The following is a 112,327-nucleotide window of genomic DNA, read 5'->3' as shown; positions in this document are numbered from 1 at the left end:
TGGCGCGCACGCTGGAGACCGTGCGCGCCTTCCGCCAGGTCGACGATGCGACGCCGATCATCCTCATGGGCTACTACAATCCGGTCTTCATCTACGGCGTCGATCGCTTCGTCGCCGACGCGAAGACGGCCGGCGTCGACGGGTTGATCGTGGTGGATCTTCCGCCGGAGATGGACGGCGAGCTTTGCCTGCCCGCGCTGGACGGCGGGCTCAACTTCATCCGGCTCGCCACGCCCACCACCGACGAGCGCCGCCTGCCGGCGGTCCTGAAGAACACGTCGGGCTTCGTCTACTACGTCTCCGTCAACGGCATCACCGGTTCGGCCGCGCCCGACACCTCGGCTGTCGCGGCCGCCGTCGGACGGATCAAGGCCAGAACGCCGCTGCCGGTCTGCGTCGGCTTCGGCGTGCGCACGGCCGAACAGGCCGCCGCCATCGGCCGGCATGCCGACGGCGTCGTGGTCGGCTCGGCGCTGGTCGCCGCGATGGAGGATGCGCGCGATGGCGGCACGACCGCCATGGTCGAGGCCGTCGCCTCGCTGGTACGCGACCTTGCCGGGGGCCTACGCGAAGCCCGCCTTGCGGCGGCCTGAAACCGCCGCCATCTAGATTTTCGAGAGGCCGGCCCGGCCGCCCGCATTGTCCAAGGACCCGAGCCCCGTGAACTGGATCACCAACTACGTCCGACCGAAGATCTCCAGCCTCCTCGGCCAGCAGCCGCGCGAAGTGCCGGAGAACCTCTGGATCAAGTGTCCCGAGACGGGCGAGATGGTCTTCCACAAGGACCTGGAAGCCAACCAGTTCGTCATCCCGTCCTCCGGCTTTCACATGCGCATCGGCGCGCGCGACCGGCTGACCACCTTCTTCGACGGTGGGATCTTTGAGGAGATCACGCTGGAGAAGGTGCCGGTCGATCCGCTGAAGTTCCGCGACGAGCGGCGCTATGTCGACCGGCTGAAGGACTCCAAGGCCAAGACCGGCATGGAAGACTCCGTCCTCGTCGCCTGCGGCGACATCGAGGCGCTGCCCATCGTCGCCGCCGTTCAGGACTTCGCCTTCATGGGCGGCTCGCTCGGCATGGCGGCGGGCGAAGCGATCGTGACGGCCGCCGAAACGGCGGTGGAGCGCTCGCGACCTCTTGTACTGTTCGCTTCTTCGGGTGGCGCGCGCATGCAGGAGGGCATCCTGTCGCTCATGCAGCTTCCGCGCACCACGGTGGCGGTGGACATGGTGAAGGAGGCCGGGCTTCCCTATATCGTGGTCCTGACCAACCCGACGACCGGCGGCGTGACGGCGTCATACGCGATGCTGGGCGACGTCCATATCGCCGAGCCCGGCGCCCTGATCGGCTTCGCCGGCCCGCGCGTCATCGAGCAGACGATCCGCGAGAAGCTGCCCGAGGGCTTCCAGCGCTCCGAATACCTCATGGAGCACGGGATGGTGGACATGGTGGTCCATCGTCACGAGCTGAAGACCACGATCGCCCGCCTCCTGAAGGTGCTGACCAAGGCGCCGCTTCCGGCCCTTCCGGCACCCGCCGAGGCCGAACCGGCCGCCGCCTGACACGTCGATGGGCGAGACGAGCCTTGCCGCGGCCGAGATCGATCGGCTGCTCCAGCACCTTCCCAAGGGTATCGACCTCGGGCTCGACCGCATCGGCCGGCTCCTGGCGGCGCTGGGCGAGCCGCAGCGAAGGCTCGCGCCCGTGATCCACGTGGCGGGCACCAACGGCAAGGGCTCCACCGTCGCCTTCTCCCGCGCCATCCTCGAGGCGGCGGGCCAAGGCGTCCACGTCCACACCTCGCCCCATCTCGTCGACTGGCACGAGCGCTATCGCCTTGCGGGCCAAGGGGGCGAGCGCGGTGCGCTGGTCGGCGACGCCGTTCTGGCCGAAACGGTCCGCCGGGCCGCGGAGGCCAACGGCGACGAGACGGTGACGGTCTTCGAGCTGCTGACCGCCGTCGCCTTCCTCCTGTTTTCCGAACACCCGGCCGACGCGGTCCTCCTCGAAGTCGGCCTCGGCGGGCGGTTCGATGCGACCAACGTCGTGGAGCGCCCGGCGGTCACGACGGTGACCAGCATCTCGCTCGATCACCAGGCCTATCTCGGCGACCGGGTGGAACTGATCGCGGCCGAAAAGGCCGGCATTTTCAAGCGCGGCGCGCCAGTGGTGATCGGCCCGCAGACGGAGCCGGCGGCGCTCGACGTGCTGCGCGACAAGGCCGCGCGTACGGGTGCGCCCGTGCTGGTGCACGGACAGGACTTCCACGCCTTCGCCGAGCGCGGCCGCCTCGTCTACCAGGACGAGTTCGGCCTTCTCGACCTCGCCCTGCCGCGCCTGCCGGGACGGCACCAGATCGGCAATGCGGCGACCGCCATTGCCACCGTGCGCGCGGCCGGCTTCACCCCGACGGACGCCGAGATCGAGCGCGGCATCGCCGCGGCCGAATGGCCGGGGCGGCTCCAGCGCATCACCGCCGGCCCGCTCGTGTCCCTGGCGCCGGACGGTTCGGAGATCTGGCTCGACGGCGGCCACAATCCCGGCGCCGGGCTCGTGATCGCCGAGGCGATGGCCGACATGGAGGAGCGTGTTTCCCGGCCGCTGATCCTCGTGGCGGGCATGCTCAACACCAAGGAGCCGCGGCGCTTCTTCGAGGCTTTCGCCGGCATGGCGCGGCACGTCTTCACCGTGCCGATCCACTCGTCCGACGCGGGCGTCGCGCCCGAAGCGCTGGCCGATGCCGCGCTGGAGGCGGGGCTCGACGCCGAGCCGGCGACGGGCGTCTCGGCCGCCGTCCGCCGCGTCGCCTCGCATTGGGCCGGCGGCCCGGCACCGCGCTTCCTGATCTGCGGCTCGCTCTATCTCGCCGGCGACGTGCTGGCCGAAAGCGGCCTCGCGCCGCGCTGAAACGCCCATGAAAAAACCCCGCGACCGGCTGGCGGTCGCGGGGCCGGATCGTTTGAGGTCCGAAACGCTCAGGCCGCGTTGGAATTGATCCAGGCGAGAATCTGGCTCTTGGCGGCGGCGCCGACCTTCACCACCGGCTCCTGGCCGGGGTTGAAGAGCATCAGCGTCGGAATGGAGCGCACGCCGAACTGCGCGGCGAGATCCGGGTTCTCGTCGATGTTCACCTTCACGATGTCGACCTTGTCGGTCTCCTCCGAGATTTCCTCGAGGCTCGGGGCGATCATCTTGCAGGGGCCGCACCACTCGGCCCAGAAGTCCACCACGACCGGCTTGCCGGCCTGCAAGACATCGGTCTGGAACGAGGCATTGTCGGTCTTCTTGGTGGCCATGGGACACTCCGGTGCCGCAAGGCCTGAGATGTGCCTCGCGCGATGGTTCAGGAAAGAGCCGGCGCGGGGAATCGCCGGGCGCCGGCTCGGGGTGCCTCATAGGTAGAAGGGAGGGGCGGCCGGTTCAAGCGGCTCCGCCCCCAGCCACCGAACGCGCGGCCCGCTCGGCGAGCGCCTGGGCCATCGCCGCTTCCGTCACCTCGATCAGTTTCGGCCCCTCGCTGTAGAGGAGCGCCGCCCGGATCGGCCGGCCTTTGAAGAGTGGGCGCACCATTTCGGCATAGAGCGCGAGCTGCAGGAGATGGGCGCTCGGCACGTCCTCGAGCCGTTCGGGAAACGGTCTGTTCGTCTTGTAGTCGAGGATGTGGACGGCTTGCTGGCTCACCGCCAGCCGGTCGATCGCGCCGCTGACGGCATAGCGCCGCCCGCCGAGTTCGATCTCGCCCGCGACCGCCACCTCCGCCCGGTTGCCGGGTGCGAAGAACGCGGCATAGGCCGGTTCGGACAGGATGCCGAGCGCCTGGGCCGCGATGCGGTCCGCTTCCTCCTCGCCCAGCGCGCGCCCTTCGCGCCGTGCGAAGTCGCGGGCCGCCGTCTCGCGAGCGGCCGGGTCGAGATCGGGCAGCGCCTGCAGGAGGCGGTGGAGCAGGAGGCCGCGCCGCACGCCGCTGTTCGGCCGCGGCAGGTTCCCCAGAACCGGAGATGCGGTGACCGTGCCAGTGTCGTCCATCGCCGCGAGCTCGATCCGGCTGCCGCCCGAGGCGGTGGAAGGCTGGAGCGGGCGGGGCGGCAGTTCCTCGGGGTCGAGCCGGGAAAGGTCGAGCGCGCGGAAGACCGGCTCGTCGGGCCCGGCCACCGGCGGGAGGGCGGCGCCGTCCGGCTCCGCGCCGAGACGCCAAGCCAGCGTCTCGCCGGTCTCGGGATGCTTGATCTCGCGCGCATGCGGCTTGAGGGCGGCCTCGACGCGTTGGAGCCAAGACGCCTCGTCCGGCCCGCGCACACCCGACAGGCCGCAGACCACCAGCCGGTCGGCCGCCCGCGTCAGCCCGACATAGAGGAGGCGGCGGTACTCGTCCTCGGCCCTCGCGCGCTCGGCCTCGCGAAGGCCGCTGACGGCCGCGTCGCGCGCCGAAATATCCGGGCACCACAAGAAGGCCGGCGGCATGCCGGGCGGGCGACCGGGCATATCGGTCCATTCCATCAGCTTGGCGCCGTGCGAATGGCTGAACGGCGCCGAGCCCGGATCGACTAGGAAGACGACCGGCGCCTCCAGGCCCTTGGAAGCGTGCGTCGTCATGATGCGCACCTCGCCGCGTCCGTGCTCCATCTCGCGCTTGATCTCGGGAGGCGAGGCGGCGAGATCCGCCAGGAACGCCTCCAGCCCGCCGCGTCCGGCCTGCTCCTCGGCAAGCGCCAGGTCGAGGAACGCGTCCACTACGTCGCCGGCGTCCCGCCCGAGCCGGGCGACGAGCTTGGCGCGGCCCTCCTCGGGGCCGAGAATGCGGGCGAAGAAGGTGAAGACCGTCTCGAAGCCGGCGCGCCGGCGCAGCTCCTCCAGCCGCTTGAACGCCGCTTCGGCCTTTTCCAGAAGCTCGCGTCGAGCCTTGCCCTTCACGAAATCCGGTATGCGCTCCTCGCCTCGGCTGCCGGCCAGACGGCGCAGGGCGAAGTAAAGGGCCTCTGGCTGTTTGGCGCTCCGGCGCGACAGGGCCAGCGCCATGAGTTCGTCGTCGGAGAAGCCGAAGAGCGGGCTCTTGAGCACGGCCGCCAACGACAGCTCGTCCTCGGCGTTGGAGACGGTGCGGCCGAGGGCTGCGAGGTCGGCGACGGCGATATGGTCGGTGATCACGAGCCGGTCGGCGCCCGCGACGGGGATCCTGCGCTCGCGCAACGCCGCGCCCATGGCCGCCACGAAGCCGGAGCGCTTGCGCACCAGGATCAGGACGTCGCCGGCGTTCAAGGGGCGCAGCTTGCCCTTCACGCGGATCGGCCGGCCGATCCATTCGTCGATGCGCACCGCGATACGGGCAGCGAGACGGTGCGCGGGCGAAGATTCCGGCTGGAGGTCGACCGGCGTCAGCCAGTCCTCGTGCTGGGGCACGGTGGCCGGCACGACCACCGGCCAGACCTCGATCAGACCGGGATCGCTGGTGCGGGTCGAGACGTGGACGGGCGGGCCGTCGTCGGACTGGAGGCCGCGCCGGTCGGCCGGGTCGGCGAAGACCTGGTCCACGGCTTGGAGGATGTCCGGCACCGAGCGGAAGGACTGGTGCAGCTCGACGCGCGCGAAGGGCCGCTCGCCTCCTTCCGCCAGCGTGCGCAGGTGGTCGCGCTCGCGGGCGAACATCTCCGGCGAGGCGCCCTGGAAGGAGTAGATCGACTGCTTCTCGTCGCCGACCGCGAACACCGTGCGCGGCCGGACGCTGGCCGAGGCGCCGGCGAAGAATTCCTCGACGAGCTGGCGCACCACCTGCCACTGGCGCGGGCTCGTGTCCTGCGCCTCGTCCACCAGCACGTGGTCGATGCCCTGGTCGAGCTTGAAATGCACCCAGGCCGACGCCTCCGCCCGCAGGAGGAGATCTGCCGTGCGCACGATCAGGTCCTCGAAGTCGAGCCGGCCGCGCCGACGCTTCAACGAGGCGTAGTCCGCCTCCAGCTTCTCGGCGATGGTCAGCGCCGCGCCGCTGGCACGCGCGAGGCGCAAGGTGGCGAGCCGCTCGCGCCGCTCCTCCAGGAACTCGGCAAGCTGGTCCAGCCGCTCCTCGAAATCGGGGAAGGCCCCGGTGACGGCCTTGGTCGCGACGCTCGACGCCTTGTAGCGCCCGCCGTCGGCCTTGAAGGCCACGGAACAGAGCGCGGCAAAACGGGCCTCCGGTGTCGTCGCCTCGTCCACCAGCGCGAGCTTGCCCGAAAGTTTGAGGTCGGTCGCCTTGCCACTGCGCCCGGCGGCTTCCGCCAGCGCCTCGCGGAAGCTCTCCTCGAAGCCCGGCGGATCGACGGCGCCCGCCAAGGCGCTCGCTTCCGTTTCGCCGGGCCGGAGCCCCAGCGCACGGCGCAGCCGCTCCTCGGCCGCCTCGCGTCCGCCCGTCGCCTCCAGGTGCCGCCGCAGCCGGTCGCGGCGCTGCACGATCTCCGAGAGGAGGGCGTCGAGCCCCCATTCGCCCGCCATCGACAGCGCATCGGCAAAGGCATGTGCGATCGCGGCGTCCTCCGCGTCCTGGCCACCGGGGTCGTCCGGCCGGGTCTGCGCGCCAGCGATCAGCATGCGCCGGGCCTCGGCGAGGAGAAGGGCGCTTTCCGTCTCGTCCATCACCTCGAAATGGCCGGGAATGTTGGCTTCCAGCGGAAACTGGTGGAGCACCGCCTCGCAGAAGGCGTGGATGGTCTGGATCTTCAGCCCGCCCGGCGCTTCGAGAGCGCGGGCGAAGAGGCGCCGGGCCTCGGCGAGGCGCTCCTGGGAGGGGCGGCGCTTGTCGAGGTCCTCGATGGCCTTTTGGAGCGTCTCCTCGTCCGTCACCGCCCAGTGCGACAGGCGCTGGAAGACGCGCGTCTGCATCTCCGCGGCCGCCGCCTTGGTGTAGGTCAGGCACAGGATCTTCGACGGCTCGGCGCCGGCGAGCAAGAGGCGCACGACGCGCTCGGTCAGGACATGCGTCTTGCCGGAGCCCGCGTTGGCCGCGACGAAGACGGAGCGCTGCGGGTCCGAGGCGATGCGCTGCGCCTCGATCGTGGCGGGAAGGATCTCGCTCATTCGGCAGCGTCCTCGTCGGCCGCACCGGCGCCTGCGGCCGTCCATTCCCGCGCGCGGGCCAGATGGTCGTAGGGGCCGGAGAAGTCGCCCGCCTGGAAGGGCCGGGCGCGGGAAAGGTAGCCCTTCTCCGGGTTGCGATAGGCCGCGGCCAATCCCTGGAAGGCCCGAAGCGCGGCGTCCGAGAGGCCGTCGCCCGACTGCGGCTCGCCCGTGCGCCCGCCGTTGTGGGCGAGGCGCTCCTCGTAGAAGTCGCGCTCACGCAGTCGGACGTAGAGGAGGTCGCGCACGGACGGCGCGGGGCCGAGCTTGTCGAAGCCGCCGAGCCGCGCCATCGCGCCCTCCAGCGGAAGCTGTGGGCTGAGCAGCGTGCGCGCCTGTTTCACCGACGGGTTGGTGCCGGTCTTGTAGTCGATGATCTCGACCGAGCCGTCGCGCATCCGGTCGATGCGGTCGGCATAGCCGTGGAAGCCGACGCCGAGCGCCGGGAGACTGTAGCGGCCCTGCACCTCCGTCAGCCGCTCGGCGACGTCCGGCGCCCGCTCGCGCTCCCAGGCGATCATGTTGGTGGCGAGCGTCTCCATGCGCGGCCACCAGACCGCCTCGATCTCGGGAGGCAAGGCGGCGGCGTCGAATTCCTCTCGCGCGATGGCGAGTAGCCTGTCGCGCGCGTCGTCGGCGTTGGGATCGGTGCCCTCGGCCACGAAGCGGTGGAGGATCGCGTGATAAAGGTCTCCGCGCTCCGGTGCGCCAGGGGCACGGATCATCTCGGGCAGCGGGTCGAGGCGGAGGACGCGCCGGGCGAAGACCGCATAGGGGTCGCGCACCAGCGTCTCCACCTCCGTGAAGGAGTGGCGGATCGGGCGCGCTTCCAGCGGGGGCTTCGGCTCGGGCCGGGGCGCGGCGGGCTCGGGCGGGCGCTCGTCCAATCGTCTCGCATGGTGGAGATAGGTCTCGCCCCGCCGGCGCAGCGCCCGGGCGCCGTCCGGCCCGGCCAGCGTCAGGATGCGCTGGAGCCAGCGCGAGGGAATGGCCGGCGCGCCGCCCGCCCGGTGCGAGCGCGCCAGAAGCACCCGCCCGCAGCCGAGCGCCATCCAGAGGTCATGGGCGGCGAGCCCGATACGCCGCTCGGGGGGATCGAGGTCGATCTCGGAGCGCATGACGCGCGACAGGAACGCGTCGGAGCGCGCGGTGCCCGGCCAGGTCCCTTCGTTCAGGCCGCCGAGGATCATCACGTCGACGCTCTGGAGCCGCGCCTCCAGCGCGCCCCAGATGAAGACGCGCTGGGACAGGCCGCCGCGCGGGCGCACGTTGATCGAGCGCATCAGGGCGAGCGCGACATCGGGCAGTTCGGGCGCGCGGAAGGAAAAGCCGGTCTCGGGGGCCGCCACCCAGCCGCGCAGCATGTCACGCAGGGCGGTCCCCGCCTCCTCGGCATAAAGCGGCGTCGGCGTGCCGTCCTCGTCCGCGGCCAGCGCTTCGAGGACGCGCGTCAGGCAGACGGCGTACTCGGCCAGTTCCTGCTCGCCGGCGTCCCGCAGACCGGACAGCGGCTGCAACGCCGCTTCCAGCCGCTCGGCGAGCGATTGCGCGGCGTCGCGGTCCTCTTCCGGCACGAGCTGCACGGGGCGCGGAGCGCGGCCGTCCACCGCCTCGGCGACTTTCCGCCGCTCGGCGAAGAGTGAAGCGAGCTTCGCGCCGTCCGCCACGCCGCAGCCGCCGCGCAGCGCGATCAGCTCGATCGTGCGCGCCGCCTCGCGCGCCCGCGCGGGCGACAGGCCGAGCCGTAGGAGCGGGTGCTTGAGGAGCGACAGGAGCGTGATCGGATCGCCGGGCTCCAGCGCCACGGACAGCGCCAGGAGGCAGAAGGTGCCGGGCGGCGTCGCATGGAGCGGGCGGCCAGCGGAATCGTTGGCGGCGACGCCGAAGCGCTCCAGCTCGGCCGAGACGCGGCGGGCGAGGTTGCGGTCCGGCGTCGTCAGCGCCACCGTCGCGTCCGGGTCGGACAGCGCGTCGCGGATCGCCACCGCGATCGCCAACGCTTCCTCGCGCTCGTCCGCCGCCTCGATCAGCTCCAGCCCGTCCAGCGCCTCCGATCCGTGGCGCCGGCTCGCCTCCGGCCAGACGTCTGTCGTCTCGGCCGGGCGCAGCGCGTCGGACAGGAAGCGCTCGCGGGCCAGGAGCGGATGGCCTTCCTTCGGACACAGGAGCTCGATCCCTGCCCGCTCGACCAGCAGCCCCTGCAGGATGCGCTTCAGGGCATGCTGCGGATGGCCGGGCGCGGCGATGGAACGGGAGCGGTCGATCGCATCGAAGCTCCTGTCGTCGAGGTGGCAGTCGACGCCCGGCAGGATCACCGCCCCGTTGGGCAGGCCCGCCACCGCCCGCAGGAAGCGCAGCGTCGAAGGCGCCGTCGCCGTCGAGCCCGCGACGATGACCGGTCCGCGCGAGCCGCTGGCCACGAGCCGCTCGGCTTCCGCGTCGAACCAATGCCGGCGCAGGGTCGCGCGGTCCTCGACGCCCCGTTCCCTCAGGATCGCCGGCCATTGTTCGGAGAGGATCGACAGAAAGGTCAGCGTGAGCTGCCACCATTCGGCGAGGCGGTCGGGCGCAAGGCCCGTCAGCTTGTGCAGGCCCGCCTCTTCCGTCACCGCCTCGTCGAGAAAGACGCAGAGGTCCTCGGCCGAATAAAGCGCGTCGGCCGCCGACGCCGGCAGCACGATCTCCTCGTTCGCCAGCACCCGCAACGCCTGCCGGTTCAAGCCGTCCTTCCAGAAGCGCACCAGCCGCGCCAGGAGGAGATGGCGCTCCAGCGGGTCCATCGCCGGGGCGAGGCTGTTCTCCAGGCCGACGAAGGCCGCCCCCTCGTCCGCCTCCGCCAGGGTGCGGATGGAAGGGAGGATGGCCGATCCGCCGCCCATCGCCCGCGCGAACTCGCCCGCCAGCGATCGCGCCGAGCGCCGCGTCGGCACCAGGATCGTCAGGCCGGCGAGCGCCAGCGGATCGGCAGAAAAATCCTCCCCCGGCAGGAAACGCCCGTCGAGGACGCCACGCGCCAGCGTCGGCAGGAAGGGTAGGGCAGGGGCGATGGAGAAGACATGCGAGGGCATCGCGGCCACCCTAGCCGAGCGGGCAGGGTGGGTGAAAGGGCTTGACGGGGCTGCCGCCCCGATCCCCGCTCGGGAAGGAATTCCCGAACCCTTCTTTCCGTCTGGGACTTTTCCGAAGGTGAGGAGGGCCGCTGGCCCTCCTCACCTTCGGACACATCGCAAAACGACGAGGGGTCCAGGGGAAATCATTTCCCCTGGCGGGGTGCGGGGTGGAACCCCGCTTTATCCTCAGGCCCTCTCGGCCCGCGTCGCGCTGGCCGCGAAGGCGGCTTCGGCCTCGGCGATGGCGCGGGGGGTGCCGACGGTGATCCAAAGTCCATCAAGGCGCACGCCGAAGAGGCGTTCGGCCTCGATGGAGCGGTCGAAGACGCGGTTGAGGGAGAAGGTCTCCTCGGGGAGATCGCGGAAGAGGTCGGGCTTCAGAATGCCGGCGCCGGCGTAGATGAAGGGGCTCATGTCGCGCTCGGCGACGCGGCGCAGGCGGCCCTCGCGGTCCATGGTGAAGTCGCCGCGCCCCTCGTAGCCGGTGGCTTGCCGCATCTCGGCGATGAGGAGGGCCATGTCGGCGTCCGCCGGGTTCCAGAGATCGGCGAGAAGGTCGAGGTTGTCGCGGTAGCCGTCGATCCAGAACGTGTCGGAATTGATGAGATAGAACGGATCGTCGCCGAGCAGCGGCAGGGCGCGCACGATGCCGCCGCCCGACTCGAGCAGCCTGTCGCTCTCGTCGGAGACGACGACCTCCATGTCGCGGCGCTTGCGCAGGTGGGCGCGCATCAGGTCGGCCATATAGTGGACGTTGACCACGACGCGCTCGACGCCGTTGCGGGCGAGCGCGTCGAGCCCGTAGTCGATCAGCGCCTTGCCGCGGATTTCGACGAGGGGCTTGGGGATGGTCGAGGTGATTGGGCGCATGCGCTTGCCGAGGCCTGCGGCGAGGATCATCGCGGTCTTCGGCTTGGGCGCGCGGGGAGGACGGGCGGGAATGATGCGGGCGTTCACGTCTGGCTCGTATCGGAAGGGGCGTCTTGGTCGGCCAGAATCTGCCACGCTTCGTAGAGGCGTGCCAGTTCGCCGAGCGACGGATGGCTTAGCGTTTTCTTGAGATAGGCTTTAATCCGCGGAATGTGACGCAGGTATTGCGGCTTGCCATCCCGGCGCAGGAGGCGAACGAAGATGCCGAGGATCTTGGTCTGGCGCTGCGCGGCCATGATGGCGTAGGCGGTCTCGAAACCGGCCACGTCGAAGTCCGGGTCGGTGGCGCGGCGCGCGGCGACATAGGCAGTGCGAAGCCGAGCCTCCAGCTCGGGCTCGATGGTGACGCGCGGATCGTGGGCGAGGGCGGCCACGTCGTAGGCGGACGGGCCGACCATGGCGTCCTGGAAGTCCAGGAAGGCGATGCGGTCGAGCCCGGTTTCGCCCGCGCGCCAGATGAGGTTCGGCGCCTGCACGTCGCGCTGGACGATGTGGCGCTCGGCCGTGTCGAGGATCGTGAAGAGTCGGTTCCAGACCGCTTCGAATTCCGCCCGCTCGGCCTCCGTCGCGGGCCGGCCGAAGACATGGGGCACATACCAGTCGAGGAGGAGGCTGGCCTCGATGGCCATGGCGGCATGATCGAAGGGGGGCACGTCGTAGGGGCGGCCGTCCGGCAATCGGAGATGCCCGTCGAACGGCGTCGCGTGGAGATGGGCAAGCGCCAGCATCGCCGCTTCGTAGCGCTCCGGGATCGGCCGGCCGGCCGCGTCGAGCACGCCCTCGCGACCTAGGTCTTCCATCAGCACGAAGCCGCGGGCCGTATCGAAGGCGTGGATGCGGGGCGTCACGAGGCCGCGTGCGCGCAACGCCTCGGCCACGGCCACAAAGGGTACGGTGTTGCGGGCCGAGCGCGCGATCTCGGCATAGGCGCGGCCGTCCCGCACCGGCGGACCCAGGACGAGATCCGGCGAATCCATCAGGATCAGCGGCCGCCCGTCTCGGGCAGTGAGCACCTCGTAGCGGCGCGCCGAGGCGTCGCCGGGAAAGGGCACACGCTCGGCACCGCCTTGCGCGGCGGCTTCGAGAAAGGCCATCAACGCCATGGGACGATCGAGGCGGGCGGCCATCTCCGGCAGGGCCGCGAGCACCGCCTGCCGCCCGCCGCCCGGCGTATCGGTCAGGGTCAGGCGGAGATTGGCGACGCGCAGGATCTCCTGCGCCTGCTCCGGCCATTCAGCCAGCACGATCCCGGCCTCCGCCGCCTCCTCGAAGCCGAGTTCGACCAGCTCTTCCGGATCGGACAGGCGGTAGAGGTCGAAATGGCTGATGCGCGGGCGCGTCGGGTAGATCTGGACCAGCGTATAGGTGGGCGAGGGGACCTCGAGATCCGGATCGCCCGCCACCGCGCGGATGAGCGCGCGCGCGAGCGTCGTCTTGCCGGCGCCGAGCGGTCCGGACAGGGCGAGGACGTCCCCTGTTCCGAGGAGAGGAGCAAGGACGGCGGCGAGGCGCCGTGTCGCCGCTTCGTCGGGAAGGTCGAGGGTGAAGCTGTGCGTCTCGTCTCCGGCGCCGCCGGGGGCGGTGCTCATTCGGCGGCGAGGTCCCGTTCGTCGCGGGCGAGCGGGAAGCGGCAGAGCACGGTGGTGCCGCCCTTCGGACCGGACTGGATCTCGACCTTGCCGCCGTGCAGCTCGACGAAGGAGCGCACGATCGAGAGGCCGAGTCCGGCGCCGGACTGGCGGCCGCCCGACGGGTTGGTCTCGAAGCGCTCGAACAGGCGGGCGACCTCGCCGGGCGCGATGCCCGGCCCGTGGTCGGCGACGCTGAACACCATCTCGCCGTTGCTCCGCACGGCCCTGAGGTTCACCACCGAGCCGGCCGGAGCGAAGTTGGCCGCGTTGGACAGGAGATTGAACAGGATCTGCGTGACGCGGTGCCCGTCGGCCCGGAAGGTCGAGCCGGCCCGGCTGAGATCGATGTTGAGGATGATGTCGTTCTCGCGGAACCGGTCGCGCACCGCCTCGGCGGCGTGCTCCACGGTGCCGGCGACGTCGACATCCGTCAGGTCGAGATCCATGATGCCGGCGTCGATCGTCGCCAGATCCAGGATGTCGTTGACGATGGTCAGGAGCGAGGAGGTCGAGGTGCCGATATAGTCGAGATATTCCGACTGCCGGTCGTTGAGCGGTCCCGTCTCGGGCGAGCGCAGGAGCGCGGAGAAGCCGATGATGTTGGTGAGCGGTGAGCGCAGCTCGTAGTTGACGTGCTGGACGAAGTCGCTCTTCAGGCGCGCGGCGTTCTCCAGAGCTTCGTTCCGCTCGCGCAGCATGCGCTCGGCCTCGCGCGCGTCGGAAATGTCGGTGAAGGTGAGCATGGTCTGCCCGCCCGGCAGCGGCACCACGCCATAGGCCTGCACGCGGCCGTCGGAGAGCTCGATCTCGCCGCTTTCGGCCTCGCGCGCGCCTTCGTCGAAGGCGGTGACGGCATGGGCGAAGGTGGCCCAGCTCGGGCCTGGCTCGTTGCCCTGGCCCGGCCGGATCGACACGGAGGCGGTGGCGGCGAAAGCGCGGATGTGGGGCTTGGCGGCGAGGAACTCAGCCGAAAGGCCCCAGAGCTCGGCGAAGATCGGGTTGGACAGACGCAGGCGCCCGTCCTGGCCGAACACGGCGACGCCCTCGCGCAGGAAGTCCAGCGTCTCGCCCTGGAGGCGGACCAGCGAGTTCAGGCGCGATTCGAGCTGCAGCTTCTCGGTCAGGTCCTCGAACACCCAGCTCGCGCCGCCGCGCGGCTCGGGGCTGGCGAAGACGCGGAGCGTGCGCCCGTCGGTCAGGTGCCAGAGGGCTTCGGTCGGCTGCGTGGCGCGGTGGGCGGCCAGGATGTCGGCCTTGACGTCGCGCAAGGGGCGGTCGTCCGGCAGGATGCCGCGCGAGCGGAGCTGGTCGAGGATGCCGATATGGTCGGGCGCGGTCTCGAGATAGGTCGTCGAGAGGTCGAACAGGCGCGCGAAGGCGGCGTTGTGATAGAGAAGGCGCGTCTTCTCGTCGAAACGCGCGATGGCGGTGGTGAGCTGGTCCAGCGTCTCCGAATGCGAGCGCACGGTCTCGGTCAGCTCGCGGCGGATCGCCTCGGCGTCGGACACGTCGACGGCCAGACCGGCCGAGCCGAAGGGACCTGCGGCGTCCACGACCTGGAAGTTGCGGCGGTCGGCCTCGACCACGGCGCTCAGGCGGTCGGCGAAATGGCCGGAATGGCGGCGCTGCACCACGATGCGGGCGCGATCCTGTTCGTTCAGGAACTCGGTCTGGCCCGTGACGGCGCTGGTGACGCCGGGAGCATCCACCGCCCGCGCATAGGCGTCGTTCACCCAGATCAGCCGCTCGTCCTCGTCCCGCACCCACATCGGCACGGGGGCGGCGTCGAACAGGGCCTGCATGGTCTCGATCATGCCGTTGGTGCGGGCGTGCTCGACCTTGAGGGCGGCCAGTTCCTCGCGCAGGCCCGAAAGGGGCGTGAAGCGCACGGTGGCGAGCGCGCCGACGGTGCGTCCGCTCGCCTCAATCAGCCGCCCGTCGGGCCGCTCGATCTCCAGGCGGAAGGTCTCGGCGCGGTGGCGGAGCTGAAGGATCGCGGCTTCGAGGCGGCGCGCCTCCTCCGTTCCCATCCAGGCCTCGAAGGCGAGGAAGGCCGCGGGCTCGGCGGGGATGCCGAGGTTCTTGGGCAGAGCGCCGATCACGTCCGACGCGCCCTGGCCGGCATAGACGAGCAGGCGCTGGTGGTCGTCGGTGAGGAGCCCCGCGCGGCGCTCGGCCTCGGTCATCGCGTCGGCGAGTTCGGCACGCAGCCGGGCGTTTTCGTCGGCCGTGGCGGCCTGCTGGCGGATCAGCCAGACGGCGGCGATCATCGCGGCGCCGATCGTGAGGGCGATCAGGGCGAGATAGAGAAGCGGATCGGCGGCCGCGGGACTGCCAGCCCCTTGCGCGCGGGCGGGTACGGCCAGAAGCAGGGCGCCGGGAAGCGCGAGGCCGAGCGAGGCGACGGGCACCGGGCGCCGCCAGCCTTTTCGACATGATTCGTTCGAGCGGATCCCCCGATCCACCCCCATCGATTCGCGCGTCCGCATCGCGTCCTTTCAGTCGCCCCCAGAAGGGCGATTGTCCCCGTCATGCCTGCCGCTCCCCAACGGCGGGCAGGAGGAGAATCTAAACGGTGGATAACCGTCCGCAAAGCGCGGAACGGACACGGTGGGCAAAAAAGAAATGGCGCCGAGGGGGTTGCCCCCGGCGCCATCTTGCTATCCGTCCCCACGCCTCGCGCGAGGGGCGAAAGGCCGTCAGTAGCGGTAGTGTTCAGCCTTGAACGGGCCCTGCGGCGTCACGCCGATATAGGCGGCCTGCTCGTCCGACAGGGTCGAGAGCCTTGCGCCGAGCTTGTCGAGGTGAAGGCGCGCGACCTTCTCGTCGAGGTGCTTCGGCAGGACGTAGACCTGGTTCTGATACTGGTCGCCCTTGGTGAAGAGCTCGATCTGCGCCAGCGTCTGGTTGGTGAAGGAGGCCGACATCACGAAGGACGGATGGCCGGTCGCGTTGCCGAGGTTGAGGAGGCGGCCTTCCGATAGGAGCAGCATGCGCTTGCCGTCGGGGAAGGTCACCATGTCGACCTGCGGCTTGATGTTGGTCCAGGTCAGGTTACGCAGCGCCGCGACCTGGATCTCGTTGTCGAAGTGGCCGATATTGCCGACGATGCACATGTCCTTGACCATGCGCATCGTGTCGAGGGTCACCACGTCCTTGTTGCCGGTCGTCGTGATGATGATGTCGGCGGTCGGGGCGGCGTCCTCCAGGGTCACGACCTCGAACCCGTCCATCGCCGCCTGGAGCGCGCAGATCGGATCGACCTCCGTCACCTTGACGCGGGCGCCCGCGCCCTGGAGCGAGGCGGCCGAGCCCTTGCCGACGTCCCCGTAGCCGCAGACCACCGCGACCTTGCCGGCCATCATGACGTCGGTGGCGCGGCGGATGCCGTCGACCAGCGATTCCTTGCAGCCGTACTTGTTGTCGAACTTCGACTTCGTCACCGAGTCGTTGACGTTGATCGCGGGGAAGGGGAGAAGCCCCTTCTTCTGCAGCTGATAGAGGCGGTTGACGCCCGTGGTCGTCTCCTCCGTCACGCCCTTGATGGCGTCGCGCTGGCGCGCGAAGAAGCCGGGCGTCGCCGCGAGGCGCTTGCGGATCTGCGCGAAGAGGACTTCCTCCTCCTCGGAGCCGGGGTTCTTCAGGATGTCCTCGCCGGCCTCGGCGCGGGCGCCGAGGAGGATGTACATCGTGGCGTCGCCGCCGTCGTCGAGGATCATGTTCGAGGGCTCGCCGTCCGGCCACTGGAAGATCCGGTCGGTGTAGTCCCAGTATTCCTCCAGGCTCTCGCCCTTCACGGCAAAGACCGGGGTGCCGGTCGCGGCGATCGCGGCGGCGGCGTGATCCTGCGTCGAGAAGATGTTGCAGGAGGCCCAACGGACCTTGGCGCCCAGCGCCTGCAGCGTCTCGATCAGGACGGCGGTCTGGATGGTCATGTGGAGCGAGCCGGTGATGCGCGCGCCTTTGAGCGGCTGTTCGGCGCCGAACTCGGCCCGGCAGGCCATGAGGCCCGGCATCTCGGTCTCGGCGATGTCGAGTTCCTTGCGGCCCCAATCGGCCAGCGAGAGATCCTTGACGACGAAATCGCCATTGGCTGCGATCATGAGAGGGCTCCTTGGGCTCGGGCGACGGCACGCGCGGACAGCTGCCAGGCCGCGGCCGATCTGGTCGCTTCCTTAGCAGGCCCGGCGATATAAGGAAATCCTTATATCGTTATCTCGCGGCTTGGCAGGGGGGCGTCAGCACTCCTCGCCGAAGCGATCCGCCACCAGCGCGGCGATGGCCGCGACGGCCTCGCCAGCGTCCTGGCCCTCGGCGCGAATGTCGATCGTCGTGCCCTGGCCGGCGGCCAGCATCATCAGCCCCATGATCGACTGGCCGCCCACCGACAGGCCCTCGCGCGAGATGGTGATCTCGCATTCGAACCGCTCGGCGAGCTGGACGAACTTGGCGGAGGCGCGGGCATGGAGGCCCTTGCGGTTGACGATGGTCAGGGTCTGCTCGACCGCTCCGTCGGAGGACGAGCCGGGAAGCGTGGGATCGGCCGGCGAGGTGAGGGGTCCTGACTTGTCCATGGCTCGGCCGCCGATGTTCCGTGAGGGGTTGAAGAGCTATTTGCCGCTGAGGATGCGACTGGCGACGGCGATGTACTTGCGCCCCGCCTCCTGAGCCGCAACCAGGGCGGCATCCATCGGCTTCTCGCCGCGCACGCTGGCGAGCTTGATCAGCATGGGAAGATTGACGCCCGCCAGGACGTCGATGTCGCCCTCGTCCATCACGGAGATGGCGAGGTTCGAGGGCGTGCCGCCGAACATGTCGGTCAGGATGATGACACCCTTCCCCCGTTCGGCGTCCCGCACCGCCTGGAGAATGTCGAGGCGTCGCTGCTCCATGTCGTCGTCCGGCCCGATGCAGATCGTCTCGAACGCCTCCTGGCGGCCGACCACATGCTCGACGGCGAGCTTGAATTCACGCGCGAGCTGGCCATGCGTCACCAGCACCAGTCCAATCATACGCCGAACATCCCGGGCTCCGCCGCTTGCTTGAGCAGAGGATTGTGCGCTTGCGGCCAGATTGCTGCAAGACGCAGCACGACACAACACTCGGAATCTTTCCAAAAGCGGGCGAAGAGCCTGTGCGACAAGGGGTGCGGGCTGCTCACGAAGCTGGGAGCCGTTCTGCTGCAATGCAGAATCAGGAGGCAGGACTGCCTTTCCAGAAGGCGTCGGAGCCTGCGAGTGTCAGGAGCACGTCGGCTCCGAAGGCGGGATCGCGCTCGGGCAGACGGATCCGCCGCAGGCCGAGGCCCGCGACCTCGACCCTTTCGCCGGGATCGGGCAGGCGCTCGATGCGGTCGCGTGGACCGAGGTCCACGACGAGGTGGAGGCGCGTCTCCGCTACGTGGCGCTCGGTCAGAATGCCGACGCCCCGGATCTCGATCAGCCCGGCGATCGCCTTCGGCGCACGGGCGACGAGGAAGCCGCTCTCGTGATGGATAAGGACCTGGTCGTCGGCCACCAGCGCCGCTTCGAGCCCCGCAGCTTCCGCCCGGCGCAGCACGGACAGGGCAAGCGACGACTTGCCGCTTCCCGAAGGCCCGCGGACGAGGAGCCCGCGTCCGTCAAGCCGCAGCGCGGTGGCGTGGACGTTGGCGGCTTCGCTCACGTCTCGGCCGGAAGCTTCACGATGAACCGGGCGCCCGCGATGCCGCCCGCCGCTCCGGCGTCCGGGATGTTCTCGGCAAAAATCGTCCCGCCATGGGCCTCGACGATCTGGCGCGAGATCGACAGGCCGAGGCCGGAATTCTGGCCGAAGGATTCGGCCCCGGGGCGGTCGGTGTAGAAGCGCTCGAAGATGCGGTCGATCTTCTCGGCTTGGATGCCCGGCCCGTTGTCCTCGATGGTGACGACACAGTCGCGGGGGCGGCGCTGGAGATGGACCGTGATCCGCCCGCCCATCTCCGGCACGAAGGACCGGGCGTTGTCGATCAGGTTGGTGAAGACCTGGCTGAGGCGCAGGTCATGGCCGGCGACCTTGTAGCTCTTGCCCGCCGGCGGCGGCGCGACGGTGAGATCGATCGCGATCGTCTGGCCGGGCTTCAGATGCGCGCGCGCGCCGTCCACCACCGAACCGACGAGACCGGCGAGATCGACCTCGCCAGCGACCTCGCGAGCGAGCTCCGCGTCGAGGCGCGAGGCGTCGGCGATGTCGGTGATCAGCCGATCGAGGCGCCTCACGTCGTGCTGGATGACCGCGAGCAGGCGCTCGCGCGAGTTCTCGTTGCGCGCGAGCGGCAGCGTCTCGACGGCCGAGCGGAGCGAGGTGAGAGGGTTCTTCAGCTCGTGGCTGACGTCGGCCGCGAAGCTTTCGATCGCGTCCATCCGAGCGTAGAGGGCGTTGGTCATGTCGCGGATGGCGGAGGCGAGATGCCCGACCTCGTCGGCGCGATCGCCGAAGTCGGGGATCTCCTCGCGCGCGGTGACGCCCCGGCGCACGCGGATGGCGGCGGCCGAGAGGCGCCGGAGCGGGGTCGCAATGGTGGAGGCGAGAAGCGCCGACAGGATCACCGTCACCAGGGCGGCGACAGCGAAGGTGCGCACGATCGCCATGCGCTCGGCCTGGACGATCTTGTCGATGTCCCCGCCCTGCGTCGACAGGAGAAGCACGCCGAGCACGGCACGGAAGCGCTGGATGGGCACCGCGACCGAGACGATCAGCTCGCCGTTCTCCGTCGAGCGCACCAGGGCGCGCGGCCCGCCGGTCAGGGCGCTCATGACTTCCGGATAGGTCGAGCCCGAACCGCCCGGCGTTTCCTTGTAGACCGGCAGATCGCCGTGGCCGAGAAGCTTGCCGGTCTCGCGGCTGATCCAGGCGAAGATGCCGCTTTCCTCCTCGCCCTCCACCGGCGGCAGGTCGTAGCGCAGGATCTGGCCGCGCGAATAGAGATGGCGCGAATCCAGGATGAGGTTGGCGTCGCGGTCGTAGAGACGCGCGCGCGTGCGGGTCGGCGAGATCAGGCGTCGCAGGAGCGGGGCGACACGCTCGGGGTTGATCGGGAAGTCCAGCGATTCCGACAGGTCCGGGTTCGGCTGCAGCGTCGCGCCGGCCTGAAGTTCCAGAAGCCGCTCGGGGTCGATGTTGATGGAATCGGTCTCCACCGTCGCCGAGGACGCGATCGCACTGGCGATGATCTCGCCCTGCGTCAGGAGGCTTTCCACGCGCGCGTCGATGAGGCCGGCGCGGAACTGGTTGAGATAGAGGATGCCGGAGACGAGGACGATCAGCGCGACGAGGTTGAGGAAGACGATGCGCCGCGTCAGCGAGGAGAAGATCGAGTGGCCGAGCAGGCGGCGGAAGCGGATGGCGAGGCGCCGCACGAAGGGCGCGCGCTTCCAGCGCAGGACGCGCCTCCGCACCGCGCCGCGCGCCGCCTCGCCTGTGCCCGTCGCCGACAAGCCCGACCGTCCGTCAGACTTCGCGGAAGCGGTAGCCCACGCCGTAGAGCGTCTCGATCATGTCGAAGTCGTCGTCGATCGCCTTGAACTTCTTGCGCAGGCGCTTGATGTGGCTGTCGATGGTGCGGTCGTCGACATAGACCTGCTCGTCGTAGGCCGCGTCCATCAGCGCGTCGCGGCTCTTCACGACGCCGGGCCGCTGCGCCAGCGAATGGAGGATGAGGAACTCGGTGACAGTCAGCGTCACCGGTTGACCCATCCAGGTGCAGGTGTGGCGCTCCTGGTCCATCACGAGCTGGCCGCGCTCCAGCGAAGCCTCGGCGACCGCGCCCGGCTTGCCGCCGACGGCCTCGCGCGGGGCGCCGCGACGCAGGATGGCGCGCACGCGCTCGACCAGGAGACGCTGCGAGAAGGGTTTGCGGATATAGTCGTCGGCGCCCATCTTGAGGCCGAACAACTCGTCGATCTCCTCGTCCTTGGAGGTAAGGAAGATCACGGGAAGGTCGCTCTTCTGGCGCAGGCGCCGCAGAAGCTCCATGCCGTCCATGCGCGGCATCTTGATGTCGAAGATCGCCAGATGCGGCGGGCGGGCGGACAGGCCCTCCAGCGCCGAGGCGCCGTCGGTATAGGTCTCGACGCGATAGCCCTCGTTCTCCAGCGCGATCGACACCGAAGTCAGGATGTTGCGGTCGTCATCCACCAGCGCGATCGTCGGCATTTCGTCTCAACTCCTATTCCAGCCAGCGGCCAGCGCGCCATGGAAACCCGAAAGAGGGGCGCCCGAACGCTTCGTGCCCGCATCGTCGCCGATGCGGGCCGATGCCCTTCTGGAAGGGAAATGTGGCGTTCGTGACGCTTTTGCAACGCCTTTTATGGTTTCGAGCCCCGACGGAGGCCGACGGACGCCGGGGTCAGAGCTTGACCTTGACGTTCTCCGTCGTGTCCGGGCGCGGCTTGTCGCCGACATAGGCCTTGGCGAATTCCCAGGCCTGCGTGATCTTGTTGGAGGTCACGTCCCAGATTTCGGCCTGGCTCGGGCGGATGACGAGGACGGCCGTGTTGGGATCGTCCTTGCCGCCGGGCATCCAGGCCTCGGCCTGCGGATCCCAGACCTCCTCGATCCGGGCGCGGTCGGTGGTGACGCTCGCCGTGCCCGACACGGCCACGTACTCGTTCTTCTCGACGAAGGAGCAGGCGACCTGATCGTCGGCCGAGACCTCATCCACCTTGTGGGAGTTGCGGTCGGTCACGAAGAGAATCTCGCCGCGCTCGCGCGAGATCTTCGGCGCCATCGGACGCGCGCGCAGCTTGCCGCCGTCGCGCGTTGTGACCATGCAGGTCTGGAAGTCGCCGATCATGTCCCAGAACTTCTCGTTGGCCGACTCGGGCATGTCCCGTCCTTTCATCAATGCTTCGGACATCCTCAACGCGTCATGGCCCGAAAGGTGCCGTCGGGCTGCACGACCCGAGTCTTCCGCAGCCGTCGGGCCGCCGAGCGTTCGGTGACGAAATTATTTTGCTGGGGTTAATCCGATTGAAGTCCGCCGTTGAACCGATTTAGTCGGCACAGGTTGCGGTTTAAATCGTTTTATATTTCCGATTGCATGTATTCCTAAGAGTTTTCGCCCGTTGCCGTCTTCTGTGTTCAAGGATATTTGCTTGGCCAACCGGAGCGTTCCGGCGATCCCAAGGGAAACAGCGACATGGAAGAATTCGGGCTCCGCAATCCCGCTCGCGGTATCGAGACGACCGGTCTTGCGAACCTGTCGTCGCTGCGTTGGAATCTGGGCGAAAGCGAACTCGTCGAAACGGCCATCCGCCGCGGCGAGGGTAAGCTCACCGCGCAAGGCGCGCTGGTCGTCACCACCGGGCAGCACACCGGCCGCAGCCCGAAGGACAAGTTCGTCGTGCGCGACGAGACCACCGAGAGCCGCATCTGGTGGGACAACAACAAGCCGATGGCTCCGGATGCCTTCGAGCGCCTCTATGCCGACTTCAAGGCTCATGCCGAGGGGCGCGACCTCTTCGTGCAGGACCTCGTCGGCGGCGCCGATGCCGGGAACGCTATCAAGGTGCGCGTCGTGACCGAGTTCGCCTGGCACTCGCTGTTCATCCGCAACCTCCTGATCCGCCCCGAGAAGGCGGAGCTGGAAGGCTTCGCGCCGGAACTGACGATTATCGACCTGCCGTCCTTCAAGGCGGATCCGGAGCGTCACGGCTGCCGCACCGAGACGGTGATCGCTTGCGACTTCACGCGCAACATCATCCTGATCGGCGGAACGACCTATGCCGGCGAGATGAAGAAGTCGGTCTTCACCGTCCTCAACTACCGCCTGCCCGAGACCGGCGTCATGCCCATGCACTGCTCGGCCAATGTCGGCCCGAACGGGGATGCCGCCGTGTTCTTCGGCCTGTCCGGCACCGGCAAGACGACGCTTTCGGCCGACCCGACCCGCACGCTGATCGGCGACGACGAGCACGGCTGGGGCGAGAACGGCATCTTCAACTTCGAGGGCGGCTGCTACGCCAAGACGATCCGCCTGTCGGCCGAGGCCGAGCCGGAAATCTTCGCCACCACGCGCATGTTCGGCACGGTGCTCGAGAACGTCGTGCTCGACGAGAAGCGCGTGCCCGATTTCGACGACGGCTCGCTGACCGAGAACACCCGTGCGGCCTATCCGCTGCACTTCATCCCGAACGCCAGCGATACCGGCCTCGGCGCCCATCCGAAGAACATCATCATGCTGACGGCCGACGCTTTCGGCGTGATGCCGCCGATCACCAAGCTGACGCCCGAACAGGCGATGTACCACTTTCTGTCCGGCTACACGGCCAAGGTCGCGGGCACGGAGAAGGGTGTGACGGAGCCGGAGGCGACCTTCTCGACCTGCTTCGGCGCGCCCTTCATGCCGCGCCATCCGGCCGAGTACGGCAACCTCCTGCGCGACCTGATCGCGGGTCACGGCGTCGACTGCTGGCTGGTCTCGACGGGCTGGACCGGCGGTGCCTACGGCACGGGCCGCCGGATGCCGATCAAGGCGACGCGCGCGCTTCTCGCCGCTGCCCTCGACGGCTCGCTCAAGAGCGCCGAGTTCCGCACCGATCCGAACTTCGGCTTCCAGGTGCCGGTCGCGGTGCCGGGCGTCGACAGCGCCATCCTCGACCCGCGCTCCACCTGGAGCGATCCGGCCGCCTACGACGCACAGGCCAAGCGCCTGGTCGGCATGTTCCGCGCGAACTTCGAAAAGTTCGAGGATCACGTGGACGCGAGCGTCGTGAACGCCTCGCCGGTCCTGGCGCTGGCCGCCGAGTAAGACACCAAGCCTCTGGGAGGAGGATGGGGCTCGCAACCTTCGGGTTGCGGGCCTTCTTTGTTTGCGGCAACCACGCGCGGGCAGGCGCGTTGCCGCGCGAGTTCCCGAGGAGATCGAATCATGCCGGAGCCGGACAGAGCCAAGGGTCTCCCCGTCACGGCCCGCATCACGATTCCCGACGACGAACTGTCCGAGAGCTTCATCCGCGCAGCCGGACCCGGCGGCCAGAACGTCAACAAGGTCGCGACCGCGGTGCAACTGCGCTTCGAGGCGGCAGGGTCGAGCGTCCTGTCCGACGAGGTCAAGGCGCGGCTCATGCGTCTGGCCGGCCAGCGGGCGACCAAGGCGGGACAGATCCTGATTGAGGCGTCCCGCTTCCGCACGCAGGAGCGCAACCGCGAGGACGCGCGCGAGCGGCTCGTCGCGCTCGTGCGCGAGGCCCTCGTGCCGCCCCCGCCGCCCCGCAAGAAGACGAAGCCGACGCGGGGCTCGGTGGAGCGGCGGCTGGAGGCCAAGAAGGGCCGCTCGACCGTGAAGCGGATGCGCGGGCGCGTGGACGATTGAAAAAAAATTCTGACCCGAGCTGCATCCGTCGCCGCATCCGGCCTCGTAGCTCCTGTCGACCCCGCCAGCCGGGGCAACCAACAGGGGAAACGGACCCATGATCTCCAAGCTCGCTCGCAGTGCCGTCGTCGCCTCGCTTCTCGTCGGCTCGGCCGGCCTCGCGATGGCCAAGGACAAGGTGGTCGAGGTCGGGGGCGCGCCGATGTACGCCTCCAAGACGATCGCCGAGAACGCGCCGAACGCCGGCAATCTGAAGACCCTGGTGGCGGCCGTGAAGGCGGCCGGCCTCGTGAAGACGCTGGACGGCAAGGGTCCCTTCACGGTCTTCGCCCCGACCGACGCGGCCTTCGCCAAGCTGCCGGCCGGCACCGTGGAGACGCTGGTCAAGCCCGAGAACAAGGCGATGCTGACCAAAATCCTCACCTATCACGTGGTGCCGGCCGAGGCGACGTCGGCCGCCGCCATGAAGATGATCAAGGACGACGGCGGCAAGCACGTGGTGAAGACCGTCGAGGGCGAGACCCTGACGCTCGCCATGAAGGGCAAGAAGCTGACGGTCACCGACGCCAAGGGCCATGTGGCGACCGTGACCCAAGCGGACGTGATGCAGAAGAACGGCGTCGTGCACGTCATCGACACCGTGCTGATGCCCTGATCGCATCCCATGGATTTCGGGCGGCCTCGCGTCCATATGGGGCGAGGCCGCCTTTGTCGTTTTCATCGCATTCGGGAGCGTCCTCCATGCAGCGCAGACAGTTCCTTTTCGGGCTCGCGGCGTCCGGCCTCGCGTTGTCGGCGGGCATCGCGCGGGCCGAGAGCTTTCCCTTCACCTTGAGCGACGAGGACTGGCGCAAGCGCCTGTCGTCGGATCAGTACGCCGTGCTGCGCCAGGAGGCGACGGAGCGGCCCTATTCGAGCCCGCTCAACGCGGTGAAGACGAGCGGCCTGTTCCACTGCGCCGGCTGCGACAACACGCTCTATTCCTCGGCGACCAAGTTCGATTCCGGCACCGGATGGCCGAGCTTCTGGGCGCCGGTCGCCGGCGCGATCGGCAACCGGACGGACTATCTCCTGGTCTATCCCCGCACGGAGGTACACTGCGCCAACTGCGGCGGCCATCTCGGCCACGTCTTCGACGACGGCCCGCCGCCCACCGGAAAGCGCCACTGCATCAACGGCGTGGCGCTGCAGTTCAAGCCGGGTCCGGTGACCTGAGGCGGCAAGGTTTCGTCAATCTTTGGGGCGCTGAATGGTGTCGGGGCCGCGAAGGGTCGGCATGCATTGAACGGAGCCCTTCGGGTCGCCATATCTCGGACAGGTCGAGCGGGGTGCCGCACGAGGGCCCCGACCGACAAGTCGCTTGAGACAAGGGCTTGCCGTGACATGAACAGGATGACGCCGTTTTCCAGTCCGCTGCTCCTCGGTTTCGACGGGGTGGAGCGGATGCTCGAGCGGATGGGGAAGGCCAGCGACGGCTATCCCCCGTTCAACATCGAGCGCATCCGCGCCCCCAGTGAGCGCCAAGGCGCCGCAGGGGACGGCAAGCTGGGGGGCGAACCCGCCATTCGCATCACGCTTGCGGTGGCCGGCTTCCAGCCGGACGATCTCGAGATCACGACGGAAGACAATCAGCTCACCATCCGGGGCTCGCAGAGCGACCGGGAGGAGAGGGATTTCCTGCACCGGGGCATCGCCGCGCGCCAGTTCCAGAAGAGCTTTCTCTTCGCCGACGGCATGCGGATCCTGGGAGCCCAGCTGAAGAACGGTCTTCTGATGATCGATCTCGTCAAGCCCGAGCCCGAACGCGTGGTGAAAAAGATCGAGATCGTCGTCGAGGATTGAAACCTCGGACCCGATCTCCCGTTTGCCTCTTCAGGAGACGCAACATGACCCGAACGAATTCCATCGCCCCGGTTTCCCAGTCCGACCTCGCCTCCATCGGCGAGGGCCACCTGGCCTATCTCCGCCGCATGTCGTCCGACGACATCCGCGCCCGTTTCCCCTCCGCCCAGTCGATTCGCCCGGGCCTCAAGCTCTGGGCCTTGTTCTCGGCCGACGGCACGCCGCTGGCCGTGTCCGACGATCGCGGGTCGATCCTGGCGAGCGCCACCGAGAACGAACTGATGACGGTCAGCATCCACTGAACCGTCCACGATCGCGAGACCGTCGAGACCGGCCGGGCCTGCCCCGCGCCGGTCTTTTCGTATGGGGATCAGGCCGCGTGGGGCGGCGCCTGGCGCGTCATCAAATGATGGAGAGAACTCGCGTCGCGCGAGGCGCGCAACTCGTCCACCGTGCGCGGATCGCGCAGCAGGCGCGCGATCTTGGACAGCGCCTTGAGATGGTCGGCGCCCGACCCTTCCGGCGCGATCAGCAGGAAGACGAGGTCCACCGGCTGGTCGTCGAGCGATTCGAAGTCGATCGGCTTGGCGAGGCGCGCGAAGACGCCCTGGATGCGCCCGACGCCCGCCAGCTTGCCATGGGGAATGGCGATGCCGTGTCCGATCCCGGTGGAGCCGAGCTTCTCGCGCGCCACCACGGTCTCGAAGATGTCCCGCGCCTCCAGGCCGCAAAGGGCCGCAGCCCGTTCCGAGAGTTCCTGCAGGACCTGCTTCTTGGAGTGGGCTTTGAGAGAGGGAAGGATCGCCTCCTCCCGGATCAGATCGGACAGCTCCACGTCGTCAATGCCTTCCGCTCGCCCGGTTCGCGCCGCCCATCGGAGGCGGAGCGTGCCGGATAGACCTTGCGCGGCCCTTCCCGGACGCGCGCCGACGGACAGCGGCCGGAGCGGAGCTCCGGCCGGTTACCCGTGCGGCGGGTATCAGACCCTGGCCCGCAATGTCGAGGGGTCGATCCAGCCGACGTTCCCGTCCGGGCGGCGGTAGACGATGTTGACCTCCTCCGTGGCGCCGTTCTTGAAGACGACGACGGGGCCGTCCCGGCGGTCGAGTTCCATGACGGCGTTGGCGACGCTCATCGTGCCCATGACCAGCGATGTCTCCGCGATCACGGCCGGGGCGAAGTCCTCGGGCACCTCGTCCGTCTCGTCGGGCACGGCCGAAATGACGGTATAGGCGATCTCGCGCGAACCCGCGGCGCTCGCCTTGTGGTCCTTCAGGCGCCGCTTGTAGCGTCGCAGGCGCTTCTCGATCTTCTCCGAGGCCTCCAGGAAGCTGGATTCAGGGTCGTGGGTATCGGCGGTGGCCTGGAAGTAGACGCCGCTGTCCAGATGGAGGGTGATGTCGGCGCAGGTGCGCGCGCCCTCCTTGGACATGACGACGGCGCCGGAATAATTCCCGTCGAAGTACTTGGCGACCAAGTCGTTCAGCCGATCCTCGATGCGCGAGCGAAAGGCTTCGCCCACGTCCATGTGTCGGCCCGATACACGAAGTCCCATTCTGGTCTCCTTCCATTCGTCCGGCGACTGGCCCTCGAATGGTCGGTCGCCGTCTTCTCCAAGACTCTCCACGACCATTTCGTTCCGGCCCGCCGGGGGAATCATTCGATCCCAATTTGGCGGCGCGGCCAAGGCCCGACTACCGAAAATGCGATGGCCGTGAGGAGGCGGCTCCTAGCCGGCGAGGCGCCGGGCCTTCATCTCGCGCCGGCGTTGTACGGAGGAGGGGATTCCGAGCGCCTCGCGGTACTTGGCGACCGTGCGGCGGGCGAGCTCGATGCCCTCGCCGCCGAGCCGGGCCGCGATGTCGTCGTCCGACAGGACGCCCCCTGCGGCTTCGGCCGCGACCAGCGTGCGGATGCGCAACTTGACGCTCTCGGCCGAGTGCGCCTCGCCCCCGTCGCTGGCCGCGATGGCGCCGGAAAAGAACGCCTTCATCTCCATCGTGCCGCGGGGCGTGGCGAGATACTTGCCGGCCGTCACGCGGCTGATCGTGGATTCGTGCATGCCCACGGCCTCGGCGACGTCCATCAGCGTCATGGGCTTGAGGTGACCGCCGCCATGCCGAAGGAACGCGCCCTGGCGGCGCACGATTTCATCGGCGACCTTCAGGATGGTCCGGGCTCGCCCTTCCAGCGAGCGCTGAAGCCAGCCGGCCGACTGCCGGCACTGGGCGAGGAAGGCGCGCTCCTCGCCGCCGCGCGCCGAGGCCAGGCCGCTTTCGGCGCGGATGCGCAGCCGGGGAAAGGCGTCGGGGTTCAGCGCGACCGTCCAGCCCCCCGGCGCGCCCTTGTCTTGCGTCACCACCGCATCGGGCACCACGGCCGCCGGCGGGGCAAGCGAGAAGGCCGAGCCCGGGCGCGGATCGAGCGAGCGGATCTCGGCGAGAATCTCCAGGAGGTCTCCCTCGCTTTCGCCCGTCAGGCGTGACAGGGCGGCGAAGTCGCGGCGGGCCAGAAGCGGCAGGTTGGCGAGGACGCAGGCCATCACCGGATCCAGCCGGTCGCGCCGACGGAGCTGGATCGAGAGGCACTCCTCCAGCGAGCGCGCGAAGAGGCCCGCCGGCTCCGCCTCGTCCTGAAGGCGCCGCAGGAGCGGCAGGACCTCGTCCGGCAGGTCGAGGTCGGGAAACAGGAAGCCCGACGCGTCGAGATCGGCGAGCCAGACCTCCGCCAGGCGCCGTTCGTCGGCGCGAGCGAAGACCTCGGCGATTTCCGACAGGGCGTGGGCGTGGAGCGATGGCAGGTCCTCGCCGAGCCGCTCCTCCCAAGAGGCGCCGTCCGGAGCCGGCCCCGCTGAGGCGGCGCGGGGGAGATCAAGGAGTCGGTCGGCAGCGTCGGGGTGCCGTTCGCCCTCGGGGCCGGTGCCGTCGGAGAACGCCGCCCCGTCGTCCTGCCAGCCCGACAGCGGCGCGGGGTCGCCGACGGGCGCGGCGGACGGGGCCTCCGCCGGGGCGGGAGCGGCCGGCTCGGCGGGCGGGACGAGTTCCAGTAGCGGGTTGCCGTCCGCTTCGCCCTGGAGAAAGGCGAGAAGCTCGACATGGTGGAACTGCAGGAGCCGGATCGACTGCAGGAGCTGGGGCGTCATGGTGAGCGACTGGCTCTGACGCACTTGGAGGTTTATCGACAAGTTCACGGCGATCCTCCCTCCGGCAGCGCCCCGTCAGCCTGGGGCAAGCACCGGAAGGAAACTGGTCCGCATCTTGCTTGTCAAGAAAAACGCGCTAGCGCGGCGCGCGAAACCGTCAATAGGTGAACTGCTCGCCGAGATAGATCCGGCGCACGTCCGCATTGTCCACGATATCCTGCGGCGTGCCGTGGGTCAGCACCGCGCCGGCATGCATGATGTAGGCCCGGTCGATGAGCCCCAGCGTCTCGCGCACGTTGTGGTCGGTGATCAGCACGCCGATGCCGCGCCGGGTGAGATGGCGCACGAGCTCCTGGATGTCGGCGACCGCGATCGGGTCGACGCCCGCGAAGGGCTCGTCCAGGAGCATGAAAGTCGGGCGCGAGGCCAGAGCGCGGGCGATCTCGCAGCGCCGCCGCTCGCCGCCCGACAGGGCGGTGGAGGGCTGCTTGCGCAGGTGCCCGATGTGGAACTCCTCGAGAAGCGCCGTGAGCTGGCGCTCGCGCTCGGCCTTGTTCGGCTCCACCATCTCGAGCACGGCGCGGATGTTGTCTTCCACCGACAGGCCGCGGAAGATCGAGGCCTCCTGCGGCAGATAGCCGATGCCGAGCCGGGCGCGCCGGTACATCGGCACGCCGGTGATGTCGTGTCCGTCGAGTTCGATGCGCCCGCCGTCCACCGGCACGAGGCCGGTGATCATGTAGAAGCAGGTGGTCTTGCCGGCGCCGTTGGGGCCGAGCAGGCCGACCGCCTCGCCACGCCGCACGGCGACGTCCACGCTGTCCACCACCCGGCGGCCGCGATAGGTCTTGGTGATGCCGCGCGCGACCAGCGTGCCGCTGGACGGGTGCGCGCGGGTTTCGCCGGGCATCGCCGCCTCGCGCGGATCGCCGGGGAGCGGGGAAGGGAGGGTCTCGAACTGTGCGGCCACGTGTCGTCCGGTGTCGGGGCGGCCGGCGCGAGGCCGGCCCGCCTGGGAACGGGAGCGGGAAGGGGAGCTTAGTTGGTGCCCGGCGCGCCGCCGGCGCCCGGCGACAGGAGCATGCGCACCCGGCCGCCGCCGCCCGAGGCGCCGTTGCAGTTGTTGCTCTGGAGGCGCGCGACGCCCGTGTCCATCTGGATGCGCAGCACGCAGCCCGTCGCGACGTTCTTGCCCTGGCTGAGCACCACGTCGCCGGTCAGGAGCGCGACTTGCGTCTTCATGTCGAACTCCGCCTTGTTGGCGGTGGCCACCTGGTCGGCCGAGCGGATCGTCACCTTGCCGGTCGCCTCCAGGCGGCTGATGTCGCCCGAGCCGCCCGGCATGTTGGAGCGCTGCGCCGCCGGCTGGGCGCCGCCTTCGCCGTTGCGCACGTAGTAGACCAGGAGCTTCTCGGCGTTCATCGAGGTCTGGCCCTGCCGCACGCTGACGTCGCCGGAGAAGGTCGCGAGCGACTGGCCGTCGTCGACGTCGAGCTGGTTCGATTCGATGGCGACGGGCTGGTCGCCCTGCACCTGGAGGCCGCCGAAGGAGTTGCCGAAGCCTTGCGACTGTTCCTGCGCGGCGGCCGGTCCCGCGAGGCACAGGGCGCCGAGAACGGCTGCGAGGACGGGCAGTTTGTGGGTGGGGGTCATTGTCCGGGCTCGCTCGTGGGGGCGTCGCCCCCGTTGGAAAGGGACTGCGGAAGAAGGGTCAGCTTGACGCGGTTGCCGAAGGACAGCGTCTTGCCGCCGTTCGAGATGGAGACGTTGCCCGCTTCCAGCCGCTGGTCGCTGGTGGCGATCTCGACAGGTCCGGTGCCGGTCAGCGTGCCGCCTTCCAGCGCGACGTCGGCGCTCTGCATGCGGATGCGGATGCCGCTGGTCGTCTCCACGGCAATCTGGTCGTAGAGGCGCAGGACGTTGGTGCGCGTGTCGAAGCGGCCCTTGGCGGCGGTGAGCTCGGCCGTGGTGCCTTCGTCCACCGTCAGGTTGGCGCGCACGCCCTCGAGGTCGATGCTGGAGCCGCCGAGCGCCTGGATGGCGCGGCTCGCCACCATGGAGAAGGGGCGGTCGTTGCCGTCGACGCCCGACATGCGCGGGTCGTTCATCACGAGGCGCCCGTCCTCGATGGAGGTGGAGGCGAAGGCGATGTCGGCGGGCAGGCTGCGCGCGAGCCAAGTGGCGACGACGCCGGCCAGCACGATGGCGCTGGCCACGAGCGGCAGGCCGATCTTGAGCCAGCGCACGCGTCGCGAGTGGCGCTGCGCGCGCGCGAAAGCATTCGCGGGCCGCTCGGCGGCGTTGCCGAGGGCCAGGTCGTCGCGCGTGGTGGGTGCCTGCGTGCCCTGCCTGTTGGGTGCGTCGAGAATGAAAGGGGCTCCGGAACGATTCGCAAGGGAAGTCGGGGCGGCGCCGCGAAGGGGCGTCCCGTCCGTTCCTCCCTATGCGGGATATAGGGTTTTTACATGGTAAAACCACGGCGCGCGAGGGCCTCGTCGGCGCAAGATCCGACCGCGCGCCGCGCCCGCTTGGCAAGCCGGTCCGGCCGGTCTATCGCTCGGGGCAATTCACGGGGGCAGGCGGGCTGGCATGGACGCGCAAGGCATCATCGACCGTCGGCGGCTGCGCCGCAAACTGTCCTTCTGGCGTGTGGTGGCGTTCCTCGTCCTGGCGCTCGCCGCGGTGCTGGCCGCACTCGCTTCGGGCTGGCGGCCGGACGCCGGGCTGGGGCCGACGATCGCGCGGGTCGAGGTCACCGGGCTCATCACCGAGGATCGCAAGATGCTCGATCTCCTGGACGAGTTGCGCGAGGACGACAGCGTCCGGGCCGTGATCGTCCGGGTGAACTCGCCGGGCGGCACCACGGTCGGCGGCGAGACGCTGTTCCACGCCGTCCGGCGGCTTGCCGAGGCCAAGCCGGTGGCGGCGGAGGTCGGCCAGCTCGCCGCATCCGCCGGCTACATGGTCGCCATGGCGACCGACCGCGTGGTGGCCCACAATTCCTCCATCGTCGGCTCGATCGGCGTCCTTTTCCAATATGTGGACGCTTCCGTGCTGCTCGGGCGCATCGGCGTCGACGTCGCGGCGGTGAAGTCCTCGCCCTTGAAGGCCGAGCCTTCACCTTTCGACCCGGCGCCGCCCGAGGCGCGCGAGATGATCGGCCGTCTCGTCAACAGCTCCTACGACTGGTTCAAGCGCCTGGTGTCCGAGCGGCGCGGCTTCACGCCGGCCGAGACGGATGCGCTCGCCGACGGCTCGGTGTTCTCGGGCGAGCAGGGGCTCCAGAACCGTCTGGTCGATGCGCTCGGCGGCGAAGCCGAGGTGCGGCGCTGGTTCGAGGAGGAGCGCGGCGTTCCCAAGGGCCTGGAGATCGTGGAGCGCGAGCCCAAGCGCGAGGGGCGCTGGGGGCTCGGAAGCGCCGCCCATGCGCTGGCGACCGGCCTTCTCGGCTTCGACCCCCTGGCCGGCGCGCTCGGGCAGGCCGCGGCGGGGGCCGCCGGTCACCTTGACGGGATGGTGTCGCTCTGGCAGCCTCCCGGCCGCTGAGAACAGGCACCAAGACCCGTTCATCTGGTTGAAATTGAAGGCGTTTTTGTCGCGCGTCGCGGGTGGTGCGCACGAGGGCGCCTCGGGGTTGCGCTTCGGGGAACCATATCGTGATCAAGTCCGAGCTCGTGCAGATCATCGCCGGCCGCAATCCGCATCTCTACCAGCGGGACGTGGAAACCATCGTCAACGCCATCTTCGACGAGATCACGCAGGCGCTGTGCGACGGCAACCGGGTCGAGCTGCGCGGCTTCGGCGCCTTTTCGGTCAAGAACCGCCCGCCGCGCGCCGGCCGCAACCCGCGCACCGGCGAGTCGGTCGAGGTGGAGGAGAAGTGGGTTCCCTTCTTCAAGACCGGCAAGGAACTGCGCGAGCGCCTTAACGACGCCTGAGCATCCGCGCCCGGACCATCGCGCGCCCGATTGACGAGCGCCGCGCCCTCCATACCTAGTTCCGATGCCTCGCGCAGAGGCGTCCGGCCGGGTGGCCTCCAGCTCCTCGCGCCTCTTCAGACGGACAGACCATGATCTCGAAGATCCTTTCCATCCTCGTGCTCGGGCCGCTGGCGATCCTGCTCGTGGTCTTCTGCGTCGCGAACCGCGCGCCGGTGCCGGTCTCGCTCGACCCGATCGGCACTCTGCCGCAGTTCGTCTACGAAGTGCCGCTCTTCGTGCTCCTGATCGGGGCCGTGATCGCCGGCCTGATTCTCGGCGGCTTCGGCACCTGGGTCACGCAGCGCCACTACCGCGCCAAGGCCTCGCGCCGGGCCGACGAACTGGAGAACCTGCGCCACGAGGTGGAGGTCTCGAAGGAGCGCATGCGCCGCCTGCGCGAGGAACAGTCGCGCGTTGCCGCCGGCCCGGCGATCGCGGCGCCCGGCGAGACGCGGCCCGCCCTGGCCGGCCCCGCCGCGGCCTGAATTCAGGCCTCCTCGGCGGCAGGCTGGGCTCCACCGACCCGCGCCGCGAGATTGTCGAAGAACTGGCCCGCGAGCTTCTTGGCCGACGAATCCACCAGCCGGCCGCCGAGCTGGGCGATCTTGCCGCCGACCTTGGCGTCCACCGTGTAGGTCAGCACGGTTTCCGAGCCCTCGTCCGCCAGGTGGACGTCGGCGCCGCCGGACGCGAAGCCCGCGATGCCGCCCTTGCCCTCGCCGACGATCGAATAGCTTTCCGGCGCGACGATGTTCTCCAGCCGGACCTGGCCGGTGAAGGTCGCCTTGACCGGGCCGATCTTGGCGACCACCGTCGCCGCCATCTCGTTCTCGCCCGTCATCTCCAGGGATTCGCAGCCCGGAATGCAGTCGCGCAGCACCGCCGGGTCGTTGAGCATCGCCCAGACCGTCTCGCGCGGCGCGGGCAGGCGGTATTCGCCCTTCAGATCCATGGTTCGTCCTCCCCGCCGGCTCTCGGGCCGGCCCTTGCGGAGAATGGGCCGGGCGGCGCGCTTTGCCAAGCGGGTGCCGTTTGCGGTCCGCCCCCGCGATACGCTATGGACCGCCGCATGAGGAACGACAGATCCAAGGGCAGGCCCCAGCCGGACCGGCGCGAGCGTTCGAGCACGCCTCCCGGGAAGGCGCCGGCCGGCAAGGCGCGGCACGGCGCGCCGGCCTCCGAGCCGCCGCCCGCCCGCCGCGAGAGCGTCGAGGAGATCGCGCGCGAGAACCGTCGCGACCGCCCGCCGGTGGAATGGCCGCAAGGGGCGCGGCCCGCCTTCTCCACGCCGGTGATCCTGGAGGTGGAGCCCGGCACCGACTACGCGTTGGTCGATTCGGGCGATGGGGAGAAGCTGGAGCGCTACGGACCGCTCGTGATCCGGCGGCCCGAGAACCAGGCCATCTGGCCCCGGCGCCTGGCGCCCGGCCGCTGGGACGGCGCGGACGCGATCTTCACCGGCGACACGGACGAGGAGGGCACCGGCCGCTGGCGCTTCCCCGCCGAGCCGCTCGGCGAGACCTGGCCGATGCGGGAGGACGGCCTCGCCTATCTCGGTCGCTTCACCTCGTTCCGCCATGTCGGCGTGTTTCCCGAGCAGACCGTCCACTGGCGCTTCATGACCGAGACGATCGAACGCGAGCGGGCGCGCTCCGGCCGGCCCGTCCGGGTCCTCAACCTCTTCGGCTATACCGGCCTCGCCTCGCTTCTGGCCGCCCGCGCCGGCGCCGAGGTGACCCATGTCGACGCTTCCAAGCGCGCCATCGGCTGGGCGCGCGAGAATGCCGAGCTGGCCGGCCTTTCCGACAGGCCCGTCCGCTGGATCTGCGAGGACGCGGTGCGCTATGCCGAGCGCGAGGCGCGGCGCGGCTCCTCCTACGACATCATCCTTCTCGACCCGCCGAAGTTCGGCCGCGGGCCGAAGGGCGAGGTCTGGCAGCTCTTCGAGGACCTCCCGCATCTCCTCGTCCTGATGCGCCGGCTCCTGTCGGACCGCCCGCTGGCGCTGGTTCTCACCGCCTATTCCATCCGCTCGTCCTTCTATTCGCTCTCGGCCCTGATGGGCGAGGCGATGCGCGGCCTCGGGGGGCGCGTGGAATCGGGCGAGCTCGTCATCCGGGAGGAGGGCAAGGACGCCCGGCACCTCTCCACTTCGCTCTTTTCCAGATGGGTGTCCGCTTGACCGAACGCGAAGCCCCGCGCCGCCCCGCGACCGCCGCTCCCGGCCGGGTGAAGGAGGTGACGAGCGTCTCCAACCCGATCGTCAAGGACATCCGCAACCTCGCGCTGAAGAAGCATCGCGAGGAGACCGGCCTGTTCTTGGCGGAAGGGCTGAAGCTCGTGATCGACGCGCTGGACGCCGGCTGGACCATCGACACGCTGGTCGCCGCGAAGTCGCAGCTCCATTCCGACCTCCTCGCCAAGACCGCCGCACGCACGGTGGCGGCAGGCGCCGACGTGCTGGAGGCCAGCGACAAGGTGCTGGCCGCCATCTCGCGCCGCGACAATCCGCAGAGCGCGATCGGCGTCTTCCGCCAGAAGGTGGCGCGCCTCGACCGGATCGACCTCGGTCGCGACGGGCTGCTCGTCGTGCTCGACCGGGTTCGCGATCCCGGCAATCTCGGCACCATCCTGCGCACGGCCGATGCCGCCGGCGCCAAGGGCGTTGTGCTCGTCGGCGAGAGCGTCGATCCCTTCTCGCTGGAGGCTGTGCGCGCCACCATGGGCTCGATCTTCGCCATGCCGATCGCTCGCGTCGACGAGGCGGGCTTCCTCGCCTTCCGCAAGGGCTTCCAGGGCCTCGTGGTCGGCACCCACATGGCTGGGCAGACCGATTTCCGAAAGCCGTCCTACGGCGGCAAGCCGACGCTGCTCCTGATGGGCAACGAGCAGGCGGGCCTGACCGACGCTCTGGCGAAGGCCTGCGACAGCCTCGTGCGTATTCCCCAGGTCGGCCGGGCCGACAGCCTGAATCTGGCGGTCGCCACGGGCCTCATGATCTTCGAGGCGCGGCGCGGGAGCCTGTCCCTCTGATGGCGCGGCTTCTTTCGGCCCTGTCGATCGTCGCGCTGGCGGTCGCCCTCGACCAGGCGATCAAGCGCATCGTCGTCTCCACCATGGGGCTCGGCGAGGCGATCGAGGTCCTGCCTTTTCTTGCCCTGTTTCACGCTCGCAACGAGGGTATCGCCTTCTCGATGCTGGACGGGTTCCACGGCCTCGGCCTTGCGGCCATTTCGGCCGTCGTGCTTGCCTTCGTCGGCTGGCTCTGGTGGAACACGCCGGCCGAGCGCAAGCTCACCCAGTTCGGCTTCGCCATCATCGTCGGCGGGGCGATCGGCAACCTGATCGACCGCGTGCGGCTCGGCTATGTTGTGGACTATATCCTGTTCCACACGCCGGTCTGGAGCTTTGCCGTCTTCAACCTCGCCGACGCCTTCATCTCGGTCGGCGCGGGCCTGATCCTGTTCGACGAGTTCGTGCTCAACCGCAAGAAGCCGCAGGGCGCCGGCCGCGAGCCCGCGGACGGTTGACCGGTCTGCCAATTGGGCGGAAACAGGGGCGCCGATGATCGCGGCGGGGCGGGAGCGGGGCCGGATCGCTCGTCACGAAACCGTCGCCGCCGTCCGCTAATCGGAAGGCGCCGAGCCGTTCCGACCGTCCGCAGGAGACGCATGATGGGATTTGCCGTCACATCGAGCCCGCGCATCGCCCGCAGCGGCGAGCCCCTGGCCAAGCGCATGCTCTCGCTCATCCCCTCCGCCCCGCGAGGCCTGACCGCGCCGCTCGACCCGCGCGCGCCGGTGCTCGGGCGCCTCGGCGGGCTCGAGGTGCGCCTTGCCCGCACCAAGGCGGAGATCCGCGCGGCGCAGGAGCTGCGCTACCACGTCTTCTACGAGGAGATGAGCGCCAAACCGTCGCCGCTCCAGAAGATGACCCGGCGCGACGCCGACGGGTTCGACCGCTTCTGCGACCATCTCCTGGTCTTCGACCGGTCGAAGGCGGGTGCGGGAACGAGCCAGATCGTCGGCACCTATCGCCTGCTGCGCCAGAGTGCGGCGGGCCGCTCGCCCGGCTTCTACACGGCCGGCGAGTTCGAGATCGACCGTCTGGTCGCGCGTCATCCCGGCATGCGCTTCCTGGAACTCGGCCGCTCCTGCGTCCTGCCGGACTATCGCGGCAAGCGGACGGTCGAGCTGCTCTGGCAGGGCATCTGGGCCTATGTGCTGCAGCATCGGATCGACGTCCTGTTCGGCTGCGCCTCGCTCGCCGGCACCGATCTATCGAAGCTGTCCGACGCCTTGGCGCTCCTGCGCGACAGCGCGCCGGCGCCCGCCGAATGGCGCGTGCGCGCGGTGGAGGGCCGGCGCTCCACCCTGGCGGCCGGCACCGTCTGTGCCGACCCCAAGCGCGCGCTCGGCACGCTGCCGCCGCTCCTCAAAGGGTATCTGCGGATCGGCGGCTATGTCGGCGAGGACGCGGTGGTGGACCACCAGTTCGGAACAACGGATGTCCTCGTGGTCCTGCCGGTGTCGCGGATCAATCCGCGCTATGTCAGCCATTACGGCGCCGACGCAGGCCGTTTCGCGGCCTGAGCGCCCGGCCGGGCGTCAGTGGTCGATGCGCACCACGGAGCGGGTGCGCATGTCCACCAGGACGGGCCGGCCGTCGAAGTAGAAATAGGCGTAGTCCGGGTTGCCCTCGACCTTGGAGAGTTCCACCGTCTGCGGCACCGATGCGCCGAGGCTGGGTGCCGCGTTCATCTCGGCATCCGCCTGCGGATGGTCGATCGCGTACTGGTAGACGTTGACGCGCTCCCTCTGGTCCTGCGCAAGCGCAGGGCCTGCGCCTATCGCAAGCATGAGCGCCACGAGCGCCGCGCCCGACTTCGATCCGATCCCCGCCATTCTGCCGATCATCGTCACCGCCTGTTCCCATGTCCGCGACGCCCGCCGCGAATCGGGCGAATTTCGTAATTTCGCCAACCTGTCTCATGCGCCTTCGGCGAAATCATGGAAGCGCATCGAAAGTCAGTCTGGCATGCGGACCTTGAATGCGCGATGAACGTGCCTGTTCCGGGCCGAATCCTGGGGACGGCAAGGCTTGCTCCGCTTCCGCGCCGCCGGGCGGGCGGCTATCCCTAGGCGATGCTCGACATCCTGCGACCCGACCGAGAGCCGCCCCAGGCCCCTGATGCCGGCCTCGGTGCCGCGCCGACGCCCATGATGGCGCAGTTCCTGGAGATCAAGGCGGCCCATGCCGACTGCCTCCTGTTCTACCGGATGGGCGATTTCTACGAGCTGTTCTTCGACGACGCCGTGGAAGCCTCGACCGCGCTCGGCATCACGCTGACGAAGCGCGGCAAGCATCTGGGTGCCGACATCCCGATGGCGGGCGTGCCCGTCGTCTCGGCCGACGACTATCTCCAGAAGCTGATCGGCCTCGGCTACCGCGTGGCGGTCTGCGAACAGGTCGAGGATCCCGCCGAGGCCAAGAAGCGCGGCTCGAAGTCGGTGGTGCGCCGCGACGTGGTGCGCCTCGTCACGCCCGGCACGATCACCGAGGAAGCGCTGCTGGAGCCCGGCCGGCCGAACTACCTCATGTGCGTCTCGCGCGTCGGCGGCGCGGCGGGCGCCTATGCGATCGCCTGGACGGACCTGTCCACCGGCCTCTTCCGCATCGCGCCGAGCGGGGCCGATCAGATCGCCGCCGACGTTCTCGCCATGGAGCCGTCGGAAGTCGTCATGGCCGATACGCTGGTCGGCGACGAGGCCTTGGCGTCGCTCGTCATGCGCCTCGGCCGGCGGCTCCGCCTGGAGCCGGCGGTGCTGTTCGACGGAGCGACGGCCGAAGAGCGCCTCTGCCGCTTCTTCGGCGTCTCGACGCTGGACGGGTTCGGGGCGTTCGGCCGGGCCGAGCTGTCGGCCGGCGCGGCGCTTCTCGCCTATCTCGCGCGCACGCAGCTGAAAGCCCATCCGCCGCTCTCCCCGCCGCGCCGGGTCGAGGCCGGCTCGTATCTGCGCATCGACCCGGCGACCCGCGCGAGCCTCGAGCTGACGCGCACAGTCTCGGGCAAGCGCCAGGGCTCGCTTCTCGCCGCGATCGACCGCTGCCTCACCGGCGCGGGCGCCAGGCTCCTCGGCGCCCGTCTCGCCCTGCCGCTCACCGACCCCGCCGCCATCGGGGCGCGCCAGGACAGCGTGGCGCTGCTCGCCGGCGAAGGCGCCCTGCGCAAGCGCTTGCGCGAAGCCCTGCGCGGCTTGCCGGACATCGACCGCGCTTTGTCGCGCCTCGGGCTCGACCGGGGCGGGCCGCGCGATCTCGGCGCCCTGTGCGAAGGGCTCGGCCGGGCCGGGCGGATCGCGGCCGAGCTGTCGGGCGCCGAGCTGAAGGGCGAGTTGGCGGATGCGCTCAAAGCGCTTTGGGATCGACCGGGGAGCCTGGCCGCGCGCCTGGCCGCGACGCTCGCCGACGACCTGCCGCTGCAGCGCCGCGACGGCGGCTTCGTGCGCGCCGGCGCCCATACCGAACTGGACGAGACGCGGAGCCTGCGGGACCATTCGCGACGCGTCGTGGCCGAACTCCAAGCGCGCTACGCCGCCGAGACCGGCATCCGCTCGCTGAAGGTCAAACACAACAACGTGCTCGGCTACTTCGTCGAGGTGCCGGAGGCGCAGGGGCCGGCGCTCCTGTCCGGCGGCGCTTTCCACCATCGCCAGACGCTGGCCTCCGCCATGCGCTTCTCGACGCCCGAACTCGCCGACCTCGAAGCGCGAATCACGGAAGCCGGCGCCAAGGCTCTGGCGATCGAGCTCCAGCTCTTTGCCGAACTGCGCGAGGCGGTGCTCGCCGAAATCGACCGGCTGCGGGCGATGGGCGAGGCGCTGGCGGTGATCGACGTATCGGCCGGGCTCGCCGAGCTGGCCGTCGCCGCCGACTGGGTGCGCCCGACCGTCGACGGCTCGCTCGCCTTCTTCGTGGAATGCGGCCGCCATCCCGTGGTCGAGGCGGCGCTCAAGGCATCGGGCGGCCAGAGCTTCGTCGCCAACGACTGCAACCTTTCGCCGCCGCCGGGCCTGTCCGGCAAGGCGGGCGGCGCCGGCGCGATCTGGCTGATCACCGGCCCCAACATGGGCGGCAAGTCCACCTTCCTGCGCCAGAACGCGCTGATCGCCGTGCTCGCGCAGATCGGCGCCTTTGTGCCGGCGACCAAGGCCCATATCGGCGTGGTGGACCGCCTGTTCAGCCGCGTCGGCGCCTCCGACGACCTCGCCGAGGGGCGCTCGACCTTCATGGTCGAGATGGTCGAGACCGCCGCGATCCTGAACCAGGCGACCGACCGGACGCTCGTGGTGCTGGACGAGATCGGGCGCGGCACCTCGACCTATGACGGCCTGTCCATCGCCTTCGCGGCCGTTGAGCACCTTCATGAGGTGAACCGCGCCCGCGCGCTCTTCGCCACGCATTTCCACGAGATGACGGCACTGGCCGGCCGGCTCAAGCGCCTGTCCAACGCCACGGTACGCGTCAAGGAGTGGGAGGGAGAAGTGATCTTCCTCCACGAGGTGACGGCCGGCGTCGCCGACCGCTCCTACGGCGTCCAGGTCGCGCGGCTCGCCGGCCTGCCGCCCACAGTGGTGGAGCGGGCGCGGCAGATCCTGTCCGAGCTGGAGCGGTCGGCACAGGGCGAGAAGCGCACCGCCTTCCTCGACGACCTGCCGCTTTTCTCGCAAGCCGCTGCGCGCGCGGCGCCGCCGCCGCCCGCCGGCTCGCCTGCGCTGGAGGCGCTCGTCGCGCTCGACCCCGACGCCATGACCCCGCGCGAGGCGCTGGAGGCGCTCTATCGGCTCAAGGGACTGGCCGCAAAGAACGGCTGAGGCCGCCGGATCCTTGGCCGGCCACGCTTTGGGTGGGGGCCGGGTGCGGAACGGCCCCGGTGCCCATGTCTTCCTTCGCCGGATGGGCCGCCCGCGCGGCCTGAAGAAGGAGCCATGCCCATGTCGAACTTTCCCCCGCAGCACCAGTCCCAGGAGCCCGGCCGCGAGCACGAGATGACGCCGCGCCCCGACTACGAGCCGCGCTTTCCCGGCTCCGGACGCCTCCAAGGCAAGGCGGCGATCATCACCGGCGGGGATTCGGGGATCGGGCGCGCCACCGCCGTCCTCTTCGCGCGCGAGGGCGCCGACGTCGCGATCGTCTATCTCGAGGAGGACCGCGACGCCGAGGAGACCAAGGCCGCCATTGAGAAGGAAGGGCGCCGGGCGCTGCTGATCCGTGGCGACGTGCGCTCCAAGAGCTTTTGCAAGCAAGCCGTCGATAAGGCGGCGGCCGAGTTCGGCAAGCTCGACATCCTCGTCAACAACGCCGCCCACCAGGCGGAGGCCGAGGACGTGCGCGACATCTCCGAGGAGCAGCTCGCCAAGACCTTCGAGACCAACATCTACGCCTATTTCTTCATGACGCAGGCCGCGCTCGACCACCTGAAGAGCGGCTCGGCCATCGTCAACGTCACGTCGGTCAATTCGTACAAGGGCAACGACACGCTGATCGACTATTCCTCCACCAAGGGCGCCATCACCGCCTTCACGCGGTCCATGGCCTCCAACCTCGTGGAAAAGGGCATCCGCGTGAACGGCGTCGCGCCCGGACCGATCTGGACGCCCTTCATCCCCATGTCGATGGACGAGGAGAAGGTCGCGAGCTTCGGCTCGCAGGTGCCCATGAAGCGCGCCGGCCAGCCCAATGAAGTGGCATCCGCGCTCCTGTTCCTGGCCTCCGAGGACGGTTCCTACTTCACCGGCCAGGTGATGCACCCGAACGGCGGGACCATCGTCGGAGCCTGAGGCCTCCCGCAGCACCGGGCGCATCGTTCCGGCGCAACCTTTTGTCAGGGCGGCTCGCCCATGCTAGAGCGCCCGCCGCCGGCTCCGAAGGCTCCCGCAGCCTTCGGAGCCGGCGGCGGCCTGCGCCGGCATGAGGCAATCCCGATGAGCGTTACCCACCAGTCCGGCATCCGCTTCGCGGCCCGTCACCCGACGGACGGCGAGGATCTCCGCCTGTCCGAGATCGTCGATCCGCAGGCGCTGCGCGCGGCGCTCTGGGCGCTGGTGCCTTCGGAGAAGCCCGGCGCCTGCGCTACCCCTGAGGTGCGCGCCAAGGTCCTGGGCGTCCTGAAGGCCGCCAATGTCGCAGGCCGGAAGGCGGCCGAGGCGATGCTGTTCTCCGACGGCGGTGGGCTCCTGTGCGCCGCGCGCATCTCGGCGCTGATGGACGAGCTGATCCGGGCGATCTACGACTTCGCCCTCCAGCACCGTTTCGCAGCGCCCAACCTTTCCGCCGGCGAGCGCATGGCCGTTCTGGCCGTCGGCGGCTACGGGCGGGGCACGCTCGCGCCGGGGTCCGACATCGATCTCCTGTTTCTCCTGCCCTACAAGCAGACGGCGCTCGGCGAGCAGGTCGCCGAGTATCTCCTCTACCTTCTCTGGGACCTTGGGCTGAAGGTCGGCCACGCGACACGCTCGGTGGAGGAAAGCGTCCGACTGTCCGAGTCCGACTTCACCATCCGCACCGCGATCCTGGAGCGCCGGCTCGTGTGCGGCGACGCCGATCTCTTCGCCGAGCTGGGCCGCCGCTTCGACGCCGAGGTCGTGGAAGGGACGGGCCGCGCCTTCATCGCCGCCAAGCTCGCCGAGCGCGACGCGCGCCACGCCAAGGGCGGCGACACGCGCTATCTCGTCGAGCCCAACGTGAAGGAAGGCAAGGGCGGCCTGCGCGACCTCCACACCCTGTTCTGGATCGCCAAGGACCACTACCGCGTCGACACGCGCGACGCGCTGGTGGCGGCCGGCGTCTTCTCGCGCCGCGAGGGGCAGATCTTCGGCAAGGCGGAGGATTTTCTCTGGGCCGTGCGCTGCCACATGCACTTCCTGACCGGCAAGGCCGAGGAGCGCCTCTCCTTCGACATCCAGCCCGAGATCGCCGCGCGCCTCGGCTACACGTCCCATCCCGGCCTGACCGACGTCGAGCGCTTCATGAAGCACTACTTCCTGATCGCCAAGGACGTCGGCGACCTCACCGGCATCTTCTGCGCCGCGCTGGAGGAGGAGAAGGCCAAGGACGTGCCGGGCATCCGCGGCTTCGTGCAGAGCCTTCGCCGCCGCTCGCGCCACATTCCCGGCACGCTCTCCTTCCTGGTCGACAACGGTCGCATTACGGTGGCGGACCGTCAGGTCTTCGCGACCGATCCGGTCAATCTCCTGCGCATCTTCAAGCTCGCCGCCGTCCACCGGCTGGAATACCACCCGGACGCCCTGAAGCTGATCCGCCGCTCGCTGCGGCTGATCGACAACGACCTGCGCAACAACAGGGAAGCCAACTCGCTCTTCGTCGACGTCCTGACCGACCGCGAGGACCCGGCCTTCCACTTGCGCCGTATGAACGAGGCGGGCGTCCTCGGCCGCTTCGTGCCGGACTTCGGCAAGATCGTCGCGATGATGCAATTCAACATGTATCACCACTACACGGTGGACGAGCACCTCCTGCGCTCCATCGCCGAGCTGAACAAGCTGGAGCGCGGCAATCTCGGCGGCGAGCTGCCGGTGACGAGCAGCTTCATCTCCACCATCCGCGACCGCGTGCCCCTCTATGTCGCGCTCCTGATCCACGACATCGCCAAGGGCCGCCCCGAGGACCATTCGATCGCCGGCGCCGAGATCGCCGAGGAGCTCTGTCCGCGTTTGGGCCTCGATGCCGGCGAGACCGAACTCGTCGCCTGGCTGGTGCGCGACCACCTCGTCATGTCCATGGTGGCGCAGCAGCGAGACCTCAACGACCGCAAGACGATCCGCGACTTCGCAGCCCGCGTCCAGACTCTGGACCGGCTGAAGCTTCTGACCATCCTGACCGTCTGCGACATCCGCGCCGTCGGCCCCGGCGTCTGGAACGGCTGGAAGGGCCAGCTCATCCGCACGCTCTATGCCGAGACCGAGCCGATGCTGACCGGCGGCTATTCGGAATCCTCGCGCGAGCAGCGCACGCTGGCCGCCAAGGCCGAGCTTCGCTCGCGCCTGGCCGGCTGGGACGAGGCCGCCCGCGAGGCGGCGGTGGACCACCACTATCAGAACTACTTCCTGTCCGTGCCGTTGGAGGAGCAGGTCCGCCACGCGGAGTTCGTGCGCGACGCCGATGCCGCGAGGAAGACCTTCGCCACCATCGCCCGGACCGACAGGTTCCGGGGCGTTACCGAGATCACGGTGCTGGCGCCCGACCATCCGCGCCTCCTGTCGTTGATCGCCGGCGGCTGCGCCTCGGCCGGCGCCAACATCGCCGACGCCCAGATCTTCACCATGACCGACGGGTGGGCGCTCGACATCGTGACCCTCAACCGCGAGTTCACCGAAGACTCCGACGAACTGCGCCGTGCCGACCGGATCGCCCGCACCATCGAGGGGCTGCTGAACGGGCGGGAGGCGATTCCGGCCCTCATCGCGCGCCGCCGGGCGCCGCGCACCAGCCCCTCCTTTGCCTTTCCGCCGCGCATCGACATCCACAACGAATTGTCGAACCGGCTCACCGTCCTCGAAGTCGAGGGGCTCGACCGGCCGGGGCTGCTCGCCGACCTCACCGGGGCGATCTCCGACCTCTCGCTCGACATCCGCTCGGCCCACATCTCGACCTATGGCGAGAAGGTGGTGGACGTCTTCTACGTCACCGATCTCCTCGGCATGAAGGTGACGGGCGAGGGGCGCTCGGAGCGCATTCGGCGCCGGCTGCTCGCCGTGTTCGAAGACCCGGACGGCGAGCTCACCTCGCCCTCGGCCAAGCCCTCGCCGGTCGCCTTCGGGATCGTCTCGTGAGCCTTCTCAAGAAGTTCGCAACCGTCGGCGGCGCGACGCTCGTCAGCCGCGTCTTCGGCTTCACGCGCGAGATGATGATGGCCTCCGCGCTCGGCATCGGGCCGGTGGCGGACGCCTTCAACCTCGCCTTCCGCTTCCCGAACCTCTTTCGCCGCCTGTTCGCGGAAGGGGCGTTCAACGCCGCCTTCATCCCGCTCTTCGCGCGCTCGCTGGAGGAGGAGGGCGAGACCGGCGCACGGCGCTTCGCCTCCGAGATCTTCGCCACGCTCTTCGTGGTCCTGACCGGCTTCACCGTCGTCGCGATGGTGTTCATGCCCTTCCTGGTGAAGACGATCATCGCGCCGGGCTTGGCCGCCTGCATCGACGATCCGCAGACGCTCGGGCAGCAGCTCTCCTGCGCCGAGCGCTTCGACATCACCGTCGCCTTCTCGCGGATCATGTTTCCCTATCTCGCCTGCATGTCGCTGATGGCGATGGTGTCGGGCATCCTCAACGCGTTCCGGCGCTTCTTCGCGGCTGCCGCCGCGCCGACGCTGCTCAACTTCATCCTGATCGGCGTCCTCGCCTGGGCCTGGTGGCAGGGGGCGGACCAGCGCACGATCGGCTTCCTGATGAGCTGGGGCGTGCTGGCGGCCGGTATCAGCCAGCTCCTGATGGTGACCGTCGCCATGCGCATGGCCGGCTTCTCGGTCTCGCTCGGGCGCCCGCGCTGGACGCCGGGGCTCAAGCGCCTGCTGATCCTTGCCGGCCCCGCCGCCCTGATCGGCGGCATCACGCAGATCAACCTCTTCGTCGGACAGGCCATCGCGTCCTATCAGCCGGGCGCCGTGTCGATCCTGACCTATGCCGACCGGCCCTACCAGCTGCCGCTCGGCATGGTGGGGGTTGCCATCGGGGTCGTGCTCCTGCCCGAACTCGCCCGCGCCCTGAAGGCGGGGCGGCTGGAAGAGGCGCAGCACACCCAGAACCGAAGCCTCGAATTCGCGCTGTTCCTGACCGTCCCGGCGGCGGTCGCGCTTTTCGTGATGCCGGAGCCGATCATCCGCCTGATCTACGAGCGCGGCGCCTTCGGGCCGGACACGACCGAAAAGGTCGCCGCCGTTCTCGGCCTCTATGCGCTGGGCCTGCCGGCCTTCGTGCTGATCAAGGTGTTCTCGCCCGGCTACTTCGCGCGCGAGAACACGAGGACGCCGATGATCATCACCGGCATCTCGGCGCTCGCCAACACGGCGCTGTCCTTCGTTCTTTTCTGGTACTTTGCCGAGCGCGGCATCGCCATGGCGACGACGCTCGCCGGCTGGATCAACGCGCTTCTGCTGTTCGAGGGCCTGCGCCGCCAGGGGCTCTGGCACGTGGACGGCGAGCTCGTGCGGCGGGCGGCCCTCGTGTTCCTGTCGGCCGCGATGATGGGCGGGGCGCTCCTGGTCATGCTGGAGATGCTGGAGCGCTGGATGGGATCGGACCCCAACGTCCTCCACCAGTCGGCGGCGGTGCTGGCGCTCGCGGGCGTCGCGATGCTGATCTACTTCGCGCTGGCCTTCGCGACGGGCGCGGCCGACCGGACGCTCGTCCTGAAGCTCCTGAGGCGGAAGCGGGCGGCCGGCTAAGAGTGCCTAACAAAACGGCGTTTCGCGCGTTGAAGTGGGATGGGAAGACCTCTCGTTTGCGATGAATTGTGGGCTTCGATCTCGCCCCTGTTGCCATCGCTGCCGTCCCGACCGAAAGGCGGGCGTCCACGCTGCGACGATCGGGCGGCGTTGGCTGGCATTGTGTTCGTTCTGCGGTCCGGCATCCCGTGGGAGATGCTGCCGGCCGAGATCGGCTGCTCGGGCATGACGTGCTGGCGGCGCTTGCGCGACTGGCAGGCGGCCGGGGTCTGGGATCGGCTGCACCGTGTGCTTCTGGAGCGGCTGGCCGATGCCGAGCGCCTCGACTGGAGCCGCTGCTCGCTCGACAGTGCGAGCGTTGTGGCGAAAAGGGGGGATCGCAGATCGGTCCGAGCCCGACGGATCGCGGCAAACCGGGGTCGAAGCGCCATCTTGTGGTCGACCGGGAGGGCACGCCGCTCGGCGTGACGTTGTCGGGCGCCAACCGGCACGACAGCATGATGCTGGCGCCGACCCTGGACGCCGTTCCCGGCGTACGGCGCGGGCGAGGTCGACCGCGTCGTCGCCCCGTCAAGCTGCACGCCGACAAAGGCTACGACCACAAGCGTTGTCGTCGGGAATGCCAAGCCCGCTCGGTCACACCCCGCATTGCCCGGCGCGGCGTCGAAAGCAGCCAGAAGCTTGGGCGCCATCGCTGGGTGGTGGAGCGGACCTTCGCCTGGCTCGCCCGCTTCCGCCGCCTTGCCGTCCGCTACGAACGCCGCGCCGACATCCACATGGCCTTCCTCAAACTCGGTTGCGCTCTCGTCTGCCTCAACCAGATCAAACGGTTTTGTTAGGCCCTCTAAGGCCGCCCGGACGTTACGGTCAGTCGCGCAGTTCGGCCGGCACGGTGCCGCCGTTAGCGGCAAGCTTGGTCATCACCTGCCGGTGCAGCCAGGTGTTCATTGCGGCCGAATCGTCGTGATCGCCCGTGTAGCCGAGTTCCTGCGCAAGCTCGCGCCGCGCCGAAAGGCTGGAATCGAGATCGAGAAGCTTGAGGAGATCGACGATCGAGTGCCGCCAGTTCAGCGTCTGGCCGGCGCCCTTCGCCTTTCCGTCCAAAACGGCTGCGACGTCCACCGGGCCGGCCGGGGCGGAGGCGGGGATCGGCGAGGCGCCGGGCGTCGAAGCGACGGGGCTGGACGTGCCGGCGGTGGCGGGAGAGACCGCGTCCGAGGTTCCCGGCGCGCCGGCGGACGGCGCCAGGATCTGGGGGCTGGGCGCGGGCGACACGCCGGCGGGCGCGGCCGTTCCGCCGATATTCGTCGAAGCCGGTGTCGAGGCGGGCCCCGTCGCGGCCTGCGGTGCGGCCTCCGTCGCGGGGGTGTCGGCATGGGCTGAGCCGAAGATCTTGGATTTGATGCGCTCGAAGAAGCTCATGGGCGGTCTCCTCATATGTCCTGCTGCCGCGACGGGACTCGGCGGGCTTGGAGCGGAGACGCAAGGGTTGTGGTCTTGGTTCCCGTCTTGCGGCTCGGCCTCCGCTTCGCCATAAGCGCGCGACCGGCGACCCTTGCCGGCATGCCCTTCGGAGCTGTCCCATGGCCGCGTTCCAGCCGCTCGTCTTTTCCGGTATCCAGCCGACCGGAAACCTCCATCTCGGGAACTATCTCGGGGCGATCCAGAAGTTCGTCGCCCTGCAGGAGACGAGAGACTGCATCTTCTGCGTGGTGGACCTCCATGCGCTGACGGCGCAGCTCGTGCAGGACGACCTCGCGCGGCAGACCCGCGAGATCGCGGCCGCCTATCTCGCCGCCGGCATCGATCCCAAGCGCCACATCGTCTTCAACCAGTCCGCCGTGTCGGGCCATGCCGAGCTCGCCTGGGTCTTCAACTGCGTCGCGCGCATCGGCTGGATGGAGCGCATGACCCAGTTCAAGGACAAGGCCGGCAAGGACCGCGAGCGTGCCTCGCTCGGCCTTCTCGCCTATCCCAGCCTCATGGCCGCCGACATCCTTCTCTACCGGGCGACGCACGTGCCCGTCGGCGACGACCAGAAGCAGCATCTGGAGCTGACGCGCGACATCGCGACCAAGTTCAACCACGACTTCTCCGCCCGCATCGCGGAAAAGGGGCTCGGACACCCGATCCAGATGGGCGAGGAGACCGTGCAGGGCTATTTCCCGCTCGCCGAGCCGATGATCGAGGGGCCGGCGACGCGCGTCATGAGCCTCAAGGACGGCTCCAAGAAGATGTCGAAGTCGGACCCGTCCGACCTCAGCCGCATCAACCTCACCGACGACGCCGACACGATCGCCAAGAAGATCCGCAAGGCCAAGACCGACCCCGACGCGCTGCCCTCCGAGACCGCGGGCCTTGCCGGCCGCCCGGAGGCCGACAACCTCGTCGGCATCTATGCCGCCCTCGTCGGCCGCTCCAGGGCCGACGTCCTCGCCGACTTCGGCGGTCGACCCTTCTCCGAGTTCAAGCCGGCGCTCGCCGACCTCGCCGTCGACAAGCTCGCGCCCATCGCCACCGAAATGCGCCGCATCCTCGACGACCCCGCCGAGATCGACCGGACGCTGCGCGAGGGCGCCGAGCGCGCCGGCGCGATCGCTCACCGCACGATGCACGACGTCAAGTCCATCGTCGGGCTGCTGAACGGGTAGGATCTTGGCGGGGCCGGGTGCTCCGCCGCTTGCCGCCCCATCGGCGGGCTGGCATGGTCCGGCCATGGTATCGAAGCGACTCGGGCGGGGCGAAGGCGGCCGCCGCAAGTTCCTGGCTGTGATCGACGAGACGCCCGAATGCGGGCGCGCGGCGGCCTATGCGGCGCGACGCGCCAAGGCGTCGGGCGGCGCGGCGGTGTTTCTCTACGTGATCGACGCGGCGGACTTCCAGCAATGGCTGGGCGTCGGCGACATCATGCGCGCGGAGGCCATGGAAGAGGCCGAGACGCGCATGGCCCGGGTGACGGACGAGATCCGCGAGGCTGTGGGTCTGGAGCCCGAGACGATCGTGCGCGAGGGCAAGACAGTCGGGGAGATCCGCGCCCTGATCGAGGCCGACCGCGAGATCGCGATCCTGGTGCTCGCCGCGAGCGACGCGGCCGAGGGGCCGGGGCCACTGGTCTCGGCCGTCGCAGGCTCGGGATCGGCCTTTCCGGTGCCCGTGACGATCGTGCCCGCCACCTTGAGCGACGAGGATATCGAAAGCCTTTGCTGACCGGCCGGGCCGTCAGCGGCGCAGGATGACGGCGGGGCGTCGGCTTTCCCATCCCGCCCGTTCGAGTTCGGGCACGTCGCTGTCCTCCACAGGCCATCCCAAGCAGAGATAGGCGACGAAGCGCCAGTCGGCAGGGACGTCCAGCGCCGCGTGGACGGCGGCGGGATCAAGGATCGACACCCAGCCGAGGCCGACGCCCGCCGCGCGGGCCGCCAGCCATAGGGTATGGATCGCGAGCACGGCCGAATGGTCGAGCGTTTCCGGCATGGTGCGGCGGCCGAGCCCGTGGCCCTGCGGCGGGTCGCCGGCCGCGAACACACCGATCTGGACGGGCGCCTCCTCGAGGCCGGAGAGCTTCAGCCGCGCATAGGCGGCCTGCCGCTCAGGCGCCGTTCGGACGAGGGCCTCGGCATTGCGGCGTCGGAAGTCCTGCCGCACCGCCTCGCGCCGGGCGGGGTCGTCCACGAGCACCAGTCGTGTTGGCTGGCTGAGCCCGACAGACGGCGCGAGGGCCGTCAGCGACAGGAGATGCGCCGTAAGGTCGTCGGGCAGCCGCTCCGGTCGGAACCGGCGCACGTCGCGGCGCAGGCGCAGCAGCGTCTCGAACTCGGGCAGGGCATGGGGCGGCAGGCGGTCCATGTGCCCCTGTTCCACCGTTCGGGCGCGAAAGAAAGCGGTTTCAGACGGAGGACGCGGCCGAGAGCGGCAGTGCGAGGCGGGCTTCGAGTCCCCCTTCCGGCGCGCGGCTGAGCGTGAGGCGACCGCCGTAGAGGCCGGCGATCTCGGCCGTGATCGGCAGGCCGAACCCGTGGCCGGGCCGCGTCTCGTCGAGCCGGCGTCCGGGTTGGAGTACGGCGTCGATCTCGACCTCCGTGAGCCCCGGGCCGTCGTCGGCGATGCGGGCGATGCCTTGCGCGCCGTCCTGGTGGGTTTCGAGCACGACGCGCGACCCCGCATGGCGGCAGGCGTTCTCGAGGAGGTTGCCCAGCATCTCGTCGAGGTCCTCCTGGTCGACGGCGACGAAGAGGCCGGGGGCGAGCCGGGTTTCCACGGCGACGCGCGGGTCGAACTTGGCGATCGTCAGCGCCAGGTCCTCGCAATGGCGGGCGAGGTCCGTGCGCTGGCGCACCGGGCCGCCGAGGGCCGCCGTGCGGGCACGGCGCAGATGGTGGCGCACCCGCCGATCCATGAGGGCCGAGAGGTCAAGAAAGCCGGCGCGCGCCTCCGGATCGGGCAGGCGCTCGGCGGCGGCCGAAAGGGTCGCGAGCGGCGTCTTCAGTCCGTGCGCGAGGTTGGCGACATGGAGGCGCGATTGCCGTAGGTTGGCCGCGTCCTGCTCGATCAGGGCGTTGAGCTCGCGCTGCAGCGGCTCCAGCTCGGCGGGATAGCGCCCTTCCACGCTTTCCCGCTCGCCTGAGCGCACGCGGGCGAGCGCCGCGCAGAGCTGGTCGAGGGGCTTCAGACCGAAGCGCACCTGGGCGAAGATGGAAGCGACGAGGAGCGCGCCGAGGCCCGTCAGCGTCGCGGCGACCTGGAGCGTCACGTCCCGCAAGGGGCCGTCGATCGCCCGGCGGGGGGCCGCCGCCAGGATGCGGGCCTCGCGGCCGCCGGGCAGATCCACCTCGTCCTCGCGAAGGACGACGGCCTCGCCGTCCGGTCCGCGCGCGAGGTCGAGCTTGTGCGGCCCGCCGCCGATGTCCGGCGGATCGTCCTCCACCGCCAGGGCGCGGTCTCCCAGGGAACGCGAGCGGCCGACGACCTGGCCGTCGATTTCGACCTGCCAGAACCAGTCCCCCCGCGGCCGGTCGAAGGGCGCGCCGTCGATGTCCTCCAGCGCGCGGGCGAAGGAGGGCGGCCCGGGCGGGCGGCGGCCGCGCCGCGGCTCGCCCGGGGGCGGTGGATTGAGGAGCGCGGCCTCGATCGTCGCGATCTGGAGATCCAGCCGTCCGGCGACCTCGCCGCGCACGAAACGCTCCAGAACGGTGCCGATCAGGAAGCCGGTGACGAGGACGGCGGCCAGCACGAAGAGCGCGGCCGACAGGGTCAGGCGCGCTCGCAGCGACAGATTGCGCAACCGGGCGGGAACCGTCATCCCGCAACCTCGCCGGCCGTCAGACGGTAGCCGAGGCCGCGCACGGTCTCGATCATCGCATGGCCAATCTTGCGGCGCAGGCGGGCGATGATGACCTCGACGGAATTGGAATCCACCTCGGCGTCCCCCTCGTAGACGCGCTCCATCAGGTCGGCGCGGGGCACCACGATCTCCTTGCGCAGCATCAGGCAAGACAGGACGCGCCATTCGAGAGCGGTGAGCTTCAAGGGCAGGCCGTCGCGCTCGAACGTGCCGACCTGCGCGTCGAAGGTGAGGGCGCCGCAGGAGATCCGGGCGTCGGCATGGCCGCGCGAGCGGCGCACCAGGGCGCGCAGGCGCATCACCAGTTCCTCCACGCGGAACGGCTTGACGAGATAGTCGTCGGCGCCGGCCTTGAAGCCCTGCACCTTATCGCTCCAACCGTCGCGCGCGGTGAGGATCAGGACCGGCAGGTCGCGCCCCGCCGCGCGCCAGCCGCGCAGGACCTCGATGCCGCCGAGGCCCGGCAGGCCGAGGTCGAGCACGGCCGCGTCGAAGAGCTCGGTGTCGCCGAGATGCAGGCCGTCCACGCCGTTGTCGGCATGGTCCACGGCGAAGTTCTCGGCCCGCAGCGCGCCCGCGATCTCGGCGGCCAAGCCCGCGTCGTCCTCGACCAGAAGCACGCGCATGAGGGTTCTTCTTCCTTTGTGACCGTCTGCCCGACCTATGCCTGCCGCCTGAACGGAATCTGAACCGCGTGGTTCAGGAGGGGTTTCGGGGCGAGGGATAGAAGGGGCGTCATCCGCAACCGACAAGGATCTGTCGATCATGAAGACGACCCCTTCCCTGAAGCGCCGCATCGGCATCGCCGCGCTGTCCCTTCCGCTCCTGGCCGGCTCGACGCTCGCCTTCGCGCAGAACGCCATGCCGCCCGCACCGCCCGCGCCCCGCACCGCCACCGTGAACGAGCTGCGCGACATGAACGACCTGCGTCTCGAAGGCCGTGTCGCCGAAGTCTTCGGCAACCGCTTCGTCCTGGAGGACGCGACGGGTCGCACGCTGGTCGAACTCGGGCCACGCGGCGAGCGCGGGACCCTCGTCAAGGTCGGCGACACCGTGTCGGTGGACGGCCGCTTCGAGCGCGGCCAGATCGACGCCCGCTCGATCAGCGTGGGCGGCGCCGAGCGCATCGCCCTGGAGCGTCCGCGCCCGGAGCGTGACGGACCGCGCGGCCCGGGCCGCGGCCCGGATCGCGATGGCCCGCGCCACGGACCGCGCGGCGAGGACGGCCCGCCGAAGCGCGGCGAGCGTGCCGAACGCGGCTGGTTCGGCGGCGGCGTGGACGAGGCTGCGGCCACGAAGGCACTGACGGACGCCGGCTACACCGAGGTCACGCTGACCGACACCAAGAAGCACCATGCCGAGTTCACCGTCAAGGATGCGGCCGGTGCGATGTGGGAGATCAAGGTGGACGACGACAACCGCGTCGCCGAGCGCGAGCCGTTCACGCCCCCGATGGCCGAGGATGCGGCGCGCGCCGCGATCGAGAAGCTCGGCTACACCTATGACGGCGACTTCGAGGTGAAGAAGCACCATGTCGAGGCCGACGCCAAGGACGCGTCCGGCCGGGAGGTGCGCGTCGAGATCAATGCCGACGGGTCGCTTCGCAAGGAGCGTTTCGAGGGCTGATCGGTCTGCAGCCTGTCTCGGAGGGCGGTGCTTCGGCGCCGCCCTTTTTGCGTCAGGCACCCGCCTCGCTGCGACGCGCGGCATCGGCCAGGAGCGCCACCACCAAGTCGGTCTGCGAGACGATGCCGACGAGGCGGCCGTCCGGGTCCGTCACCGGAAGGTGGTGGATGCCGAGCGCCGACATTTCTGGCACCACGTCGGCGATCGGCTCGTCCGGCCCGACCGTCCGGACCGGCGCGGTCATGATGTCGGCGACGCTCGATGCCGGTGCGCGGCCCCGCCGCATCGTGAGGCGCAAGCGCTCGCGCGCGCCGAGGCGCGGCCCCCGCCCGTCCCAGGCCGCCTTGTCGAGAAGGTCGGTCTGGGTGAGGATCCCGATCACCCGCGCGTGGTCGTCCGTCACCGGCAGGGCCTTGATGTGGTGCCGGCGCAAGGTGTCGAGCGCCTCGCGAAAGGAGGCGTCGGGCGAGATGGCGACCACGTCGCGCGACATGATCTCTCGCGTGCGCGTTGCCCGTGCCCGTCGCGCGAAGGAATGCAGCTCCGTGCGTCGGAGGAGTGCCTCGAGATCGGCGCGCGAAATGTCGAGAAGCTGGTCCGATTCGGCCAGCGCCGCGTCGAGATCGGCGGCCGAAAAGCCGATGCGCTCGGCCGGAGGCGGATCCTGCGTCGCATGCGCCGGGCGGGGCGCACGGTGCGGATACGGACGGCCGGTCAGGTTGTTGTAGGCGAGGGCGGCGAGGAGCAGGAGAACCGAGTTCGCGCCGACCGGCCAGAGCGCGAAGCCGAAGCCGAGGTCCCAGACCGCCGGCCCGCCGAGAACCGCCGTCAGCGCCACCGCGCCGCTCGGCGGGTGGAGGCAGCGCAGGGCGAGCATCAGGAGGATCGCGACCGCCCCCGCCAGCGCCGCGCCGATCACGGGGTCGGGCACGAGGAGTCGTACCACGACGCCGGTCAACGCGGCGATCGTGTTGCCGCCGACGATCGACCAGGGCTGGGCGAGCGGGCTCGCCGGCACGGCGAAGAGCAGGACGGTCGAGGCGCCCATCGGCGCGATCAGGATCGGCAGGGCCGAGCCCGCGCCGACGGCCGCGCGGCAGACGAGGCCAGTGACGAGAAGGCCCAGAAGAGCGCCGACGACGACACGAAACCGCTCCTGCCAACTGACGGCCGGCAGGTCGGGCAGGAGTCGCTGGAGGAAGCTGTGCATTTCTTGGGCGTCCGGCACGAAATATGGGCAGGGCTCCCCATGGCCCGAAGGCGCGGGTGACGCAAGCGGCGCGCCAGCGCGAACGCAGCGTCGCCGCCGCTTCGCTTGCGGCAGGGGGCGGTGCCGACTATCTGGAGGGTTCAGATCTTCCGCCGCTGAACCGAGGCGCGCCCATGTTCATCCAGACCGAATCCACGCCCAACCCGCAGACCCTGAAGTTCCTGCCCGGCCGGGTGGTGCTGGAAAACGGCACGGCCGAGTTCCTCGACGCCACGGATGCGGCCGCGCGCTCCAAGCTCGCCGCCAAGCTGATGGGCATCGAGGGCGTGCGCAGCGTCTTCTTCGGCTACGACTTCGTCACCGTCACCAAGGACGAGACCGGCTGGCAGCACCTGAAGCCCGCGATCCTCGCGGGGCTGATGGAGCACTTCCTGTCGGGCGAGCCCGTGATGGCGGCGGGTGCCGGCGGCAGCGCGCAGGCCGACGATTCCGGCGAGGAGTTCTTCGAGCCCGGCGACGAGACCGTCGTCTCGACCATCAAGGAACTGCTGGAGACCCGCGTGCGCCCGGCCGTCGCGCAGGACGGTGGCGACATCACCTTCCGCGGCTTCCGCGACGGCGTGGTGTTCCTGAACATGCGCGGCTCTTGCGCCGGCTGCCCCTCGTCCACCGCCACGCTGAAGCACGGCATCGAGAACCTCCTGCGCCACTTCGTGCCGGAGGTCGAGGCCGTGGAAGCGATGGAAGCGGCCTGACCGTGAAGGCTTCGCCGTGACCGGCGGCCTCCTCCTGGCGATCGACACGGCGGGCGAGCGCTGCTCGGCGGCGGTGCTGCGCCTGTCCGACGGCGAGGTGCTCTCGGCCGTCGATCCCGTCATCGGGCGCGGCCATGCCGAAGTGCTGATGGACACGGTGACGGAGGCCATGCGGGCGGCCGGTGCCGGGTGGCGCGATATCGAAAAGCTCGGGGTCGGGATCGGTCCGGGCTCCTTTACCGGCATCCGCGTCGCGGTCGCCGCCGCGCGCGGCTTCGAACTGTCCTTGAACGTTCCGAGCGTCGGCGTCACCACGCTGGAGGCGCAGGGTCAGCCGTTCTGGGCGGACGGGCCGGTGCTCGCCGTTCACGACGCCAAGCGCGGCGAGGTCTATGCCGCGCTCTTCGACCGGGGCGGCGCGGTTCTGGCCGAGCCGCAGGCGCTCGCGCCGGCCGCCTTGCCGGCGCTGGCGGCTCGGGCATTCGGGGCGCTGCGGCTCGTCGGCTCGGGCGCGGGCATCGCCGCCGAAGTCCTCGGGCTCGGTTCCGACCGGATCGCGAGCGCGGAGGGCAGCGCACCGATCGGTGCCGTGGCGCTTATTGCCGCCGGCCGCGCCGTCGCCGCGCCGCCCCTGCCGCTCTATCTAAGGGGAGCGGATGCCAAGGCGCAGGCGCCTTCCGGCCTTCGGGCCGCGCCTTCGACAGGCACCGTTAACCCTTGAGGCCGATAGTCGGGGACGGCCGGCATATCCGGTCCGGCCGCGATCCTTGGGAGGAGGAGGGCATGTACTGGTATCTGCCGTGGGCTTGGACCCTGTCCTTCTGGGAAAACATCGTGACGCCCGTCGACCACGTGGCCGAGCCGCTCGGCCCGGACGACGTGGAATGGGCCGCCGCGCTCCATAGCCAGGCCTTTTCCCAACCCTGGTCGGGCGACGAGTTCGCCGCGCTGCTCTCGCAGGCCGGCACGTTCGGCTATGTCGTGCGCCGGACGGGCCAGGCCCGGCCCGTCGGCGTGGTGCTGGCGCGGCTCGCCGCCGACGAAGCCGAGATCCTGACCATCGTCGTGGACAAGGCGGCCCGGGGCAAAGGGTTCGGCCGGCTCCTGATGGACAACGTCCTCCAGCATCTCCATGCCGAGCGCGCGGCCTCCCTGTTCCTGGAGGTGGAGGAAACCAACCTGCCGGCGCTCAAGCTCTACCGCCACCTGCGCTTCGAGGAGGTCGGCCGCCGACCCGCCTATTACGTCGGCTCCGACGGCCAGCGCCAGAACGCGCTGATCCTGAAGCGGACCCTTGGATCTCGCTGACGCCGGAAGCGGCGCGTCGGACCGCAATCCCGTGGCGCTGCTGCGCCTCGGGACGGTCGCGATCGTCCTGGCGCTGACGACGCTCCTGCTGGCGCCGCTCCAGCTCGTCGCCATCCGTTTCGGCTGGGGGCTGGCGAGCCGGCTTCCCTTTCTGTGGCAGCGCATTGCCGCTCGCGTGGTGGGGCTCCGCGTCCGGACACGGGGAGAGGCGACGGCCGGGCGTCCGCTCCTCCTCGTTTCCAATCACCAGTCCTGGGCCGACATCACCGCGCTCGGCTCGGTCATGCCGCTGTCCTTCATCGCGAAATCCGACGTCGAAGGCTGGCCGATCTTTGGAACGCTCGCGCGCCTCCAACGCACCGTCTTCGTGGAACGGAACGCGCGCGGGCGCACGGGAGAACAGGCCGATTCCATCGCCGAGCGCCTGACGGCGGGCGACGCGATGGTGCTCTTCGCGGAAGGGACGACCTCGGACGGGAATGCCGTCCTGCCCTTCAAGACGGCCCTGTTCGGGGCGGCGCAGGCGGCGCTGAAGGCGTCCGGGGCGGAGGCCGTCTATGTGCAGCCGGTCTCGGTCGCCTATGTCGGCGCCAACGGGATCGTGCTCGGGCGATACGGCCGGCCGCTGGCCGCCTGGCCGGGCGATGTGGAACTGATGCCGCACCTTGCCGCCTTCTTGCGCGAGGGGGCGGTGGACGTCGAGATCTCGTTCGGGGAGCCGATCCGCGTCACCGCCGGCACCGATCGCAAGGGGCTCGCGCGGGCCTGCGAGGCAGAGGTGCGGCGGATGCTGCGCCGGAGCCTCGGCTTTTGCGACGACGCGTGAGGGCGGCCCGGTCACACCTTCGCGAAAACGTCGCTTGCTTCAACGGGTCAGGCGGTCGATATAGGAACGAGAGAAGCCGGGCCGGCGGGCGTTGTGCGGCGGTGCGGCGAAGTCGAGGACTTGGCCCATGGGGTCCGTCCGGCCGCTCGGCAGGACGGGGCGGAGCCCGCAAAGGACGCATGGACACACCGGACGAGAGCGCACGGGGCGAACGCAAGGTCTTCATCAAGACCTATGGCTGCCAGATGAACGTCTACGATTCGCAGCGCATGGGCGATGCGCTGGAGCGTGACGGCTACGTGCAGACCGAAGTGATCGAGGACGCCGACCTCGTGCTCCTCAACACCTGCCATATCCGCGAAAAGGCCGCCGAGAAGATCTATTCCGAGCTCGGACGCATCCGCGTCCTGAAGGCGGAGAAGGCGGCAGAGGGGCGTGAGCTCCGCGTCGGCGTCACCGGCTGCGTGGCGCAGGCGGAGGGCTCCGAGATCATCGAGCGCGCCCCTGTCGTCGATCTCGTGGTCGGGCCGCAGACCTATCATCGCCTGCCGGAAGCGCTGGCGCGGGTCGCCAAGGGCGAGCGCGTGGTCGAGACCGACTACGCCGTCGAGGACAAGTTCGACCACCTCCCGAAATCCGGAAAGGCCGCCATCGCCCGGCGCGGCGTCGCTGCCTTCCTGACGGTGCAGGAAGGCTGCGACAAGTTCTGCACCTTCTGCGTCGTGCCCTACACGCGCGGCTCGGAGGTCTCGCGGCCCTTCGCCGCCGTGATGGACGAGGCGCGGCGCCTGGCCGAGGCCGGCGTGCGCGAGGTGACGCTGCTCGGCCAGAACGTCAACGCCTGGGCGGGCACCGATTCCGCCGGCCGCCCGATCGGCCTCGGCGGGCTCCTGCGGCAACTGGCCGAGGTGCCGGGCCTTGCCCGCCTTCGCTACACGACCTCGCACCCGCGCGACATGGACGACGACCTGATCGCCGCCCATCGCGATCTGCGCGCGCTGATGCCCTACCTGCACCTGCCCGTGCAGTCGGGCTCGGACGCGATCCTGAAGGCGATGAACCGGCGGCACAAGGCGTCGGACTATCTGGCGCTCCTCGACCGCATCCGCGCCGCGCGGCCGGACATCGCGCTGTCGGGCGACTTCATCGTCGGCTTCCCCGGCGAGACGGACGCCGACTTCGAGGCGACCCTCGATCTCGTGCGCACCGTTCGCTACGCCGCCGCCTACACATTCAAGTATTCGCCCCGGCCGGGAACGCCGGGCGCCTCGATGGACGGCCATGTGCCGGAGGACGTCAAGACGACGCGTCTCGACCGTCTCCAGGCGCTGATCCGCGAGCAACAGGTGGCGTTCCAGGATTCGTTCGTCGGGCGCGACACCGAGGTGCTGATCGAGAAGCCGGGGCGCCATCCCGGCCAGATGATCGGCCGCTCGCCCTTCCTTCTGCCCGTGGTGGTGCCGTCCTCCGCCGGGTCGGTGGGCGACATTGTCACGGTGCGCGTTTCCGAAACGCGCCCCAATTCCCTGATGGCCGCCGGCGCCGAGCCGGTCGTTCGGGTTCCGGCGATGTCCGAGCCCCAGTTGAGGAAGATCGCATGAAGGCAGCCCGCGGCGTGCTTCCGACCTCCGGCGCATCGGACATGGCCCATATCGTGCTGACCTTCGACGACAACCGGCTGGCGAGCGCCTTGTTCGGGCAGTTCGACGAGCATCTGGCGATGATCGAGCAGAAGCTCACGGTGGACGCGCGGGCCAGGGGCAACAAGGTGGAGCTGCGGGGCGACCCGGTGGCCGCCGAACAGGCGCGCCGCGCGCTCGACATCCTCTATGCCCGCCTCCAGTCCGGTCACGAGCTGCAGGCCTCCGACGTGGAGGGCGCGATCCGCATGGCGGTGGCGCAGGACGACCAGCTCGTGCTACCGACCCTGGAGAAGAAGGGCCGGCTGGCGCTCGCCCAGATCTCGACCCGCAAGAAGACCATCTACGCCCGCACCCCGACGCAGGACGCCTATATGCGCGCCATGGAGCGGGCGGAGCTCGTCTTCGGCGTCGGCCCGGCCGGCACCGGCAAGACCTATCTCGCCGTCGCCCACGCCGCCCAGCTCCTCGAGCGCGGCCAGGTCGAGCGCATCATCCTGTCGCGTCCGGCCGTCGAGGCCGGCGAGCGGCTCGGCTTCCTGCCGGGCGACATGAAGGACAAGGTCGATCCCTATCTTCGCCCGCTCTACGACGCGCTCTACGACATGATGCCGGCCGAGAAGGTGGAGCGGGCGATCGCCGCCGGCGCCATCGAGATCGCGCCGCTCGCCTTCATGCGCGGGCGCACGCTCGCCAACGCCGCCGTGATCCTGGACGAGGCGCAGAACACGACCTCGATGCAGATGAAGATGTTCCTGACGCGCCTCGGCGAGAACGCGCGCATGGTGGTGACCGGCGACCCGTCGCAGATCGACCTGCCGCCGGGTGTGAAGTCGGGCCTCGTGGAGGCGCTGCGGGTGCTGGAGGGCGTGTCGAGCATCGTCTCCGTGCGCTTCGAGGCCAAGGACGTCGTGCGTCACCGCCTCGTGCAGGCGATCGTGGAGGCCTACGAGGCCGACGCGACCGATGCCCGCGTCAAGGCGGCGCCATGAACGACGGCCGATCTCCCGGCGCGGCCCGCACGGGGCCGCGCATCCTCCTTTCCGTGGAGGACGAGGGCTGGCGGACGCTCCTGTCGCGGCCGGCCGACGACCTGGTCCGCGAGGCGGTCTTTGCCGCCGCCGACGGTGCCGAACTTGCGCCTTCGATCGGCACCGAAGTTTCCGTGACCCTGTCGGACGACGAGGACGTCCAGGCGCTCAACGCCGAATGGCGCGGCAAGGACAAGCCGACCAACATCCTTTCCTTTCCGATGATGCCGCTTGCGCCCGGCGATGCGCCCGGCCCGATGCTCGGCGACCTAATCCTCGCCCGCCAGACGCTGGAGCGCGAGGCGGCGGCGGAGGGCAAGTCGCCCGACGACCATTTCCGTCATCTCCTCGTCCACGGCATCCTGCATCTCCTGGGCCACGACCACGAGACCGACGCCGACGCGGACGCGATGGAAGCGCTGGAAATCTCTATCCTCGCGCGGCTCGGCATCGCCGACCCCTATGCCGACGCCGACGAGGCGCCGGACGCGCGACACTAGAAGGGACCATTGGTGAACCACATGAGCTTGCCCCCCTACGGCGACGAGGTCGGCCACGAGGCCGTCTCGTCGGAGACCCCGCAAGAGGCGCGAAGTCGCAGGCCGCGGCCGGGCCGCGAGGCGCCGGCCGAGCCGGGCTTCCTGGAGTCGCTCGTCGCCTTCCTCCGGCCGCGCGTCTCCCATTCGCTGCGCGAGGAGATCGCCGAGGCGCTGACCCGGCCCGAGACCGAAGCCTCCGGCTTCACCTCCAACGAGCGGCTGCTCCTCAACAACATCCTCCAGCTCCACGACGTGCGTGTGGAGGACGTGATGGTGCCGAGGACGGAGATCCAGGGCATTTCCGCCACGGCCACGCTCGGCGAACTCATGGCGCGTTTCGAGGAAACGGGCCATTCGCGCATGCCGGTCTACGGCGACGGCCTCGACGATCCGCTCGGCATGGTCCACATCCGCGACGTGGTCGGGCACCTGACCCGCGCCGCCCTGTGCTTCGGCCACACGGTTGCCGAGCCCGACGGCCCGGTGCGCTCCAGCCTCGACCTCGGCCGCGTCGATCTCGGCCACAGCCTCGCCGATCTCGGTCTCCTCCGGCAGATCCTGTTCGTGCCGCCATCCATGCACGCGGCCGAGCTGATGCAGCGCATGCAGGCGAGCCACATCCAGATGGCGCTCGTCATCGACGAGTACGGCGGCACCGACGGGCTTGTGTCGCTGGAAGATATCCTCGAGATGGTGGTGGGCGACATCGAGGACGAGCACGACGACGAGGAAGCTCTGGTGAGCCATGCCGGCGACGGCGTGTTCTACGCCGACGGCCGCGCCGATCTCGACGACGTGCGCAGCGTGGTCGGGACCGACTTCGACACCAGCGGGCACGAGGAGGACGCCGACACGATCGGCGGTCTCGTGGTCAACGCGCTCGGACGCATGCCGGCGCCCGGCGAGGTCGTGGAGGCGGTGCCGGGCTTCGAGATCGAGGTGCTGGAGGCCGATCCGCGCCGGGTGAAGCGGCTGCGCATCGTGCGCTTCCCGGAAGGGGCGGACGCGATCCTCGGCAACTGACCGGCCGGGGCGGCAGGTTTCGCGAAAGTCCCGAGACTTACGAGCATGGAAGGGTGCGTCCGCGGGACGGACGATACGCCCGGCCGTGCCGGGGAGGAGAGGGGCGAGCGCGTTGGAACGACTGGCCGGACGAATCATGCTTCTTCACGGCTGGCGGCGGGCGGCCCTGGCGTGTCTCGCCGGCCTCGTCGCGACCCTGGGGCTTGCGCCGGTCAACGTTCCCGCCGTCGGCTTCCTCGCCTTTCCCGTTCTCGTCTGGCTGCTCGACGGGGCGAGCGGTCGACCGGGCGCGGGCTTGGTCGGGCGCTCGCTGCCAGCATTTCGCATCGGCTGGTGCTTCGGCTTCGGCTATTTCCTCGGCGGCCTCTGGTGGCTCGGGGCGGCGGTGCTGGCGGGCGGAAACGCCTTCCTCTGGGCGCTGCCGCTGGCGGTCCTCGGCCTGCCCATGGTCCTGGCGATCTACCACGGTCTCGCCGCAGCGATCGCGCGGCTCTTCTGGAGCGACGGCGTCGGGCGCCTCTTCGCCCTCGCGGCCTCGTTCGCCGGATTCGAATGGCTGCGCGGCACGCTCCTCACCGGCTTCACCTGGAACGAGCTCGGCGCCATCGCGGCGCCCGTGCCCGCTCTCATGGGCAGCCTGTCGGTCGTCGGCCTGCACGGCCTGACGCTCCTTTCCGTCTTCGTCTTCTGCCTGCCGGCGCTCATGGCGGGCAGGACACGCGGCCGCGGGGCCGTCGTCGCCTTCGGCCTCGTGCTCCTGGCCGCGCATGCCGGCTACGGCTTCTGGCGCCTGTCGCAGGCGCCCGACGGCAGCGTGCCGGACGTGGCGTTGCGCATCGTTCAGCCAGGCATTCTCCAGTCGGAGAAATGGGACCCGGCGGAGGAGGAGCGCAACTTCGCCAAGCTCCTGTCGCTCACCGCCGGCGGCGAGCCGGCGGCGGCGGGCGCGCGTCGGCTGGTGGTCTGGCCCGAATCCGCCTTTCCCTTCATCCTGACCGACCGCCCGGACGCGGTGACGCGGCTCGCCGACACGTTGGGCGAGGCCGACACGCTCCTGGCCGGCGCGACCCGCGTCGAGGGCGAGACGTCGAGCCCCACGGCGCGCTTCTACAATTCGCTCTACGTGATCGACGGCAACGGCGTCGTTCGCGATGCCGGCGACAAGCTGCATCTCGTGCCCTTCGGCGAATACCTGCCTTTCCAGGACCTCCTGGAAAGCTTCGGCATCACCCAGCTCACGCAGCTTCCCGGCGGTTTCTCCGCCGGCGCCTCGCGCCGCGTGATGCGGGCGGGCGAGGGGGGGCCGAGCTTCCTGCCGCTGATCTGCTACGAGGCGATCTTCCCGGGCGAACTCCTGAACGACCTGCAGACCCGCCCCGACTTCCTTCTCAACGTCACGAACGACGCCTGGTACGGGATGACGCCCGGCCCCTACCAGCACATGCGCCAGGCGCAGATGACGGCGGCGAGCTTCGGCCTGCCCCTGGTCCGCGCCGCCAATACGGGAATCTCCGTCGTCACCGACAGCGTCGGCCGGCCGGTGGCCGGGCTGGTGCTCGGCGCGGAGGGCACGGTGGACGCTGCTCTGCCCTTGGCCGGGCCGCCAACCGTCTATGCACGCCTCGGCGATCTTGTCTTCGCCGCATTCCTCGGTCTTTTCGCTCTCGTCGGCGTCGTGACGTCGATTCGATCGGGCCGTGTGCGTTGAGATTATGCCGTTCCGTCTCGGCGATTGCCCGGATAAGTCGTATCATCTAGATAACGGAATCTGACTATGAGGGTCGATCGGCGGGGGCTGCATCGGCGTCGCCTGCCCGTCTTGGCGCGGGACTTGCGAGGGACAGGACGATATGGCCGTTGAAAGCAAGAAACCGAATCCCGTCGACGTCCATGTCGGCGCGCGGGTGCGGTTTCGGCGCACGATGATGGGAACCAGCCAGGAAAAGCTCGGCGAAGCCCTCGGCGTGACCTTTCAGCAGGTCCAGAAATACGAGAAGGGGACCAACCGCGTCGGCGCCAGCCGCCTGCAGAAGATCGCGGAGGTGCTGCAGGTTCCCGTGTCCTTCTTCTTCGAAGGATACCAGGGCGAGGGCGCCCAGCCGGCCGGCCTGCGCGAGGCCGATGCTGAGTTCGTGAACGACTATCCCGTGTCCGCGGAAAGCATCCAGCTCAACCGCGCCTTCGGCCGGATCCAGGACCCCAAGATCCGGCGCCGGATCGTGGAACTGGTCCGCTCGCTCGCCGAAACCGAGGCGGAAACGGCCGAATCCAAGTAGCGGCCGGACTCTCGCCTTGCGAGAAAAGCCTTGCGCAACGGAGTGCCCCTGTTAAGGACGGCGGCCCCGATCGACGATCCCCAGAACTGAGAGACCCAAGACGGATGCGCAGCGGCGAGTACTTCTTCACCTCCGAAAGCGTGGCTGAAGGCCATCCCGACAAGGTGTGCGACCGGATCTCCGACGAGGTCCTGGACCTACTGTACCGCGAGGCGCGTAAGGCGGGTGTCGACGCTTGGGCTCTGCGTGTTGCCTGCGAGACGCTGGCCACCACCAACCGCATCGTGATCGCCGGCGAGGTCCGCACGCCGCTCGATTCGGCCAAGCTGCGCTCCAAGGTTCGCTCGGCCGCCCGCCGCGCGGTGAAGGCGATCGGCTACGAGCAGGACGGCTTCCACTGGAAGACCGCCAAGATCGACGTGCTCCTGCACGAGCAGTCGGCAGACATCGCACAGGGCGTCGATGCCGGCTCGAAGAACACCGAAGGAGCCGGCGACCAGGGCATCATGTTCGGCTACGCCTGCCGCGAGACGGCCGAGCTGATGCCGGCTCCGATCTTCTACGCCCACAAGATCCTGGAGCGCCTGTCCGAGGCGCGCCGGTCGGGCGAGGGCGGCGCGGGCGTGCTCGGTCCCGACGCCAAGAGCCAGGTGACCGTCCGCTACAAGGACCGCAAGCCGGTCTCGATCTCCTCCATCGTGCTCTCGACCCAGCACGTGGACGAGACCCTTACCTCCGCCGACGTGCGACGCATCGTCGAGCCCTTCATCCGCGAGGCGACGAGCGGCCTGCCGATCGAGGAGGCGTGCGTCTGGCACGTCAACCCGACGGGCAAGTTCGTGATCGGCGGGCCGGACGGCGACGCCGGCCTGACGGGCCGCAAGATCATCGTCGACACCTATGGCGGCGCGGCACCCCACGGCGGCGGCGCCTTCTCGGGCAAGGACCCGACCAAGGTGGACCGCTCGGCCGCCTATGCCGCGCGCTATCTCGCCAAGAACGTCGTGGCGGCGGGGCTCGCCGACCGCTGCACGATCCAGCTCTCCTACGCCATCGGCGTCGCCGAGCCGGTCTCGGTCTATGTCGACCTCCACGACAGCGGCTCGGTGGACGAGGCGGCGCTGGAAAAGGCGCTGTGCGAGCTCATGGACCTGACGCCGCGCGGCATTCGCGAGCACCTGGATCTCGCGCGCCCGATCTACGCCAAGACCTCGGCCTACGGCCATTTCGGCCGCAAGCCCGGCCGCGACGGCTCCTTCTCCTGGGAGCGGACCGACCTCGTCTCCAAGCTGAAGGCGAAACTTGGCCGCTGAGCGCCGCACGAACGGTCCTCGCGCGCGCGTCCGGGAGAACTTCTTCGGACGCTCGCGCGGCAAGACGCTGCGCCCGCTTCAGGCCGGGCTCCTGCGCGAGGCGCTGCCCGCGCTCGGGCTCGACCTCGGCCAGCCCGCGCCCGCCGACCTACGCACGCTGTTTCGCGCGCCGGTCGAGGCTGTGCGGCTGGAGATCGGCTTCGGCGGCGGCGAGCACCTTCACCTCGAATCGGGCCGCCACCCCGCGACGGGCTTCATCGGCGTCGAGCCCTTCGTCAACTCCATGGCCAAGATGCTGGTGGCCTTGGAGGACGAGCCGCGTGACAACCTGCGTCTCTTCGGCGACGACGCGACGCTGCTGCTCGACTGGCTGCCGGACGCGTCGTTGGCGGGGATCGACCTTTTCTATCCCGACCCCTGGCCGAAGCGGAAACACTGGAAGCGCCGCTTCGTCAACGCGCGCACGCTGGAGCGCATGGCGCGCGTCATGAAGCCCGGCGCGCGTTTCCGCTTCGCCTCCGACATCGAGACCTATGTCGACTGGACGCTCCAGCATCTGCGCGACCATCCCGCCTTCCGCTGGCAGGCGGACGGCCCGTCCGACTGGCACACGCCCTACGAGGGCTGGCCGGGCACGCGCTACGAGGCCAAGGCACATCGCGAGGGTCGCAAGGGCGCCTATCTCACCTTCGTGAAGCTCTGACCCCGGATAGGCGGGCGCCGCCGCTTGTGGAAAAGGCGTCTTGCCTTGCCATCCCGGCTCTGCGGATGTATATGGGCTTCAAATTCTCTGCGATGCGATCGTGAGAGTGGGTCCTCCCGGTCCCGCTCTTTTTTGTTAGGGGCATGGCCCTGGCAAAGGACCCGGCGATCGACGCAGGCCAGGCCGCATCGGAGCGGCCCCGAGGCACAGCCGGAGACTTCGTGACGGACAAGCGCATCATCATCGAACAAGGGCTCGAAGCCCGCATCGCCACGCTTCTGGAGCCGGTGATCGAGCAGCTCGGCTACCGCCTGGTGCGGATCCGGGTGTCGGCCCTCAACGGCACCACGCTGCAGATCATGGCGGAGCGGCCGGACGGCACGATGAGCGTCGAGGACTGCGAGGCGGTGTCGCGCGGCATCTCGCCGGTGCTGGACGTCGAGGATCCGCTCGACCGGGCCTATCATCTCGAGATCTCCTCGCCCGGCATCGACCGCCCGCTGGTGCGGATCGGCGACTTCCAGGCTTGGGCCGGGCAGCTCATCAAGCTGGAGACCAACCGTCTCGTGGCCAACCGCAAGCGGTTTCGCGGGCGGATCCTCAGCGTGTCTGACGAGGGCTTCACGCTGGATCGCGACGGCGCCACGGAAGGCGAGGAGCGCGTGGTCGAGATCCCGTTCGACTCCCTGGCCGAGGCGCGGCTGATCCTTACCGACGACCTGATCGCCGCCTCGCTGAAGGCCGACAAGGCCGCCCGCAAGGCGCGGGGCCTGCCCCTAGAAGACGACGATTTCGACGGAGCCGGTGCGCCGACCGCGCATTGATGTGACGACGGGAGGCGGGCGCGTCACGCGCCGGGCTTCCCTTCCCGGAGGGCCGGAGCGCAGGGCGCCCGGCGGCTTTCGACAGGAGACGTGAACATGGCAGTCAGTGCGAACAGGCTCGAGCTTCTGCAGATCGCGGATGCCGTGGCGCGCGAGAAGTCGATCGATCGGGAGATCGTGATCGCCGCGATGGCCGACGCCATCCAGAAGGCCGCGCGCTCGCGCTACGGCCAGGAGACCAACATCCGCGTCGACATCAACACCAAGACCGGCGAGATGAAGCTGCAGCGGCTTCTCGAAGTGGTCGAGGAGGTCGAGGACCCGGCGACGCAGATCTATCTCGATCTCGCCCGCGACAAGAACCCCGACGCGGAGCCCGGCGACTTCATCGCCGAGCAGCTTCCGCCGATGGAGTTCGGGCGCATCGCCGCCCAGTCGGCGAAGCAAGTGATCGTTCAGAAGGTGCGCGAGGCCGAGCGCGACAAGCAGTACGAGGAGTTCATCGGCCGGGTGAACGAGATCGTCAACGGCACGGTGAAGCGCGTCGAGTACGGCAACGTGATCGTCGATCTCGGCAAGGGCGAGGGCATCATCCGTCGCGACGAGCAGATCCCGCGCGAACTCTTCCGCTACGGCGATCGCGTGCGCGCCTTCGTCTACGACGTGCGCCGCGAGCAGCGCGGGCCTCAGATCTTCCTCTCGCGCACCCATCCGCAGTTCATGGCGAAGCTCTTCACCATGGAAGTGCCGGAGATTTACGACGGCATCATCGAGATCAAGGCGGTCGCCCGCGATCCCGGCTCGCGCGCCAAGATCGCCGTGGTCAGCCGCGATTCGTCGGTTGATCCGGTCGGCGCCTGCGTTGGCATGCGCGGCTCCAGAGTCCAGGCCGTCGTCGGCGAGCTGCAGGGCGAGAAGATCGACATCATTCCCTGGTCGCCGGATGCGGCATCCTTCCTCGTCAACGCACTGCAGCCGGCGGAAGTCGCGAAAGTGGTGCTCGACGAGGACGCCGAGCGCATTGAAGTCGTGGTGCCGGATGACCAGCTAAGCCTTGCGATCGGCCGTCGCGGCCAGAACGTTCGCCTCGCCTCGCAGCTCACCGGCTGGGACATCGACATCCTGACCGAGCAGGAGGAGTCCGAGCGGCGCCAGAAGGAGTTCGTCGAGCGCTCCGCCCTCTTCATGGAGGCGCTGAACGTCGACGAGATGGTCGGCCAGCTCCTCGCCTCCGAAGGTTTCGCGAGTGTCGAGGAAGTCGCCTATGTCGACAGTTCCGAGGTCGCTGCGATCGAAGGCTTCGACGAGGACACGGCGGCCGAGATCCAGAACCGCGCCAAGGAGTTCTTGGACCAGCGCGAGAACGAGCTCGACGAGAAGCGCCGCGCGCTCGGCGTCGAGGACGGCCTGCGCCAGATCGACGGGCTGACCACCGCCATGCTGGTGGCGCTCGGCGAGGACGGTGTGAAGAGCGTCGAGGACTTCGCGGGCTGCGCGGCCGACGATCTCGTCGGCTGGACCGAGCGCAAGGACGGCGAGACCAAGAAGTTCACCGGCGCGCTTTCCGCCTTCGAGGTGAGCCGCCAGCAGGCCGAGGCGATGATCATGCAGGCCCGCGTCATGGCGGGCTGGGTCGAGGCCGAGGAGCCGGCGGTCGAGGCCGACGAAGAGGCCGAAGAGGCCTGAGGAGACGAATGGACGGCGACGAGGACAGGGAACTGGAGGAGGCGGTGATGAACGGACGCATGTGCATCGTGTCGCGCCGCTCGCTGCCGGCCGACGCCCTGATCCGCTTCGTCGCCGGCCCCGACGGACGGGTCGTGCCGGACCTCAAGCGTCGCCTGCCGGGGCGGGGCGCTCATATCGAGGGGCGCCGCTCCGCGGTGGAGACGGCGCTGAAGCGAAAGCTCCTGCCGCGCGCGCTGAAGCGCGAGCTTGCGGGCGTCGAGACGCTGGCGGACGACGTGGACGCGCTCCTGATGCGCTCGGCGACGGGGGCGCTCGCCCTCGCCCGCAAGGCCGGGCAACTGACCACGGGCGCCGCCAAGGTCGATGCGGCCCTGCGCTCGGGCAAGGCGCTGGCGGTCCTTCACGCCTCGGACGGGGCGGCGGACGGGGTACGAAAGCTCGACGGCGCGCGGCATGCGCGGGCCTTCGAGACAGGCTCCCGGCCGGTGTCGGCCTATCTGACGCTCACGGCGGCCGAAATCGGTTTGGCCATGGGCGACCAGAATGTGATACACGCGGCCATCCTGCCCGGTGGAGCTGGAGCGGCCCTGATCGAGCGCCTCGAGGCGCTGACGACATACCGGGGCGACAGCGCCCGGGCGACGAACGAAACGGAGACCGGCGAGCCGGTCTCGTGACGCCACAATTAAGATCAACGGCAGAGCACGGTTGCGAAATGCTCTAGGCACGGATAGTGGCGCGGGAGAAAAGACCCGCGCAGGAAGCGGAAGCGTAAATGAGCGATACGAAATCCGGCGACGACAAGACGCTGAGCGTCACCCCGAAGAAGACCCTCTCCCTGAAGCCGAGCGGCAACGTCTCGCAGTCGGTGGTGCGGCAGAACTTCTCGCACGGGCGGACCAAGAGCGTCGTCGTCGAGACCAAGAAGCGCAAGTTCTCGGTCCCCGGCGAAGCGGCCAAGGATGCGCCGGCGGCAGCCGAGCCCGCAGCGGCACCCGCCGCGCCGGCTCCGGCCGCGGCGGCCCCGGCTCCGGCCGCGCCGCGTCCGACCCTGACGCCGGCGCAGCTGGCGGCGCTGGAGCATGCGGCCAAGAACCCGCAGGCCCCGGTCGCGCCCGACCGCCCCGCGACGCCGCCGGCCGCGCCCGCCGCCGAGGCCGCGCCTGCCGCTCCTGCCGCCGAAGCCAAGCCCGTCGCGCCTGCGGCCGAGGCCGCGCCGGCGCCCGAGCCGGCCGCCCCCGTTGCCGAAGCTCCTGCCGCACCCGCGGCCGAGGCTCCCGTTCCGTCGACCCCTCCCGTTTCCGAAGCACCGAATCCGTCCTTGAACGATACCGCCACGACCGCCGCACCCGCGGCTTCCTCCTCCTCCGCTTCGACGGCTTCGGCTCCGCGCCCGGCCGCTTCCGGTACGGCGGCTCCGCGCCCCGCGGCACCCGCCGCGCCGCGTCCGGCCACCGGTGGGCCGGCCGGTGCCCAGCGCCCCGGCCAGCCGGCACGTCCGGGCTATGCCGGATCGCAGCCGGGCCGCCCCGGCGCGCCGAGCGGGCAGCGTCCCAGTCAGCCGGGGCAGTCGAGCCGTCCCGGCCAGCCGGGCGGGGCTGACCAGCGCCGCGGACCGCAGCCTGCGGCCGCCGCCCCCGGTGCCCGCCAGCCGCGCGGTGCCGTCTTGTCGGACCTGTCGTCCAAGGAAATGGACGCGCGTCGTCGCGCCCTGATCCTCGCGCAGCAGCGCGAGGCCGAGGACCGGCGCCTGTTCCAGATCGAGGAAGCGCGCCGCATTGCCGAGGACGAGCGTCGCCGTGCGGAGCGCGAGGAATCTGAGCGCCGCCAGGCCGAGGAGGCCGCGCGTCTCGAGCTCGAAGCCGCCGCCCGCAAGAAGGCCGAGGAGGACGCGGCCCGCCGCGCCGCCAACAAGCCGGTCGCCCGCACGAGCGGCGGCAAGGCCAATGTCAACGTCATCCCCGGCCCGCCGCCGGTTGACGACGGTCTCGGCCTGCGCCCGGCCGGCCGCACGGATCTGACCAAGAAGACGCGCGCCGACGACGAGGACGACCGTCGCCGTCCGGGCGCTGCCCGTGGTCCGGCTCGCGGCCCGGCGGCCGATGCCGCCAAGCCGACCCGCGCCCGTGCCGGCGACGACCGTCGCGGCGCCGGCCGCGTCAATGTCGAGCGTGCCTTGTCCGACGAGGACGCGCGCGGACGTTCGCTGTCGTCGATGCGTCGGCGCCAGGAGAAGTTCAAGCGCTCGCAGCAGAACCAGACCCGCGAGAAGATTGCCCGCGAAGTGATTATCCCCGAGACCATCACCATCCAGGAACTCGCCAACCGCATGTCGGAGCGGGCCGTGGACGTCATCAAGTTCCTGATGGCTCAGGGGCAGATGATGAAGCCGGGCGACGTGATCGACGCGGATCTCGCCGAGATCATCGCCTCCGAATTCGGCCATACGGTCCGCCGCGTGGCGGAATCGGATGTCGAGACCGGCATCTTCGACGTCGCGAGCGACCCGGAGAAGCTGGTGTCGCGTCCGCCGGTCGTCACGATCATGGGCCATGTCGACCACGGCAAGACCTCGCTGCTCGACGCGATCCGCAAGACCAACGTCGTGTCCGGCGAGGCCGGCGGCATCACGCAGCACATCGGCGCCTACCAGGTCGAGCAGAACGGTCAGAAGATCTCGTTCATCGACACGCCGGGCCACGCCGCCTTCACGGCGATGCGCGCCCGCGGCGCCCAGGCGACCGACATCGCGATCCTCGTGGTGGCGGCCGACGACTCGGTCATGCCGCAGACCATCGAGTCGATCAGCCACGCCAAGGCGGCGGGCGTGCCGATCATCGTGGCGATCAACAAGATCGACAAGCCGGCGGCCGACGCCCAGAAGGTGCGCACGCAGCTTCTGCAGCACGAGGTCTTCGTGGAATCGATGGGCGGCGAGGTTCTCGACGTCGAGGTCTCGGCCAAGAACGGCACCAATCTCGACAAGCTGCTGGAAGCCATCCTGCTGCAGGCCGAGATCCTCGACCTCAAGGCGGATCCCGAGCGGACCGCCGAGGGTGTCGTGATCGAGGCCCAGCTCGACCGCGGCCGCGGTCCGGTGGCGACGGCGCTGGTCCAGGCCGGCACGCTGCGCCAGGGCGACATCGTCGTGGCCGGCGACCAGTGGGGCCGCGTGCGCGCCCTCGTCAACGACCAGGGCAAGCAGCTCAAGGAAGCCGGCCCGTCCATGCCGGTCGAGATCCTCGGCATGCAGGGCACCCCTCTGGCGGGCGACCGCTTCGCCGTGGTGAAGGACGAGGCCCAGGCGCGCGAGATCACCGAGTATCGCCAGCGCCTGACCCGCGAGAAGGCGGTGGCCAAGTCGGCCGGCCAGCGCGGCTCGCTCGAGCAGATGATGACCCAGCTCCAGTCCTCGGGGCTCAAGACCTTCCCGCTCGTCATCAAGGGCGACGTGCAGGGTTCGGTCGAGGCGATCGCCACGGCGCTGGAGAAGCTCGGCACCGAGGAAGTGCAGGCGCGCATCGTCCATTCGGGCGCGGGTGCCATCACCGAGTCGGACGTCCAGCTCGCCGCGACGTCGAACGCCGCCATCATCGGCTTCAACGTGCGTGCCAACGCCCAGGCCCGTCAGCTCTCCGAGCGGGAAGGCATCGAGATCCGCTACTACAACATTATCTACGACCTCGTGGATGACGTGAAGCAGGCGATGTCGGGCCTCCTGTCGCCGGAGCGCCGCGAGACGTTCCTCGGCAATGCCGAGATCCTGGAGGTCTTCCAGATCACCAAGGTCGGCAAGGTCGCGGGTTGCCGCGTCACGGAAGGCAAGGTCGAGCGCGGTGCCGGCGTGCGCCTCATCCGCGACGGCGTCGTCATCCACGAGGGTACGCTCAAGACGCTCAAGCGCTTCAAGGACGAAGTCGCCGAAGTGCCGGGCGGCCAAGAGTGCGGCATGGCCTTCCAGAACTACGACGACATCCGCCAGGGCGACGTCATCGAGTGCTTCCGCGTGGAGCACATCGCCCGCACGCTCTGATCCCCGCGGAAGGCCCGGAAGGGCCTTTCCACCGGACCGATGCAAAGCCCGGCGGCAACGCCGGGCTTTGCAATTGCGTTCGCATACGAGGACACCAGCGGGTTTCCGCCTAGGAGCGACCGGCCATGGCCAAGCATTCCAACAGCCCGAAAGGGCCTTCGCAGCGACAGCTCTCCGTCGGGGAGAAGGTGCGGCACGCGCTGACCGAAACACTGCAGCGGCGCGAGATCATCGATCCGCTCCTCGAAAATGCCGTGATCAGCGTCACGGAAGTGCGCATGAGCCCCGACCTCAAGCTCGCCACCGCCTATGTGACGGTGTTCGGGCAGGAGGACATGGACCCGTTCGTCAAGGCTCTCAACGCCCACGCGCGGTTCCTGCGCGGACGCCTGACGCCGGCGCTGCGGCAGATGAAGTACATGCCGGAGGTCCGCTTCCGGCAGGACGACAGTTTCGACAACTATGCCCGGATCGACGCGCTGCTGCGCTCGCCGGAGGTCCTGCGCGACACGCGCGGGACGGCAGACGACGAGGAAGACAACTGATGGCACGTCGCGGCAAGAAGCCGAAGGGGCGCCCGATTTCCGGCTGGGTGATCTTCGACAAGCCCAAGGGCATGGGGTCCACGGAGGCCGTCTCGAAGATCAAGTGGCTCTACTTCGCCCAGAAGGCGGGCCACGCCGGCACGCTCGACCCGCTGGCGTCCGGCATGCTGCCGATCGCGCTTGGCGACGCCACCAAGACCGTTCCCTTCGTGATGGACGGACAGAAGACCTATCGCTTCACCGTGTCCTGGGGCGCGGAGACGACGACGGACGACACGGAAGGTCCGGTGGTGAACGCCTCCGACCGCCGGCCGTCGCGCGCCGACATCGAGGCGCTGCTCCCGAACTACACCGGCGAGATTTCCCAGGTGCCGCCCGCCTTCTCGGCCATCAAGATCGAGGGCGAGCGCGCCTACGACCTCGCCCGCGCCGGCGAGACGGTGGAGATCGCCGCGCGCACCGTCACGGTGCACCGTCTGTCGATCGTGGAGATGCCCGACGCCTCGACCACGACCTTCGAGGCGGAGTGCGGCAAGGGTACCTATGTCCGCGCCATCGCGCGCGATCTCGGCCGCGACCTCGGCTGCTTCGGCCACATCACCGAACTTCGCCGCGTGCGGGTGGGCTCGTTCGACGAGGACGACATGGTCACGCTGGACGAACTGATGGACGCGGCGGAGGAGGGGCTGGAGACCCTGACCCCCGAGGCCGTGGAGTCGGGCGCCCGTCCGCGCATCACCGACTTCACCGCGCTGGACGAGATCGTGCTCGACGCCGCCACCGCGCTCAGCGACCTCTACGAGGTGGCGCTGACGGACGATCAGGCGGGCCGCGTCCTGTCGGGCAACCCGGTGCTGCTGCGCGGGCGCGACGCGCCTGCCTTCTGCGACGAGGCCTATGCGACCGGCCACGGGCGCTTGGTGGCGATCGGCTCGATCGACCAGGGCTCGTTCCATCCCAAGCGCGTCTTCGGCGGACGCGGCTGAACGGCTCGCTGCCGTTCCGGGCTGGCATTCGCCCGCGAATGCGCCTATACCCGCCCCGCGTGGCCGGCATTTTCCGCCGGACACGCCTCATGGCCCTGGCTGGACGACATCCTGGCCCGGGCGTCCCAACCCTCCAATCCTTAAGAAAGGGATATCCGATGTCGATCACGCTCGAGCGCAAGGCCGAGATCATGAAGGAATTCGCGACCAAGGAAGGCGACACCGGCTCGCCCGAGGTGCAGGTCGCCCTTCTGTCGGAGCGCATTGCCAACCTGACCGAACACTTCAAGGGCCACAAGAAGGACAACCACTCGCGTCGTGGCCTTCTCAAGATGGTGTCCCAGCGTCGCCGCCTCCTCGACTACCTGAAGGAGCGCGAGGAAGACCGCTACACGGCGCTCATCGGCCGCCTCGGCCTGCGCCGCTAACAGACCTTTCGGCGCGGCGCTCCGGACCTCCTGGGCGCCGCGTCCGCATACCGATCCAGCTTGTCCCGCCCCGGCGGGGAAAGCCTGTCCCGGCCGGCGTCCCGAAGGGAGCCGAGCCCGAGAGCCGAACGCTCATGGGGCAGGATTGCCGGATGCTTCCCGGCATGATCCCGAGGGCTGAAAGCCCGGAGGGAACCCATCGTGCCCGAGCGCCGCTGCCCAGAGCCGCGCCTCGCCCGGAAGCCTCCCGCCGTCTTGCCCATGCGCGTTTCCAACCGCAACGGCCGCACTCTCCCGCGGCCAAGCCATGAGGCACATCGCATGTTCAATACGCACAAGGTCGAGATCGAGTGGGCCGGCCGCACGCTGACCCTCGAGACCGGCAAGATCGCCCGCCAGGCCGACGGCGCCGTGCTCGCCACCTACGGCGAGACCGCCGTTCTGGCCACCGTCGTTTCGGCCAAGGCCCCGAAGCCCGGCTTCGACTTCTTCCCGCTGACCGTCAACTACCAGGAAAAGGCCTTCGCGGCCGGCAAGATCCCGGGCGGCTACTTCAAGCGCGAGGGGCGTCCGAGCGAGAAGGAGACGCTGGTCTCCCGCCTCATCGACCGTCCGATCCGCCCGCTCTTCGCCGAAGGCTACAAGAACGACACGCAGGTCGTCGTCACCGTCCTGCAGCATGACCTCGAGAACGACCCGGACGTCCTCGCCATGGTCGCCGCCTCGGCTGCGCTCACGCTGTCGGGCGTGCCCTTCATGGGCCCGATCGGCGGCGCGCGCGTCGGCTACATCGATGGCGCCTACAAGCTCAATCCGCATGTCGACGAGATGGCCGAGTCCAAGCTCGACCTCGTCGTCGCCGGCACGCAGGACGCCGTGCTGATGGTCGAGTCGGAGGCCCACGAGCTCGACGAAGAGACCATGCTCGGCGCCGTCATGTTCGGCCACAAGGGCTTCCAGCCGGTGATCGAGGCGATCATCAAGCTTGCCGAGCACGCCGCCAAGGAGCCGCGCGAGCACAACGTGCCCGACCACTCGGCGCTGGAAGGCGAGATGCTCTCGATCGCCGAGGGCGAGCTGCGCGACGCCTACAAGAACACCGACAAGCAGGCCCGCTACGCCGCCGTCGACGCCGTCAAGGCGAAGGTGATGGCGCACTTCCTGCCCGAGGGCGCGACGGAGACGAAGTTCTCCAAGGAAGAGGTCGGCGCGGTCTTCAAGGAACTCCAGGCCAAGATCGTGCGCTGGAACATCCTCGACACCAAGAGCCGCATCGACGGGCGCGACCTGTCCACCGTGCGCGCGATCGTCGCCGAGGCCGGCATCCTGCCGCGCACCCACGGCTCGGCGCTCTTCACGCGCGGCGAGACGCAGGCCCTCGTGGTGGCGACGCTCGGCACCGGCGAGGACGAGCAGTATGTCGACTCGCTGACCGGCACCTACAAGGAGACCTTCCTCCTTCACTACAACTTCCCGCCCTACTCGGTCGGCGAGACGGGCCGCATGGGCTCGCCCGGCCGCCGCGAGATCGGCCACGGCAAGCTCGCCTGGCGCGCCATCCGTCCGATGCTGCCGGCCAAGGAAGCCTTCCCCTACACGATCCGCGCCGTGTCCGAGGTGACGGAGTCCAACGGTTCGTCCTCCATGGCGACCGTCTGCGGCACCTCGCTGGCGCTGATGGACGCGGGCGTTCCGCTGCAGCGTCCGGTGGCGGGCATCGCAATGGGCCTCATCCTCGAGGGTGAGCGCTTCGCGGTCCTGTCCGACATCCTCGGCGACGAGGACCACCTCGGCGACATGGACTTCAAGGTGGCCGGCACCGACCGGGGCATCACCTCGCTCCAGATGGACATCAAGATCCAGGGCATCACCGAGGAGATCATGAAGATCGCCCTCGAGCAGGCCAAGGGCGGCCGCGAGCACATTCTCGGCGAAATGAACAAGGCCCTCGGCTCGGCCCGTGCCGAGCTCGGCGAGTTCGCGCCGCGCATCGAGGTCATGCAGATCCCGACCGACAAGATCCGCGACGTGATCGGCTCGGGCGGCAAGGTGATCCGCGAGATCGTCGAGAAGACCGGCGCCAAGATCAACATCGAGGACGACGGCACCGTGAAGATCGCCTCGTCCTCGGGCAAGGAGATCGAGGCCGCCAAGAAGTGGATCCACTCCATCGTGGCCGAGCCGGAAGTCGGCGAGATCTACGAGGGCACGGTGGTGAAGTGCGTCGAGTTCGGCGCCTTCGTGAACTTCTTCGGCTCGCGCGACGGCCTCGTCCACATCTCGCAGCTGGCCGCCGACCGCGTCCAGAAGACGCAGGACGTGGTCAAGGAAGGCCAGAAGGTCTGGGTCAAGCTCATGGGCTTCGACGAGCGCGGCAAGGTCCGCCTGTCCATGAAGGTAGTCGATCAGGCGACCGGCGAGGAGATCAAGAAGCCCGCCAAGGAAGACGACGCCGAGTAAGCGTCGCCTCCGGCAAGCATGAAGAGGGCGGCCTTCCGGTCGCCCTTCTTCGTTCCGGGATCCACCTACGAAGAAGGCCCCGGCGGACGATCCGCCGGGGCCTTTTCCTGTTTCCGGTGGAGTCGGTCAGACGATGGTCAGGCCGACGTCGAGATTGTTGCGGGTCGCGTTGGAATAGGGGCAGACCTGGTGGGCGGTCTCGACCAGCTTCTGCGCATCGGCGCGGTCGACGCCGGGCAGCGTGATGGTGAGATCCGCCGTGATGCCGTAGCCGCCTTCCGAGCGCGGGCCGAAGCCGACCTCGGCGTTCACCGTCGCGTCGGCCGGAACCTTGACGCCGACCTTGGACGAGACGGCGCGCATGGCGCCGAGGAAGCAGGCGGAATAGCCGGCCGCGAAGAGCTTCTCCGGGTTGGCACCCACGCCGCCCGGGCCGCCCATTTCCTTGGGAACGACGAGGTTCACGTCCACCGCGCCATCATCAGAGCGGGCATGGCCGTCGCGGCCGCCGCCGGTTGCAGTCGCGCTGGTCTTGTAGATCACGTCGACAGGCATCTGTCTCTCCTTGGGTTCGCAACTCGTTATCGCGATAATCAGTTTCTAGAGAAAGCCAAAATCGCTGTCCAGCGGAAACTTGTCGTGATAAGGAATTTTGCAACCGGACCGGGAGGTCATCCATGGCGCGCGCCACTCCGCCGCTCCCCCTCGACGATCACCTCTGCTTCGCGCTCTACGGAGCCTCCATGGCCATCGGGCGGCTCTACAAGCCGATCCTGGACGAATGGGGCATCACCTATCCGCAGTATCTGGCGCTGGCCGCGCTTTGGGAAGGCGATGCGCTGCGGGTCGGAGACCTCGCGGCGCGCCTCGACCTGGAGGCTAGCACCGTGACGCCGCTTGTCACGCGCCTGTCGAACGCCGGCTTCGTGACGCGCGAGCGCGACCCGGCGGACGGGCGCCAGGTAATCGTCCGGCTGACGGAGGAGGGGAGGGCTCTGGCCGATCGCAGCGCCTGCCTCGGAAAGGCGCTGATCGAGGCCACCGGCCTTTCGACGGAGCGGCTGCGACAGATGACGGCGGACGCGCGAGCCCTTCGCGAGGCCGTGGCCGGCCGGGACGACGACGCGCCGCCCCGGCGCTGAGGTCAGGGGGCCGGGTTGCCGAAGCGCTGGTGCAGGGCGTCCACGGCCGTCTGCATCTCGGCCGTCCAGGCGACGTCCTCGGCGGCGAGGCATTCGTCGAGCTGCGCCATCGTGGTGGCGCCGATAATCGATGCGGTGACGAAGGGCTGGGCCAGTACGAAGGCGTTGGCGAAGGTCGCGGGCGCCAGGCCGAACTCGCGGGCGAGCGCGACATAGGCATCGACCGCCTCGGCCGTGCCGGGCTTCTCGTAGCGCTGGAGGCGGTCGAAGAGCGCCTTCCGCGAGCCCGCGGGCAGGGCGCCGCCCGCATATTTGCCGGTGAGATATCCCTGGGCGAGGGGCGAATAGGCGAGAAGGCCGACGCCTTCCCGCAGCGCGATCTCGGCCTGAGCGCTCTCGAAGGTTCGGTTCAGGAGGTTGTAGGCGTTCTGGATGCTGGCCATGCGCGGCGCGTCGCCCCGCTCGGCCAAGGCTAGCCAGCGCATGGTGCCCCAGGCGCTTTCGTTGGAAAGCCCGGCGTGCCGGATCTTGCCGTCCGCCACGAGGTCGGCGAACACGACGGCGGTCTCTTCGATCGCCACCTCGTCGGCCACCGCCTCCGGCGTCGACCAGCGGCTCGGGACCGAGCCGAAGCCGGGCGTCGGGCGGTCCGGCCAGTGGATCTGGTAGAGATCGATGCAGTCCACGCCGAGCCGGCGGAGCGAGCCTTCCACCGCTTCGGTCACGTTGCGCCGGTCGAGGCGGGGCTCCGACCCGTCCTGCCGGAACCAGGTCATCGCGGTGCGTCCGACCACCTTGGTCGCGATCACCATCCGGTCGCGGTTGCCCCGCGCCTTCAGCCACGAGCCGATGAAGCGCTCCGTGTGCCCCTGCGTCTCGGCCTTGGGCGGAATCGGGTAGAGCTCGGCCGCGTCCAGGAAGTTGACGCCGCGCTCGATCGCGCGGTCGAGCTGTTGATGCGCTTCCGCTTCCGTGTTCTGCTCGCCGAAGGTCATGGTGCCGAGGCAGATCCGGCTGACGCGCAGGTCGGTGCGCCCGAGCGGTCGTTGCTGCATGATGGATCCTGGGTGGGAATCGGAAGGGTGCGTTCGCGCTCTCCATACTGCCGCGACCGCCTTGCCGCAACGCGACGGACCGTCATCGCATCCTCATGGCCGTGCCCTACATGGGGCCGGACACATCGCAGACCGGAGCCGTCATGCGCCTGATCCTCGTGCCCGCCTTTGCCTGCGACGGCGATCTCTACGAGACGCTGATCCCGCTCCTGCGTCCGGATTTCGACTGTCGCGTGGTGGTTCCCGCCGCGCCCGACATGGCGGCCTGCGCGCGCGAGGTCATCGACGCGGCGGAGGGCAAGCCGTTCGTCGTCGCCGGAACCTCGTTCGGTGGGCATGTCGCGCGCGAGGCGGCCATGGCCGCTTTAGGTCAGGCGAGAGGGCTGATCGTCATGGGCGCCGCGCCGCAGGCGGCGGCGAGCCGCGAGCCCTTCGACCGGCGGCGCGCCGCGATCGAGGCCGACGGCGGAGCGGAGATGCTGGAAGAGATGGCGCGCGCCATCGTGTTCGAGCCGGAAGGCCGTGGTCAGGAGGCGGCGGACGTGTTTCGCGCCATGGCGGCGCGCGCCGGCATCGACCGCCTTCTGGCGCAGAACGAGGCGCTGATGACGCGGCCCGACCGGGTGGGCGACCTGCCGCGCCTGTCCTGCGCCTCGCTTCTGATCTGGGGCGAAGCCGACACGTTCTCCGCGCCGGAGGCCGGGCGCGCCATGGCGGGGGCCATGCCGGACGCCGAGTTCGTCCTCCTCGAGGAATGCGGCCACCTGCCGAGCCTCGAGACGCCCATGCGCGTCGCCACGGCGATCCGCGCCCGCTTTGTGCGCGCCGACGGGTGATGGACCTCGTCGTCTTCGACTGCGACGGCGTTCTTGTCGACAGCGAGACGCTGGCGGGCGAGGCCCTGCGCGCGCTTCACCGGTCGCACGGGATCGAGGTCTCGGCGGAGCTGTTTTCGACGGTGGTCGGCATGAAGGCGGCGGATGGGCTGGCGGCGCTGGCCCGCGCGACGGGCAGGACCCTGCCACCCGGCGCCGACGCCGAGCTCTGGCCGGCGACGGCCGCCCTGTTTCGCGAAAGGCTGCGCGCGAGCGACGGCGTGGTCGGACTCCTCGAAGCCTCTCCCCTTCGCCGCTGCGTCGCCTCCTCGTCGCATCCCGAGCGGATCGCGCTCAGCCTGGAGGTGACGGGCCTGCGGCGGTTCTTCGCGGAGGATGCCGTGTTCTCGGCCTGGGAGGTCCGGCGCGGCAAGCCGGCGCCCGATCTCTTCCTCCATGCGAGCGCGCGCATGGGCGCCGAGCCCGCGCGCTGCGTGGTGATCGAGGATTCGCGCTTCGGCATCGAGGCGGCCAAGGCCGCCGGCATGCTGGCCGTCGGCTATGTGGGCGCGAGCCACGCCGGGCCGGAGGCCGCCGAGCGCTTGCTCCACGCCGGAGCCGACTGGGTGTCGAACTCCATGGCGGAGATCGGCACCCGGCTCAAAACGCTTTGAAGATCGTCAGACCGAGGCGGGATCCGTCTCGCCGGCCATTTCGGCCCGGCGCTCCTGCGCCTTCAGCTCGTCCAGCGCCGGCATCGACATGATGTTGTAGCCGGCATCAACATAGTGGATCTCGCCGGTGACGCCCTTGGACAGGTCCGACAGGAGGTAGAGCGTCGAGTTGCCGACCTCCTCGTGCGTTACGTTGCGGCGCATCGGCGAATTGCGGCGCTGGTAGTTCAGCATCAGGCGCGCGTCGGAGACGCCGGCGCCCGCGAGCGTGCGGAGCGGACCCGCCGAGACGGCGTTGACGCGGATGTCGCGCGGGCCGAAGTCGGCGGCGAGATAGCGCACCGAGGCTTCCAACGCGGCCTTGGCGACGCCCATCACGTTGTAGTTCGGCATGACGCGCATCGACCCGCCATAGGTCAGCGTCACCATGGAGCCGCCCTCGTTCATCATGGCGGCCGCGCGCTTGGCGATCTCCGTGAAGGAGAAGCAGGAGATCACCATGGTGCGCGTGAAGTTCTCGCGCGTCGTGTCGGCGTAGAGGCCCTTCAGCTCGTTCTTGTCGGAGAAGCCGATGGCATGGACGACGAAGTCGATCCGGCCCCATTCCCGCTCCAGCGTGGCGAAGAGCCGGTCGACCGAGGCGATGTCCTCGACGTCGCAATCGACCAGAAGGGTGGAGCCGATCTCGGCGGCGAGCGGGCGCAGCCGCTTGCCGAAGGCCTCGCCCTGGTAGCTGAAGGCGATTTCGGCCCCTTGCGCCGCGAGCGAGCGCGCCGCGCCCCAGGCGATCGAGTTGTGGTTGGCGACGCCCATCACGAGGCCGCGCTTGCCCGTCATCAGTCCGGTCATCAAACAGACTTTCTCAGGCGCCGACGCGCTGGAACACGAGCGTGGCGTTGGTGCCGCCGAAGCCGAAGGAGTTCGACAGGGCTATGTCGATCTTCGCATCGTCGATGCGCTTTCGCACGATCGGCACGCCCTCGAATTCGGGGTCGAGCTCCTCGATATGGGCGCTCTCGCCGACGAACCCGGCCTGCATCATCAGGAGCGAGTAGATCGCCTCCTGCGCGCCCGCCGCGCCCAGGGAATGGCCGGTGAGCGACTTGGTGGACTGGATGTGGGGCATGTCGTCGCCGAACACCTCGCGGATGGCGCCGATCTCCTTGGAATCGCCGACCGGCGTCGAGGTGCCGTGCGTGTTGACGTAGTCGACCCGGCCCTTCACCGTCGAGAGCGCCTGGCGCATGCAGCGCACCGCGCCCTCGCCGGACGGGGCCACCATGTCGTAGCCGTCCGAGGTCGCGCCGTAGCCGACGAGCTCGGCGTAGATCTTGGCGCCGCGCGCCTTCGCCCGCTCGTATTCCTCCAGCACGACCACGCCGGCACCGCCCGCGATCACGAAGCCGTCGCGGTTCTTGTCGTAGGCGCGCGAGGCGACCGCCGGCCGGTCGTTGAAGTCCGAGGACATGGCGCCCATGGCGTCGAAGAGGTTCGACATGGTCCAGTCGAGGTCCTCGTGGCCGCCGGCGAACATGACGTCCTGCTTGCCCCACTGGATCATCTCGGCGGCGTTGCCGATGCAGTGCGCCGAGGTCGAGCAGGCGGACGAGATCGAGTAGTTGACGCCGTGGATCTTGAACCAGGTCGCGAGCGTGGCGGAGGCCGTCGAGGACATGGCTTTCGGCACCGCGAAGGGGCCGATGCGCTTGGGGCTGTTGTTCTTGCGGGTGATGTCGGCGGCCTCGATCAGCGTGCGCGTCGAGGGGCCGCCGGAGCCCATGATGATGCCGGTGCGCTCGTTGCCGGACACGTCGCTCTCGGGAAGCCCCGAGTCGGCGATCGCCTGTTTCATGGCCACGTGGTTCCAGGCGCCGCCCTGGCTGAGAAAGCGCATGGCGCGCCGGTCCACCAGCTCGGACACGTCGAGCTCGGGCTTGCCCCAGACGCGGCAGCGGAAGCCGTTGTCGGCAAAGTCCTGCGAGAAGGAAATCCCGGACTTCGCCTCGCGCAGCGAGGCCGTGACCTCGTTCAGATCGTTGCCGATCGAGGACACGATGCCCATTCCGGTCACGACGACGCGCCGCATGGCCAAACTCCCTTCCAAGGTCCCTGGACCCTTCGTCCTATCCAATGAACGGTCGGCTCAGCCGCCGACCGCTTCGCCCGGCTGCTCGTCCTGGAACAGGCCGACCCGCAGGTTGCTGGCCTGATAGATGACGACGCCGTCGGCCTTCATCCAGCCTTCCGCGATCCCGAGCTTCAGCTTGGAGCGCATGACGCGTCGAAAATCGACGCCGTACTCGACCAGCTTGACCTTCGGGGTCACCTGGCCGGTGAACTTGACCTCGCCGACGCCGAGCGCCCGGCCGCGGCCCGGCTCGCCCAGCCAGCCGAGATAGAAGCCCGTGAGCTGCCACAGCGCGTCGAGGCCGAGGCAGCCGGGCATGACCGGGTCGCCCTGGAAATGGCAGGCGAAGAACCAGAGGTCGGGGTTGACGTCGAACTCGGCGCGGATCGACCCTTTGCCGAACTCGCCGCCGTCGGTGGTCACCTCGGTGATGCGGTCGAACATCAGCATCGGAGGCAGGGGAAGCTGCGCGTTGCCCGCGCCGAAGAGCTCGCCCCGGCCGCAAGCCAGAATCTCGTCCTTGCCGAAATGGGTCTTCACCGTGTCCATCGATCCGTCCGGTTGCGAAACGGCGAAGGGCCACCGTTTCAAATCTTATCAAATCTCTCGCGGGACGGCCCTTACCACGCGAGCGCCCGAGGGCAAATGCGTTAACGAAACGAGAGGCGTCACGGTTTCGCACCGGACAAGCCGTTCTGGAGCCGTCATGCAACGCATTGCCGTCCTCACCGCCGTTCTTCTGGCCGCCGGCGGCGCCGCAGCGCAGGAGTGGCGGAGCGCGGGGACCGGGGAGGGCGCACGCGCCTTCTTCGCCAAGGGCGGACGACCCGCCGGCGTGGAGATCGCCTGCCTTTCCGGCGGTCGGCTCGACGTGACCGCCGCCGGCAACGGTGCGCGCTTTCCGAGGGATCGCGTGGTGACGCTGGTGCTTTCCATCGACGGCGCGGCCTTCGTCGGGCCGGCTCGCGTCGAGGACGAGGCGACGGGCGGCGGCTCGCGCTTCGTCCGGCCGGTCGCGGCCGACGAGGCGGGGGCGCTCCTTGCGGCACTGCGGAAGGGGCGGAGCCTCGAGGTCTCCAGCCCGGCGGGCTTCATGCGGCTTCCCCTGACCGGTTCGGGCCGGGCGCTGGCAGCCCTGGGGCCCGCCTGCGCCGCCGGGTGAGGGTTCGATTGTTCGCGCTGCGAAATCCGACTATATTGAATCCCGGCAAGGCCTTGCGGCATCGCATGACGCTCGGCTAAAGGTGAATTCAAGAGTCAAGTTTTCGGTGATCTGAACCATGGACAACCGGGCCAAGCCCTCGACCTCGGCGGACACGCGCACGGCCGCCCGGCCTCAGACCTTCTGCGTCTTCGAGCGTCTGCGCGCCTCGGGCCTCCGGCCGACCCGGCAGCGCGTCGCCCTGTGCAACCTCATCTTCGGCGCGGGCGATCGCCACCTGTCGGCGGAAGAGCTGCACGAGGAGGCGCACAAGGCGGGCGAGCCCGTGTCGCTGGCCACCGTCTACAACACGCTTCACCAGTTCACCGACGCCGGTCTCGTGCGCCCGCTTTCGGGCGAGGGGCAGCGCACCTATTTCGACACCAACACCTCGGACCACCACCATTTCTTCGTGGAGGCCGACAACACGATGATCGACATCCCGGACGGGACGATCACGATCGACAATCTGCCCGAACCGCCCGAGGGCATGGAAATCGTCAACGTGGATGTCGTGGTGCGCCTGCGCCGCAAGACGGGATCGAAGACGCTGAGCTGACTGGGGCGCCCCTTCACCGAAACGAAAAGGCCGGCGGTTGAGGGGACCGCCGGCCTTTTCGCGTTCGGGGGGAGCGGTCAGAACCGCTCGTCGGGATAGACGCCCCAGATTTCCTTCTGGGTGACGAAGCCGCGGCGGCCGGAGGCCTCCACCTCGCACCAGCCGAAGGAGCACTCGCGCACCTTGGTCAGGACGCCCGGCTCCATCTCGGCCACCACGGGGCCGTCGGTCGCGGCGGACCGGTGCATGGTGATCGTCGCCTGGGTCTTGCCCTTCAGCCAGGGAGCGGCCAGGGCGGTGCGCTCGCCCGACAGGAGCGAGTGGTAGACCCAGCCCTCGGTGCCCTCCGAATCGCGGATGCGGCGCCAGAGGTCGTATTCCTGGATGATCTCCACCGGCAGGCCCGGCTTCAGGTAGAGCCAGGACACGGCATAGTCCTTGCCGGGGCCGACGCGAAGGTTCACGCGGGCCGACTTCAGCGAGACGAAGCGCGGCAGCGGCAGCTTGCGCTGCATCTCGGCGTCCTGGCCCTCCTCGGCGGCGGCCGCGGCCGGCGGGGTCGCGGCGGCGGCCGGAGACTGGGCGCGGGCGGTTCCGAGGGCCGGCAGCGCGACGAGAAGGGCGAGGGCGATCGAGCCGAAGCGGGAAAGGCGGGACACGGGGGCTTGGGTCTCCGAACATGCGGGAAGGCTGCGGCCCGGGCGAACCGGACCCGCCGGGCGCCTGGAGCGCTCCCCGAGGGAGGCGGCCAGACCCGGCACCCAAGCATGATCGCGAATTGGGGTTAACAACCCCTTGCCCGAAGCTTGAGAATCCGTGCCGCGGCGCCCGCCCGATGCCGGTAGGGCCGCCGCCGGATCGCGGCCTCGCGGTGCGTCAGGCGGCCTGCGTGAGCGAGGCGCCGCCGAGGCCGATGGCCGAGAGGCCCTGCCCCAGCGAGAAGCCGGGGCGCCCGCCCGCCTCCGTGCCGCCGACATAGCGGGCGACGTCGTCCATGCGCCGGATGGTGCGCCAGAAGACGTCTTCCATCAGGATATGGGCGAACTCGCCGTTGCGCCCGACGCTGTAGAGGCCCTGGACGCCGGTGGACTGGCCGAAGCGCAGGCGCTGCTCCTCGTAGGCCTTGAGGTAGACGGGATAGGAGATCGGGGTGCGGATGGTGCCGCCGGCGCCGAGATAGCGCGCGCGCAGCTCCTCGCCGTAGATCGCGCAGAGCTGGTCGAGGCAGGCCTTGGCCAGATCCTCGTCGCTCATCGACCAGCGGGCGTCGCCCTTCTCGCAGCCGATGTCGAAGGTGATCAGCGTCTTGCCCTCGGGCGCCAGCCACGGCATCGAGATCGGCGCCTCGGTCAGGCGGAAGGAGAGCTGGCTGCGATCGGGCACCCAGACCATCGTGTCGGGCAGGATGGCGCGACCGGAGAAGCGCAGGTTCACGAACATCATCGGCCGGTAGCGGAAGGCCGCCATCGGCGCCAGTGCGTCGGTGCCCTCGACGATGCGCGGCAGGACGTTGACCGGGGCGGTCGAGATCACCGCCGATACGGGCACCTCCGCGCCGCCGCTGCGAACGGCGACGACGCGGCCCTTGTCGACCAGGATGCGCTCGACCGGTGATTCCAGCCGCACGGCGCCGTTGAGCTTGCGCAGCGTCGGCTCCAGGAGCTTGGCGAGGCCGCCCTCGGGATAGACGTGATAGACGCCGGCCCCCTCGGGCATGGTGCGCGTGTAGCCGTTGCACACGGCGCGCTGCGTCACCTTGGCGGCGGCGTTGAGATAGAGCGACTTGAAGATGCTGTTGCCGAACTTCTCGCCGACGGAGGGCGAGAGCTCGCAGGCCGGTGCGCCCGACCACGCCTCGACGAGGGGCATGGCGACTTCCTCGGCCATGGCGTCGCCGTAGCTGCGGCGCATCCAGTCCTCGGCGTGGCGGGCGGGGCCCTCGTCGCGCCGGGCGAAGCGGCTCTTCAGGGCGCTCGCGACATAGCGCGGCTCCAGCATCAGGCCGAAAGGATGGCTGCGGCTGCGCCCGTTCACCACCACCGCCTCGCCGTAGTGGCGGACCGTGCGGCAGATGTCTTCGGCGCCGAGCGCCTTGGCCAGCCGGTTGGAGATGAAATGGGCGCCGTAGTCGTAGGAGAAGCCCTCGGCGTCCTTGAAGGAGGCGGCCATGCCGCCGACCGAGCGACCGGCCTCGAAGACGATGGCCGGGAGGCCGCGCCGCTTCAACTCGGCCGCTGCCGTCAGACCTGCCAGACCTGCACCCAATACTGCGATCGGCTTCATCATCCACTCAACTCCCGACGGTCGTGTTCGCCAACTGTGACGAGCAGTCTCGAGGCCGCGGGTAGACGCTACGTCATTTCTCCAGTCGTCTCACGTGTTCGTTATGGTCAAGAAAGAGTAGTTGGAATCCTGCTTAACGATAAATGACCTCATCGATGGTTATTTTCATGTCTTCGGTAACGAATTTCTTCGAAACGCATGCGCAGGACATCCACCAACAGCAAGCGCCCCGCCATGAGGTCCCCGACGCCCGCCACGAGCTTGATCGCCTCGGCCGCGCCGAGGGTTCCCATGATGCCGGTGACGACGCCGAGAATGCCGGCCTCGGCGCAGGCCGGCACCATGCCCTCCGGCGGCGGCTCGGGGAACAGGTCGCGGTAGCGCGGATAGAGCCGGCCGTCCGGACCCTCCCGATGGGGCAGGAGGGTGGTGAGCGAGCCTGAGAAGCGCTGCACCGCCACGGTGACGAGGGGAATGCCCACCGCCTCACAGAGATCGGCCACCAGGAAGCGGGTCGCGAAATTGTCCGATCCGTCGATCACCACGTCGTAGCGTGCTAGAAGCGCCGGCCCGTTCGCGCCGTCGAGCCGAAGGGCGTGGGTCTCGACCGCGACATGCGGATTGAGGTGGCCGAGCGCTTCGGCTGCCGCCTCCACCTTGAGACGGTCGAGATCGGGCGTGCCGAACAGGATCTGGCGCTGGAGGTTGGACAGGGACACCCGGTCGTCGTCGACGAGGCCGATCGTGCCGAGGCCCGCCGCCGCGAGATACAGCGCCGCCGGCGAGCCGATGCCGCCGGCTCCGACGAGGAGAACCCGCGCGCCCTTCAGCCGCTGCTGGCCGGGACCGCCGATCTCGGGAAGCACGATATGGCGGGCGTAGCGGCCGAGTTCGTCGGTCGAGAGGGGGGGCGAGAGCGTCATGATACGGCTCCGTTGGCGACGAGGAGCATCTGCGCCCGGCCGTCGAGCGCGGAAAACAGCGCGGCGTCGGTGCCGGTGAGGAAGGACTGGACGCCGAACCCATCGAGAATGTCGAACAGGGCGGCACGCCGGCCGGGATCGAGATGGGCGGCGATCTCGTCGAGGAGCAGGACCGGCGCCATGCCGGACGAAGCCTCCACCAGGCGCGCGTGGGCGAGCACCAGGCCGATCAGGAGCGCCTTCTGCTCGCCGGTCGAGGAAAGGGCGGCCGGCATCGCCTTGGCGCGGTGGCTGACGAGGAGGTCGCCGCGATGGGGGCCCTCCAGCGTGCGGCCCGCCGCGCGGTCCACCATGCGGCGCCTGGCGAGGCGTTCGGCGACCCGATCCTCGAGGTCCACCGCCGCGCCCTCCAGGGAAAGGTCCTCGTAGCCGGATTGGAGATCGAGCGCGGCGACCGGGAAGGGCGAGGCGGAGGACGCGTCGAGGAGGCCCGCGAGGCGGGCCACGAGGTCGTCGCGTGCCAGCGCGATGGCAAGGCCGAGTTCGGCCATCTGCCGCTCGATGCCGGCCAGCCAGCGGTCGTCCAGCCGATCGTCCGACAGGAGCCGGTTGCGCCCGCGCATCGCGCGTTCGTAGTCGAGCGTGCGCCGGCCGTGGCCGGGATCGACCGTCAGCACCATGCGGTCGAGAAAGCGCCGGCGGTCGGCGGCGGGGCCGGTGAAGAGCCCGTCCATGGCCGGCGTCAGCCAGATCACGCGCAGGAGGTCGAGAAGCTCGTCGGTGGAGCGCGTAAGCGTGCCGTCGAGGCGCACGAGGCGCTGGGCCGTGCCCTCGTCGGGCCGGACCAGGGTTAGGACGTCGGTCGGCTCGACGTCCGGCCCCAAGGGCGCGAGGCGCGCGCGCACGGAGAAGCCGCCGCTCGCTGCCGGTCCTCCCGAGCGCGCGATCTCGCCATAGGCGGCGCGGCGCAGGCCCTTGCCGGGCGACAGGAGCGAGACGGCTTCGAGGAGGTTGGTCTTGCCCGACCCGTTGTCGCCGTGCAGCACGACGAAGCGGGAGGTGAGCCCGAGGTTCAGCGTCTCGTAGTTGCGGAAGTCCACGAGGCCGAGCCCGGTCACGCGGATCCGGGCATCGCGGGACGAATCCATGGAAGCTGCGGTGCGCTCCGTCAGACGCGCATCGGCATCAGGACGTAGAGCGTGCCCTCGTCGCCGCCGTCGCGAATCAGCGTCGGCGAGCCGGGATCGGCCATCATGAACACGGCGCTGTCACCCGAGAGCTGGCCGGTGATGTCGAGGAGGTAGCGGGCGTTGAAGCCGATCTCGATCTCCTCCGCATCGTAGCCGACGGGCAGTTCCTCGGTCGCGGTGCCGGCATCGGGCGAATTGACGGTGAGGACGAGCTGGCCCTGACCGAGCGCGAGCTTCACCGCGCGGCCGCGCTCGGACGAAATGGTGGAGACGCGGTCGACGGCGGCCGAAAAGCTCTGCCGGTCGAGCGTCAGGGCCTTGTCGTTGCCGGTCGGGATGACGCGCTGATAATCCGGGAAGGTGCCGTCGATGAGCTTGGAGGTCATGACGACCTGCCCGAGCGTGAAGCGGATCTTGGAATCCGACAGCTCGACCTCGACGGTCTCGGCGCCTTCGCCGAGGAGCTTCTGGATCTCGGCGACGGTCTTGCGCGGCACGATGATGCCCGGCATCCCTTCCGAGCCCGCCGGCGCCGGCATCTCGGCGCGCGCGAGGCGGTGGCCGTCCGTCGCGACCGCGCGCAGCGTCAAGGCGCCGCCCGCCTCGATCGTGTGGAGGAAGATGCCGTTCAGGTAGTAGCGCGTCTCTTCCGTCGAGATCGCGAACTGCGTGCGCTCGACGAGGCGCGCGAGATCGGCCGCCTTCAACGTGAAGGCGTGGGTGAAGGCGCCGGCCGTGATGTCGGGAAAGTCGGTCTCGGGCAGGCACTGGAGGCGGAATGTGGAGCGCCCGGAGGAGACGGTCATCTGCGCGCCGTCGCCGGTCGTCTCGAGCTTCACCTCCGAGCCGTCGGGCAGCTTGCGGACGATGTCGTAGAGGAGATGGGCCGGCACCGTGGTGGCGCCCGGCACGTCGCCGCTCGCCGGCACGCTTTCGGTGATCTCGATGTCGAGGTCCGTCGCCTTGAGGCGCATCGCGCCGTCCTCGGTCTTCAGGAGGACGTTGGACAGGATCGGGATCGTGTTGCGCCGCTCCACCACGCGCTGGATGTGGCTCAGCGACTTGAGGAGGTTCGATCGCTCGATGATGATACGCATGGACGACAACCGTTCGGAACATCGAAAGGGCGCCGAGCCTGCCGGACCCTTCGCAAAAGGTCTCGACGTTTTAGAGCAAAGGGCGACGGGCGCAAAGGAAAACCGCCGGAAACCCTGTGGTTTCCGGCGGGATGGCTAAGGCGGTCCGCTCTTATTCCTCGATCATGCGGCGGATAACGTCGAGCTCCTCCGAGAGCTTCTCGTCGGCCGAGCGCTCCGCCTCGATCTTGCGCACGGCATGGAGCACCGTCGTATGGTCGCGCCCGCCGAAACGGCGGCCGATCTCGGGCAGCGAGCGCGGCGTCATCGTCTTGGCGAGATACATGGCGATCTGGCGCGGGCGCACGATGGTGCGCGTGCGCCGGGCCGAAAGAATGTCGGTGCGCGACACGTTGTAGTGGCGCGAGACGAATTTCAGGATGTCCTCGATCCGCACCCGCTTCTCGCCGCCGGCGCGGGTGAGCTGGTTGAGGAGATCGTCGAGATGCTCGGCCGAGAGCGGCTGGCCAACCGCATGCCGGAAGGCGATCTGATTGAAGGCGCCTTCCAGATCGCGGCCCGAGCCGACGACCCGCCGCGCGATCGTATCCACCACCGTCTCAGGGATCGAGAAGCTCGGATCGCCCGCCTTCATCGCCGAAACGCGCGAGGCGAGGATGCCGCGGCGCATCTCGAAGTCGGGCGAGACCATCTCGATGGCCACGCCCCCCGACAGGCGCGAACGCACGCGGCTGTCCAGCGATTCCAGCTCGAAGGCGGGCCGGTCGGCCGCCACGATCACCTGCCGCGCCGAATCGATCAGCGCGTTGAGAAGGTGGCAGAACTCCTGCTGGATCGACTTGCCCTGCAGGAACTGCATGTCGTCGATGATCAGGATGTCGATGCCGCGCAGGTTCTCCTTGAAGTCGAGCGCCTGGTTGTCGCGGATCGCGGTGGCGAAGCGCCACATGAAGTATTCGGCCGTGAGGTACACGACCCGCGGCTTGTCCTCGCGCGCCACGGCCGCGTTGGCGATCGCCTGGAGGAGATGCGTCTTGCCGAGGCCGACGGAGGCGTGGAGGAAGAGCGGGTTGAATCGCACCGACTGCGGCCCGTTCTCGGCGATCGAGCGGGCGGCGGCGAGCGCCACGCGGTTGGACGCGCCTTCCACGAAGGTGGAGAAGACATAGCGCGGATCGAGCGGCGAGCCGAACTCGGACCGCGACCCCTCCGAGGCGGACGCGCGCTCCGTGCCGGCCTGTGCCCGGGGCAGGACGGCTGCGGGCAGGCGGACGGCCGTCTCGTCGGCTGCGGCCGGCCCGTCGGCATTGGCGGCCGGCGGCGGCACGCTCGCCCCACGCACGGCCGAGCGCACGGCGACGTCCACCTTCAAGGTCCCCGGCACTTCCTCGGCGAAGATCTGGAGCAGGAGGTCGCGGTAGTGACCGTTGATCCAGGACTTCAGGAAGGCGGTCGGCACCGAAAGCTGCACCACGCCCTTGCCGACATGCTCGAGCTTCAGGCGGGCGAACCAGGAGGCGAAGACGTCGGGGCCGAGCTGCGCCTTGAGACGGGCGTTCACACGATCGAGGATCGTCGTCTCGTCGCGTGCCGGTGCTGCCATCGAGATCTCGCCATCATGCTGCACGGCCGGGGCCGCGCGGTTGGGGGTGGAGGGGAAGGCGCGCCCGCGCGCGCCGGGTAGGGAGGGGACGGGCTTGCCGCCCGCATGCAGCGCCGTCATTTCTGCCTCCAGGGCAGGCCGGCAGCCTTCCAACCCGCGACGAGGCCGCGATGGCCCTCGGGGTTGGGCGGCCCCTCGAAGCCGTCCAGGATGTTGAAGCATTCGGAGAAGCCCGCCGCCGTCATGGCCGCGGCGCTCGACATGGAGCGGGCGCCGGAGCGGCAGAGGAAGTAGAGCCTGGAGGACGGGGAGCCCCCCGCCGCCCGGATGGCGCCGCCGACGCGCTCGGCGAAGGCGCTGTCCACCGCCATGGACGGATAGATCTGCCACTCGGCGAACACCGCGTCGTGGCCGGTCTCCGGCACGAGCGGAAAGCCCACGAAATTCCATTCGGCGGAAGTGCGCACATCGATCAGGAAACTGTCGGAATCGGATTGCAGGGCGGCCCAGCAGTCTTCGACCGAAACGTCGCCCTTGTAGGAACGGCTCATTGCGAACTCCCAACACGCCGCGCCGATCGAGGTCGGACGCAGCGGAACGCAGAACGAAATTCACCCAATCCGCTCTTGAACGAAGGGCGGACGGCCGGGTGATACTCATCGATTAACGGAAAGCGCCTGGACGGTCCGGCTTCGGGTGGATCGTCTTAAGTTCTGGAAAACACCCCTTGTCCCCAGCCTTCACCGTCCGGCGCTCTTGTCGTGAGGCAAAAGCTACGGAACAGCCCAGGTTCGGGCAAGCTTTGAATCGGCGTTCGCGACCTCACCGTGACCGAACTGTGGCGAGTCCGACATGGCCGTTTTCGGCGCTCCGTTCGCAATCGCCTGATTCCTCGGGAGATTCATTGAGACGCCCGGCCGCGATTTGGTCGCAGGTCTGAAGACGAGATTCTTTTTCGGACTCCGGCTTGACTCTGGCGACTCACGCGATCGCCCAGGTTATGGCGGCAAGGCGCCCGGTAACCTTCGGCAAGCCTCTGAGAAACAAGCGATATTTGTGATTCACGCGAGGTGGCTCGCCTCTATCGCCCGTGGCCAAAATGACAAGTGGGTGACATCGGGCGATGTGCTTGGCCAGCCATAGAGCGGCTGCGCGAACACCGGATTGGCGCGTCCATGCGGGAAACGAAAAAAGGCCCGGAGCGGTAGCTCCGAGCCTTTTCAAATGCGTCGCTTATGGCGCTCAGGCGGCGCCGACGGCCTTCACGCGGCTCGCCAGACGCGAGATCTTGCGCGAGGCGGTGTTGCGGTGGATCACGCCCTTGGAGGCCGCGCGCGCCAGCTCGGGCTCGGCCGCCTTGAACGCCTCCTGGGCCGCCGCCTTGTCGCCGGTCAGGATCGCTTCCTCGACCTTGCGCAGGAAGGTGCGCACGCGCGAGCGGCGCGCCTTGTTGATGGCGGTGCGACGGGCGATCTTGCGGGCGGCCTTCTTGGCCGACGGCGTATTGGCCATGTTCAGTCTCTCTCGGCTTGACGCGGAACCGAACGGCCAACCGGGCCGCCTGTCTCCGCGCGAATGGTTTCAGCGTGAAGCCGCCGAGCCGAACGATAACCCGAGCGGCAAGGCGCGAAAGGCCGCACCTCGTCGGTGCCGCCTGAAATCTGGCGCGCTTATAGGCGCAAGAGCCCGAAGCGTCAACGGCCCGCACGCAACTCCCGTTCAGCGATGGCGGAAGGCGGGTTTGCGCTTCTCCACGAAGGCGGCCATGCCCTCTGTCTGGTCCTCCAGCGCGAAGGCGGCGGCGAACAGGCGCCGCTCGGCGCGAAGCCCTTCCGTCAACGTCGTGTCGAAGGCCCTGTTGACGGCCTCCTTGGCCATCATGGCAGCAGGCAACGAGAAGCCGGCGATCGTTTCTGCCGCCTTCTGGGCCTCGCCGAGCAGGTCGGCATCGGGCACGACGCGGGCGACGAGGCCCGAGCGCTCGGCTTCGGCGGCATCCATCATCCGGCCGGTGAGGCAGAGGTCCATGGTCTTGGCCTTGCCGATGGCGCGCGCCATGCGCTGCGTGCCGCCCATGCCGGGCAGGACGCCGAGCGTGATCTCGGGCTGTCCGAACTTCGCCGATTCGGCGGCGATGATGAAGTCGCACATCATGGCGACCTCGCAGCCGCCACCGAGCGCATAGCCCGCAACGGCCGCGATCATCGGCTTGCGCGCATTGGCGAACCGGTCCCAGCCGCCGGCGAAGTCCGAAAGATACACCTCGGCGAAACCGAAGGGCTGCATCTCCTTGATGTCGGCCCCGGCCGCGAAGGCGCGCTCCGAGCCCGTGAGCACCACCGCGCCGATCTCGGCATCGGCCGCGAAGGCGTCGGAGGCGTGGAGGAGTTCTGTGAGCACCTGCGTGTTCAGGGCGTTCAGTGCCTTGGGTCGGTCGATGATCATCCAGCCGACCCGCCCGCGCCGCTCCACCTTGATACTCGTGTAGTCCATGCCCGCTCTCCCCGTTGCTCGCGCCAAAGGATAGGGGCGGGCGGAGGATCCGCCAAGCCGTTCAGGCGCCGTCCGCCTCGCGCTCCGCGGCGGGGAGGGCGGCGAACCAGTCGGCATAGGGCGTGTTCTTCGGGGCGAAGCGCGTCCAGTCGCGTGCGCCGTCGCTCCACCAGACGTCTCCGCGTTCGCCGAGGGTCCGCTTGGCGGCGTCGACGGCTCGTCTCGCCGCACGGCGCGCCTCGTCCGTCTCGGCATCGCGCACCGCGCGTCTTGCGTCCATCAGCGCGTCCACCGCCGCCTGACGCTCGGCCTCCGGCAGGTCAGGGTTCGAGCAGCGCCAGAGCCGCCCCTTGGCCACGAAGTATCGCCCGTCCGGCGTGCGCAGGTAGGGCGCCTTCACCTCTGGCAGACCGGGCAGAAGAAGGTCGACCGGCCGGACTGGACGATGCGCTGGACGATGCCCCGGCACCCCTCGCGCCGGCAGGGCTCGCCCTCGCGGTCGTAGACGGAGAATCGATGCTGGAAATAGCCGAGCGCGCCGTCCGCCTGCCGGTAGTCGCGTAAGGTGGAGCCGCCGGCCTCGATCGCATCCGCTATGGTCTCGCGGATGTGAAGCGCGAGGTCGTCCAGCCGCCGTGTCGGACGTCCGTCCACCTTCACCAGCGAGCCCGCGAGACGGCGCGGCGACAGGCGCGCGCGCCAGAGCGCCTCGCAGACATAGATGTTGCCGAGCCCGGCGATGATGGTCTGGTCGAGAAGCGCGGCCTTCAGCGGCGCCGCCTTTCCCTTGAGGCGCGATGCCAGCGCCTCGCCCGACAGGGCGTTGCCCGTCGGCTCGATCCCGAGCGCGCGGAAATGCGGGTGCGTGTCGCGCGAGGCCGCCTCGATCAGGCTCATGTAGCCGAAGCGCCGCGGGTCGTTGAAGACGATCCGGGCGCCCGGCCCTTCGAGATGGAAGAGCACGTGGTCGTGCAGCCGGTCCTCCGAGCGCGCCAGATGGAACGCCGCGCCCGCCACCGGTTCGGCCGCGCCCGTGCCATCCAGCCTCTCGATGCGGAACGAGCCGGACATGCCGAGATGCATGGCCAGGAGCAGGTCGCCCTCGATGTCCGCCAGGAGATATTTGGCGCGGCGCCCGAGCGAGAGGATGCGCCGTCCTTCGAGACGCTCGGAAAAGCGCTCGGGCAAGGGAAAGCGCAAGGTGTCGCGCCGCATCTCGACACGGGCGATGCGCGCGCCCTCCATCACGGGCGCCAGCCCGCGGCGGACGGTCTCGACCTCTGGCAATTCGGGCATTGCTGCTTATCATCTCCCGCGACAGGCGCGCCCGAAACCTGGGTGCGGCACAAGACATGGCGTGCCAAGGCCCGTTCCGCTATGGGTCGCCGGTGGCGCCGCGCCGGTCGCGCGCCGGAATTCTGAGAGGTCGATCAGCATGTCGCGAACCCGCGTCGGCGCAACGGAGGGCATGGAAACCTCCTACGGTTTCGAGACGGTCTCGGGCCGAGAGGAGAAGCAGGCCCGCGTGAACGAGGTGTTTCACCGCGTCGCCTCCAACTACGACCTGATGAACGACCTGATGTCGGGCGGCATGCACCGCCTGTGGAAGGACGCGATGGTGCAGTGGCTCGCGCCCTCGCGCCGGCCTGGCTGGCGCTTCCTGGACGTGGCAGGCGGTACCGGCGACATCGCCTTCCGGATCGTGGACGCCTCGCGCGGCGCCGCCGAGGGCACCGTGCTCGACATCAACGCCTCCATGCTGGCCGTCGGCGCCGAGCGGGCCGAGAAGCGGGGCCTCTCCGGCAACCTCACCTTCGTCGAAGGAAATGCCGAGGACTTGAAGCTGCCGGACGACAGCTTCGACGCCTATACGATCGCCTTCGGCATCCGCAACGTGCCGCGCATCGACCTCGCGCTGTCCGAAGCCTATCGCGTGCTGAAGCCCGGCGGGCGGTTCCTGTGCCTGGAGTTCTCCGAGGTCGACTTGCCCGTCCTCGACAAGATCTACGATCTCTGGAGCTTCAAGGCGATTCCGGCCATCGGCGGCGCCGTGGCCAAGGACCGCGAGTCCTACGAGTATCTCGTGGAATCGATCCGCCGCTTCCCCAACCAGGCGAATTTCGAGGCCGCGATCCGGCGGGCCGGCTTCGAGCGCGTCACGCACCGCAACCTGACCGGGGGCATTGCGGCCATCCATTCGGGCTGGAAGCTCTAAGCCTTGAGCAATCCCGTCACCGGCACGATCGCGCTTCTGCGCGCGGTCTATATCCTGGCGCGCGAGGGGGTCGTCTCGGCGCTTCCGGCCGAGGGCCTGCCGCCCATGGCGGCGCTAGCCCACCGCGTGGCCGGGCTGATCTCCCGCCGCTCGGCCCGGCGCGCGGCGCGTTCGGAGCGCTTGTCCCAGGCGCTGAACCGGCTCGGGCCGTCCTATGTGAAGCTCGGCCAGTTCCTGGCGACCCGGCCCGACATCGTCGGCACCGAGATCGCGCTGGAGCTCAGCCAGCTCCAGGACAAGGTTCCGCCCTTCCCGCGCGAGCAGGCCATCCGCGACATCGAGGTAACGCTCGGCCGAAGGATCGACGACCTCTTCGTCGAATTCGGCGACGTGGTGGGCGCGGCCTCCATCGCCCAGGTCCACAAGGCGCGCGTCCTGACACGCGACGGCACCTATCGCGACGTCGCGGTCAAGGTCATCCGGCCGGGCGTGCGCGTGCGCTTCCGGCGCGAGCTGGAGGCCTTCGCCTTCATCGCGCGGGTGCTGGAGATGCTGGTGCGCTCCTCGCGCCGCCTGCGCCCCGTCGCGGTGGTGGAGACGCTCGCCCAGTCCACCCGGATCGAGATGGACCTCCGGCTGGAGGCGGCGGCCTCCTCCGAGATGGCCGATAACGTCGCGGGCGACCCGCATTTCCGCGTGCCCGGCATCGACTGGGAGCGCACGGGCCGCGACGTCCTGACGATGGAGTGGATCGACGGCATCAAGATGAACGACGTCGCCGCCGTGCGCGCGGCGGGTCACGACCTGCCGCGTCTCGGCGTCGATCTCGTCCAGTCCTTCCTGCGCCATTCGATGCGCGACGGCTTCTTCCATGCCGACATGCACCCCGGAAACCTCTTCGTGGTGCCGGACGGCACGATCGTGGCGGTGGATCTCGGGATCGTCGGGCGCCTGACGGCGGATTCCCGCCGCTTCCTCGCCGAGATCCTCTACGGCTTCATCCGACGCGACTATCAGCGTGTCGCCGAGGTGCATTTCGAGGCCGGCTACGTGCCGCGCACGCAGGACGTCCTCTCCTTCGCGCAGGCGCTGCGCGCGATCGGCGAGCCGATCCACGGCCAGCCGGCCGAGACCATCTCCATGGCCCATCTCCTCACCCTCCTCTTCGAGGTGACGGAGCTCTTCGACATGCAGACGCGGCCCGAGCTCGTGCTCCTGCAGAAGACCATGGTGGTGGTGGAGGGCGTCGCCCGCTCCTACGACCCGCGCTTCAACATGTGGGAAGCCGCCGAGCCGGTGGTGACGGACTACATCGTCTCCGAGCTCGGCCCCGCCGCCAAGCTGCGCGATGCGAGGAGGGGGCTGGAGGCGATCGGCCGCGTCGTCCACCGCTTCCCGGATTTCGCCGCAGGGCTCGAGGTCTTCGCCAACAACATGCCGGACCTCATCGAGAACGGTATTCACATCAACGACGACGACCTCGTCCAGCTCGCCAAGGAATCGCGCACGGGGTTGATCATCGGGCATATCGCGCAGATCGCCTCGGCGATCGCGCTGGTGGTGATCGCCTGGCAGCTGACCTTCGGGTAGGGTGGAAAAACTCCGAGGCGTTGCCGCGCCTATCGTCACAGATGGGGTGGACCATGGACACTATTCTGATCGAGGCGCTCGATCCGGTCGTTGAACGCAAGCTGCGTCAGCGCGCAGCCGAGCACGGCTTGTCCGTTTCTCAAGAAGCGGAGCGCATCCTGGCGGAAGCGCTCATGGGTGTTCCGATCACGGCGAGTAGCCCAGCGCCGCTCACGGACGAGGAGAAGCAGGCGCGCGTTCAGCGCCTCCTGTCCTATGCGCGCAAACCGGATCAGCCGATCGACTGGAAGGCTGAATCCGACGCGATATGGGATTTCCTGGAGTGATCGTCGTCGATACGTCGGCGCTCTTTGCCATTCTCGATGGCGAACCCGAGGCTGCCGATCTTCTGGGGGCGGCCGTCCAGGCCGAGAGAGTGTTCCTGTCGGCTGCCTCCCACGTCGAATTGCAGATCCTCACTCTCAGGCGTCTGGGGCCCGAAGGTTTGAAGCGCCTCGCTGCGATATTGACGAACCTGCGGGTGGGCGTCGTTCCTTTCGATCGCACACAAGCCGATATTGCACTCCTATGCGCCGAGCGTTTCGGGCGCGGGAGCGGGCATGCCGCCAAGCTTAATCTCGGCGACTGCTTCTCCTACGCGCTCGCCCGCTCTCTCGACGCGCCGCTCCTCTTCAAGGGCGACGACTTCGTCCATACCGACGTCCGCTCCGCCCTCCCGAGCCCGCCATGACCCTTGCCGACAAGCGCGTCCTCCTGATCGTCGGCGGCGGGATCGCCGCCTACAAGTGTCTCGACCTGATCCGGCGTCTGCGCGAGCGGGGGGCCAAGGTGACGCCGGTGATGACGAAGGCGGCGGGCGAGTTCGTCACGCCCCTGTCGGTCGGGGCACTCTCCGGCGTGAAGGTCTATGGCGATCTCTTCGACCGCGACGACGAGCAGGACGTCGGCCATATCCGCCTGGCCCGCGGCGCCGACCTCGTGATCCTCGCGCCCGCCAGCGCGACGCGCATGGGCAAGATGGCGGCCGGCATCGGCGATGATCTTGCGGGTGCGATCCTGCTCGCCACCCGCGCGCCGGTCCTCCTCGCGCCCGCCATGAACCCCGCGATGTGGACCCATCCGGCCACGCGCCGCAGCCTTGCCACGCTGAAGGGCGACGGCCTGCACTTCGTCGGGCCGAACCGCGGCGAGATGGCCGAAAGCGGGGAGGCGGGCGAGGGGCGTATGGCCGAGCCGCTGGAGATCGTCGCCGCCGCCGAGGCCATCCTCGGGGCGGGTCAAGGCCCGCTCGCCGGGCGGCACGTCCTCGTCACTTCCGGTCCGACGCACGAGCCGATCGACCCCGTGCGCTACATCGCCAACCGCTCGTCCGGCCGGCAGGGCCATGCGATCGCGGCAAGCCTCGCCCGGCTCGGCGCGAAGGTGACGCTGGTCTCCGGACCCGTGGCGCTGCCCGATCCGTCGGGCGTGACGACCGTCCATGTCGAGACGGCGCGCGAGATGCTGGCGGCGGTGGAGGCGGCGCTGCCGGCCGACGCCGCCGTGTTCGTCGCGGCCGTCGCCGACTGGCGCACGGATGGCGACGCCGCCCACAAGATCAAGAAGACCGCGGCCGGCCCGCCGGCTCTTCATCTCGTGGAAAACCCCGACATCCTGCGCACCGTCGGAACCGGGGCGCGCCGGCCCCGGCTCGTCGTCGGTTTTGCCGCCGAGACACGCGACCTCCTGACGAATGCGGCGGCCAAGCTGGAGCGCAAGGGCGCCGATCTTATCGTCGCCAACGACGTGTCGGGCGACGTCATGGGCGGAGAGGCCAACACGGTGCGCCTCGTCTCCCGCGAGGGCGTCGAGGAATGGCCGACGCTGCCCAAGGGGGAGGTCGCCGACCGGCTGGCCCTGGACATCGCGCGCCGACTCGCGGCAAGCGGCGAGGCATGAGCACCCGTCCGCAGATCGGCATCCGGCGCCTGCCCCACGCCGAAGGCCTCGACCTTCCCGCCTACCAGTCCGCCGGGGCGGCGGGGGCCGATATCCGCGCGGCGGTGTCCGAGCCGCTGGTGCTCGCTCCCATGGCCCGCGCCCTGGTTCCGACGGGTCTCGTGATGGACATCCCGGACGGCTGGGAGGTGCAGGTTCGCCCGCGCTCGGGGCTCGCCGCCCGGCATGGCGTAACAGTCCTCAACAGCCCCGGCACGGTGGACAGCGACTACCGCGGCGAGGTCATGGTGATCCTCGTCAACCTCGGCCCGGAGCCCTTCACGATCGGGCGCGGCGAGCGGATCGCGCAGATCGTGGTCGCCCCGGTGGCGCAGGCTCTGTTCGAGACGGTGGACGCGGTGTCCTCCTCCGGACGCGGCGCGGGCGGCTTCGGCTCGACGGGGAGGTGAGAGGATGACGCTCGCAGGATTTCTCGCCTATGCGCTGGCGCTCGGCATCGCGGCGGCGGTGCCCGGTCCCGGCGTCGTCGCCCTTGTCGCACGGGCGCTCGGGGCGGGCTTTCGCCATGGCATGGCCTTCGCCGCCGGGCTCGTCCTCGGCGACCTCGTCTACCTGTCGGCCGCCGTGTTCGGCCTGGCCCTGGTGGCGGACATGCTGGGCAGCCTGTTCGTCCTGGTGCGCTACGGCGGCGCGGTCTACCTGATGTGGCTGGCCTTTCGCCTCTGGAGCGCGGCGGGCGATCCCACCCAGGTCGCGGCCCTGAACGGCGAGCGCGCCTCGCGCAGCTTCCTGGCCGGTCTCGTCGTCACGCTCGGCAATCCGAAGACCATCGTGTTCTACCTCGCGCTCGTCCCGACGCTCGTGGATCTTCGCCGCGTGACGATGACCGACTATCTCGCCCTCGCGCTCCTGACGGCGGCGGTCCTCGTTCTGGTGATGACGCCCTATGCGGCCTTGGCCGCGCGGGCTCGCGGCTTCCTGCGCCGGCCGGCCATGCTGGCGCGCCTCAACCGCAGCGCCGCCGTGTTTCTGGCCGGCGCGGCGGTTTGGACGGTGGCGCGCCGCGCCTGATCCTCTCAGCGCGCCGTCAACCGGCGCGCCTCGCCGTCGCGCTGGCGCCGCGCGACGGGCGCGCCCTCGATCGTCGGACCCCGGCCAAGGGAGCCGAGACGGGACAGTTCGACCCGGTTCCGACCCTTGCGCTTGGCCTCGTAGAGATTGGCGTCGGCCATTCGGTAGAGCGCCTGGAAGCCGACTGATCCCCGGAAGGCGACGCCGCCGGTCGAGACGGAAAGCCTGGTGCGGCGGTCGGGCGGACCGACCTCGACGCGCGCGATCGCCAGGCGAAGCCGTTCGGCGACGATGCGCGCTTCCTCGACGCCCGCATCCTTCAGGAGGATGGCGAACTCCTCGCCCCCCAGGCGCCCCACGAGGTCGTCCTCGCGCACAGAGCGCCGCAAGGTGGAGGCGATCGCGGTGAGCGCCTCGTCGCCGACATGGTGGCCGAGCCGGTCGTTGATCTTCTTGAAGTGGTCGGCATCCAGGATCAGCAGTGCATAGTTCGTGGCGTCGCGGTTGCGCCGGCGGGCGAAGACGCCGATCTCGGCTTCGGCGGCCTGCTTGAACGCCGCGCGGTTGAGCACCTGGGTCAGTCCGTCGCGCGTCGCGGCATGGTGGAGCCGCCGGTTCTGCCGCCGAAGCTGCACGATGCGAAAGGCGGCGTAGGCCTGGAGCGGCAACGCGCAGCCGAACAGCGCGAGCAGGCAGAACAGGAGCGTGGCGCGGGTCGCCGGCAGTCCGAAGCCGTCGAACGTATAGAAGGCCGCGATCACCATGACGGCGCCCATCGTCATCGTCAGGCCGAGAAGCTCGAGGGAGAACCGCGCGAGGTCGTCGATCGAAGTCTGTCGCATGATGCCCTTGGGTCGCTGTCCGACTTCCGAGTTTGAGGCTCGCGTCTTTCGCCGAGGTGAAGCCGTTTGCGACAATTGAAGCGATCGCGCTCGACCGTGCGGCGCGTCGGGCGACGTTCATTCCGCGGCAGCGCGCTTCAGAGGCACAAAATTGCCGTGAAGAGCGTTCTGGCGGCCGGACAAGGCTGGGTCGCGGCTCGCGTTCGCCCTAGACTGAACTCCAAGCGCGAAGGCGCCGCAAACCAGGAAGAGGACGCGCATCCCATGGACAATCCCAAGAGCGAAACCGCCGCGCGCACCCATGGCCGGGGCCGGATCTACGATTCCATCCTCGACACGATCGGCGACACGCCGCTGGTGCGCTTGGACAAGCTGGCGCGCGAAAAGGGCGTGAAGGCCCATCTCGTCGCCAAGCTCGAGTTCTTCAACCCGATCGCCTCCGTGAAGGACCGCATCGGCGTCGCCATGCTGGAGGCCCTGGAAGCGGCGGGCACGATCCACCCGGGCCGCAACACGCTGATCGAGCCGACCTCGGGCAACACCGGCATCGCGCTCGCCTTCGCGGCCGCGGCCAAGGGTTATCAGCTCATCCTCACCATGCCCGAGACCATGTCGATCGAGCGGCGCAAGATGCTGCGGCTGCTCGGTGCCGAACTCGTGCTGACCGAAGGCGCGCGCGGCATGAAGGGCGCGATCGCCAAGGCCGAGGAACTCAAGGCCGAGATCCCGAACGCGGTGATCCCCCAGCAGTTCGAGAACCCGGCCAACCCGCAGATCCATCGCGTGACCACGGCCGAAGAGATCTGGAACGACACGGCGGGCGGCGTCGACATCCTCGTATCGGGCATCGGCACGGGCGGCACCATCACCGGCACCGGCCAGGTGCTCAAGAGCCGAAAGCCCGGCGTCAAGGTCGTGGCCGTGGAGCCGGAGGCCTCGCCGGTCCTGTCCGGCGGCGCGCCGGGGCCGCACAAGATCCAGGGCATCGGCGCGGGCTTTGCGCCGCCCATCCTCGACCGCGAGATCTACGACGAGGTCGTGACCGTCTCCAACGACGACAGCTTCGAGACCGCCCGCCTCGTGGCGCGCCTCGAAGGCGTGCCGGTCGGCATCTCGTCGGGCGCGGCGCTCGCGGCCGCGATCAAGGTCGGCCAGCGCGAGGAGAACGCCGGCAAGACCATCGTCGTGATCATCCCCTCCTTCGCCGAGCGCTACCTCTCGACCGCGTTGTTCGAAGGGCTGGTGGACGAGGCCGAGCCCAAGGAGCCGCCGCGCGGCACCCCCTCGATCTGACGTCGGCCGAGGATAACCCACGGAAAGGGTCGCGCTCAGCGGCCCTTTCCTTTTGGGCCGCCTGTCCCTTGTAAGGGAGGCGCCGTGCGGGAGGCGGCGTTCGCCCGACGCATCGCCGCCAGAACGGACCGACAGGAATGCCCATTCAGGAAACGCTGGAAACCTCTCACACCTTTCTCACGCGTCTGGCCTCGGAGGCCGCCGCCTTTCTTCCCAATCTCGTCGCCGCGATCCTGATTCTTGCCGCCGGCTTCTTTCTCGCCGGACGGCTGGCGCATCTCGTCACGCGGGCCTTCGGCGTCTCGTCCAAGATCGACGTGACGGTGCGCGAGCCGCTGGTCGCGATCGTGCGGTACGTGGTGATCATCCTCACGCTGATCATCGCCCTCGGCCAGGTCGGCGTGCAGATGACCTCGCTGCTGGCCGTGCTCGGCGCCGCGGGCCTTGCCGTCGGCTTGGCCCTGCAGGGCACGCTCACCAACATCGCCGCCGGCATCATGCTCCTGTGGCTGCGCCCGTTCCGCGTCGGCGACTATATCGAGACCCAGAACGTCGCCGGCCGCGTTCACGAGATCGGGCTCTTCGTGTCCCATCTCGAGACGTTCGACGGCCTGTTCGTCTTCGCGCCGAACTCGACGCTGTGGAACGTCTGGATGCGCAACCACTCGCGCGCCGCCTCGCGCCTACTCGCGTGGTCGGTGACCGTGCCGCGCGACATGCCCTTCGAGGACGCGCGGCAGGCGCTGATCGAGGCGTGGCAGGGGGCGGACCGGGAGGGCCGGCTCAGCGAGCCCGTGGCCTTTCTCGACCAGTTGACCGCCGATGCGCAGGTCCTGGTGCTGCGCGGACGCGTGACGGAGGGCGAGACGGCGACGGCTCAGCGGCGGATCGCGGAAGCCATCCGCCTGCGTTTCGCGGAGCGCTTCGGCAGCGGCATGGAGCCGAAGGCGATCCAGCGCATCGTGCCGACCGACAGCGATCCCTCGCGCTATCTCGGCCAGGACGAGGCGCCGGCGGCCAATCCGGCCCTCGTCAACAACAGGCCGGAAGCGCCGAGCCAGGGCGTCGTCGACAACCCACGCGGATAAAGAAGCGGGACAATCGAAAAGGGCGGCGGATCCGAAGATCCACCGCCCTCACGAAACTCGAAAGGCGCGTCGGCTCAGCGGCCGGGACGAACGGCCTTCTTGGGCGCGGGCAGAAGACCCTCGCGCTGGGCCTGCTTGCGGGCGGCCTTGCGGGTGCGGCGGATGGCATCCTGCTTCTCGCGGACGCGGCGCTCGGACGGCTTCTCGTAAGCCCGGCGCTCCTTCATCTCGCGGAAGACGCCCTCACGCTGGAGCTTCTTCTTCAGGGCGCGCAGCGCCTGTTCCACATTGTTGTCGCGAACGTCGACCTTCATGGGCATCCTTTCGATAAGGGCCGGGGCGTGGCCCCGTGGGTTGAGGTCCGGGGATCACCCGGAAGTTCCAGTGTTCATTCGTCCGTCGGCGGCGGAGCCGAATGGCTCGGGGCCTCTCCCGGGGGGATAGGCCACGTCCGTCGCGGTCGGCAGGCAAACGATCGCGTGTCAATGGCGCCTTTCGCTGCCAAAATCAAGGTGCAACCGCCTCTTCCCGGCGGATCGTGTCGCGTCATCGCGTCTTTTGCCGCCGGGAGACGCGCATGGGCAGGCCGTCGCGCGGCTGGACCGTGATCTTCTGCACCGGGTGCGGCGGCCGGGCGCCGACATAGTCGAAGCGCAGCTCCTTCAGGAGACAGGCGAGCGCGATCACGCCTTCCTGAAGGGCGAAGGAGGCGCCGATGCACACGCGCGGACCGACGCCGAAGGGAATGTACTGGAAGCGGTCGAGGCGCGACCGATTCTGCGGCAGGAACCGATCCGGCTTGAAGTGCCACGGATCGTCCCACAGCGCCTCGTGCCGGTGGACGAGCCACGGCAGGACGAGGAGCGAGGCGCCGGCCGGCACTTCGAGCCCGCACACCTCGTCGCGCTCCAGCGCCATGCGGTTGAGCGAAGGGGCGGGCGGATAGAGCCGCATCGCCTCTTCCAGCGCGGCGCGCGTGCGCGGCAGCGCGTCGGCCCATTCGCGCGGGTCGGGCAGGCCCGGCAGCGCCTCGTCCAGCTCGCGCTCGACCTTCTCGCGCTCGGCCGGAGCGCTGGCGAGAAGATACAGCGTCCAGCCGAGCGCCCGGGCCGTGGTCTCGTGGCCGGCTCCGATGAAGGTGATGATGTTGTCCTCGACCTCCGCCTGCGACAGGCCGTCCGTCCGCAGGAGAAGGGTCAGGAGATCGCGCGGCGCCCCTTCCGGGTCCTGCGCCAGCAGCGTGCGCCGTCGCTCGGCCGTCTCGGCGATGAGGCGGCGGAAATAGGCCGTCGAGCGACGCCCGAGGAAGCGGCCGATGCGCGGCAGAAAGGCCGGCGCGTCGAGAAGATCGAGCGGATCGACGCGCCCCATGCGGTGGAGGAAGTCGTCCATGGCCCGCGCGAACTCGACGGGCTCGCCGGCGATCGCGTCGGTGAAGAGCGTCGCCTGCAGGATGTCGTAGGTGAGGAGCGTCATCTCGTTCGCCGCGTCCACCGATCCCGCGGCGGTTCCGGCGGCGAGCCGTTCGGCGAAGGCCTGCGAGCGGTCCGCCATGATGGGCGCGAGCCCGCCGATGTTGCGCGGGGTGAAGATCGGCGCCATCGCGCGGCGCGTGCGGCGCCAGAGCTCGCCCTCGGCGGTCAGGAGGCCGTCGCGCAGCATGGGCCGCAGCACGCGCTGGCGCAGCGGCTGCATGGCATAGTTTCCCGCATTGTCGACGAGGCAGTGGCGGATCGCCGCCGGATCGTTGACGATGATCGTGGGAACCTTCAGCCAGTCGTCGCGCAGCACCTTCTCGCGATAGGCGCGCTCGCCCCAGATCTCGATCGGGTTGCGCATCGCGGTCCAGATGAAGGCCGGCGTCGAGAGCGGGCGCGGCTGCGGGCGTGGGGCGGGGGCGAGGAAGGCCTCGGCGGTTGCGGACATCGCGCTGTCCTCCGGTTGGTCGGAGCGGCTGATATGGGGAGGCGGTGCGCTGGCCGAAAGCCCGGCGGCCTTTGCTGGAAAGCTCTGGAAAGCTTGGATTCCGGGGCGGAAACCATTATATCCGGAAGGCCCGGACGGGCAGGAGTGCAGGGCGGGCGGAGCTGTCACGCTCCCTCTCGCGTCACCACAGGAACATCATGTCAGAAGCCTTCGAGACGAACACCGGCGCGGCGGCCGAGTACGGCGCCGATTCCATCAAGGTGCTGAAGGGTCTCGACGCCGTCCGCAAGCGTCCCGGCATGTATATCGGCGACACGGACGACGGCTCCGGCCTCCACCACATGGTCTACGAGGTGGTGGACAACGCGATCGACGAGGCCCTGGCCGGCCACGCGACGCTGGTCACCGTCACGCTCAACCCCGACGGCTCCTGCACCGTGACCGACAACGGCCGCGGCATTCCGACCGACATCCACTCCTCCGAAGGCGTCTCGGCGGCCGAGGTCATCATGACCCAGCTCCACGCCGGCGGTAAGTTCGACCAGAATTCCTACAAGGTCTCGGGCGGTCTTCACGGCGTCGGCGTTTCCGTCGTCAACGCGCTGTCGGTGTGGCTGAAGATGAAGATCCGCCGCAAGGGGCAGATCCACGAGATGAGCTTCACCCACGGCGTCGCCGACGCGCCGCTGAAGGTGACAGGCGATGCAGGCTCCGAGACGGGGACGGCCATCACCTTCCTGCCCTCGACGGACACGTTCCGGGGCGTGACGACCTTCGACTACGGCACGCTGGAGCATCGCCTTCGCGAGCTCGCCTTCCTGAATTCGGGCGTGCGCATCGTCCTGTCGGACAAGCGCCATGCCGACGAGAAGCGCAACGAGCTGTTCTACGAGGGCGGGCTCGAGGCCTTCGTCCGCTATCTCGACCGCGCCCGCAAGCCGCTGATCGCCGAGCCGATCACCGTGAAGGCGGAGCGCGAAGGCATCACGGTGGAAGCCGCGCTCTGGTGGAACGACAGCTACCAGGACAACGTCCTGTGCTTCACCAACAACATTCCCCAGCGCGACGGCGGCACGCACATGGCGGGCTTCCGCGGCGCGCTGACGCGTCAGGTGATCGGCTATGCCGAAAGCTCCGGCCAGCTCAAGAAGGAAAAGGTCCAGCCGACCGGCGACGACTGCCGGGAAGGGTTGACCTGCGTCCTGTCGGTCAAGGTGCCGGATCCGAAGTTCTCGTCCCAGACCAAGGGCAAGCTGGTCTCGTCCGAGGTGCGCCCGGTGGTGGAGGGCGCCATGAACGAGGCGCTGAGCTCCTGGTTCGAGGAGCACCCGTCGGACGCGCGTACCGTGGTCGGCAAGATGGTCCAGGCGGCGGCCGCCCGCGAGGCGGCGCGAAAGGCGCGCGAGACCGTGCGCAAGGACGTCATGAGCGTCTCGACGCTGCCCGGCAAGCTCGCCGACTGCCAGGAGAAGGACCCCGCCAAGAGCGAGATCTTCATCGTCGAGGGCGATTCGGCCGGCGGCTCGGCCAAGGGCGCCCGCTCGCGCCAGAACCAGGCGATCCTGCCCCTGCGCGGCAAGATCCTGAACGTCGAGCGCGTGCGTTTCGACCGAATGATCTCGTCCGACCAGATCGGCACCTTGATCACCGCGCTCGGCACCGGCATCGGCACGTTCGAGGGCTCGACCTACGGGTTCGACGCCGACAAGCTGCGCTACCACAAGATCATCATCATGACGGACGCCGACGTCGACGGCGCCCATATCCGCACGTTGCTCCTCACCTTCTTCTTCCGGCAGATGCCGGAGCTGATCGAGCGCGGCTACGTCTACATCGCCCAGCCGCCGCTTTATAAGGTGACGCGCGGCAAGCAGAGCCAGTATCTCAAGAACGAGAAGGCCCTGGAGAACTACCTGATCGACGGCGGGCTGGAAGACGCGGTGCTGACGCTGGGTTCGGGCGAGGTCCGTTCCGGCCGCGACCTCCGCGCCGTGGTGGACGATGCGCTGCAGGTTCGGCAGATCCTGAACGGCCTCCATTCGCGCTATGCCCGGCCGGTGGTCGAGCATGCGGCCGTCGCGGGTGCCCTCAGCCCCGCGGTCGCGGAGAACCGCGGCGAGGCCGAGGTCATGGCCGATCGCATCGCCAAGGCGCTGGACGCCGTGGCCGAGGAGACCGAGCGCGGCTGGATCGGCGAGGCGGACGGCGAGGGGGGCTACCGCTTCCAGCGCACTGTGCGCGGCGTCCTGGAGGTCCAGGCACTCGACGCCGCCCTGATCGCCTCGGCCGACGCCATCGCACTGCACCGCCTGGCCGGCCGGCTCGGCGAGATCTACGACACGCCGCCGGTTCTCAAGCGCAAGGAAACCGAGCGCACCCTGTCGGGGCCGCTCGATCTCCTCAACGCCGTCTTCGAGGTCGGCCGCAAGGGCTTGTCGCTCCAGCGCTACAAGGGCCTCGGCGAGATGGACCCCGTACAGCTCTGGGAAACCACGCTCGACCCGGAGGTCCGCTCGCTCCTCCAGGTGAAGATCGCCGACGCCACGGACGCCGACCAGCTCTTCGCCCGCCTGATGGGCGACGAGGTCGAGCCGCGCCGCGAGTTCATTCAGGACAACGCCCTGCAGGTCGCCAACCTCGACATCTGAGGCGGCTGACTCGATGTGCTGTTGCGCAATTATCTCCCGTTTGTTGCGCATAAAATATAGTTTTGTTGCGCAATTAGCCGGGGGCAGGAGTGATTGATCCGCTCCCAAACCTTGGACCGGCGGAAGCTGGAGTTTCCCGGCTTCGTCACGACGGCGGGCCGGTGGCGCCGTCGGGATTGATGAACGAGATCGGGACCTTGTTCCCGATCGCCCCGTGTGGGCGCTCCTCGTTGTAGTATCTGCGCCAACCCTCCAACTTTTCCACGGCGTCGGCAAGCGTCAGGAGCCAGTGCTGGTTGAGGCACTCCGCTCGGAACCTTCCGTTGAAGGCTTCAATGTAGGCGTTGTCGGTGGGCTTGCCCGGCCGGGAGAAGTCCAGTGTCACGCCATTCGTGTAGGCCCATAGGTCGAGTTCGCGGGATACGAACTCGGTGCCCTGATCGACGCGGATGGTCTTGGGATAACCGATGACGGGACAGATTTGCTCGAGCGTTCGCACGACGTCCTCGGCCCGATATCGGCACCGAGGGTCGAGCGCGGGCACGTAGCGGCTGAACGTATCGATGATCGTGAGAATCCTGATCTTCCTGTCCATCGCGAGCTGATCGTGGACGAAGTCCATCGCCCAGACCTCGTTCGGGCCGGCAGCCATCTGCCGATCGTCCCGGAGTTTGGCCTTTACCCGCTGCTTCGGCGTTTTGTTCCGCAGTTGCAGGTAGAGATCCCTGTAGACCCGATAGGTTCGCTTGATGTTGCCAGCCCAGCCCTCGCGCCGAAGCAGTACGTGAACGCGACGGTAACCGTAGCTGACCCGCGTTATGCAGATGTCCTTGATGCGAGCTGCCAAACCGGCCTGATCCCGGCGACGGGACTTGTAGTGATAGGTCGAGGTGTCGAACTCCAGGACCCGGCAAGCTCGCCGGATCGAGACACCCCATTCCTTGCACGTCTCCGCCACCAGCTCGCGTTTGCGGCCAGGCCTCACAGTTTTCGGCGGATCACGTCCTGCAGCATCTCCTTGTCCAACGACAGGTCCGCGACGAGTTTGCGAAGCTTTCCGTTCTCGTCTTCGAGCTGCTTCAGCCGCCTCATCTCCGTCGGCAGCAGACCGTCATACTTCTTCTTCCAGTTGAAGTAGGTCGCCTGGCTGATCCCGGCCCGTCGGCATATCTCGGCGACTGCGATGCCATCAGCGCCCTGCTTCAAAATGAACGCCTTCTGGGCGTCCGAGAACTTCGATGCCTTCATCGTTCTCCGCTCCTCCCGGCCAAGGGATGCTACCGCAGAAAACTCCAGTTCAGAACGATCCAGTTTTTCGGGAGCAGATCACCTTTCCTTCGATCAAACTCCACGCCGTTCGCATCAGGATCAGTGCGATAAGCCCGCGGACTACAGGGTCGGTCGACCAGATTGTATAGCCTGCCTACATCGATCAGGCGGATGGGCAGGCTGAAATAGCGGCCCGGATCTCGGTAGCGATCTCGGCTGCGCGTTTTGGGTTCAGCAGCGAAGCCGGAATAGCGATGGAGATGGCAGCGGCGGTTTTCCCCCAACTCGCTACAACAGGAACGCCAACACCCCCTGCGTCTGGGAAGGTTTCCCCAATATCGTAGCTGTATCCCAGCATGCGCGCCCGTTCTAAGGTTTGACGCACCTTCGTCGTATCCGCTCCGTTGTATCGCTCGAACCTTGCCGCGTTGTGGTCGATGGTACTGTTTGCCAAGCGTGTGTCGAGAAGGGTCAGGAGACTGATTGAGCCAGGGCCAATGCCCAGCGGAACACGGCCTCCAATACCCCCTGTCAGGGTTTGCACGAAGGCGGTGCCTTCGTGCATGTCGATGCAGATGGCATCGAAGCCTGCGCGGACCATCAGATAACTTGCCTGCTGAGTAACTGCTGCAACCTCGGCTAGAGCGGGCCGGTAGCGACGGACGAGTTCGATCGTTGAGGACGGACGATTGGCTAGGCCGAAAATTGCGGGGCCAAGCCGATAGTGTCCATATCGTCCAGCGTTCTCGACAAAACCGCTCTTCGACAGGGCGATCAAGCCTCGACGGACGGCAGATTTTGCTCCACCCAGATGCTGCGACAGAGCTTGCAGGGATAGTCCATCGCTTCCGGCAGCCCCAAGGTGGATGAGAATCTCTGCTGCCCTTTCGGTCGTACTGGAACTCTCCGTCGACACAGCCAATCTCCGTACAAACTTCTCGATATACCTTTTATCGGCACCGATTGCTTTGTCAAAAACGCATTATCGGGCCAGTCTAGGGCAGGAGATCAGCGATCGGGGAATGGCAATGCGCTTCGATATTGCAGTGGTAGGGGCGGGCATCAGTGGATCTGCAACAGCATACGAGCTGGCGCTCCGCGGACATAAGGTCGTCTTGATCGATCAATACGGCCCCGCGGCCATGGCATCTGGGTGGACCCTCGCCGGCGTGCGGCAATCGGGCCGCCACCCAGCTGAGGTGCCATTGGCAAAGCGCGCGGTCGAGCTTTGGCAGGACCTTGCCGAGCGGCTCGACGGTCCGACCCATTATCGGCAGGTCGGCAACCTGCGCTGCGCTCGCGACGAGAGTGAGGTCCAACGCATCAAGGCCGTTGTTGCCGAGCACGAAGATGCTGGTCTTGAGATGAAGCTGTTGGAAGGAGTCGCTGTGCGCGACGCAGTGCCGGTAGTTTCGGAACGTGTGCTGGCCGCAAGTTTCTGCCCAAGTGACGGCCACGCCGACCCTTCTGCGACGGTCGGGGCCTTCGTGGCAGCAGGTGAGCGCCATGGCGTGGTGACGCGGTTCGGCGAGCGAGTCGAAGCGGTGGAGGTTCGTGCCGGAGGAAGCAAAAGCGTGCGAACACCGGCCGGGCGGTACGACGTATCGCAGGTCGTGCTCGCGACCGGGGTCCACGGCAACGAGCTGATCGCGCCCTTCGACCTGCGTGTGCCGTTCGAAGTTATGAGTGCGACGATGCTCCGTTCCGTATCCACCCCGGGCGAGCCACTGCCCGTAATCGGCGTCGCGAACGGCGACACGACCCTTCGCCAGGAGGTCGGCGGAGAGTTCCGTTTCGGTGGCGGTCACGAAACCTGGGACGGGCGGGCGCAGTACAATCCACGCCCGCAGGTCCGGCCGACCACCGACAGCGTGCTGCGCATTCTGGAAAGTGTGCGCAGTCTCGTTCCGATGATGGCGAACGTGCGCGTCGATAAAGTCTGGTGCGGGTTGATCGATCAGACGGTCGATGCGTTGCCGGTGATCGACGTCTTGCCAGAGGCTGGCGGACTGGTGCTGGCCACCGGCTTCTCCGGACACGGCTTCTGCCTCGGTCCCGTCACCGGTCAGATCCTGGCGGATTTGGCGGAAGGGGGCGCGACCGAACTGCCGATCGATCCTTTCCGGCTCTCGCGCTTCAACTCGCATCGAGGTCACTCCACGCCGGTGGAGCTGCACGGCTGACCGGGAGGGCGACGCCCGGCTTACTCCTCTTC

The 112,327-nt window shown here is 69.2% G+C and carries 108 protein-coding genes and 1 pseudogene (1 of these 109 cut by a window edge); 62 read left to right on the top strand and 47 right to left on the bottom strand.

All coding sequences use genetic code 11. From position 1 onward, the window contains the following. From trpA to O5O54_RS15720, 3 genes are all read left to right on the top strand, one after another. Positions 1-593, top strand: the 3' portion of a protein-coding gene (gene trpA / locus O5O54_RS15730) for a tryptophan synthase subunit alpha (RefSeq protein WP_279482768.1). It extends 235 nt beyond the left edge of the window; only the last 593 of its 828 coding nucleotides appear in the window; its start codon lies off the left edge, out of view; it ends in the stop codon at positions 591-593. Positions 594-660: 67 nt separating this feature from the next. After that, positions 661-1,563 carry an acetyl-CoA carboxylase, carboxyltransferase subunit beta gene (gene accD, locus O5O54_RS15725; protein ID WP_279482767.1) on the top strand — a complete coding sequence of 301 codons (903 nt, stop codon included), beginning with the start codon at positions 661-663 and terminating at the stop codon, positions 1,561-1,563. 7 nt (positions 1,564-1,570) lie between these two features. Continuing rightward, entirely contained in the window at positions 1,571-2,908 is a 1,338-nt protein-coding gene (locus O5O54_RS15720) for a bifunctional folylpolyglutamate synthase/dihydrofolate synthase (protein WP_279482766.1), read from the top strand. Positions 2,909-2,976: 68 nt separating this feature from the next. Here the strand turns inward: O5O54_RS15720 and trxA are convergent, their stop codons facing one another. The 13 genes from trxA to O5O54_RS15655 form a co-directional block, all read right to left on the bottom strand. Beyond that, complete coding sequence (gene trxA, locus O5O54_RS15715; RefSeq protein ID WP_279482804.1) at positions 2,977-3,327, bottom strand: thioredoxin; 351 nt, start codon at positions 3,325-3,327, stop codon at positions 2,977-2,979. A 94-nt stretch (positions 3,328-3,421) separates the two neighbouring features. Continuing rightward, a complete protein-coding gene (gene addA / locus O5O54_RS15710) occupies positions 3,422-7,048 on the bottom strand; it encodes a double-strand break repair helicase AddA (RefSeq protein ID WP_279482765.1) in 3,627 nt (1,208 codons plus the stop codon). Further along, entirely contained in the window at positions 7,045-10,155 is a 3,111-nt protein-coding gene (gene addB, locus O5O54_RS15705; RefSeq protein ID WP_279482764.1) for a double-strand break repair protein AddB, read from the bottom strand. Before addB ends, addA begins: the two co-directional genes overlap by 4 nt. A gap of 228 nt (positions 10,156-10,383) precedes the next feature. Continuing rightward, positions 10,384-11,097 carry a nucleotidyltransferase family protein gene (locus tag O5O54_RS15700; RefSeq protein WP_279482803.1) on the bottom strand — a complete coding sequence of 238 codons (714 nt, stop codon included), beginning with the start codon at positions 11,095-11,097 and terminating at the stop codon, positions 10,384-10,386. 53 nt (positions 11,098-11,150) lie between these two features. Continuing rightward, positions 11,151-12,716, bottom strand: a complete 1,566-nt coding sequence (gene tsaE / locus O5O54_RS15695; protein ID WP_279482763.1) for a tRNA (adenosine(37)-N6)-threonylcarbamoyltransferase complex ATPase subunit type 1 TsaE — start codon at positions 12,714-12,716, stop codon at positions 11,151-11,153. After that, positions 12,713-15,247, bottom strand: coding sequence for a PAS-domain containing protein (locus O5O54_RS15690; protein WP_279482762.1), 2,535 nt, complete (start codon positions 15,245-15,247; stop codon positions 12,713-12,715). Before O5O54_RS15690 ends, tsaE begins: the two co-directional genes overlap by 4 nt. 210 nt (positions 15,248-15,457) lie before the next feature. Further along, positions 15,458-16,858 carry an adenosylhomocysteinase gene (gene ahcY / locus O5O54_RS15685; RefSeq protein WP_279482802.1) on the bottom strand — a complete coding sequence of 467 codons (1,401 nt, stop codon included), beginning with the start codon at positions 16,856-16,858 and terminating at the stop codon, positions 15,458-15,460. A 138-nt stretch (positions 16,859-16,996) separates the two neighbouring features. After that, complete coding sequence (locus O5O54_RS15680; protein WP_279482761.1) at positions 16,997-17,332, bottom strand: HPr family phosphocarrier protein; 336 nt, start codon at positions 17,330-17,332, stop codon at positions 16,997-16,999. Positions 17,333-17,368: 36 nt separating this feature from the next. Then, positions 17,369-17,770 (bottom strand): PTS sugar transporter subunit IIA, encoded by a 402-nt coding sequence (locus O5O54_RS15675; RefSeq protein WP_279482760.1) that lies wholly within the window; start codon positions 17,768-17,770, stop codon positions 17,369-17,371. A gap of 181 nt (positions 17,771-17,951) precedes the next feature. Then, positions 17,952-18,422, bottom strand: coding sequence for an HPr kinase/phosphatase C-terminal domain-containing protein (locus O5O54_RS15670; protein WP_279482759.1), 471 nt, complete (start codon positions 18,420-18,422; stop codon positions 17,952-17,954). After that, the gene (locus tag O5O54_RS15665) at positions 18,419-20,158 is read right to left on the bottom strand and encodes a sensor histidine kinase (protein WP_279482801.1); all 1,740 of its coding nucleotides are present in this window, start codon (positions 20,156-20,158) and stop codon (positions 18,419-18,421) included. Before O5O54_RS15665 ends, O5O54_RS15670 begins: the two co-directional genes overlap by 4 nt. Positions 20,159-20,225: 67 nt before the next feature. Then, the gene (locus O5O54_RS15660) at positions 20,226-20,930 is read right to left on the bottom strand and encodes a response regulator transcription factor (RefSeq protein WP_279482758.1); all 705 of its coding nucleotides are present in this window, start codon (positions 20,928-20,930) and stop codon (positions 20,226-20,228) included. A 193-nt stretch (positions 20,931-21,123) separates the two neighbouring features. After that, entirely contained in the window at positions 21,124-21,603 is a 480-nt protein-coding gene (locus tag O5O54_RS15655) for a pyridoxamine 5'-phosphate oxidase family protein (RefSeq protein ID WP_279482757.1), read from the bottom strand. Between the two features lie 312 nt (positions 21,604-21,915). On the opposite strand from O5O54_RS15655, the gene O5O54_RS15650 reads away from it, so the two are divergent. From O5O54_RS15650 to O5O54_RS15625, 6 genes are all read left to right on the top strand, one after another. Next, positions 21,916-23,526, top strand: coding sequence for a phosphoenolpyruvate carboxykinase (locus O5O54_RS15650; RefSeq protein ID WP_279482756.1), 1,611 nt, complete (start codon positions 21,916-21,918; stop codon positions 23,524-23,526). 120 nt (positions 23,527-23,646) lie between these two features. Continuing rightward, positions 23,647-24,090: an alternative ribosome rescue aminoacyl-tRNA hydrolase ArfB gene (gene arfB / locus O5O54_RS15645; RefSeq protein ID WP_279482755.1), complete on the top strand. Its 444-nt coding sequence runs from the start codon at positions 23,647-23,649 to the stop codon at positions 24,088-24,090. Between the two features lie 97 nt (positions 24,091-24,187). Then, a complete protein-coding gene (locus O5O54_RS15640) occupies positions 24,188-24,745 on the top strand; it encodes a fasciclin domain-containing protein (RefSeq protein WP_279482754.1) in 558 nt (185 codons plus the stop codon). Between the two features lie 86 nt (positions 24,746-24,831). Continuing rightward, positions 24,832-25,305, top strand: coding sequence for a peptide-methionine (R)-S-oxide reductase MsrB (msrB, locus tag O5O54_RS15635; protein WP_279482753.1), 474 nt, complete (start codon positions 24,832-24,834; stop codon positions 25,303-25,305). A gap of 168 nt (positions 25,306-25,473) precedes the next feature. Beyond that, the gene (locus O5O54_RS15630) at positions 25,474-25,932 is read left to right on the top strand and encodes an Hsp20 family protein (RefSeq protein WP_279482752.1); all 459 of its coding nucleotides are present in this window, start codon (positions 25,474-25,476) and stop codon (positions 25,930-25,932) included. Positions 25,933-25,976: 44 nt separating this feature from the next. Next, positions 25,977-26,234 carry a DUF1150 family protein gene (locus O5O54_RS15625; protein WP_279482751.1) on the top strand — a complete coding sequence of 86 codons (258 nt, stop codon included), beginning with the start codon at positions 25,977-25,979 and terminating at the stop codon, positions 26,232-26,234. 68 nt (positions 26,235-26,302) lie between these two features. Here O5O54_RS15625 and ptsN read toward each other — a convergent pair whose 3' ends face one another. The 6 genes from ptsN to lptC all read right to left on the bottom strand — a co-directional run bounded on the left by ptsN (position 26,303) and on the right by lptC (position 31,320). Next, a complete protein-coding gene (gene ptsN / locus O5O54_RS15620) occupies positions 26,303-26,767 on the bottom strand; it encodes a PTS IIA-like nitrogen regulatory protein PtsN (protein ID WP_279482750.1) in 465 nt (154 codons plus the stop codon). A 144-nt stretch (positions 26,768-26,911) separates the two neighbouring features. Then, entirely contained in the window at positions 26,912-27,487 is a 576-nt protein-coding gene (gene hpf / locus O5O54_RS15615; RefSeq protein WP_279482749.1) for a ribosome hibernation-promoting factor, HPF/YfiA family, read from the bottom strand. A gap of 174 nt (positions 27,488-27,661) precedes the next feature. After that, positions 27,662-29,122 carry an RNA polymerase factor sigma-54 gene (gene rpoN / locus O5O54_RS15610; RefSeq protein WP_279482748.1) on the bottom strand — a complete coding sequence of 487 codons (1,461 nt, stop codon included), beginning with the start codon at positions 29,120-29,122 and terminating at the stop codon, positions 27,662-27,664. Positions 29,123-29,231: 109 nt separating this feature from the next. Beyond that, positions 29,232-29,984: an LPS export ABC transporter ATP-binding protein gene (lptB, locus tag O5O54_RS15605; RefSeq protein WP_279482800.1), complete on the bottom strand. Its 753-nt coding sequence runs from the start codon at positions 29,982-29,984 to the stop codon at positions 29,232-29,234. A 128-nt stretch (positions 29,985-30,112) separates the two neighbouring features. Then, entirely contained in the window at positions 30,113-30,727 is a 615-nt protein-coding gene (locus O5O54_RS15600; RefSeq protein ID WP_279482747.1) for an LptA/OstA family protein, read from the bottom strand. Beyond that, entirely contained in the window at positions 30,724-31,320 is a 597-nt protein-coding gene (lptC, locus tag O5O54_RS15595) for an LPS export ABC transporter periplasmic protein LptC (protein WP_279482746.1), read from the bottom strand. The genes O5O54_RS15600 and lptC overlap by 4 nt, the downstream gene beginning before the upstream one ends. 343 nt (positions 31,321-31,663) lie before the next feature. On the opposite strand from lptC, the gene sppA reads away from it, so the two are divergent. The 3 genes from sppA (at position 31,664) to O5O54_RS15580 (ending at position 33,539) form a co-directional block, all read left to right on the top strand. Further along, entirely contained in the window at positions 31,664-32,620 is a 957-nt protein-coding gene (gene sppA, locus O5O54_RS15590) for a signal peptide peptidase SppA (RefSeq protein ID WP_279482745.1), read from the top strand. A gap of 110 nt (positions 32,621-32,730) precedes the next feature. Next, positions 32,731-33,012, top strand: a complete 282-nt coding sequence (locus tag O5O54_RS15585) for an integration host factor subunit beta (protein WP_279482744.1) — start codon at positions 32,731-32,733, stop codon at positions 33,010-33,012. Between the two features lie 131 nt (positions 33,013-33,143). Then, positions 33,144-33,539: a LapA family protein gene (locus O5O54_RS15580; protein WP_279482743.1), complete on the top strand. Its 396-nt coding sequence runs from the start codon at positions 33,144-33,146 to the stop codon at positions 33,537-33,539. Positions 33,540-33,541: 2 nt separating this feature from the next. Here O5O54_RS15580 and O5O54_RS15575 read toward each other — a convergent pair whose 3' ends face one another. Then, positions 33,542-34,006 (bottom strand): carbon monoxide dehydrogenase subunit G, encoded by a 465-nt coding sequence (locus O5O54_RS15575; RefSeq protein ID WP_279482742.1) that lies wholly within the window; start codon positions 34,004-34,006, stop codon positions 33,542-33,544. A gap of 117 nt (positions 34,007-34,123) precedes the next feature. Between O5O54_RS15575 and O5O54_RS15570 the strand changes: the two genes are divergently transcribed. The 4 genes from O5O54_RS15570 (at position 34,124) to O5O54_RS15555 (ending at position 37,646) form a co-directional block, all read left to right on the top strand. After that, a complete protein-coding gene (locus O5O54_RS15570; RefSeq protein ID WP_279482741.1) occupies positions 34,124-35,236 on the top strand; it encodes a class I SAM-dependent methyltransferase in 1,113 nt (370 codons plus the stop codon). Beyond that, positions 35,221-36,087: an RNA methyltransferase gene (locus O5O54_RS15565; protein ID WP_279482740.1), complete on the top strand. Its 867-nt coding sequence runs from the start codon at positions 35,221-35,223 to the stop codon at positions 36,085-36,087. The genes O5O54_RS15570 and O5O54_RS15565 overlap by 16 nt, the downstream gene beginning before the upstream one ends. Next, positions 36,087-36,584 carry a signal peptidase II gene (gene lspA / locus O5O54_RS15560; RefSeq protein ID WP_279482739.1) on the top strand — a complete coding sequence of 166 codons (498 nt, stop codon included), beginning with the start codon at positions 36,087-36,089 and terminating at the stop codon, positions 36,582-36,584. Before O5O54_RS15565 ends, lspA begins: the two co-directional genes overlap by 1 nt. A 141-nt stretch (positions 36,585-36,725) precedes the next feature. Continuing rightward, positions 36,726-37,646 (top strand): GNAT family N-acetyltransferase, encoded by a 921-nt coding sequence (locus O5O54_RS15555; RefSeq protein ID WP_279482738.1) that lies wholly within the window; start codon positions 36,726-36,728, stop codon positions 37,644-37,646. Between the two features lie 15 nt (positions 37,647-37,661). Here the strand turns inward: O5O54_RS15555 and O5O54_RS15550 are convergent, their stop codons facing one another. Further along, positions 37,662-37,913, bottom strand: a complete 252-nt coding sequence (locus O5O54_RS15550) for a DUF1236 domain-containing protein (protein ID WP_279482737.1) — start codon at positions 37,911-37,913, stop codon at positions 37,662-37,664. Between O5O54_RS15550 and O5O54_RS15545 the strand changes: the two genes are divergently transcribed. The 6 genes from O5O54_RS15545 (at position 37,912) to O5O54_RS15520 (ending at position 47,352) form a co-directional block, all read left to right on the top strand. Continuing rightward, positions 37,912-38,115 carry a hypothetical protein gene (locus tag O5O54_RS15545; RefSeq protein WP_279482736.1) on the top strand — a complete coding sequence of 68 codons (204 nt, stop codon included), beginning with the start codon at positions 37,912-37,914 and terminating at the stop codon, positions 38,113-38,115. The genes O5O54_RS15550 and O5O54_RS15545 overlap by 2 nt on opposite strands. Before the next feature lie 158 nt (positions 38,116-38,273). Then, entirely contained in the window at positions 38,274-40,928 is a 2,655-nt protein-coding gene (gene mutS, locus O5O54_RS15540) for a DNA mismatch repair protein MutS (protein ID WP_279482799.1), read from the top strand. A 120-nt stretch (positions 40,929-41,048) separates the two neighbouring features. Continuing rightward, entirely contained in the window at positions 41,049-41,894 is an 846-nt protein-coding gene (locus O5O54_RS15535; RefSeq protein WP_279482735.1) for an SDR family oxidoreductase, read from the top strand. Between the two features lie 144 nt (positions 41,895-42,038). Continuing rightward, positions 42,039-44,906: a [protein-PII] uridylyltransferase gene (locus O5O54_RS15530; RefSeq protein ID WP_279482734.1), complete on the top strand. Its 2,868-nt coding sequence runs from the start codon at positions 42,039-42,041 to the stop codon at positions 44,904-44,906. Then, positions 44,903-46,513: a murein biosynthesis integral membrane protein MurJ gene (murJ, locus tag O5O54_RS15525; RefSeq protein WP_279482733.1), complete on the top strand. Its 1,611-nt coding sequence runs from the start codon at positions 44,903-44,905 to the stop codon at positions 46,511-46,513. Before O5O54_RS15530 ends, murJ begins: the two co-directional genes overlap by 4 nt. 39 nt (positions 46,514-46,552) lie before the next feature. Beyond that, positions 46,553-47,352 (top strand): IS5 family transposase gene (locus O5O54_RS15520; RefSeq protein ID WP_279482732.1). Its coding sequence is split into 2 segments (ribosomal slippage): positions 46,553-46,880 and positions 46,880-47,352, totalling 801 coding nucleotides; the frame shifts between segments, so codons are not numbered across the junction. A 28-nt stretch (positions 47,353-47,380) separates the two neighbouring features. On the opposite strand, the gene O5O54_RS15515 is transcribed toward O5O54_RS15520, so the two are convergent. Then, entirely contained in the window at positions 47,381-47,935 is a 555-nt protein-coding gene (locus O5O54_RS15515) for a DUF3597 domain-containing protein (RefSeq protein WP_279482731.1), read from the bottom strand. Between the two features lie 161 nt (positions 47,936-48,096). On the opposite strand from O5O54_RS15515, the gene trpS reads away from it, so the two are divergent. Both trpS and O5O54_RS15505 read left to right on the top strand, forming a co-directional pair. Further along, positions 48,097-49,164 (top strand): tryptophan--tRNA ligase, encoded by a 1,068-nt coding sequence (gene trpS / locus O5O54_RS15510; protein WP_279482730.1) that lies wholly within the window; start codon positions 48,097-48,099, stop codon positions 49,162-49,164. Between the two features lie 64 nt (positions 49,165-49,228). Further along, entirely contained in the window at positions 49,229-49,720 is a 492-nt protein-coding gene (locus tag O5O54_RS15505; RefSeq protein WP_279482729.1) for a universal stress protein, read from the top strand. A gap of 12 nt (positions 49,721-49,732) precedes the next feature. Here O5O54_RS15505 and bluB read toward each other — a convergent pair whose 3' ends face one another. The 3 genes from bluB to O5O54_RS15490 are packed head-to-tail and all read right to left on the bottom strand — an operon-like array spanning position 49,733 to position 52,480. After that, positions 49,733-50,359: a 5,6-dimethylbenzimidazole synthase gene (gene bluB, locus O5O54_RS15500; RefSeq protein WP_279482728.1), complete on the bottom strand. Its 627-nt coding sequence runs from the start codon at positions 50,357-50,359 to the stop codon at positions 49,733-49,735. Positions 50,360-50,399: 40 nt separating this feature from the next. Next, a complete protein-coding gene (locus tag O5O54_RS15495) occupies positions 50,400-51,812 on the bottom strand; it encodes a HAMP domain-containing sensor histidine kinase (RefSeq protein WP_279482727.1) in 1,413 nt (470 codons plus the stop codon). Next, positions 51,809-52,480, bottom strand: coding sequence for a response regulator transcription factor (locus O5O54_RS15490; RefSeq protein WP_279482726.1), 672 nt, complete (start codon positions 52,478-52,480; stop codon positions 51,809-51,811). Before O5O54_RS15490 ends, O5O54_RS15495 begins: the two co-directional genes overlap by 4 nt. Before the next feature lie 139 nt (positions 52,481-52,619). Between O5O54_RS15490 and O5O54_RS15485 the strand changes: the two genes are divergently transcribed. Continuing rightward, positions 52,620-53,480 carry a hypothetical protein gene (locus O5O54_RS15485; RefSeq protein WP_279482725.1) on the top strand — a complete coding sequence of 287 codons (861 nt, stop codon included), beginning with the start codon at positions 52,620-52,622 and terminating at the stop codon, positions 53,478-53,480. A 52-nt stretch (positions 53,481-53,532) separates the two neighbouring features. Here the strand turns inward: O5O54_RS15485 and O5O54_RS15480 are convergent, their stop codons facing one another. Then, a complete protein-coding gene (locus O5O54_RS15480) occupies positions 53,533-54,690 on the bottom strand; it encodes an HPP family protein (protein ID WP_279482724.1) in 1,158 nt (385 codons plus the stop codon). A 173-nt stretch (positions 54,691-54,863) separates the two neighbouring features. Here O5O54_RS15480 and O5O54_RS15475 point away from each other — a divergent pair, with 173 nt between their 5' ends. From O5O54_RS15475 to pnp, 21 genes and pseudogenes are all read left to right on the top strand, one after another. Continuing rightward, positions 54,864-55,445, top strand: coding sequence for a NifU family protein (locus O5O54_RS15475; protein ID WP_279482723.1), 582 nt, complete (start codon positions 54,864-54,866; stop codon positions 55,443-55,445). Positions 55,446-55,461: 16 nt separating this feature from the next. Beyond that, on the top strand, positions 55,462-56,166 hold the full coding sequence (gene tsaB, locus O5O54_RS15470; protein WP_279482722.1) for a tRNA (adenosine(37)-N6)-threonylcarbamoyltransferase complex dimerization subunit type 1 TsaB: 705 nt from the start codon (positions 55,462-55,464) through the stop codon (positions 56,164-56,166). A 62-nt stretch (positions 56,167-56,228) separates the two neighbouring features. Then, positions 56,229-56,753, top strand: a complete 525-nt coding sequence (locus O5O54_RS15465) for a GNAT family N-acetyltransferase (RefSeq protein WP_279482721.1) — start codon at positions 56,229-56,231, stop codon at positions 56,751-56,753. A gap of 31 nt (positions 56,754-56,784) precedes the next feature. Continuing rightward, the gene (locus O5O54_RS15460; protein WP_407061718.1) at positions 56,785-57,579 is read left to right on the top strand and encodes a lysophospholipid acyltransferase family protein; all 795 of its coding nucleotides are present in this window, start codon (positions 56,785-56,787) and stop codon (positions 57,577-57,579) included. A gap of 179 nt (positions 57,580-57,758) precedes the next feature. Further along, a complete protein-coding gene (gene miaB / locus O5O54_RS15455; protein WP_279482720.1) occupies positions 57,759-59,180 on the top strand; it encodes a tRNA (N6-isopentenyl adenosine(37)-C2)-methylthiotransferase MiaB in 1,422 nt (473 codons plus the stop codon). Further along, positions 59,177-60,211 (top strand): PhoH family protein, encoded by a 1,035-nt coding sequence (locus O5O54_RS15450; RefSeq protein WP_279482719.1) that lies wholly within the window; start codon positions 59,177-59,179, stop codon positions 60,209-60,211. Before miaB ends, O5O54_RS15450 begins: the two co-directional genes overlap by 4 nt. Beyond that, positions 60,208-60,750, top strand: coding sequence for an rRNA maturation RNase YbeY (gene ybeY, locus O5O54_RS15445; RefSeq protein WP_279482718.1), 543 nt, complete (start codon positions 60,208-60,210; stop codon positions 60,748-60,750). Before O5O54_RS15450 ends, ybeY begins: the two co-directional genes overlap by 4 nt. Positions 60,751-60,771: 21 nt before the next feature. Continuing rightward, positions 60,772-61,812 carry a hemolysin family protein gene (locus O5O54_RS15440; protein WP_279482717.1) on the top strand — a complete coding sequence of 347 codons (1,041 nt, stop codon included), beginning with the start codon at positions 60,772-60,774 and terminating at the stop codon, positions 61,810-61,812. Between the two features lie 136 nt (positions 61,813-61,948). After that, positions 61,949-63,520 carry an apolipoprotein N-acyltransferase gene (gene lnt, locus O5O54_RS15435; RefSeq protein WP_279482716.1) on the top strand — a complete coding sequence of 524 codons (1,572 nt, stop codon included), beginning with the start codon at positions 61,949-61,951 and terminating at the stop codon, positions 63,518-63,520. 142 nt (positions 63,521-63,662) lie between these two features. Continuing rightward, positions 63,663-64,088, top strand: a complete 426-nt coding sequence (locus O5O54_RS15430; RefSeq protein WP_279482715.1) for a helix-turn-helix domain-containing protein — start codon at positions 63,663-63,665, stop codon at positions 64,086-64,088. Positions 64,089-64,192: 104 nt separating this feature from the next. Next, positions 64,193-65,401 carry a methionine adenosyltransferase gene (gene metK, locus O5O54_RS15425; RefSeq protein ID WP_279482714.1) on the top strand — a complete coding sequence of 403 codons (1,209 nt, stop codon included), beginning with the start codon at positions 64,193-64,195 and terminating at the stop codon, positions 65,399-65,401. After that, positions 65,391-66,104, top strand: a complete 714-nt coding sequence (locus O5O54_RS15420; protein ID WP_279482713.1) for a tRNA (guanine(46)-N(7))-methyltransferase TrmB — start codon at positions 65,391-65,393, stop codon at positions 66,102-66,104. Before metK ends, O5O54_RS15420 begins: the two co-directional genes overlap by 11 nt. Positions 66,105-66,325: 221 nt before the next feature. Next, on the top strand, positions 66,326-66,928 hold the full coding sequence (rimP, locus tag O5O54_RS15415) for a ribosome maturation factor RimP (RefSeq protein WP_279482712.1): 603 nt from the start codon (positions 66,326-66,328) through the stop codon (positions 66,926-66,928). Between the two features lie 96 nt (positions 66,929-67,024). Further along, the gene (gene nusA, locus O5O54_RS15410; protein ID WP_279482711.1) at positions 67,025-68,614 is read left to right on the top strand and encodes a transcription termination factor NusA; all 1,590 of its coding nucleotides are present in this window, start codon (positions 67,025-67,027) and stop codon (positions 68,612-68,614) included. Positions 68,615-68,622: 8 nt separating this feature from the next. Beyond that, on the top strand, positions 68,623-69,294 hold the full coding sequence (locus O5O54_RS15405; RefSeq protein WP_279482710.1) for an RNA-binding protein: 672 nt from the start codon (positions 68,623-68,625) through the stop codon (positions 69,292-69,294). A gap of 98 nt (positions 69,295-69,392) precedes the next feature. Next, positions 69,393-69,545 (top strand): annotated as a pseudogene (locus O5O54_RS22380) (translation initiation factor IF-2 associated domain-containing protein); the annotation flags it as partial. Positions 69,546-69,668: 123 nt separating this feature from the next. Then, the gene (infB, locus tag O5O54_RS15400) at positions 69,669-72,650 is read left to right on the top strand and encodes a translation initiation factor IF-2 (RefSeq protein WP_407061717.1); all 2,982 of its coding nucleotides are present in this window, start codon (positions 69,669-69,671) and stop codon (positions 72,648-72,650) included. A gap of 125 nt (positions 72,651-72,775) precedes the next feature. Beyond that, positions 72,776-73,195 (top strand): 30S ribosome-binding factor RbfA, encoded by a 420-nt coding sequence (gene rbfA, locus O5O54_RS15395; RefSeq protein WP_279482708.1) that lies wholly within the window; start codon positions 72,776-72,778, stop codon positions 73,193-73,195. Then, the gene (gene truB / locus O5O54_RS15390) at positions 73,195-74,181 is read left to right on the top strand and encodes a tRNA pseudouridine(55) synthase TruB (protein ID WP_279482707.1); all 987 of its coding nucleotides are present in this window, start codon (positions 73,195-73,197) and stop codon (positions 74,179-74,181) included. The genes rbfA and truB overlap by 1 nt, the downstream gene beginning before the upstream one ends. A 158-nt stretch (positions 74,182-74,339) precedes the next feature. Then, entirely contained in the window at positions 74,340-74,609 is a 270-nt protein-coding gene (rpsO, locus tag O5O54_RS15385) for a 30S ribosomal protein S15 (protein ID WP_279482706.1), read from the top strand. Positions 74,610-74,930: 321 nt separating this feature from the next. Then, a complete protein-coding gene (gene pnp / locus O5O54_RS15380) occupies positions 74,931-77,069 on the top strand; it encodes a polyribonucleotide nucleotidyltransferase (protein WP_279482705.1) in 2,139 nt (712 codons plus the stop codon). Positions 77,070-77,195: 126 nt separating this feature from the next. Here pnp and O5O54_RS15375 read toward each other — a convergent pair whose 3' ends face one another. Continuing rightward, entirely contained in the window at positions 77,196-77,624 is a 429-nt protein-coding gene (locus O5O54_RS15375) for an organic hydroperoxide resistance protein (protein ID WP_279482704.1), read from the bottom strand. Positions 77,625-77,746: 122 nt separating this feature from the next. On the opposite strand from O5O54_RS15375, the gene O5O54_RS15370 reads away from it, so the two are divergent. After that, on the top strand, positions 77,747-78,211 hold the full coding sequence (locus tag O5O54_RS15370) for a MarR family transcriptional regulator (protein ID WP_279482703.1): 465 nt from the start codon (positions 77,747-77,749) through the stop codon (positions 78,209-78,211). A 2-nt stretch (positions 78,212-78,213) separates the two neighbouring features. Here O5O54_RS15370 and O5O54_RS15365 read toward each other — a convergent pair whose 3' ends face one another. Next, complete coding sequence (locus tag O5O54_RS15365) at positions 78,214-79,266, bottom strand: aldo/keto reductase (protein WP_279482702.1); 1,053 nt, start codon at positions 79,264-79,266, stop codon at positions 78,214-78,216. Positions 79,267-79,409: 143 nt separating this feature from the next. On the opposite strand from O5O54_RS15365, the gene O5O54_RS15360 reads away from it, so the two are divergent. Both O5O54_RS15360 and O5O54_RS15355 read left to right on the top strand, forming a co-directional pair. After that, on the top strand, positions 79,410-80,102 hold the full coding sequence (locus O5O54_RS15360; RefSeq protein ID WP_279482701.1) for an alpha/beta hydrolase: 693 nt from the start codon (positions 79,410-79,412) through the stop codon (positions 80,100-80,102). After that, positions 80,102-80,755 carry an HAD family phosphatase gene (locus O5O54_RS15355; RefSeq protein WP_279482700.1) on the top strand — a complete coding sequence of 218 codons (654 nt, stop codon included), beginning with the start codon at positions 80,102-80,104 and terminating at the stop codon, positions 80,753-80,755. Before O5O54_RS15360 ends, O5O54_RS15355 begins: the two co-directional genes overlap by 1 nt. A gap of 6 nt (positions 80,756-80,761) precedes the next feature. On the opposite strand, the gene fabI is transcribed toward O5O54_RS15355, so the two are convergent. Genes fabI through fabA form a run of 3 tightly spaced genes read right to left on the bottom strand, consistent with a single transcriptional unit; the run spans position 80,762 to position 83,432 of the window. Further along, positions 80,762-81,604, bottom strand: a complete 843-nt coding sequence (gene fabI / locus O5O54_RS15350) for an enoyl-ACP reductase FabI (protein ID WP_279482699.1) — start codon at positions 81,602-81,604, stop codon at positions 80,762-80,764. A 13-nt stretch (positions 81,605-81,617) separates the two neighbouring features. After that, positions 81,618-82,841: a beta-ketoacyl-ACP synthase I gene (gene fabB, locus O5O54_RS15345; RefSeq protein ID WP_279482698.1), complete on the bottom strand. Its 1,224-nt coding sequence runs from the start codon at positions 82,839-82,841 to the stop codon at positions 81,618-81,620. A 57-nt stretch (positions 82,842-82,898) separates the two neighbouring features. Next, on the bottom strand, positions 82,899-83,432 hold the full coding sequence (gene fabA, locus O5O54_RS15340) for a 3-hydroxyacyl-[acyl-carrier-protein] dehydratase FabA (protein WP_279482697.1): 534 nt from the start codon (positions 83,430-83,432) through the stop codon (positions 82,899-82,901). 157 nt (positions 83,433-83,589) lie between these two features. Here fabA and O5O54_RS15335 point away from each other — a divergent pair, with 157 nt between their 5' ends. Both O5O54_RS15335 and irrA read left to right on the top strand, forming a co-directional pair. Beyond that, positions 83,590-84,045: a hypothetical protein gene (locus tag O5O54_RS15335; protein WP_279482696.1), complete on the top strand. Its 456-nt coding sequence runs from the start codon at positions 83,590-83,592 to the stop codon at positions 84,043-84,045. Between the two features lie 118 nt (positions 84,046-84,163). Then, positions 84,164-84,643, top strand: a complete 480-nt coding sequence (gene irrA / locus O5O54_RS15330; protein ID WP_279482695.1) for an iron response transcriptional regulator IrrA — start codon at positions 84,164-84,166, stop codon at positions 84,641-84,643. A gap of 77 nt (positions 84,644-84,720) precedes the next feature. Here the strand turns inward: irrA and O5O54_RS15325 are convergent, their stop codons facing one another. The 11 genes from O5O54_RS15325 to mutM all read right to left on the bottom strand — a co-directional run bounded on the left by O5O54_RS15325 (position 84,721) and on the right by mutM (position 95,528). Continuing rightward, positions 84,721-85,302, bottom strand: coding sequence for an SH3 domain-containing protein (locus tag O5O54_RS15325; RefSeq protein WP_279482694.1), 582 nt, complete (start codon positions 85,300-85,302; stop codon positions 84,721-84,723). A gap of 217 nt (positions 85,303-85,519) precedes the next feature. Beyond that, the gene (locus tag O5O54_RS15320; protein ID WP_279482693.1) at positions 85,520-86,929 is read right to left on the bottom strand and encodes an NAD(P)/FAD-dependent oxidoreductase; all 1,410 of its coding nucleotides are present in this window, start codon (positions 86,927-86,929) and stop codon (positions 85,520-85,522) included. A 146-nt stretch (positions 86,930-87,075) separates the two neighbouring features. Beyond that, complete coding sequence (locus tag O5O54_RS15315; RefSeq protein ID WP_279482692.1) at positions 87,076-87,849, bottom strand: molybdopterin-synthase adenylyltransferase MoeB; 774 nt, start codon at positions 87,847-87,849, stop codon at positions 87,076-87,078. Continuing rightward, positions 87,846-88,997 carry a DNA replication/repair protein RecF gene (gene recF, locus O5O54_RS15310; RefSeq protein WP_279482691.1) on the bottom strand — a complete coding sequence of 384 codons (1,152 nt, stop codon included), beginning with the start codon at positions 88,995-88,997 and terminating at the stop codon, positions 87,846-87,848. Before recF ends, O5O54_RS15315 begins: the two co-directional genes overlap by 4 nt. 20 nt (positions 88,998-89,017) lie before the next feature. Next, positions 89,018-90,136 carry a DNA polymerase III subunit beta gene (dnaN, locus tag O5O54_RS15305; RefSeq protein ID WP_279482690.1) on the bottom strand — a complete coding sequence of 373 codons (1,119 nt, stop codon included), beginning with the start codon at positions 90,134-90,136 and terminating at the stop codon, positions 89,018-89,020. A 151-nt stretch (positions 90,137-90,287) separates the two neighbouring features. Further along, positions 90,288-91,739 carry a chromosomal replication initiator protein DnaA gene (gene dnaA / locus O5O54_RS15300; protein ID WP_279482797.1) on the bottom strand — a complete coding sequence of 484 codons (1,452 nt, stop codon included), beginning with the start codon at positions 91,737-91,739 and terminating at the stop codon, positions 90,288-90,290. Positions 91,740-91,855: 116 nt separating this feature from the next. Further along, entirely contained in the window at positions 91,856-92,290 is a 435-nt protein-coding gene (locus O5O54_RS15295) for a rhodanese-like domain-containing protein (protein WP_279482689.1), read from the bottom strand. 691 nt (positions 92,291-92,981) lie between these two features. After that, a complete protein-coding gene (rpsT, locus tag O5O54_RS15290) occupies positions 92,982-93,251 on the bottom strand; it encodes a 30S ribosomal protein S20 (RefSeq protein ID WP_279482688.1) in 270 nt (89 codons plus the stop codon). A gap of 207 nt (positions 93,252-93,458) precedes the next feature. Beyond that, on the bottom strand, positions 93,459-94,232 hold the full coding sequence (locus tag O5O54_RS15285) for an enoyl-CoA hydratase (protein ID WP_279482687.1): 774 nt from the start codon (positions 94,230-94,232) through the stop codon (positions 93,459-93,461). Positions 94,233-94,293: 61 nt separating this feature from the next. After that, on the bottom strand, positions 94,294-94,632 hold the full coding sequence (locus O5O54_RS15280; protein ID WP_407061716.1) for a hypothetical protein: 339 nt from the start codon (positions 94,630-94,632) through the stop codon (positions 94,294-94,296). Beyond that, entirely contained in the window at positions 94,629-95,528 is a 900-nt protein-coding gene (mutM, locus tag O5O54_RS15275) for a bifunctional DNA-formamidopyrimidine glycosylase/DNA-(apurinic or apyrimidinic site) lyase (protein WP_279482686.1), read from the bottom strand. Before mutM ends, O5O54_RS15280 begins: the two co-directional genes overlap by 4 nt. A gap of 139 nt (positions 95,529-95,667) precedes the next feature. Here mutM and ubiE point away from each other — a divergent pair, with 139 nt between their 5' ends. The 7 genes from ubiE to O5O54_RS15240 are packed head-to-tail and all read left to right on the top strand — an operon-like array spanning position 95,668 to position 101,046. Next, complete coding sequence (gene ubiE / locus O5O54_RS15270) at positions 95,668-96,447, top strand: bifunctional demethylmenaquinone methyltransferase/2-methoxy-6-polyprenyl-1,4-benzoquinol methylase UbiE (protein WP_279482685.1); 780 nt, start codon at positions 95,668-95,670, stop codon at positions 96,445-96,447. A gap of 3 nt (positions 96,448-96,450) precedes the next feature. Then, positions 96,451-98,037, top strand: coding sequence for a 2-polyprenylphenol 6-hydroxylase (gene ubiB / locus O5O54_RS15265; protein WP_279482684.1), 1,587 nt, complete (start codon positions 96,451-96,453; stop codon positions 98,035-98,037). Positions 98,038-98,090: 53 nt separating this feature from the next. Next, complete coding sequence (locus O5O54_RS15260) at positions 98,091-98,363, top strand: FitA-like ribbon-helix-helix domain-containing protein (protein WP_279482683.1); 273 nt, start codon at positions 98,091-98,093, stop codon at positions 98,361-98,363. Then, on the top strand, positions 98,360-98,767 hold the full coding sequence (locus tag O5O54_RS15255; RefSeq protein WP_279482682.1) for a type II toxin-antitoxin system VapC family toxin: 408 nt from the start codon (positions 98,360-98,362) through the stop codon (positions 98,765-98,767). Before O5O54_RS15260 ends, O5O54_RS15255 begins: the two co-directional genes overlap by 4 nt. Beyond that, positions 98,764-99,975 (top strand): bifunctional phosphopantothenoylcysteine decarboxylase/phosphopantothenate--cysteine ligase CoaBC, encoded by a 1,212-nt coding sequence (gene coaBC / locus O5O54_RS15250; RefSeq protein WP_279482681.1) that lies wholly within the window; start codon positions 98,764-98,766, stop codon positions 99,973-99,975. Before O5O54_RS15255 ends, coaBC begins: the two co-directional genes overlap by 4 nt. Further along, positions 99,972-100,424 (top strand): dUTP diphosphatase, encoded by a 453-nt coding sequence (gene dut, locus O5O54_RS15245; protein ID WP_279482680.1) that lies wholly within the window; start codon positions 99,972-99,974, stop codon positions 100,422-100,424. The genes coaBC and dut overlap by 4 nt, the downstream gene beginning before the upstream one ends. Positions 100,425-100,428: 4 nt before the next feature. Then, entirely contained in the window at positions 100,429-101,046 is a 618-nt protein-coding gene (locus O5O54_RS15240; protein ID WP_279482679.1) for a LysE family translocator, read from the top strand. A gap of 5 nt (positions 101,047-101,051) precedes the next feature. On the opposite strand, the gene O5O54_RS15235 is transcribed toward O5O54_RS15240, so the two are convergent. Continuing rightward, the gene (locus O5O54_RS15235; protein WP_279482678.1) at positions 101,052-101,888 is read right to left on the bottom strand and encodes a GGDEF domain-containing protein; all 837 of its coding nucleotides are present in this window, start codon (positions 101,886-101,888) and stop codon (positions 101,052-101,054) included. A 264-nt stretch (positions 101,889-102,152) separates the two neighbouring features. On the opposite strand from O5O54_RS15235, the gene cysK reads away from it, so the two are divergent. Together cysK and O5O54_RS15225 are read left to right on the top strand one after the other, a co-directional pair. Beyond that, complete coding sequence (cysK, locus tag O5O54_RS15230) at positions 102,153-103,181, top strand: cysteine synthase A (protein ID WP_279482677.1); 1,029 nt, start codon at positions 102,153-102,155, stop codon at positions 103,179-103,181. Between the two features lie 137 nt (positions 103,182-103,318). Beyond that, a complete protein-coding gene (locus O5O54_RS15225; protein ID WP_279482676.1) occupies positions 103,319-104,269 on the top strand; it encodes a mechanosensitive ion channel family protein in 951 nt (316 codons plus the stop codon). A gap of 74 nt (positions 104,270-104,343) precedes the next feature. On the opposite strand, the gene rpsU is transcribed toward O5O54_RS15225, so the two are convergent. Then, complete coding sequence (rpsU, locus tag O5O54_RS15220; protein WP_119540027.1) at positions 104,344-104,583, bottom strand: 30S ribosomal protein S21; 240 nt, start codon at positions 104,581-104,583, stop codon at positions 104,344-104,346. 232 nt (positions 104,584-104,815) lie between these two features. Continuing rightward, positions 104,816-106,195 (bottom strand): cytochrome P450, encoded by a 1,380-nt coding sequence (locus tag O5O54_RS15215; protein WP_279482675.1) that lies wholly within the window; start codon positions 106,193-106,195, stop codon positions 104,816-104,818. 197 nt (positions 106,196-106,392) lie between these two features. Between O5O54_RS15215 and gyrB the strand changes: the two genes are divergently transcribed. Beyond that, positions 106,393-108,843 (top strand): DNA topoisomerase (ATP-hydrolyzing) subunit B, encoded by a 2,451-nt coding sequence (gyrB, locus tag O5O54_RS15210; protein WP_279482674.1) that lies wholly within the window; start codon positions 106,393-106,395, stop codon positions 108,841-108,843. A gap of 145 nt (positions 108,844-108,988) precedes the next feature. Here gyrB and O5O54_RS15205 read toward each other — a convergent pair. Together O5O54_RS15205 and O5O54_RS15200 are read right to left on the bottom strand one after the other, a co-directional pair. Continuing rightward, a protein-coding gene (locus tag O5O54_RS15205) for an IS3 family transposase (protein WP_279482673.1) occupies positions 108,989-110,091 on the bottom strand; the annotation gives its coding sequence in 2 pieces (ribosomal slippage) (positions 108,989-109,830 and positions 109,830-110,091; 1,104 coding nt in all). Between the two features lie 184 nt (positions 110,092-110,275). Next, positions 110,276-111,028 carry an IclR family transcriptional regulator gene (locus O5O54_RS15200; RefSeq protein ID WP_279482672.1) on the bottom strand — a complete coding sequence of 251 codons (753 nt, stop codon included), beginning with the start codon at positions 111,026-111,028 and terminating at the stop codon, positions 110,276-110,278. 112 nt (positions 111,029-111,140) lie between these two features. Here O5O54_RS15200 and O5O54_RS15195 point away from each other — a divergent pair, with 112 nt between their 5' ends. Beyond that, on the top strand, positions 111,141-112,295 hold the full coding sequence (locus tag O5O54_RS15195; RefSeq protein WP_279482671.1) for an FAD-binding oxidoreductase: 1,155 nt from the start codon (positions 111,141-111,143) through the stop codon (positions 112,293-112,295). Positions 112,296-112,327: the final 32 nt, after the last annotated feature.

Source organism: Aureimonas sp. SK2 (assembly GCF_029813115.1).
GTDB lineage: Bacteria > Pseudomonadota > Alphaproteobacteria > Rhizobiales > Rhizobiaceae > Aureimonas.
The sequence above is the reverse complement of the archived record's forward strand: the minus strand, read 5'-3'. Positions and strand labels throughout refer to the sequence as shown.

Coding starts and splice junctions, on each gene's coding strand:
- O5O54_RS15720 (WP_279482766.1), top strand. CDS start 1,571: ATGGGCGAGACGAGCCTTGCCGCGGCCGAGATCGATCGGCTGCTCCAG.
- addA (WP_279482765.1), bottom strand. CDS start 7,048: ATGAGCGAGATCCTTCCCGCCACGATCGAGGCGCAGCGCATCGCCTCG.
- addB (WP_279482764.1), bottom strand. CDS start 10,155: ATGCCCTCGCATGTCTTCTCCATCGCCCCTGCCCTACCCTTCCTGCCG.
- O5O54_RS15700 (WP_279482803.1), bottom strand. CDS start 11,097: ATGATCCTCGCCGCAGGCCTCGGCAAGCGCATGCGCCCAATCACCTCG.
- tsaE (WP_279482763.1), bottom strand. CDS start 12,716: ATGAGCACCGCCCCCGGCGGCGCCGGAGACGAGACGCACAGCTTCACC.
- O5O54_RS15690 (WP_279482762.1), bottom strand. CDS start 15,247: ATGCGGACGCGCGAATCGATGGGGGTGGATCGGGGGATCCGCTCGAAC.
- O5O54_RS15680 (WP_279482761.1), bottom strand. CDS start 17,332: ATGGACAAGTCAGGACCCCTCACCTCGCCGGCCGATCCCACGCTTCCC.
- O5O54_RS15675 (WP_279482760.1), bottom strand. CDS start 17,770: ATGATTGGACTGGTGCTGGTGACGCATGGCCAGCTCGCGCGTGAATTC.
- O5O54_RS15660 (WP_279482758.1), bottom strand. CDS start 20,930: ATGCCGACGATCGCGCTGGTGGATGACGACCGCAACATCCTGACTTCG.
- O5O54_RS15655 (WP_279482757.1), bottom strand. CDS start 21,603: ATGCCCGAGTCGGCCAACGAGAAGTTCTGGGACATGATCGGCGACTTC.
- O5O54_RS15650 (WP_279482756.1), top strand. CDS start 21,916: ATGGAAGAATTCGGGCTCCGCAATCCCGCTCGCGGTATCGAGACGACC.
- arfB (WP_279482755.1), top strand. CDS start 23,647: ATGCCGGAGCCGGACAGAGCCAAGGGTCTCCCCGTCACGGCCCGCATC.
- O5O54_RS15640 (WP_279482754.1), top strand. CDS start 24,188: ATGATCTCCAAGCTCGCTCGCAGTGCCGTCGTCGCCTCGCTTCTCGTC.
- msrB (WP_279482753.1), top strand. CDS start 24,832: ATGCAGCGCAGACAGTTCCTTTTCGGGCTCGCGGCGTCCGGCCTCGCG.
- O5O54_RS15630 (WP_279482752.1), top strand. CDS start 25,474: ATGAACAGGATGACGCCGTTTTCCAGTCCGCTGCTCCTCGGTTTCGAC.
- O5O54_RS15625 (WP_279482751.1), top strand. CDS start 25,977: ATGACCCGAACGAATTCCATCGCCCCGGTTTCCCAGTCCGACCTCGCC.
- hpf (WP_279482749.1), bottom strand. CDS start 27,487: ATGGGACTTCGTGTATCGGGCCGACACATGGACGTGGGCGAAGCCTTT.
- lptB (WP_279482800.1), bottom strand. CDS start 29,984: ATGCCCGGCGAAACCCGCGCGCACCCGTCCAGCGGCACGCTGGTCGCG.
- O5O54_RS15600 (WP_279482747.1), bottom strand. CDS start 30,727: ATGACCCCCACCCACAAACTGCCCGTCCTCGCAGCCGTTCTCGGCGCC.
- sppA (WP_279482745.1), top strand. CDS start 31,664: ATGGACGCGCAAGGCATCATCGACCGTCGGCGGCTGCGCCGCAAACTG.
- O5O54_RS15580 (WP_279482743.1), top strand. CDS start 33,144: ATGATCTCGAAGATCCTTTCCATCCTCGTGCTCGGGCCGCTGGCGATC.
- O5O54_RS15575 (WP_279482742.1), bottom strand. CDS start 34,006: ATGGATCTGAAGGGCGAATACCGCCTGCCCGCGCCGCGCGAGACGGTC.
- O5O54_RS15570 (WP_279482741.1), top strand. CDS start 34,124: ATGAGGAACGACAGATCCAAGGGCAGGCCCCAGCCGGACCGGCGCGAG.
- O5O54_RS15565 (WP_279482740.1), top strand. CDS start 35,221: ATGGGTGTCCGCTTGACCGAACGCGAAGCCCCGCGCCGCCCCGCGACC.
- lspA (WP_279482739.1), top strand. CDS start 36,087: ATGGCGCGGCTTCTTTCGGCCCTGTCGATCGTCGCGCTGGCGGTCGCC.
- O5O54_RS15555 (WP_279482738.1), top strand. CDS start 36,726: ATGATGGGATTTGCCGTCACATCGAGCCCGCGCATCGCCCGCAGCGGC.
- O5O54_RS15545 (WP_279482736.1), top strand. CDS start 37,912: ATGAGCGCCACGAGCGCCGCGCCCGACTTCGATCCGATCCCCGCCATT.
- O5O54_RS15550 (WP_279482737.1), bottom strand. CDS start 37,913: ATGCTTGCGATAGGCGCAGGCCCTGCGCTTGCGCAGGACCAGAGGGAG.
- mutS (WP_279482799.1), top strand. CDS start 38,274: ATGATGGCGCAGTTCCTGGAGATCAAGGCGGCCCATGCCGACTGCCTC.
- O5O54_RS15535 (WP_279482735.1), top strand. CDS start 41,049: ATGTCGAACTTTCCCCCGCAGCACCAGTCCCAGGAGCCCGGCCGCGAG.
- O5O54_RS15530 (WP_279482734.1), top strand. CDS start 42,039: ATGAGCGTTACCCACCAGTCCGGCATCCGCTTCGCGGCCCGTCACCCG.
- O5O54_RS15515 (WP_279482731.1), bottom strand. CDS start 47,935: ATGAGCTTCTTCGAGCGCATCAAATCCAAGATCTTCGGCTCAGCCCAT.
- trpS (WP_279482730.1), top strand. CDS start 48,097: ATGGCCGCGTTCCAGCCGCTCGTCTTTTCCGGTATCCAGCCGACCGGA.
- O5O54_RS15505 (WP_279482729.1), top strand. CDS start 49,229: ATGGTATCGAAGCGACTCGGGCGGGGCGAAGGCGGCCGCCGCAAGTTC.
- bluB (WP_279482728.1), bottom strand. CDS start 50,359: ATGGACCGCCTGCCGCCCCATGCCCTGCCCGAGTTCGAGACGCTGCTG.
- O5O54_RS15495 (WP_279482727.1), bottom strand. CDS start 51,812: ATGACGGTTCCCGCCCGGTTGCGCAATCTGTCGCTGCGAGCGCGCCTG.
- O5O54_RS15490 (WP_279482726.1), bottom strand. CDS start 52,480: ATGCGCGTGCTTCTGGTCGAGGACGACGCGGGCTTGGCCGCCGAGATC.
- O5O54_RS15485 (WP_279482725.1), top strand. CDS start 52,620: ATGAAGACGACCCCTTCCCTGAAGCGCCGCATCGGCATCGCCGCGCTG.
- O5O54_RS15480 (WP_279482724.1), bottom strand. CDS start 54,690: ATGCACAGCTTCCTCCAGCGACTCCTGCCCGACCTGCCGGCCGTCAGT.
- O5O54_RS15475 (WP_279482723.1), top strand. CDS start 54,864: ATGTTCATCCAGACCGAATCCACGCCCAACCCGCAGACCCTGAAGTTC.
- O5O54_RS15465 (WP_279482721.1), top strand. CDS start 56,229: ATGTACTGGTATCTGCCGTGGGCTTGGACCCTGTCCTTCTGGGAAAAC.
- miaB (WP_279482720.1), top strand. CDS start 57,759: ATGGACACACCGGACGAGAGCGCACGGGGCGAACGCAAGGTCTTCATC.
- O5O54_RS15450 (WP_279482719.1), top strand. CDS start 59,177: ATGAAGGCAGCCCGCGGCGTGCTTCCGACCTCCGGCGCATCGGACATG.
- ybeY (WP_279482718.1), top strand. CDS start 60,208: ATGAACGACGGCCGATCTCCCGGCGCGGCCCGCACGGGGCCGCGCATC.
- O5O54_RS15440 (WP_279482717.1), top strand. CDS start 60,772: ATGAGCTTGCCCCCCTACGGCGACGAGGTCGGCCACGAGGCCGTCTCG.
- lnt (WP_279482716.1), top strand. CDS start 61,949: ATGCTTCTTCACGGCTGGCGGCGGGCGGCCCTGGCGTGTCTCGCCGGC.
- O5O54_RS15430 (WP_279482715.1), top strand. CDS start 63,663: ATGGCCGTTGAAAGCAAGAAACCGAATCCCGTCGACGTCCATGTCGGC.
- metK (WP_279482714.1), top strand. CDS start 64,193: ATGCGCAGCGGCGAGTACTTCTTCACCTCCGAAAGCGTGGCTGAAGGC.
- nusA (WP_279482711.1), top strand. CDS start 67,025: ATGGCAGTCAGTGCGAACAGGCTCGAGCTTCTGCAGATCGCGGATGCC.
- O5O54_RS15405 (WP_279482710.1), top strand. CDS start 68,623: ATGGACGGCGACGAGGACAGGGAACTGGAGGAGGCGGTGATGAACGGA.
- rbfA (WP_279482708.1), top strand. CDS start 72,776: ATGGCCAAGCATTCCAACAGCCCGAAAGGGCCTTCGCAGCGACAGCTC.
- truB (WP_279482707.1), top strand. CDS start 73,195: ATGGCACGTCGCGGCAAGAAGCCGAAGGGGCGCCCGATTTCCGGCTGG.
- rpsO (WP_279482706.1), top strand. CDS start 74,340: ATGTCGATCACGCTCGAGCGCAAGGCCGAGATCATGAAGGAATTCGCG.
- pnp (WP_279482705.1), top strand. CDS start 74,931: ATGTTCAATACGCACAAGGTCGAGATCGAGTGGGCCGGCCGCACGCTG.
- O5O54_RS15375 (WP_279482704.1), bottom strand. CDS start 77,624: ATGCCTGTCGACGTGATCTACAAGACCAGCGCGACTGCAACCGGCGGC.
- O5O54_RS15370 (WP_279482703.1), top strand. CDS start 77,747: ATGGCGCGCGCCACTCCGCCGCTCCCCCTCGACGATCACCTCTGCTTC.
- O5O54_RS15365 (WP_279482702.1), bottom strand. CDS start 79,266: ATGCAGCAACGACCGCTCGGGCGCACCGACCTGCGCGTCAGCCGGATC.
- O5O54_RS15360 (WP_279482701.1), top strand. CDS start 79,410: ATGCGCCTGATCCTCGTGCCCGCCTTTGCCTGCGACGGCGATCTCTAC.
- O5O54_RS15355 (WP_279482700.1), top strand. CDS start 80,102: ATGGACCTCGTCGTCTTCGACTGCGACGGCGTTCTTGTCGACAGCGAG.
- fabI (WP_279482699.1), bottom strand. CDS start 81,604: ATGACCGGACTGATGACGGGCAAGCGCGGCCTCGTGATGGGCGTCGCC.
- fabB (WP_279482698.1), bottom strand. CDS start 82,841: ATGCGGCGCGTCGTCGTGACCGGAATGGGCATCGTGTCCTCGATCGGC.
- fabA (WP_279482697.1), bottom strand. CDS start 83,432: ATGGACACGGTGAAGACCCATTTCGGCAAGGACGAGATTCTGGCTTGC.
- O5O54_RS15335 (WP_279482696.1), top strand. CDS start 83,590: ATGCAACGCATTGCCGTCCTCACCGCCGTTCTTCTGGCCGCCGGCGGC.
- irrA (WP_279482695.1), top strand. CDS start 84,164: ATGGACAACCGGGCCAAGCCCTCGACCTCGGCGGACACGCGCACGGCC.
- O5O54_RS15320 (WP_279482693.1), bottom strand. CDS start 86,929: ATGATGAAGCCGATCGCAGTATTGGGTGCAGGTCTGGCAGGTCTGACG.
- O5O54_RS15315 (WP_279482692.1), bottom strand. CDS start 87,849: ATGACGCTCTCGCCCCCCCTCTCGACCGACGAACTCGGCCGCTACGCC.
- recF (WP_279482691.1), bottom strand. CDS start 88,997: ATGGATTCGTCCCGCGATGCCCGGATCCGCGTGACCGGGCTCGGCCTC.
- dnaN (WP_279482690.1), bottom strand. CDS start 90,136: ATGCGTATCATCATCGAGCGATCGAACCTCCTCAAGTCGCTGAGCCAC.
- dnaA (WP_279482797.1), bottom strand. CDS start 91,739: ATGGCAGCACCGGCACGCGACGAGACGACGATCCTCGATCGTGTGAAC.
- O5O54_RS15295 (WP_279482689.1), bottom strand. CDS start 92,290: ATGAGCCGTTCCTACAAGGGCGACGTTTCGGTCGAAGACTGCTGGGCC.
- rpsT (WP_279482688.1), bottom strand. CDS start 93,251: ATGGCCAATACGCCGTCGGCCAAGAAGGCCGCCCGCAAGATCGCCCGT.
- O5O54_RS15285 (WP_279482687.1), bottom strand. CDS start 94,232: ATGGACTACACGAGTATCAAGGTGGAGCGGCGCGGGCGGGTCGGCTGG.
- mutM (WP_279482686.1), bottom strand. CDS start 95,528: ATGCCCGAATTGCCAGAGGTCGAGACCGTCCGCCGCGGGCTGGCGCCC.
- ubiE (WP_279482685.1), top strand. CDS start 95,668: ATGTCGCGAACCCGCGTCGGCGCAACGGAGGGCATGGAAACCTCCTAC.
- O5O54_RS15260 (WP_279482683.1), top strand. CDS start 98,091: ATGGACACTATTCTGATCGAGGCGCTCGATCCGGTCGTTGAACGCAAG.
- coaBC (WP_279482681.1), top strand. CDS start 98,764: ATGACCCTTGCCGACAAGCGCGTCCTCCTGATCGTCGGCGGCGGGATC.
- dut (WP_279482680.1), top strand. CDS start 99,972: ATGAGCACCCGTCCGCAGATCGGCATCCGGCGCCTGCCCCACGCCGAA.
- O5O54_RS15240 (WP_279482679.1), top strand. CDS start 100,429: ATGACGCTCGCAGGATTTCTCGCCTATGCGCTGGCGCTCGGCATCGCG.
- O5O54_RS15235 (WP_279482678.1), bottom strand. CDS start 101,888: ATGCGACAGACTTCGATCGACGACCTCGCGCGGTTCTCCCTCGAGCTT.
- cysK (WP_279482677.1), top strand. CDS start 102,153: ATGGACAATCCCAAGAGCGAAACCGCCGCGCGCACCCATGGCCGGGGC.
- O5O54_RS15225 (WP_279482676.1), top strand. CDS start 103,319: ATGCCCATTCAGGAAACGCTGGAAACCTCTCACACCTTTCTCACGCGT.
- rpsU (WP_119540027.1), bottom strand. CDS start 104,583: ATGAAGGTCGACGTTCGCGACAACAATGTGGAACAGGCGCTGCGCGCC.
- O5O54_RS15215 (WP_279482675.1), bottom strand. CDS start 106,195: ATGTCCGCAACCGCCGAGGCCTTCCTCGCCCCCGCCCCACGCCCGCAG.
- gyrB (WP_279482674.1), top strand. CDS start 106,393: ATGTCAGAAGCCTTCGAGACGAACACCGGCGCGGCGGCCGAGTACGGC.
- O5O54_RS15195 (WP_279482671.1), top strand. CDS start 111,141: ATGCGCTTCGATATTGCAGTGGTAGGGGCGGGCATCAGTGGATCTGCA.